The 115343-nt window shown below is 68.3% G+C and carries 100 protein-coding genes and 1 pseudogene (1 of these 101 running past the window's edge); 42 read left to right on the forward strand and 59 right to left on the reverse strand.

Annotated features, from left to right (window positions below; genetic code table 11):
- Positions 1-174 (reverse strand): annotated as a pseudogene (locus tag DFS13_RS31005) (phosphonoacetaldehyde dehydrogenase); the annotation flags it as partial.
- 45 nt (positions 175-219) lie between these two features.
- Complete coding sequence (locus tag DFS13_RS31010; protein WP_006491133.1) at positions 220-558, reverse strand: GNAT family N-acetyltransferase; 339 nt, start codon at positions 556-558, stop codon at positions 220-222.
- Positions 559-819: 261 nt separating this feature from the next.
- Here DFS13_RS31010 and DFS13_RS31015 point away from each other — a divergent pair, with 261 nt between their 5' ends.
- The 5 genes from DFS13_RS31015 (at position 820) to DFS13_RS31035 (ending at position 6810) form a co-directional block, all read left to right on the forward strand.
- On the forward strand, positions 820-2346 hold the full coding sequence (locus DFS13_RS31015; RefSeq protein ID WP_006491147.1) for a PLP-dependent aminotransferase family protein: 1527 nt from the start codon (positions 820-822) through the stop codon (positions 2344-2346).
- A gap of 160 nt (positions 2347-2506) precedes the next feature.
- Entirely contained in the window at positions 2507-2905 is a 399-nt protein-coding gene (locus tag DFS13_RS31020) for a nuclear transport factor 2 family protein (protein ID WP_006491152.1), read from the forward strand.
- 171 nt (positions 2906-3076) lie between these two features.
- On the forward strand, positions 3077-4894 hold the full coding sequence (gene xsc, locus DFS13_RS31025) for a sulfoacetaldehyde acetyltransferase (protein ID WP_034202510.1): 1818 nt from the start codon (positions 3077-3079) through the stop codon (positions 4892-4894).
- Between the two features lie 117 nt (positions 4895-5011).
- On the forward strand, positions 5012-6046 hold the full coding sequence (gene pta / locus DFS13_RS31030) for a phosphate acetyltransferase (RefSeq protein ID WP_111442585.1): 1035 nt from the start codon (positions 5012-5014) through the stop codon (positions 6044-6046).
- Positions 6043-6810: a sulfite exporter TauE/SafE family protein gene (locus tag DFS13_RS31035; protein ID WP_006491153.1), complete on the forward strand. Its 768-nt coding sequence runs from the start codon at positions 6043-6045 to the stop codon at positions 6808-6810. Before pta ends, DFS13_RS31035 begins: the two co-directional genes overlap by 4 nt.
- A 12-nt stretch (positions 6811-6822) precedes the next feature.
- Here DFS13_RS31035 and DFS13_RS31040 read toward each other — a convergent pair whose 3' ends face one another.
- Complete coding sequence (locus tag DFS13_RS31040) at positions 6823-8544, reverse strand: cobalt chelatase (RefSeq protein WP_111442535.1); 1722 nt, start codon at positions 8542-8544, stop codon at positions 6823-6825.
- Positions 8541-9530, reverse strand: a complete 990-nt coding sequence (locus DFS13_RS31045) for an AAA family ATPase (protein ID WP_006491513.1) — start codon at positions 9528-9530, stop codon at positions 8541-8543. Before DFS13_RS31045 ends, DFS13_RS31040 begins: the two co-directional genes overlap by 4 nt.
- Positions 9531-9715: 185 nt before the next feature.
- On the opposite strand from DFS13_RS31045, the gene DFS13_RS31050 reads away from it, so the two are divergent.
- A complete protein-coding gene (locus DFS13_RS31050) occupies positions 9716-10468 on the forward strand; it encodes an IclR family transcriptional regulator (protein WP_034202512.1) in 753 nt (250 codons plus the stop codon).
- Between the two features lie 26 nt (positions 10469-10494).
- Here the strand turns inward: DFS13_RS31050 and DFS13_RS31055 are convergent, their stop codons facing one another.
- From DFS13_RS31055 to DFS13_RS31095, 7 genes are all read right to left on the reverse strand, one after another.
- A complete protein-coding gene (locus DFS13_RS31055; protein ID WP_111442536.1) occupies positions 10495-11442 on the reverse strand; it encodes a DmsC/YnfH family molybdoenzyme membrane anchor subunit in 948 nt (315 codons plus the stop codon).
- 37 nt (positions 11443-11479) lie between these two features.
- The gene (locus DFS13_RS31060) at positions 11480-12223 is read right to left on the reverse strand and encodes a 4Fe-4S dicluster domain-containing protein (RefSeq protein ID WP_006495178.1); all 744 of its coding nucleotides are present in this window, start codon (positions 12221-12223) and stop codon (positions 11480-11482) included.
- A gap of 16 nt (positions 12224-12239) precedes the next feature.
- Positions 12240-15176: a molybdopterin oxidoreductase family protein gene (locus DFS13_RS31065; RefSeq protein ID WP_111442537.1), complete on the reverse strand. Its 2937-nt coding sequence runs from the start codon at positions 15174-15176 to the stop codon at positions 12240-12242.
- 212 nt (positions 15177-15388) lie between these two features.
- The gene (locus DFS13_RS31070) at positions 15389-16813 is read right to left on the reverse strand and encodes an amino acid permease (RefSeq protein WP_006491514.1); all 1425 of its coding nucleotides are present in this window, start codon (positions 16811-16813) and stop codon (positions 15389-15391) included.
- Between the two features lie 182 nt (positions 16814-16995).
- Positions 16996-18411 (reverse strand): FAD-binding oxidoreductase, encoded by a 1416-nt coding sequence (locus DFS13_RS31080; protein WP_006481990.1) that lies wholly within the window; start codon positions 18409-18411, stop codon positions 16996-16998.
- 400 nt (positions 18412-18811) lie between these two features.
- The gene (locus DFS13_RS31090; RefSeq protein ID WP_006483640.1) at positions 18812-20116 is read right to left on the reverse strand and encodes an MFS transporter; all 1305 of its coding nucleotides are present in this window, start codon (positions 20114-20116) and stop codon (positions 18812-18814) included.
- 119 nt (positions 20117-20235) lie between these two features.
- Entirely contained in the window at positions 20236-21891 is a 1656-nt protein-coding gene (locus DFS13_RS31095) for a GMC family oxidoreductase (RefSeq protein ID WP_006491311.1), read from the reverse strand.
- A 187-nt stretch (positions 21892-22078) separates the two neighbouring features.
- Here DFS13_RS31095 and DFS13_RS31100 point away from each other — a divergent pair, with 187 nt between their 5' ends.
- Complete coding sequence (locus tag DFS13_RS31100; protein WP_111442538.1) at positions 22079-22903, forward strand: IclR family transcriptional regulator; 825 nt, start codon at positions 22079-22081, stop codon at positions 22901-22903.
- A gap of 39 nt (positions 22904-22942) precedes the next feature.
- Here DFS13_RS31100 and DFS13_RS31105 read toward each other — a convergent pair whose 3' ends face one another.
- The 4 genes from DFS13_RS31105 to DFS13_RS31120 form a co-directional block, all read right to left on the reverse strand.
- On the reverse strand, positions 22943-23266 hold the full coding sequence (locus tag DFS13_RS31105; RefSeq protein WP_006495187.1) for a hypothetical protein: 324 nt from the start codon (positions 23264-23266) through the stop codon (positions 22943-22945).
- 116 nt (positions 23267-23382) lie between these two features.
- Positions 23383-24405, reverse strand: a complete 1023-nt coding sequence (locus tag DFS13_RS31110) for a DUF2891 domain-containing protein (RefSeq protein ID WP_006491312.1) — start codon at positions 24403-24405, stop codon at positions 23383-23385.
- A gap of 21 nt (positions 24406-24426) precedes the next feature.
- Positions 24427-25377 (reverse strand): DUF979 domain-containing protein, encoded by a 951-nt coding sequence (locus DFS13_RS31115; protein WP_060212453.1) that lies wholly within the window; start codon positions 25375-25377, stop codon positions 24427-24429.
- Positions 25374-26063 carry a DUF969 domain-containing protein gene (locus DFS13_RS31120; protein WP_006491314.1) on the reverse strand — a complete coding sequence of 230 codons (690 nt, stop codon included), beginning with the start codon at positions 26061-26063 and terminating at the stop codon, positions 25374-25376. Before DFS13_RS31120 ends, DFS13_RS31115 begins: the two co-directional genes overlap by 4 nt.
- 275 nt (positions 26064-26338) lie before the next feature.
- On the opposite strand from DFS13_RS31120, the gene DFS13_RS31125 reads away from it, so the two are divergent.
- Complete coding sequence (locus DFS13_RS31125) at positions 26339-26563, forward strand: hypothetical protein (RefSeq protein ID WP_006491315.1); 225 nt, start codon at positions 26339-26341, stop codon at positions 26561-26563.
- Between the two features lie 48 nt (positions 26564-26611).
- Here the strand turns inward: DFS13_RS31125 and DFS13_RS31130 are convergent, their stop codons facing one another.
- A complete protein-coding gene (locus DFS13_RS31130) occupies positions 26612-27040 on the reverse strand; it encodes a hypothetical protein (protein ID WP_006493317.1) in 429 nt (142 codons plus the stop codon).
- Between the two features lie 313 nt (positions 27041-27353).
- Here DFS13_RS31130 and DFS13_RS31135 point away from each other — a divergent pair, with 313 nt between their 5' ends.
- Complete coding sequence (locus tag DFS13_RS31135) at positions 27354-28358, forward strand: chemotaxis response regulator protein-glutamate methylesterase (RefSeq protein ID WP_006495190.1); 1005 nt, start codon at positions 27354-27356, stop codon at positions 28356-28358.
- Positions 28359-28425: 67 nt separating this feature from the next.
- Positions 28426-29487 (forward strand): diguanylate cyclase, encoded by a 1062-nt coding sequence (locus tag DFS13_RS31140; protein ID WP_060263546.1) that lies wholly within the window; start codon positions 28426-28428, stop codon positions 29485-29487.
- Between the two features lie 47 nt (positions 29488-29534).
- On the opposite strand, the gene DFS13_RS31145 is transcribed toward DFS13_RS31140, so the two are convergent.
- A complete protein-coding gene (locus DFS13_RS31145; protein ID WP_006495192.1) occupies positions 29535-31781 on the reverse strand; it encodes a bifunctional diguanylate cyclase/phosphodiesterase in 2247 nt (748 codons plus the stop codon).
- A gap of 295 nt (positions 31782-32076) precedes the next feature.
- Positions 32077-33126 carry a LysR substrate-binding domain-containing protein gene (locus tag DFS13_RS31150; protein ID WP_111442586.1) on the reverse strand — a complete coding sequence of 350 codons (1050 nt, stop codon included), beginning with the start codon at positions 33124-33126 and terminating at the stop codon, positions 32077-32079.
- A gap of 133 nt (positions 33127-33259) precedes the next feature.
- Here DFS13_RS31150 and DFS13_RS31155 point away from each other — a divergent pair, with 133 nt between their 5' ends.
- The gene (locus tag DFS13_RS31155) at positions 33260-35104 is read left to right on the forward strand and encodes a sulfatase-like hydrolase/transferase (RefSeq protein WP_060212462.1); all 1845 of its coding nucleotides are present in this window, start codon (positions 33260-33262) and stop codon (positions 35102-35104) included.
- Between the two features lie 49 nt (positions 35105-35153).
- On the opposite strand, the gene DFS13_RS31160 is transcribed toward DFS13_RS31155, so the two are convergent.
- Positions 35154-36047: a LysR substrate-binding domain-containing protein gene (locus tag DFS13_RS31160; RefSeq protein ID WP_006483763.1), complete on the reverse strand. Its 894-nt coding sequence runs from the start codon at positions 36045-36047 to the stop codon at positions 35154-35156.
- 301 nt (positions 36048-36348) lie between these two features.
- Between DFS13_RS31160 and DFS13_RS31165 the strand changes: the two genes are divergently transcribed.
- Both DFS13_RS31165 and DFS13_RS31170 read left to right on the forward strand, forming a co-directional pair.
- On the forward strand, positions 36349-36987 hold the full coding sequence (locus tag DFS13_RS31165) for a hydrolase (protein WP_006483761.1): 639 nt from the start codon (positions 36349-36351) through the stop codon (positions 36985-36987).
- Positions 36988-37197: 210 nt separating this feature from the next.
- Positions 37198-37920, forward strand: a complete 723-nt coding sequence (locus DFS13_RS31170) for a haloacid dehalogenase type II (protein ID WP_111442539.1) — start codon at positions 37198-37200, stop codon at positions 37918-37920.
- Between the two features lie 230 nt (positions 37921-38150).
- Here the strand turns inward: DFS13_RS31170 and DFS13_RS31180 are convergent, their stop codons facing one another.
- Both DFS13_RS31180 and DFS13_RS31185 read right to left on the reverse strand, forming a co-directional pair.
- Positions 38151-38942, reverse strand: coding sequence for a hypothetical protein (locus DFS13_RS31180; protein WP_012493252.1), 792 nt, complete (start codon positions 38940-38942; stop codon positions 38151-38153).
- Positions 38943-39035: 93 nt separating this feature from the next.
- Positions 39036-39995 carry a LysR family transcriptional regulator gene (locus DFS13_RS31185; protein WP_012493251.1) on the reverse strand — a complete coding sequence of 320 codons (960 nt, stop codon included), beginning with the start codon at positions 39993-39995 and terminating at the stop codon, positions 39036-39038.
- A 155-nt stretch (positions 39996-40150) separates the two neighbouring features.
- On the opposite strand from DFS13_RS31185, the gene DFS13_RS31190 reads away from it, so the two are divergent.
- The 3 genes from DFS13_RS31190 (at position 40151) to mmsB (ending at position 44025) form a co-directional block, all read left to right on the forward strand.
- A complete protein-coding gene (locus DFS13_RS31190; protein ID WP_006485292.1) occupies positions 40151-41470 on the forward strand; it encodes an MFS transporter in 1320 nt (439 codons plus the stop codon).
- A 114-nt stretch (positions 41471-41584) separates the two neighbouring features.
- A complete protein-coding gene (locus tag DFS13_RS31195) occupies positions 41585-43111 on the forward strand; it encodes a CoA-acylating methylmalonate-semialdehyde dehydrogenase (protein ID WP_111442540.1) in 1527 nt (508 codons plus the stop codon).
- Positions 43112-43134: 23 nt separating this feature from the next.
- Complete coding sequence (gene mmsB, locus DFS13_RS31200) at positions 43135-44025, forward strand: 3-hydroxyisobutyrate dehydrogenase (protein ID WP_111442541.1); 891 nt, start codon at positions 43135-43137, stop codon at positions 44023-44025.
- Positions 44026-44140: 115 nt separating this feature from the next.
- On the opposite strand, the gene DFS13_RS31205 is transcribed toward mmsB, so the two are convergent.
- The 4 genes from DFS13_RS31205 to DFS13_RS31220 form a co-directional block, all read right to left on the reverse strand.
- Positions 44141-44473 (reverse strand): hypothetical protein, encoded by a 333-nt coding sequence (locus DFS13_RS31205; RefSeq protein WP_034178297.1) that lies wholly within the window; start codon positions 44471-44473, stop codon positions 44141-44143.
- 224 nt (positions 44474-44697) lie between these two features.
- Positions 44698-47112: a cytochrome c gene (locus DFS13_RS31210; protein WP_111442542.1), complete on the reverse strand. Its 2415-nt coding sequence runs from the start codon at positions 47110-47112 to the stop codon at positions 44698-44700.
- Positions 47102-47605, reverse strand: coding sequence for a (2Fe-2S)-binding protein (locus DFS13_RS31215; protein ID WP_111442543.1), 504 nt, complete (start codon positions 47603-47605; stop codon positions 47102-47104). Before DFS13_RS31215 ends, DFS13_RS31210 begins: the two co-directional genes overlap by 11 nt.
- 175 nt (positions 47606-47780) lie before the next feature.
- Positions 47781-48938: an FAD-dependent monooxygenase gene (locus tag DFS13_RS31220; protein WP_006495202.1), complete on the reverse strand. Its 1158-nt coding sequence runs from the start codon at positions 48936-48938 to the stop codon at positions 47781-47783.
- Positions 48939-49239: 301 nt separating this feature from the next.
- Here DFS13_RS31220 and DFS13_RS31225 point away from each other — a divergent pair, with 301 nt between their 5' ends.
- The 5 genes from DFS13_RS31225 to DFS13_RS31245 all read left to right on the forward strand — a co-directional run bounded on the left by DFS13_RS31225 (position 49240) and on the right by DFS13_RS31245 (position 55055).
- Positions 49240-49992 carry an Asp/Glu racemase gene (locus DFS13_RS31225; RefSeq protein ID WP_006483547.1) on the forward strand — a complete coding sequence of 251 codons (753 nt, stop codon included), beginning with the start codon at positions 49240-49242 and terminating at the stop codon, positions 49990-49992.
- 27 nt (positions 49993-50019) lie between these two features.
- Positions 50020-50850: an alpha/beta fold hydrolase gene (locus DFS13_RS31230; protein WP_006495203.1), complete on the forward strand. Its 831-nt coding sequence runs from the start codon at positions 50020-50022 to the stop codon at positions 50848-50850.
- A 45-nt stretch (positions 50851-50895) separates the two neighbouring features.
- Positions 50896-51936, forward strand: a complete 1041-nt coding sequence (locus DFS13_RS31235; protein ID WP_060212475.1) for a hypothetical protein — start codon at positions 50896-50898, stop codon at positions 51934-51936.
- Positions 51937-51955: 19 nt separating this feature from the next.
- Positions 51956-52609, forward strand: a complete 654-nt coding sequence (locus tag DFS13_RS31240; RefSeq protein WP_006483545.1) for an isochorismatase family protein — start codon at positions 51956-51958, stop codon at positions 52607-52609.
- A gap of 151 nt (positions 52610-52760) precedes the next feature.
- Entirely contained in the window at positions 52761-55055 is a 2295-nt protein-coding gene (locus DFS13_RS31245) for a molybdopterin cofactor-binding domain-containing protein (protein ID WP_111442544.1), read from the forward strand.
- Positions 55056-55080: 25 nt separating this feature from the next.
- On the opposite strand, the gene DFS13_RS31250 is transcribed toward DFS13_RS31245, so the two are convergent.
- A complete protein-coding gene (locus DFS13_RS31250) occupies positions 55081-55527 on the reverse strand; it encodes a MarR family winged helix-turn-helix transcriptional regulator (RefSeq protein ID WP_006491051.1) in 447 nt (148 codons plus the stop codon).
- Between the two features lie 538 nt (positions 55528-56065).
- Here DFS13_RS31250 and DFS13_RS31260 point away from each other — a divergent pair.
- Complete coding sequence (locus DFS13_RS31260; protein WP_006491056.1) at positions 56066-57373, forward strand: MFS transporter; 1308 nt, start codon at positions 56066-56068, stop codon at positions 57371-57373.
- Between the two features lie 292 nt (positions 57374-57665).
- On the forward strand, positions 57666-58427 hold the full coding sequence (locus DFS13_RS31270; RefSeq protein ID WP_006491053.1) for a DUF4397 domain-containing protein: 762 nt from the start codon (positions 57666-57668) through the stop codon (positions 58425-58427).
- 63 nt (positions 58428-58490) lie between these two features.
- Here the strand turns inward: DFS13_RS31270 and DFS13_RS31275 are convergent, their stop codons facing one another.
- On the reverse strand, positions 58491-59042 hold the full coding sequence (locus tag DFS13_RS31275) for a DUF3005 domain-containing protein (protein WP_006491052.1): 552 nt from the start codon (positions 59040-59042) through the stop codon (positions 58491-58493).
- Positions 59043-59236: 194 nt separating this feature from the next.
- Positions 59237-59500: a hypothetical protein gene (locus DFS13_RS40445; protein WP_049017396.1), complete on the reverse strand. Its 264-nt coding sequence runs from the start codon at positions 59498-59500 to the stop codon at positions 59237-59239.
- A 230-nt stretch (positions 59501-59730) separates the two neighbouring features.
- Here DFS13_RS40445 and DFS13_RS31290 point away from each other — a divergent pair, with 230 nt between their 5' ends.
- The 3 genes from DFS13_RS31290 to DFS13_RS31300 all read left to right on the forward strand — a co-directional run bounded on the left by DFS13_RS31290 (position 59731) and on the right by DFS13_RS31300 (position 63288).
- Entirely contained in the window at positions 59731-61281 is a 1551-nt protein-coding gene (locus DFS13_RS31290; protein WP_021033461.1) for an NCS1 family nucleobase:cation symporter-1, read from the forward strand.
- Positions 61282-61304: 23 nt separating this feature from the next.
- Positions 61305-62033, forward strand: coding sequence for an aspartate/glutamate racemase family protein (locus tag DFS13_RS31295; protein ID WP_006488622.1), 729 nt, complete (start codon positions 61305-61307; stop codon positions 62031-62033).
- A 61-nt stretch (positions 62034-62094) separates the two neighbouring features.
- Entirely contained in the window at positions 62095-63288 is a 1194-nt protein-coding gene (locus DFS13_RS31300) for a LysR family transcriptional regulator (RefSeq protein ID WP_111442546.1), read from the forward strand.
- 234 nt (positions 63289-63522) lie between these two features.
- Here DFS13_RS31300 and DFS13_RS31305 read toward each other — a convergent pair whose 3' ends face one another.
- On the reverse strand, positions 63523-65094 hold the full coding sequence (locus DFS13_RS31305; protein ID WP_111442547.1) for an MFS transporter: 1572 nt from the start codon (positions 65092-65094) through the stop codon (positions 63523-63525).
- Between the two features lie 100 nt (positions 65095-65194).
- On the opposite strand from DFS13_RS31305, the gene DFS13_RS31310 reads away from it, so the two are divergent.
- Positions 65195-66073: a LysR family transcriptional regulator gene (locus tag DFS13_RS31310; RefSeq protein ID WP_006495905.1), complete on the forward strand. Its 879-nt coding sequence runs from the start codon at positions 65195-65197 to the stop codon at positions 66071-66073.
- 172 nt (positions 66074-66245) lie between these two features.
- Positions 66246-67232, forward strand: coding sequence for an ABC transporter substrate-binding protein (locus DFS13_RS31315; protein WP_111442548.1), 987 nt, complete (start codon positions 66246-66248; stop codon positions 67230-67232).
- Positions 67233-67254: 22 nt separating this feature from the next.
- Here DFS13_RS31315 and DFS13_RS31320 read toward each other — a convergent pair whose 3' ends face one another.
- Positions 67255-67629: a phage protein NinX family protein gene (locus DFS13_RS31320; RefSeq protein ID WP_059722659.1), complete on the reverse strand. Its 375-nt coding sequence runs from the start codon at positions 67627-67629 to the stop codon at positions 67255-67257.
- 217 nt (positions 67630-67846) lie between these two features.
- Here DFS13_RS31320 and DFS13_RS31325 point away from each other — a divergent pair, with 217 nt between their 5' ends.
- From DFS13_RS31325 to DFS13_RS31350, 6 genes are all read left to right on the forward strand, one after another.
- Positions 67847-68914 (forward strand): ABC transporter substrate-binding protein, encoded by a 1068-nt coding sequence (locus tag DFS13_RS31325; protein WP_111442549.1) that lies wholly within the window; start codon positions 67847-67849, stop codon positions 68912-68914.
- 14 nt (positions 68915-68928) lie between these two features.
- A complete protein-coding gene (locus DFS13_RS31330) occupies positions 68929-69771 on the forward strand; it encodes an ABC transporter permease (RefSeq protein WP_048986946.1) in 843 nt (280 codons plus the stop codon).
- Positions 69772-69806: 35 nt separating this feature from the next.
- On the forward strand, positions 69807-70622 hold the full coding sequence (locus tag DFS13_RS31335; RefSeq protein ID WP_111442550.1) for an ABC transporter permease: 816 nt from the start codon (positions 69807-69809) through the stop codon (positions 70620-70622).
- 40 nt (positions 70623-70662) lie between these two features.
- Positions 70663-71508: an ABC transporter ATP-binding protein gene (locus tag DFS13_RS31340; protein WP_006495911.1), complete on the forward strand. Its 846-nt coding sequence runs from the start codon at positions 70663-70665 to the stop codon at positions 71506-71508.
- A gap of 149 nt (positions 71509-71657) precedes the next feature.
- A complete protein-coding gene (locus tag DFS13_RS31345; RefSeq protein ID WP_006486182.1) occupies positions 71658-72611 on the forward strand; it encodes a TauD/TfdA family dioxygenase in 954 nt (317 codons plus the stop codon).
- Positions 72612-72759: 148 nt separating this feature from the next.
- Complete coding sequence (locus tag DFS13_RS31350) at positions 72760-73707, forward strand: TauD/TfdA family dioxygenase (protein ID WP_111442587.1); 948 nt, start codon at positions 72760-72762, stop codon at positions 73705-73707.
- Between the two features lie 45 nt (positions 73708-73752).
- Here the strand turns inward: DFS13_RS31350 and DFS13_RS31355 are convergent, their stop codons facing one another.
- Positions 73753-75414, reverse strand: a complete 1662-nt coding sequence (locus tag DFS13_RS31355) for an ABC transporter substrate-binding protein (protein WP_111442551.1) — start codon at positions 75412-75414, stop codon at positions 73753-73755.
- A 378-nt stretch (positions 75415-75792) separates the two neighbouring features.
- Here DFS13_RS31355 and DFS13_RS31365 point away from each other — a divergent pair, with 378 nt between their 5' ends.
- Together DFS13_RS31365 and DFS13_RS31370 are read left to right on the forward strand one after the other, a co-directional pair.
- The gene (locus tag DFS13_RS31365) at positions 75793-76200 is read left to right on the forward strand and encodes a DUF427 domain-containing protein (protein WP_006486183.1); all 408 of its coding nucleotides are present in this window, start codon (positions 75793-75795) and stop codon (positions 76198-76200) included.
- Positions 76201-76413: 213 nt separating this feature from the next.
- Complete coding sequence (locus tag DFS13_RS31370; RefSeq protein ID WP_012493243.1) at positions 76414-77406, forward strand: sulfonate ABC transporter substrate-binding protein; 993 nt, start codon at positions 76414-76416, stop codon at positions 77404-77406.
- Positions 77407-77410: 4 nt separating this feature from the next.
- On the opposite strand, the gene DFS13_RS31375 is transcribed toward DFS13_RS31370, so the two are convergent.
- From DFS13_RS31375 to DFS13_RS31385, 3 genes are all read right to left on the reverse strand, one after another.
- A complete protein-coding gene (locus tag DFS13_RS31375; RefSeq protein ID WP_006495916.1) occupies positions 77411-77995 on the reverse strand; it encodes a putative glycolipid-binding domain-containing protein in 585 nt (194 codons plus the stop codon).
- 101 nt (positions 77996-78096) lie between these two features.
- A complete protein-coding gene (locus DFS13_RS31380) occupies positions 78097-78522 on the reverse strand; it encodes an outer membrane protein assembly factor BamE (RefSeq protein ID WP_006488903.1) in 426 nt (141 codons plus the stop codon).
- Positions 78523-78566: 44 nt separating this feature from the next.
- Positions 78567-82757: a YadA-like family protein gene (locus tag DFS13_RS31385; protein WP_111442552.1), complete on the reverse strand. Its 4191-nt coding sequence runs from the start codon at positions 82755-82757 to the stop codon at positions 78567-78569.
- 508 nt (positions 82758-83265) lie between these two features.
- On the opposite strand from DFS13_RS31385, the gene DFS13_RS31395 reads away from it, so the two are divergent.
- Positions 83266-84174 carry a LysR family transcriptional regulator gene (locus tag DFS13_RS31395; RefSeq protein WP_006488912.1) on the forward strand — a complete coding sequence of 303 codons (909 nt, stop codon included), beginning with the start codon at positions 83266-83268 and terminating at the stop codon, positions 84172-84174.
- A 19-nt stretch (positions 84175-84193) separates the two neighbouring features.
- On the opposite strand, the gene potE is transcribed toward DFS13_RS31395, so the two are convergent.
- On the reverse strand, positions 84194-85579 hold the full coding sequence (gene potE / locus DFS13_RS31400; RefSeq protein ID WP_058902923.1) for a putrescine-ornithine antiporter: 1386 nt from the start codon (positions 85577-85579) through the stop codon (positions 84194-84196).
- Between the two features lie 61 nt (positions 85580-85640).
- Positions 85641-87941 (reverse strand): Orn/Lys/Arg decarboxylase N-terminal domain-containing protein, encoded by a 2301-nt coding sequence (locus tag DFS13_RS31405; RefSeq protein ID WP_006488824.1) that lies wholly within the window; start codon positions 87939-87941, stop codon positions 85641-85643.
- 505 nt (positions 87942-88446) lie between these two features.
- Between DFS13_RS31405 and DFS13_RS31415 the strand changes: the two genes are divergently transcribed.
- The gene (locus DFS13_RS31415) at positions 88447-90627 is read left to right on the forward strand and encodes an ornithine decarboxylase (RefSeq protein ID WP_111442553.1); all 2181 of its coding nucleotides are present in this window, start codon (positions 88447-88449) and stop codon (positions 90625-90627) included.
- A 221-nt stretch (positions 90628-90848) separates the two neighbouring features.
- Entirely contained in the window at positions 90849-92012 is a 1164-nt protein-coding gene (locus tag DFS13_RS31420) for an MFS transporter (protein ID WP_111442554.1), read from the forward strand.
- Positions 92013-92047: 35 nt separating this feature from the next.
- Here the strand turns inward: DFS13_RS31420 and DFS13_RS31425 are convergent, their stop codons facing one another.
- The 8 genes from DFS13_RS31425 to DFS13_RS31460 form a co-directional block, all read right to left on the reverse strand.
- Positions 92048-93205: an iron-containing alcohol dehydrogenase gene (locus DFS13_RS31425; RefSeq protein ID WP_006495922.1), complete on the reverse strand. Its 1158-nt coding sequence runs from the start codon at positions 93203-93205 to the stop codon at positions 92048-92050.
- The gene (locus DFS13_RS31430) at positions 93202-93537 is read right to left on the reverse strand and encodes a putative quinol monooxygenase (protein WP_034202541.1); all 336 of its coding nucleotides are present in this window, start codon (positions 93535-93537) and stop codon (positions 93202-93204) included. The genes DFS13_RS31425 and DFS13_RS31430 overlap by 4 nt, the downstream gene beginning before the upstream one ends.
- A 28-nt stretch (positions 93538-93565) precedes the next feature.
- The gene (locus tag DFS13_RS31435) at positions 93566-94141 is read right to left on the reverse strand and encodes a glycerol-3-phosphate responsive antiterminator (protein WP_006488888.1); all 576 of its coding nucleotides are present in this window, start codon (positions 94139-94141) and stop codon (positions 93566-93568) included.
- Positions 94142-94146: 5 nt separating this feature from the next.
- Positions 94147-95709 (reverse strand): FAD-binding oxidoreductase, encoded by a 1563-nt coding sequence (locus DFS13_RS31440; protein WP_111442555.1) that lies wholly within the window; start codon positions 95707-95709, stop codon positions 94147-94149.
- Complete coding sequence (locus DFS13_RS31445) at positions 95706-97385, reverse strand: glycerol-3-phosphate dehydrogenase/oxidase (RefSeq protein ID WP_006492899.1); 1680 nt, start codon at positions 97383-97385, stop codon at positions 95706-95708. The genes DFS13_RS31440 and DFS13_RS31445 overlap by 4 nt, the downstream gene beginning before the upstream one ends.
- A gap of 18 nt (positions 97386-97403) precedes the next feature.
- Positions 97404-98945 (reverse strand): FGGY family carbohydrate kinase, encoded by a 1542-nt coding sequence (locus tag DFS13_RS31450; protein ID WP_111442556.1) that lies wholly within the window; start codon positions 98943-98945, stop codon positions 97404-97406.
- Positions 98942-100405 carry an MFS transporter gene (locus DFS13_RS31455; RefSeq protein WP_111442557.1) on the reverse strand — a complete coding sequence of 488 codons (1464 nt, stop codon included), beginning with the start codon at positions 100403-100405 and terminating at the stop codon, positions 98942-98944. Before DFS13_RS31455 ends, DFS13_RS31450 begins: the two co-directional genes overlap by 4 nt.
- A gap of 240 nt (positions 100406-100645) precedes the next feature.
- Positions 100646-101365 (reverse strand): SDR family oxidoreductase, encoded by a 720-nt coding sequence (locus tag DFS13_RS31460; protein WP_111442558.1) that lies wholly within the window; start codon positions 101363-101365, stop codon positions 100646-100648.
- 132 nt (positions 101366-101497) lie between these two features.
- Between DFS13_RS31460 and DFS13_RS31465 the strand changes: the two genes are divergently transcribed.
- The 3 genes from DFS13_RS31465 to DFS13_RS31480 all read left to right on the forward strand — a co-directional run bounded on the left by DFS13_RS31465 (position 101498) and on the right by DFS13_RS31480 (position 104535).
- Positions 101498-102475, forward strand: coding sequence for a LysR substrate-binding domain-containing protein (locus tag DFS13_RS31465; RefSeq protein ID WP_006488825.1), 978 nt, complete (start codon positions 101498-101500; stop codon positions 102473-102475).
- 114 nt (positions 102476-102589) lie between these two features.
- Positions 102590-103978, forward strand: a complete 1389-nt coding sequence (locus DFS13_RS31475; RefSeq protein WP_034178302.1) for a nucleobase:cation symporter-2 family protein — start codon at positions 102590-102592, stop codon at positions 103976-103978.
- 131 nt (positions 103979-104109) lie between these two features.
- Positions 104110-104535 (forward strand): NUDIX hydrolase, encoded by a 426-nt coding sequence (locus tag DFS13_RS31480; protein ID WP_006488849.1) that lies wholly within the window; start codon positions 104110-104112, stop codon positions 104533-104535.
- Between the two features lie 75 nt (positions 104536-104610).
- Here DFS13_RS31480 and DFS13_RS31485 read toward each other — a convergent pair whose 3' ends face one another.
- The 15 genes from DFS13_RS31485 to DFS13_RS31540 form a co-directional block, all read right to left on the reverse strand.
- Positions 104611-104823: a hypothetical protein gene (locus DFS13_RS31485; RefSeq protein ID WP_006488812.1), complete on the reverse strand. Its 213-nt coding sequence runs from the start codon at positions 104821-104823 to the stop codon at positions 104611-104613.
- A 404-nt stretch (positions 104824-105227) separates the two neighbouring features.
- Entirely contained in the window at positions 105228-105428 is a 201-nt protein-coding gene (locus DFS13_RS31490; protein WP_111442559.1) for a hypothetical protein, read from the reverse strand.
- 35 nt (positions 105429-105463) lie between these two features.
- Entirely contained in the window at positions 105464-106279 is an 816-nt protein-coding gene (locus DFS13_RS31495) for a patatin-like phospholipase family protein (RefSeq protein WP_111442560.1), read from the reverse strand.
- The gene (locus DFS13_RS31500) at positions 106279-106914 is read right to left on the reverse strand and encodes a hypothetical protein (protein WP_111442561.1); all 636 of its coding nucleotides are present in this window, start codon (positions 106912-106914) and stop codon (positions 106279-106281) included. The genes DFS13_RS31495 and DFS13_RS31500 overlap by 1 nt, the downstream gene beginning before the upstream one ends.
- A gap of 10 nt (positions 106915-106924) precedes the next feature.
- Positions 106925-107170, reverse strand: a complete 246-nt coding sequence (locus DFS13_RS31505) for a hypothetical protein (protein WP_134163175.1) — start codon at positions 107168-107170, stop codon at positions 106925-106927.
- 83 nt (positions 107171-107253) lie between these two features.
- Positions 107254-107553, reverse strand: coding sequence for a hypothetical protein (locus DFS13_RS31510; protein WP_111442563.1), 300 nt, complete (start codon positions 107551-107553; stop codon positions 107254-107256).
- Positions 107554-107589: 36 nt separating this feature from the next.
- A complete protein-coding gene (locus DFS13_RS31515) occupies positions 107590-108159 on the reverse strand; it encodes a glycoside hydrolase family 19 protein (protein WP_241308669.1) in 570 nt (189 codons plus the stop codon).
- Between the two features lie 2 nt (positions 108160-108161).
- A complete protein-coding gene (locus DFS13_RS40970; RefSeq protein WP_241308670.1) occupies positions 108162-108548 on the reverse strand; it encodes a hypothetical protein in 387 nt (128 codons plus the stop codon).
- 62 nt (positions 108549-108610) lie between these two features.
- Entirely contained in the window at positions 108611-110638 is a 2028-nt protein-coding gene (locus tag DFS13_RS40015) for a glycosyl hydrolase family 28-related protein (RefSeq protein ID WP_134163176.1), read from the reverse strand.
- A gap of 7 nt (positions 110639-110645) precedes the next feature.
- Positions 110646-111209, reverse strand: a complete 564-nt coding sequence (locus tag DFS13_RS31520) for a DUF4376 domain-containing protein (protein ID WP_111442565.1) — start codon at positions 111207-111209, stop codon at positions 110646-110648.
- Between the two features lie 12 nt (positions 111210-111221).
- The gene (locus DFS13_RS40020; RefSeq protein ID WP_134163177.1) at positions 111222-112427 is read right to left on the reverse strand and encodes a hypothetical protein; all 1206 of its coding nucleotides are present in this window, start codon (positions 112425-112427) and stop codon (positions 111222-111224) included.
- Positions 112428-112439: 12 nt separating this feature from the next.
- Positions 112440-113081: a YmfQ family protein gene (locus DFS13_RS31525; protein ID WP_111442566.1), complete on the reverse strand. Its 642-nt coding sequence runs from the start codon at positions 113079-113081 to the stop codon at positions 112440-112442.
- On the reverse strand, positions 113082-114242 hold the full coding sequence (locus DFS13_RS31530) for a baseplate J/gp47 family protein (protein WP_111442567.1): 1161 nt from the start codon (positions 114240-114242) through the stop codon (positions 113082-113084).
- On the reverse strand, positions 114242-114682 hold the full coding sequence (locus DFS13_RS31535; RefSeq protein ID WP_111442568.1) for a phage GP46 family protein: 441 nt from the start codon (positions 114680-114682) through the stop codon (positions 114242-114244). Before DFS13_RS31535 ends, DFS13_RS31530 begins: the two co-directional genes overlap by 1 nt.
- A 59-nt stretch (positions 114683-114741) precedes the next feature.
- On the reverse strand, positions 114742-115343 hold the 3' portion of the coding sequence (locus tag DFS13_RS31540; protein WP_111442569.1) for a phage baseplate assembly protein V. Its footprint extends 22 nt past the window's final position; the window shows 602 of its 624 coding nt (coding positions 23-624); the start codon falls outside the window, past its right edge — the gene reads right to left on this strand; the stop codon is at positions 114742-114744.

Below are 115343 nucleotides of genomic sequence, written 5' to 3' on the forward strand. Positions count from 1 at the left end.
CGCGAAGGCACGGCGCACGTCGTCGAGCGTCGCCTTCGGCACGGTGCCGACCAGCGCGCCGTCGTACGGGTTGCGCACGTCGATCACCGCGTCGCACCACACGCGCTGCCCGTCGATGCGCAACGCTTCGTGACGCACGTCGGATGCGGGAATCGGCTTCAAAACCGTGCTCATGTCGTCTCCGTTCTCGTGAGGCGTGGTCGTGGCCACGCTGTCGGGCTAGCGCACCACCACCAGCCCTTCGTATTCGAGGCAGCGGCACAGCGTCGCCCACGCCGGCGAATCGGGCCATTCGCGCGCCGCGGTGTCGATGCGGATCGGCCGGCCGAATTCGCGCGACGCGCACGCCAGCAGCGTGTGCGCGATGCCGCTGCGTCGGTAGGCCGGTTCGACGTACAGACGAGCGAGCGACGGCGAGCACACCGCGCCGTCGTCGGCGTCGATGCCGAGTTCGCCGATCGCCTCGTCGTCGCGATACGCGACCGCCGTCGCGCGCGCGTCGTCGAACACGATGCGGATCACGCGTGCGCAACGATCCCTGAACACGACGACGTGCATGCCGCCCCTCCGGTGAAGATGCCGGCGCGCGACGCGCGCACGCCTCCCTGCGCCCGCGTACCGGGGAGTTATCCGGATCGTGCGGGCGCGACGAGTTGAGTATCGTCTTGCCACGTCAACGCGCAGTAGTGCCAGACGCCACATTTCATTGAGTCCACATCCGCGGCGCGACGCGCGTATTCTCGCCACACCGCGCCCTCGCGGGCCTGCGCATCCGCCGCGCGCCGCCTCGCGTGTCCCGTACCGATCACAGGAGGAAGCATGCCGAGTCGTACCCCGACCGCCTTATGGGCCCAGCAGTTCCGGCGGTCGTCGGCGTCGAGCCTGCAGGACCAGATCCGGCGCATGCTGGTGGCCGCGATCCTCGACGGCCAGCTCGCGCCCGATGCGGCGCTGCCGTCGAGCCGCGAGCTCGCCGACCAGCTCGGCGTCGCGCGCAACACCGTCGTGCTCGCGTACCAGATGCTCGTCGAAGAGGGCTACCTGATCTCGCGCGAACGCAGCGGGCACTTCGTGAACCCGAAGATGCTCGAAGGCGTGCCCGGCTTCGCGGCCGCCAGGCCCGCCGCGCAAACGGAGGCCGGCGACGACACGCCGGGCCGCCCCGCATGGGACAAACGCATCGCGCATCCGCCGTCGAGGCAGCGCAACATCGTGAAGCCCGCGAACTGGCAGCACTACGAATATCCGTTCATCTACGGGCAATTCGACCAGTCGCTGTTTCCGACCAACGACTGGCGCGAATGCTGCCTGAAGGCGCTGTCGGTGATGGAGATCCGCAACTGGGCGCCCGACCTGATCGAGCGCGACGACGAATCGCTGATCCAGCAGATCCGCACGCGCGTGCTGCCGCGGCGCGGCGTGTTCGCGATGCCCGACGAGATCGTCGTCACGAACGGCTGCCAGCAGGCGCTGTACCTGATCGCGGACCTGCTGTGCGGCAAGCACACGACGGTCGGCTTCGAGAATCCCGGCTATCCGGACGCACGCAACATCTTCGAGAACCGCAACGCGCGGCTGCTGCCGCTGCCCGTCGACGGGCACGGGATCGCGCCCGACTCGCTCGGCAATACGCTGTCGCGCTGCGACTACGTGTACGTGACGCCGAGCCATCAATGCCCGACCACCGCGACGATGCCGGTCGAGCGCCGCCGCGCGCTGCTCGATTGCGCGCAGCAGCACGATTTCGTGATCATCGAGGACGACTACGAGAGCGAGAACACGTTCTCCGGCACGCCGCATCCGGCGCTGAAGAGCCTCGATACGGCCGACCGCGTGATCTACGTCGGCAGCCTGTCGAAGACGTTCGCGCCGGGCCTGCGGCTCGGCTACGTGGTCGGGCCGCGCGAGCTGATCCGCGAGCTGCGCGCGCTGCGGCGGCTGATGGTGCGCCATCCGGTCGCGTATATCCAGCGGGCGTTCGCGACCTTTCTTGCGCTCGGCCATCACGACGCGTTGCTGCGCCGGCTCGCGCATGCGTACAGCGAGCGCTCGCAGGCGCTGATGGCCGCGCTCGATGCGCATCTGCCGGAAGCGCGCCATGTGCCCGTGACGGGCGGCGCGTCGTGCTGGGTCGAGGGGCCGCCGTGGCTCGACGCGGCGCGTCTCGCGGCGGACGCGCAGGAGGCCGGGATCCTGATCGAGCCCGGCGGCGTGTTCTTCATGAACGACGACAGCAATGCGCGGCGCTGCTTCCGGATGGGCTTTTCCGCGATTCCGCTGGAACGGATCGAGCCGGGCGTGCGGGCGCTCGCGCGGTGCGTGCGGGCGCAGAAGCCCGACGCCTGAACGCGGCATCGCGTCAGCCGGTCACGCTCGTCCCTGGCCCAACCGAATCCCCTGAACTGGCGCTACCGCCAAAAACGAGCGCTCACTAACGTGTCGATACCGCGTGCCGCATGCGCATCAGCGCCTCGCGCACCGTCCATCATTCGACAGGAGACACGTTATGTCCGACACGCTTACCGCCCCCGTCACGGCCGCCACGCTCGCGGCTTTTTCCGACGCCTTCAACCGGCATGACGCCCACGCGCTGATGGGCTTCATGACCGAGGACTGCGTGTTCGACGCGGCCGGCGGCCCCGACATTCACGGCACGCGCTTCGTCGGCCGCGACGCGGTGCGCGCCGCGTTCGAAGCCGTGTTCAAGACCTTCCCCGATGCGCACTGGGGCCACGGCCGCCACTACGTGGCCGGCGAACGCGGCGTATCCGAATGGGTGTTCACCGGCACGCACGCGGAAGGCTGGCGCATCGAAGCCGAAGGCTGCGACCTGTTCGAGTTCCGCGACGGGCTGATCGCCGTCAAGCGCGCGTTCCGCAAGGAACGGCCGAAGCAGCCGGCCTGAGCGCGCCGCTCGCGCGCTTTCGGCCGTCCCGCCCCGGGCGCTCATTTTGAAACGAATCATTTCATTTCATTCCACATTCCCCGCCAGCGGGCGGAATGACTTGACCGGCTTTTCCCAGCCAATAGCATCTGGAACAAGACGTTCCGTTAATTGAACAATCGGAGACAACCCATGAGCGAACAATCCACTTCCCTGCGTGCATCGACCAGCGGCCCGCAGGACATGACGCCATCCGAAGCCTTCGTCGAAACCCTCGCGGCCAACGGCGTGACCGACATGTTCGGCATCATGGGCTCCGCGTTCATGGACGCGATGGACATCTTCGCGCCGGCCGGCATCCGCCTGATCCCGGTCGTGCACGAACAGGGCGCCGGCCACATGGCCGACGGCTATGCACGCGTGTCGGGCCGCCACGGCGTAGTGATCGGCCAGAACGGCCCCGGCATCAGCAACTGCGTGACCGCGATCGCGGCCGCGTACTGGGCGCACAGCCCGGTCGTGATCGTCACGCCGGAGGCCGGCACGATGGGCATCGGCCTCGGCGGCTTCCAGGAAGCGAACCAGTTGCCGATGTTCCAGGAATTCACGAAATACCAGGGCCACGTCACGCACCCGGCGCGGATGGCCGAATTCACCGCGCGCTGCTTCGATCGCGCCCAGGCCGAGATGGGCCCGACGCAGCTGAACATTCCGCGCGACTACTTCTACGGCAAGGTCAAGGTCGAGATTCCGCAACCGCGCCGGCTCGATCGCGGCCCCGGCGGCGAACAGAGCCTGAACGACGCGGCCGATCTGATCGCGCAGGCGAAATTCCCGGTGATCATCTCGGGCGGCGGCGTCGTGATGGCCGACGCGATCGAGGAATGCAAGGCGCTCGCCGAACGGCTCGGTGCGCCGGTCGTCAACAGCTACCTGCACAACGACTCGTTCCCGGCGAACCATCCGCTGTGGTGCGGCCCGCTCGGCTACCAGGGCTCGAAGGCCGCGATGAAGCTGCTGTCGCGCGCGGACGTCGTGATCGCGCTCGGTTCGCGCCTCGGGCCGTTCGGCACGCTGCCGCAGCACGGGATGGACTACTGGCCGAAGGACGCGAAGATCATCCAGATCGACGCCGACCACAAGATGCTCGGCCTCGTGAAGAAGATCTCGGTCGGCATCTGCGGCGACGCGAAGGCGGCGGCCGTCGCGCTCACGCAGCGCCTCGACGGCCGCACGCTCGCATGCGACGGCTCGCGCGGCGAGCGCGCCGACCAGATCGCGACCGAGAAGGCCGCGTGGGAAAAGGAACTCGACGACTGGACGCACGAGCGTGACGCCTACAGCCTCGACATGATCGAGGAACAGAAGAACGAAAAAACCTTCAACGGCGGGCGCTACCTGCATCCGCGCCAGGTGCTGCGCGAACTCGAAAAGGCGATGCCCGAGGACGTGATGGTGTCGACCGACATCGGCAACATCAACTCGGTCGCGAACAGCTACCTGCGCTTCAACAAGCCGCGCAGCTTCTTCGCGGCGATGAGCTGGGGCAACTGCGGCTACGCGTTCCCGACGATCATCGGTGCGAAGGTCGCCGCGCCGCACCGCCCGGCCGTGTCGTATGCGGGCGACGGCGCGTGGGGCATGAGCCTGATGGAAACGATGACCTGCGTGCGTCACAACATCCCGGTCACGGCCGTGGTGTTCCACAACCGTCAATGGGGCGCGGAGAAGAAGAACCAGGTCGACTTCTACAACCGCCGCTTCGTCGCGGGCGAACTCGACAACCAGAGTTTCGCGGCGATCGCCCGTGCGATGGGCGCCGAAGGGATCACGGTCGACCGTCTGGAGGATGTCGGGCCGGCACTCAAGCGCGCGATCGACATGCAGATGAACGAAGGCAAGACGACGATCATCGAGATCATGTGCACGCGCGAACTCGGCGATCCGTTCCGCCGCGACGCGCTGTCGAAGCCGGTTCGCCTGCTCGACAAGTACAAGGACTACGTGTGATGCCGCGTCGCTGACGCACCCGCGTCCGGCCGTGCCCTCCCCGCACGGCCGGAACCCGGCCGGACGCCGTGCCCCGTGCGGGCCGCCGCATCCGGCCTTTTTTACTTCGAATTCCCGATGAAAGCCCTCGACCGCATTCTCGAATCCGCGCGCCGCCAGCCGATGCGCATCGCGCTGTGCGAAGCCGACGACCCGCGCGTGCTGCAAGCCGCCGCGCGCGCGACACGCGACGGCATCGCCCACATCGTGCTCGTCGGCGACCGTGCGGCCATCCACGCGGCGGCCGCGCGCGACGCGCTCGACCTCGACGGCATAACGCTCGTCGATCCGGCCACCGCCCCGCAACGCGACGCGTATGCCGACGCGCTGCACGCGTTGCGCAAAGCCAAGGGCATGACGGCCGACGCCGCGCGCGACGCGGTGCTCGACCCGCTCTGCCATGCGAACCTGATGGTGCGGCTCGGCGACGCGGACGGCTCGGTCGCGGGCGCCGTGCATGCGACGGCCGACGTGGTGCGCGCGGCGATCCAGCTGATCGGCGTCGATCCGGCGTTCCGGATCGTGTCGAGCTTCTTCCTGATGATGCTGTGCGAGCCGTTCCATACGATCAAGGGCGGGCTGATCTTCTCCGACTGCGCGCTCGTCGTCGATCCGGACGCCGGCCAGCTCGCCGAGATCGCGATGGCCGCCGCCGACAGCGCGCACGCGCTGCTCGGCGAAGCACCACGCGTCGCGATGCTGTCGTTCTCGACGAGCGGCAGCGCGCACCATGCGGCGGTCGACAAGGTGGCGGCCGCGACCGCGCGCGTGCGCGAACTGCGCCCGGCGCTCGCGATCGACGGCGACGTGCAGCTCGACGCGGCGATCGTCGCGGAAATCGCCGAGCGCAAGATCGCGCATTCGCAGGTCGGCGGCCACGCGAACGTGCTCGTGTTCCCGAGCCTCGAAGCCGGCAACATCGGTTACAAGCTCGCCGAGCGGATCGGCCGCGCAAAGGCCGTCGGCCCGCTGTTGCAGGGCTTGCGCCGGCCTGCGAACGACCTGTCGCGCGGCTGCGGCGCCGACGACGTGTATCACGTGATCGCGGCGACCACCGTGCAGGCGCAAGCGGCCATGCAACGGGCCGCGACCGGCGAGGTCGCACCCGCATGACGGCCGACAAACTGGCGATCCTGATCGCGGTGATCGGCGCCGGCAGCTATTTCCAGACCGTCACGGGTTTCGGCCTCGGGATGATCGTGATGGGCGTGACGAGCGGCTTCGGGCTCGCGCCGCTCGCCACGGTCGCGACGCTGATGAGCGTCGTGTCGCTCGCGAACGGCGCGACCGCGCTGCCGGGCCGGCTGCATCACATCGACTGGCGGGCGGTTGGCGCGGCGACGCTCGGCATCCTGCCGTCGGTCGTCGCCGGCGTGGTGCTGCTCGAATGCCTGAGCCGCTCGGCGGCCGACCTGCTGCAACTGATCCTCGGCGTGGTCGTGCTGTACGGCGGCCTGAGCGCGGCGCTGCGGCCGACGCCGCTGACGGAACGCTCGGACAACCGCAGCTTCTTCGTCAGCGGCATCTTCGGCGGGCTGCTGAGCGGGATGTTCGGCGTGTCGGGGCCGCCGTTGATCTTCCAGTTCTACCGGCAGCCGCTGACGCTCGTGCAGATCCGCTGCGCGCTGATCGTGCTGTTCACGACCACGTCGGCCACGCGCGTACTGTACAGCGCGTGCGAAGGCCAGCTCGATCGCGACATCTGGCTGCTGGCCGCGCTCGCGACGCCGGTCGTGATGCTGACGACGGTCGCCGGCCGGCACTACCCGCCGCCGCTGTCGCCGGTCGCGCTGCGCCGGCTCGCGTTCGGCGTGCTGATGGCGATCGGCGTCGGGCTGATCGCGACGTCGCTGCCGCCGCTGCTGCATCGCGGCTGATTCCTTCCGGTTTCACCGTCGCGCGCCGATCCAGCCGGCGATTTCGACGAGCCGCTTCATGTCCGGGGGTGATACGAGATCGATCGCGAGCCGGTGCCGGTAGTACGGGCCGAGATCGAGCCCGACGCCGAGCCCGAGCACTTCGACGCGGCCGGCCCCTTCCTGGCGGGCGACCACCTGCTTCAGATGGTTGTCGAGGTAGAACGGATCGTTCGCCAATGCGGTGGCGCCGTCCATCGGGCTGCCGTCCGAGATCACGACGAGGATCTTTCTCGCTTCCGGCCGCGCCGCGAGCCGCGCGCACGCCCAGTCGACCGCTTCCCCGTCGATCCCTTCGCGAAACAGGTCGGCCTTGAACAGCGCGGCAATGCCGGCGCGCGCGTGCCGCCAGCGCGTGTCGGCATCCTTGAACACCAGGTGGCCGGTTTCGTTGAGGCGCCCCGGATCGCGCGGCTTGCCGCGCGCGAGCCAGTCCTGGCGCGCGCGGCCGCCGTTCCACGCAAGCGTCGTGAAACCCAGCACTTCGGTCGCGAGGCCCGCGGCGTCGCCCGCACGCGCCAGCGTGTCGACCATCAGCGCGACGCCGTCGATCCACGCCTTCATCGACCCCGAGCAGTCGATCAGGAATGCGAGCGCGCAGTCGGCATGCGGCCGCACGCGTTCGAGCCGGAACAGCCGCCGCTCGGCCGGCGAGCTGACGAGTTGCGCGAGCCGGCGGCCGTCGAGACGGCCGTGTTCCTCGCCGAACGACCAGCCGTCGGCCTGCGGCACGACGAGCGCCGCGCGCAGCACGCGCGCGAGCCGCGTGACGTTGATCCGCTGCGCGGCGACCTGCGCGTCGAGCCGGTCGCGATACTCGCGCAGCAACGCCGCGCGGATCTGCGCGGCCGGCTTGAATTCGCGGTCGTAGCGCGTCGTGTACGCCCGATACGTGGCGCCGCCGCCGTGCAGCACGACGCTGTCGCCGGTCTCCACGAGCGCCGGCAGGTCGATGCCCGTGTCGTCGAAATCGACCCACAGCGAGAAATTCGTCAGCGCGTCGTCCTGCTCGCGCGCGTCTTCCGTCTGCGTTTCGACGACGGCCGCGCGCGCGTCGCGGATCATCGACGCAATGCGCCGCGCCAGCGCCAACGCGTGGCCGGCGAACGCGCGCTGGTCGTGCCGGCAGCGACGCAGCCCAGCGAGCGCCACGCCGATTTCCGGCACGATCGCCGCGCGCGGCGCTTCGATCAGGTCTTCCGTTTCCTCGAGCACGGGCCAGCCGGTCAGCCGCGACCACGCGATCTGCGCGACCGTGTAGACCAGGATTCCGACATGCGTATCGGCCTGCCCCGACCGGTGAAACGCGCGCGACCAGGTTTCGAAACGATGGCGCAGGTTCAGCAGGACGCCGCGCATGGCGGCCGGCGCGAGCGATTCGCAGCGCAGTTGCTCGAGCATCTCGAACAGCACACGTTCGACCGGATCGTCGCCGGACAGCGCACGATGCAGGTCGGCATCGGAGTGCAGGATGCGCAACGCCGCGCCGTCGGCCGCGCCGCGCCACGACGCGAGATCGTCGTCGGCGGCCTGCGCGCGCAGGTGCGGTGCATGGATCGGCAGCGGCCGCAGGTCGCGGCACACGCGGCCCGCACGGTAATGCAGCGCCGCATCGCGCGTCAGCGCCCGCACGGTCGACGCGCCCAGCGCTTCGCGCGCGGCGGCGCGGCGCGCCGCGTCGCGATCGGCGCTCACCGTCCCGCTCCCGGCTCGCCGCCGCCGGCGCGCGACGCGACCGCCAGTTCCTCGCCGAAGCAGCGCTGGTAATACTCGGCGACGACCGGCCGCTCCGCGTCGTCGCACTTGTTCAGGAACGTCAGCCGGAACGCGAGCGCCGGATCGCGGAAGATCTGGCAGTTCTCGGCCCAGTTGATCACCGTGCGCGGCGACATCAGCGTCGACAGATCGCCGGTCGCGAAACCGTTGCGCGTCAGCTCGGCCAGGCTCACCATCGATTCGAGCAGCGGGCGGCCGGCTTCGTCCGCGAGTGCCGGCACGCGTGCGCGCACGATGCCGATCTCCTCGTCGCGCGGCAGGTAGTCGAGCGTCGCGACCACGTTCCAGCGGTCCATCTGCGCGTGGTTGAGCATCTGCGTGCCGTGGTAGAGCCCGTTCAGGTTGCCGAGCCCGACCGTGTTCGCGGTCGCGAACAGCCGGAACGACGGATGCGGATGGATCACGCGATTCTGGTCGAGCAGCGTGAACTTGCCGTCGCGCTCCAGGATCCGCTGGATCACGAACATCACGTCGGGCCGCCCCGCATCGTATTCGTCGAAGATCAGCGCGACCGGACGCTGCAGCGCCCACGGCACGATCCCTTCCTGGAACTCGGTCACCTGCACGTCGTCGCGCACGACGATCGCGTCCTTGCCGACGAGGTCGAGCCGGCTGATGTGACCGTCGAGGTTCACGCGCACGCACGGCCAGTTCAGCCGCGCCGCGACCTGCTCGATATGGGTCGACTTGCCGGTGCCGTGCATCCCCTGCACGAGCACGCGGCGGTTGCGCGCGAAGCCCGCGAGAATCGCGAGCGTGACGTCCGGGTTGAAGCGGTACGCGTCGTCGATATCGGGCACGTGATCGTCGCGCGCGCCGAACGCGGGCACCATCAGGTCCGAGTCGAAACCGAACCGTTCGCGGACCGACACCATGCAGTCCGGCTTGTTCGTTACCCCATCCATCGCGTGGCGCTCCTGTCGTTGCCTGTTGCGCAGGCGTCGATGGCGCCTGCGTCGATCCTGTTGACGGAACGATGCGTTCCGCTGCCGAAAATGCGGGCCGGGTTGCCGGCCCCCGCCGCCCCGTGCGGCCGGCCTGCCGGACCGTTCGGTACAATGGCCGCAGTCCAGTTTCCGGAACGCCCGACATGCTGCCCGCGGATACGCCCACGCTGCGCGCCTTCGCGCTGCTCGAACATCTCGTCCAGGCCGGCGACGCCGTGTCGCTCGCCGATCTCGCGCGCGACGTCGATATCCCGAAGGCCTCGCTGCACCGGATGCTCGCGTCGCTCGAAGCCGGCGGGCTCGTGATCCGCGAGCCGGGCCGCAAGAACGCGTATGCGGTCGGCCCGCGCCTCGCGCGGCTCGGCACCGGCGTGATGCTGCACGCGGGCACGCGCCGGCTGCGCCATGCGATCCTCGAACGGCTCGTCGCCGACCTCGCCGAGACCTGCAACCTGACCGCCCTGCACGACACGGACGTCGTCTATCTCGACCGCGTGGAAGCCGACTGGCCGCTGCGGCTCGACCTGAAACCCGGCTCGCGCGTGCCCGCTTACTGCAGCGCCAGCGGCAAGCTGCTGCTCGCACTGCTGCCGCGCGACGAACGCGCGGCGCTGGTGCGCACGATGGCGCTGCCGCGCCATACGCCGAACACGATCTCCGACCCGGAATTGCTCGAAGCCGAACTCGACCGCACCGCGCACAAGGGCATCGCGATCGACAACGAGGAATTCGTCGCGGGGATCGTCTGCATCGCGGCGCCGGTGCTCGACGACGACGGCGCGTGCATCGCCGCGGTCGCCGTCCATGCGCCGGTGTCGCGCGCGCCGCTGTCGCGGCTGCTCGACCACGTGCCGCGGCTGCAGGAAGCGGCCCGCGCGCTCGCGAAGACCTTCTAGTGCCGCGCGGCGGCGCGCCGGCCGCGTCATGACGCGCGCTGGTAGTAGAGGTTCTGCGGATGCCGCGCGTCCGCGAAGAAGAACCAGCGTTCCGCCACCAGCCCCGCGTACTGGATCACGAACGCCGCGCCGAGCGCGACGGCCGCCGCGATCGACGTCGGCGCGAGCGCGCCGGCGCCGGTCAGCACGAACGGCACCGCGAATGCGCCGATCAGGAAGCCGGCCTTCACCGCGCGCAGCGTGCCGTTGCCCTGCCCGTGAAAGAACTCCTTCGTGTTGAACGCGCTGGCCGTGAAGCCGCGCGACTTCTGTTCGACCTTCGCGTGACGAATCCCCGTCGCGCTCTGCACGGTCGACTTCGGCCGCAGCCGTGCATTGCGTGCGAGCAACGCGAGCCGCGCCACGCCGCCCGCGAACGTCAGCACGCAGGCGGCCGCCGCGAGCCGGCCGACCAGCGCCGGCGCGAGCCACGCGGCGCAGGCCGTCGCGAGCGTGCAGCCCGATGCGCAGCCGAGCAGCACGAAGTTCACGAGCGTCAGCGGGCTCGCCCATTCCTGCAGGAAGCGCAGGCACGCGTAGATCATCGCCGTGCAGACGAACAGCGCGACGCTCGCGAGCGCGCCCGCCGCACCGATCAGCAGCGTGCCGGGCCACGCGAACAGATGCGCCGCGCCATACGCGAACGCGCAGGCGAGAAACACCGGCAGCGCGATGCACTCGCGCGACAGCCACGACGTACGCCACATCGCGATCGCGCGCCACGCGCGCTCCGGGTGGCCGAGATGAAAGAACGACGCGAACAGGCCGAGCACGCCGAGTGCGACCGACAGCGCGGCCCCGGTCACGTAGAACGGGGCGGCGACGTCAACGCCGGCCAGCCGCGCCAGCGCCTCGACGATCACGAGCGTCAGCAGCAGGCCCTGTGCGGCGCCGCACAGCGTGGTGAGAAAAACGACCGAAAAGGCTGGGCGCATGGAAACTCCGTCTGTGTCTGAATGAAATGCGCGTCGCTCAGCGCGGGGTCGCCAGCGACACGAGATCGATGTCGCCGCGCGCCGCGCGGGCCTCGAACGAATCGTCGTCGCGCCCGTTCGATGCGCTGCCGCACCCGCCGCTGCTGCCGCATCCGCACGATGCTTCGGTCTTCACGCGCGGCAGGTAATGGTTCGACGGCCGCGTGCCCCACTCGGGCATCAGCGCATAGCCGCCGCGGTCGCGGATCGCGCGCGACACGTCCGATTCCGGGTCGTGCACGTCGCCGAACAGCCGTGCCGACGTCGGGCACGCGAGCACGCAGGCCGGCTTGCGATCGCGCTCGGGCAGCGCTTCGTTGTCGATGCGGTCCGCGCACAGCGTGCACTTCGTCATCTCCTTGCGGCCTTCGTCGAGTTCGCGCGCGCCGTACGGACATGCCCACGCGCAGTACTTGCAGCCGATGCACTTGTCGTAGTCGACCAGCACGATGCCGTCCGACTTGCGCTTGAAGCTCGCGCCGGTCGGACAAACGGGCACGCACGGCGGGTCCTCGCAGTGCAGGCACGACTTCGGGAAGTGGATCGTGTCCGTCATCGGGAACACGCCGGCCTCGTAGGTCTGCACGCGGTTGAAGAACGTGCCGGACGGATCGTCGTCGTACGGACGCAGATCGGCAAGGCTGCCGGCTTCGCCGGACGTGTTCCATTCCTTGCAGCTCGTCACGCAGGCATGGCAGCCGACGCACACGTTCAGGTCGATGACGAGGGCCATCTGGGTCATGGTTGCGCTCCTTCGCTTAGCGATCGTCGGACTTCGGGCCCGCCGGCGCCGCGCGCCGCAGCCGCGCGGCGAATGCGCCGGTTCCCGCGAAATACGCCTGCACGCGTTGCAGCACGCGCGGCGTGCCCGGCAGCGCCGGCATCGGCGCGAACTGCGGCAGCGTGGTCGCCGCATCCGCTTCGGCCGGGTAGATCCGCACCTGCACGTCGTACCAGCCGGCCTGCCCGGTCACCGGATCGGAATTCGACAGCCGCGCACCGCCGCGGGCCGCGTCGGGCAACTCGTCGGTGATCACGTGATTGAGCAGGAAGCCGCGCTGCGATTCGCCCGCGTGGGGGCCGAGGTTCCACGCGCCGGCCGCCTTGCCGATCGCGTTCCAGGTCCACACGGTGCCGGGCTCGACCGCCTCGCTGTAGCGCGCGCGGCAGCGCACCTTGCCCCACGGCGATTCGACGTAGATCCATGCGCCGTCGTCGATCTGCTGCGCGGCGGCCGTCACCGGGTTCACGAACAGGTGGTTCTCGCCGTGGATCTGCCGCAGCCACGCGTTCTGCGAATCCCACGAGTGGTACATCGCCATCGGCCGCTGCGTGATCGCCGCGAGCGGATAGCGGTTCGCATCGGTCAGCCCGCTTTCGAGCGACGGATGCCAGAACGGCAACGGGTCGAAGTAACGCGCGATGCGTTCGCGCAGATGATCCGGCGGCTGGCGGCCCGACGTGCGGCCCTGCGCGGCGAGCCGGAATTTCTGCATCACGTCCGAGTAGAGCTGGATCACGATCGGCACGCCGAACTTGCGCATCCCGTTGTCGACCGCCCACTGCATGTATGGCCCGTTGCAGTTGCGCATGTATTGCAGCGATTCCGGCAACCGGTAGTGGTACACGCAGTCGTTCTCCGCATAGCGTTTCCACTGGTCGGGGTTCGGCTCGCCGACGACGGCCTTCTCGCCGTCCTTGCCGCGCCAGCCGATCAGGAAGCCGGTGCCCGAATCCGGCGCGGTCTGGAAATTGACGACGAAATCCGGATAGTCGCGGTACTTGCGCTGCCCGTCCGGCGTCGTGAAGGCCGGAAACTTCAGCCGGCTCGCCAGCTCGATCAGCACTTCCTGGAACGGCTTGCACTCGCCTGTCGGCGGCACGACGGGCACGCGCACCGAATCGACCGGCCCGTCGAATTCGGAGATCGGCCGGTCGAGCACCGACATCACGTCGTGCCGTTCGAGGTAGGTCGTGTCGGGCAGGATCAGGTCGGCGAACGCGGTCATCTCCGATGCGAACGCATCGCATACGACCAGGAACGGAATCCGGTATTCGCCGTCGGCGCGCTTGTCGACCAGCATCTTGCGCACTTCCGTCGTATTCATCGACGAATTCCACGCCATGTTGGCCATGAAGATCAGCAGCGTATCGATCGGATAGGGATCGCCGCGCCATGCATTGGTGATCACCGAATGCATCAGCCCATGCACCGCGAGCGGGTATTCCCACGAGAACGCCTTGTCGAGCCGGGCGGGCGTGCCGTCCGGATGGACGAACAGGTCCTCGGGGCCGGCCGGCCAGCCGAGCGGGCCGGTCGCGAGCGGCGTGTTCGGCTTGATCTGGTCGGGATCGTTCGGCGGTTTCGCCGACGGCGGCACCGCGCGCGGATACGGCGCCTTGTGGCGAAAGCCGCCCGGCCGGTCGATCGTGCCGAGCAGCGACATCAGCACCGCGAGCGCACGGATCGTCTGGAAGCCGTTCGAATGCGCGGCCAGCCCGCGCATCGCGTGGAACGCGATCGGCACGCCCTTCACCGATTCGTGCGCCTGGCCCCACGAATCGGTCCAGCGCACCGGCAGCTCGATCGCCTGCTCGCGCGCGACCGTCTCCATCTCGCGGGCAAGGCGGCGGATCGTGTCGGCCGCGATGCCGGTGATGTCGGCCGCCCATTCGGGCGTGCAAGCGGCCACCTGTTCGCGCAGCAGCGTGAACGACGGCGCGACCGGCGTGCCGTCGTCGAGCGTATAGCGGCCGTCGAGCGCCGGCTCCGCGCCATCCGTGTGGTGCAGCACCGCGCGGTTCGTCTTCGTGTCCCACCACATCCGGTTCTGCGGATACAGCGGGTTGAGCTCCGGCGCGTCGGCGTCGCGCACGAACAGCCCGAACGTGTCGGCGCCGTCGCGCCGGTCGACCAGTTCCGCCGCGTTCGTGAAGCGCGACACGAATTCGTGGTCGAACGCATCGCGCGCGATCAACTCATGCATCAGCGCCATGAACAGCGCGCCGTCGGTGCCGGGGCGGATCGGAATCCATTCGTCGGCGATCGCCGCGTAACCGGTGCGCACCGGATTGATCGCGATGAAGCGGCCGCCCGCGCGCTTGAACTTGCCGAGCGCGATCTTCAGCGGATTCGAATGGTGATCCTCCGCGGTGCCGATCATGAAGAACAGCTTCGCGCGGTCGAGATCGGGGCCGCCGAACTCCCAGAACGAGCCGCCGATCGTGTAGATCATCCCGGCCGCCATGTTCGCGGAGCAGAACCCGCCGTGCGCCGCATAGTTCGGCGTACCGAACTGTTTCGCGAACAGGCCGGTGAGCGCCTGCATCTGGTCGCGGCCCGTGAACAGCGCGAAACGCTTCGGATCGGTCGCGCGCAGATGCGACAGGCGCTTTTCGAGCACGTCGAACGCGACCTCCCACGACACCGGCTCGAACTGCGCATCGCCGCGCTCCGCGCCCGGCTTGCGCATCAGCGGCTGCGTGAGCCGCGCGGGCGAGTACTGCTTCATGATCCCCGACGAACCTTTCGCGCAGATGACGCCCTGGTTCAGCGGATGGTGCGGATTGCCGTCGATATAGCGTACTTCGCCGTCGCGCAGGTGTACGCGGATGCCGCAGCGGCATGCGCACATGTAGCAGGTCGTCGTCTTGATCTCGGCCTGCTCGTCGCGCTCGCGTGCCCGATGTTCCATCGTCTGTCCTCGTTCGCGGATGACGGTGCGCGTCGCTGCCGCGCACCGGTGAATCGGTTCATCCATGCTATGCCGGCCGGCGCCCGACATAAAGTCGCATCCTCTGATCGGTGCTATCGGTCGGCCCGATAGTTGCGCCGGCTCCCCCGCGGGCCGCATGCGCGAAGGCCCGGCGCATGCACCGGGCCTTCGGCGCCATGCGGTGCCGCCCGTCAACGCGGCGGATACGCGAGCAGTTCGCTGTCGTCGAGATGCTCGCGGCGGCCGCGGCGCGTCAGCCCGTACGCGACCACGAGTACGCCGAGGCTCGCGACGCCGAGCCAGAGCGGCTTGCGCTGGTCCGGGATGAACGCCATCGCGACGAGGATGCCGACCATGCCGATGATCGCGACCCAGGTCAGGTACGGGTACGCCCACATCTTCACGCGCAGCTTGCTGGCGGCGACCGGGTCCAGACGCTTGCGCAGGCGCAGTTGCGAGAACGCGATCAGCACGTACACGAACAATGCGACGGTGCCGTACGAATTGACGAGGAACGCGAACACGGTATCGGGCGACACGTACGACATCACGACCGACACGTAGCCGAACACCGTGCCGAGCAGGATCGCGCGCACCGGCACGCCGCGCTTGTTGACCTTCGCGAGCGCGGCCGGCGCGTCGCCGTGGCGGGTCAGCGCGAACAGCATCCGCGAGGCCGCATAGAGGCCCGAGTTGAGCGCGGACAGCACGGCGGTCAGCACGATCGCGTTCATCACGTTGGCGGCGGCCGGCAGGCCCATCACTTCCAGCGCGCTCACGTACGGCGTGGCCATCTGCGCGGAATTCCACGGCACCAGCGCGACGACGAGCGCGACCGAGCCGACGTAGAACACCAGCACGCGGGTGATCACCGAGTTGGTTGCCTTCGCAACCGCCTTGGCCGGCTCCTTCGCCTCGGCCGCCGCGATCGTGACGATTTCCGCGCCGAAGTAGAACCCGGTGGCCGCGACCGCCCCGCTCATCACCGGCCCGATGCCGAGCGGCATGAAGCCGCCGTGACCGAGCAGCGTCGGCAGCACGGCCGTCGTGTGCATCGACGCGGGCCACATGCCGAGCACGTAGAGGCCGCCGAGGAACAGGAACACGACGATCGCGCCGACCTTGATCGACGAGAACCAGAATTCGAATTCGCCGTAACTGCCGACCGAGATCAGGTTCGTGAGCGTCAGCACGACCAGCAGCGCGAGACTGATGATCCACGCCGGTGTGTCGGGCAGCCAGAACTGGATCAGCCTGGCGCCCGCGACCGCTTCCAGCGCGACGACGATCACCCAGAAATACCAGTACATCCAGCCGGTCAGGAAGCCCGCCATCCTGCCGGGCCCGCGCCAGTTGCCGAACGCGAGCCGCGCGTACTCGTAGAACGAGCCGACGGCCGGCATCGCGCACGCCATCTCGCCGAGCATCCGCATCACGAGCACGACCAGCCCGCCCGTGATCAGGAACGACAGGATCGCGGCCGGCCCGGTCTGCTGAATCACCACGCCGCTGCCGACGAACAGCCCGGCACCGATCACGCCGCCAAGCGCGATCATCGTCATGTGGCGCTGCTTGAGCCCACACTTCAGGTCACTCTGGTTCATCGAGGGTTGCATGTCTTCTCCATATCCAGTTGTCCGGCGCCGCCCGCGTCACCTTCGGGTGAACGCGGGCGCCGCCGGCGACGGCGCGTGCAGGGGCACCTGCAGCCCCGGCCGCACGGATTTCTGTGGCTTTTATTGTGTCGGGTTGCCCGGCGCGCGCGGTCTTGCGTCGCGCCGGGTGGTGCGCCCCGCGCTCAGGGCTTTTCGTCGTTCCTGAAGTACGACAGGTAGAGCATCCGCTGCCCGATACGCCGGAACGGCGCGAACGGGTGACCGGGCAGCGGCGACGTGAAGATCGGCAGCGTCTGGCGTGCGCCCTTCCCCGCGATCTGCTCGGCGAGCCGACGGCCGGCCTGCTGCGAATACGACACGCCGTTGCCGCCGTAGCCGAGCGCGTAGTACACGGATTGCCGCGGATCGGGCTGGCACACGCGCGGCATCATGTCGTGACTCACGTCGACCCAGCCCCACCACGAGTAATCGATCTCGACGCCGCGCAGCGCCGGAAACTTGCGCGCCATGCCTTCCTTCAGCAAATCGAGGTGGCGCGGGTTCGGCGCATCGTCGCCGGTGATCGCGCTGCGGCTGCCGATCTGCAGCCGGCGATCGGGCAGGAAACGATAGTAGAAGCGCAGCGTGCGCGTGTCGGTCAGCACCTGCGTCGTGCGGAAGTTGCATGCATCGATCTCGGCGTCGGTCAGCGGCCGCGTGACCATCGAATTCGACAGGATCGGCATCACCTTGCTGCGCAGCGACGGATGCAGCGTCTGCGCGGTGTACGCGCCGGTCGCGATGCCGACCGCGCGAGCCCGCACCACGCCGCCCGGCGTGCGCAGGTGGTGCACGCCGTCGATCGTCTCGAAGCCGAGCACGGGGCTGCTCGTATGCACCTTCGCGCCGGCTTCGCGTGCGAGACGCAGGTAGCCGAACGCGAGTTTCAGCGCATGGATGCCGATGCCTTCCGGCTCGTGCAGCGCGCCGGCCGCCTCGTGGTCGTTGATGAATTCGCGGCGGAACGTCTCCGCGCTCAGCAGTTCGGACGGATAGCCGAACACGTCCTTCCACACCTTCGCCTCGGCCGCGAGCTTCGCCATGATGCGCGGGCGATGCGCGATCAGGAAATGGCCGCCCGGCTGCGGATCGCAGTCGATTTCCGATACGAGCGACTTGAAGTGCTCGAAGCCTTCGAGAATCTCGTCGTGCATCTTCAGCGCGACGTCCTTGCCCCAGCGCTCGATCCACTGCGAGCGCGACAGCCGGCCCGACGCGTTCTGCCCCTGCCCGCCGTTGCGACTGCTGCAGCCCCAGCTGGTGCGGTTGGCCTCGAGCACGACGGCCTTGATGCCGTGATCCCGCGCGAGGCACAGCGCGGTCGCGAGGCCCGTATAGCCGGCGCCGATGATCGCGACGTCGACGTCGAGATCGCGCGTGACGGGGCCGTCGTCGGCCGGCGGAGTGCCGGCCGTCGCGACCCAGTAGGTCGGCGCGTATTGCTTGCCGCAGCCGGGGCCCGGCGACACGAGCGGATCGTAGGTCGGGTCGTAACGCGTGTCGTTCGGCCGGCCGCCGGCGAAGCCGCTCGTGGTGCGTTCGATGGAAGGGGTCGACATGGTCAGCCCTCCGTTGCGGGCATGCCCGTTGCGCCGCAACCGGCGCGCGAGGCGATTCGACTGACTGATGCGGGGCGCGTGTCCGCCGCGCGGGCGGATGCTGCCGACTGCCTGTTGGTCATGCCTGTCTCCTGATCGTTCTCTTCGGGTCGATCGTGTGCAGATGCTTCCATGCGGCGATCTGTCGAGGAAAGTGTAGGCAGGCCGATTTACCGCAGGTAGGGCCAGTGGGCCGGATTCGCTTGGACCAGCGCCTGGGCCGGCAGTCAGGCCAGCGCGCCGGCCGCCGGGCGGCCGGCAACGCGGAGCGACCGGTGGCGCGCGGCCAGCGCGAACGCGAGGCCGCCGGCGCCCCGGCGCCGATACGACCCCGCACACCGCCGCCCGCCCGGCGCGGGCGTCACGTCGCGCGTACCGCGACGCCGGCCACGCCGCCGCGTTTCTCGATCGCCCGCGCTGACACGATCGACAGGAGTGCAGACAACATCACGTAAACCCCGACGAGCCACGGCGCGCCGCCGTTCGCCCGCAGCAGCGCGGTCGCGACGATCGGCGTGAGGCCGCTCGCGAAGATGCCCGACACCTGGTAGACGAACGAAATGCCCGTGTAACGCACGTTCGCGTCGAACAGCTCCGCGAACAGCGCGGCCTCCGGCCCGTACGCCATCGCATAGAAGATCCCGAACGGAATCACCAGCGCGAGCCACACGGCGAGCAGGTTCGTCGACTGCGTCTGCAGCAGCCAGAACGCGGGCAGCACCGACAGCCCGCACAGCGTCGCGCCCCACCGGTACACGCGCGCACGGCCGAGCCGGTCCGACAGGCTGCCGAACACGGGGATGAACCCGCACATCACGACGGCCGCGCTCATCACGCCGAGCAGCGCGTCGCCGCGCGAGATCGACAGGTTGCGCGTCATGTAGCCGATCGAGAACACCGCGAACACGTTGAAGAACACGCCGTCGATATAGCGCGCGCCCATCCCGAGCAGGATCGCCTGCCGGTAGTTGCCGAGCAGCTCGACCACCGGCAGCTTCGTGTCGCGCCGCTGACGCTTGAGCGCGACGAACTCGGGCGTGTCGGCCACGCGCGTGCGGATGTAGAAGCCGACCGCGACGAGCAGCAGCGACGCCGCGAACGCGACGCGCCAGCCCCATGCGAGGAACGCGGCGTCCGGCAGCGCGCGCGACAGCCCGGCGACGACGCCGGCCGCGAGACACAGCCCGATCGCGAGACCGATCTGCGGCAGGCTCGCATACAGTCCGCGCCGGTGCGGCGGCGCGTATTCGTATGCCATCAGCACCGCGCCGCCCCACTCGCCGCCGAGGCCGATCCCCTGCAGCACGCGCAGCGTCAGCAGCAGCACGGGCGCCCACATGCCGATCTGCGCGTAGGTCGGCAGGAACGCGACGCCGGCCGTCGACACGCCCATGATCAGCATCGTCAGGATCAGCGCCGACTTGCGCCCGACGCGGTCGCCGAGATGACCGAACAGCAAGCCGCCGAGCGGCCGCGTGACGAAGCCGACCGCGAACGTCGCATACGCGAGCATGGTCGACACGAACGCGTCGCCGGACGGAAAGTACTGCTTGTCGAACACGATGCCGGCGACCACGCCGTACAGGAAAAAGTCGTACCACTCGACGGTCGCGCCGATCACGCTGGCCGCGGCCACGCGTCGGACGACCCGGGAATCGATTGCCATGCGAGCTTCTCCAGGTAAGGATGCGCCGCAACCTGCCCCGACGCCGTGCCGGCGGGGGCATCGATGAGCGCGCGGCGGCCGTCCGGGCGCAGGAGCACGGGCCGCGCGGGCGCTGCGCGCTACGCGAGCGCCTCGGCGGCCGGCGCGACGCTGCGGCCGCGATCGGCCTCGCGCGCGTCCTCGAGGATCATGTCGGACGCCTTCTCGGCGACCATCACGATCGGCACGTTGGTATTGCCCGATACGAGCGTCGGCATGATCGAGCAGTCGACCACGCGCAAGCCGCGCGTCCCATACACGCGCAGCCGCTCGTCGACGACCGCGAGCGGATCGCTCGCGACGCCCATTTTCGCGGTGCCGGACGGATGGAAGATCGTCTGTCCGTACTCGCGGCAGAACTCGAGCAGCTCGTCGTCCGTCTGCGCGTCCGCGCCGGGCCGCACCTCACGCTTCATCAGCGGCGCCATCGGCTCGGCGGCCGCGACACGGCGCGCGAAGCGCACGCCGGCCACCGTCGTGCGGCGGTCGCGCTCGGTGTCGAGATAGTTCGGCTGGATCGACGGCGCGTCGCGCGCATCGTCGGTCCGAATCCGTACGGTCCCGCGCGATTCGGGCCGCAACTGGCAGATCGAGTACGTGCAGCCGGGAAACGGATGCACGCTGCCGCCCGCCGAGTCGGCCGACAGCGTCGAGAAATGGAACTGGATGTCGGGCGTCGCCGATTCGTCCGGCAACGCGCGGCAGAACATCCCGCCCTGGTTGATCCCGATCGCGAGCGGGCCGCCTCGGAACAGCGCCCATTGCAGCCCCATCTTCGCGCGGCCGACCCACGAATGCAGCTCGTCGTTGGTCGTGATCGGCTTCGTCACCTCGTAGATCAGCCGTACCTGCAGATGATCCTGCAGGTTCTCGCCGACGCCCTTCCGATCGGCCACGACCGCAATCCCGTGCCGGTCCAGCAGTGCGGCGGGCCCGACGCCCGACACCTGCAGCAATTGCGGCGACTGCAGCGCGCCGGCCGCGAGGATCACCTCGCGCAGCGCGCGCACCTCGTGCACCTTGCCGTGCTGCACGTAGCGCACGCCGGACGCCTGCGCGCCGTCGAACAGCACCTTCAGTGCCTGCGCGTCGGTCTCGACGTGCAGGTTCGGCCGTCCGCGCGCGGGCTTCAGGTACGCGACCGCGGTCGAGCAGCGCAGGCCGTTGCGCGTCGTCAGCTGGTAGTAGCCGACTCCCTCCTGGTCGCCCGTGTTGAAGTCGTCGACCGTGCGCACGCCGAGCCGGTTCGACGCGGCGACGAACGCATCGACGAGTTCGTGCCGCTGCCGGATCGCCGACGCCCACAGCGGGCCGCCGGTGCCGCGCGTCGGGCCTTCGCCGAGCGTGTTGTGTTCGAGCCGCCGGAAATACGGCAGACAGTCGCGCCAGCTCCAGCCGCGATTGCCGAGCGCGGCCCAGTGGTCGTAGTCCTGCTGCTGCCCGCGCACGTAGATCAGCCCGTTGATCGAGCTGCAGCCGCCGAGCGTGCGGCCGCGCGGCCAGTACAGGCGGCGGTTGTGCATGTTCGGATCGGGATCGGTATGAAAGCCCCAGTTGTACACCGGGTGGAACATCGTCTTGCCATAACCGATCGGCACGTGGATCCACATGTAGTTGTCGGCGGGGCCCGCCTCCAGCAGGCACACCGTATGGCGGCCGCCGTCGGACAGCCGGTTGGCGAGGACGCAACCGGCCGATCCTGCGCCGACCACGACATAGTCGAAGCTGCGTGTCATTCCGTGTCTCCGTTCCGGGGTATGCGAAAAATCCGGTATGTTTTGTCCAAATTTATTGAGCACACGGACCACGTACAAGCCGATTTATTGTCCACGCCGCGAATGTGGTACAAAAACCGTTCAATTCGTTTCATTTCTCTCGCACACACCATCCCGGGACGCACGCCGATCCCGACGGAGGAGACACATGCGCGACACCGCCCCCGCGCCGCCCGACGGCGCGCCCGCCGACGATGCGCGCGTGCTGCGCGCGCTCGCCGTGCTCGAAGCGCTGGCCGCGGCCGGACAGCCGTACACGCTGTCGCAGCTCGCCGCACGGCTGCACATCCCGAAGGCGACGCTGCTGCGCCTGATCGAATCGCTCGAAACGCGCGGCTACGTGATCCACATGCCCGACTCGCGCGGCCACGACCGCGGCATCGCGCTCGGCCCGCGCGCCGCGCAGTTCGCGCTCGCGGCGCTGTCGAACAACACGTTTACGCGCGGTTGCCGGTCGGTGCTGCGCACGCTCGTCGACGTGCTCGGCGAGACCTGCAACCTCACCGCGCTCGACGGCGACACGGTGCTGTACGTCGAACGCGTCGAGACCACCGAACCGCTGCGGCTCGAGATGCGGCCCGGCATGCGCGTGCCGCTGCATTGCACGGCGAGCGGCAAGCTGTTCCTGTCGCAGATGAATGCGCTGGAGCGCAACGCGCTGCTCGCGCGGCTCACGTTGCAGAAGATGACCTACCGGACGCTGACCGATGCGCAATTGCTCGCGGCCGAGCTCGACCGGCTGGCTGCGCGCGGCGTCGGCATCGACAACGAGGAATTCGTACGCGGAATGGTGGCCGTCGCGGTGCCGGTGAAGGATGCGGCGAGCGGTCGCGTGCTCGCGGCGCTCGCCGTGCATGCACCGACCGCGCGCGCGACGCTCAACGATCTGCTGGAGAACGTGCCGAAGATGCGCGACGCGGCCACGCGGCTCGCGCCGCTGCTGCATGCGACTGAAGGCGCGTCGCCGGGTTGATGCGGCCGCGCGCGCTCGTGCCTGCGCGCGGTCGCGCGCTCATGCGAGGTGGTAGCGCAGCCAGAAGGTTTCGCGGCATGCGTTGTCGAACGTCAGCCGCGACGGATTGATCGGCTGCGCATCGGGATGGCGCAGCACGTCGTAGTCGATCCAGCATTCGGCGCACAGCAGGTCGGACGGCGCGCGGTCCTGCTCGACCGAGCGGCGCACGATCGCGCCGTTGTCGAAACGGTATTCGGTTTCGTCGCGCGTGACCTCGACGTCGTCGTCGGTCCAGCGGTCGTGCGACGTGGCGTGCGACACGATCTGCACCGGGCCGGCGAGCCCGTGGATCGCGGCGACATAGGAGATGAGCTTGTCCATGGCGAGGCGGCGAACTGGCGGATGGCGCGCTTCGCGCCGCGCATGCGGCGCGAAGCGGCCCGAGCGGCGAGTATAGCCGCAGGCCGAAGACCTTGCGGCCGGCGGGGTTTCGCGCGCTACGCGTCCAGCGCGAGCAACGCGAACGTCGCGAGCCAGTGCTCGCCCATGTAATCGCCGGCCACGTGCGCGAGCGCGCTCGCGAGATGCCGGTCGGCCGCGTCGAGCAGCTTCGCGCGCCGCGCATCGCCTTCCGGCAGCGCGCCGGCCAGCGAACGCTGGCACCATGCACGGCTCAGGTTCAGCCCGTCGAGGTGTGCGATCTTGCCGTCGCTGCGATCGCTGACGGTCGCCGGCTCGAACAGCGTCGCCGGCTCGCCGCGCGCGAGGTCCGGCAAAAAGCGCGCGAACCAGCCGTCGAACTCGGCGGCCGGCAGCACGCGCCGCATCAGCTCGGCCTCCATCAGCGCGGGCGACAGGAATTCGTCGCCGGACGGCTCCCACGCCTGGCACGCGACGTCGTTCAGGTGCCAGCGCTTCGCGGTATCGACGATCAGCGCGGCGAGCCCGTCGCGCTGCGTATCGCGCGCGAAATCGAGCGCGAGCGCCAGCGCGAACGCGGTGTTGAAGTGCGTGCCGACGCGCAGCGGATAGGTCGCCTTCGGCAGAAAAGTCTCGAAGCGCGACACGAACAGATCGGCCAGCGGCGCCATCGTCTTCGCCCAGCGCGCGGCCTGCGGCAACACGCCCTTCAGCGCGAGCCGCTCGAGCTGCGCGGATAGCGCGAGCAGCCACGCCCAGCCGTACGGCCGCTCGAAGCCGCTGTTGTGCGGCAGCGCGAGATACGCGCGCTCGCCGGCGACGTTCGCGTCGGTGAAATGCGCGTCGACGATCGCGACGATGCGCTCGGCCTCCGGCAATGCCGGGTAGCGTTCGAGCACGCGCAGCACGAGCCAGTAGCCGTGCACGCACGAATGCCAGTCGTAGCTGCCGTAGAAGATCGGGTGCAATGCGCGCGGGCCCTGCACGTCGTGCGGCCCTTCGAGCGCATGCGTGAGCTTGTTCGGATATTCGCGGGTCAGGTGCGCGAGCGCGAGCGACGCGAATTTCGAAGCGAGTTCGGGGGTGAGTCGGTCGGTCATGAGCATCTCTCGTCCATCGAATCAGAAGCGGAATACGAACGCGTACATCAGCAGCGTGTTCACGGCCAGCAGCAGCACGGCCGTCGGCCACTGCGCCTTGATCACGCCGTTCTTGTCCTTCAGTTCGAGCAGCGCCGCGGGCACGATGTTGAAGTTCGCGGCCATCGGCGTCATCAGCGTACCGCAGAAGCCGCTCAGCATCCCGATCGCGCCCATGATCGCCGGATTGCCGTGGAACTGGTGGACGATCAGCGGCAGGCCGATGCCGGCCGTCATCACCGGAAACGCGGCGAAGCCGTTGCCCATGATCATCGTGAAGAGCGCCATGCCGACCGTATAGGCCGCGACCACCGCGAACGGCGAATCGATCGGCACCCACTCCTTCACGAGCCCCGACACCACGCCGCCGACACCCGCCACCGCGAACAATGCGCCGAGCGCCGCGAGCATCTGCGGCAGGATCGCGGCCCAGCCGACCGCGTCCATCGTGTGGCGTGCTTCCTTCAGCGCATGCACGGGCGAATCGCGCAGCATCGCGAGCGCGACGACGAACGCGACGATCGTGCCGAGCACGAGCGAGATCAGCGTCACGCTCTTCGACTCGACCAACGGCACGCTCTTCAACGCGAACGTGCCGATCAGCGTGACGACCGGAATCAGCAGCGCGGGCAGGAACAGCCGGTTGCCGAAGCGCTGCGCGAGCGTCTCGCGCCGCACGGCCGCCGCTTCGCCGGCCTCGTCGGACTGGCCGCGGCCGAGCTTGCCGGAGCCGGCGATCACCGCGAGCGCGATCGCGAGGCAGCCCGTCACGACATGCGGCAGCAGCGCGCCGAACAGGAACGTGACCGCGTAGATCGCCCAGAACGCGAAATTGACGACGCGCCGCGGGTTCGTGCGATCCGTCAGGTTGAAATACGCGAACGCGGCGAACATCAGCCCCGCGAGCGTGTACAGCGATTCGAGGCCGATCATCGCGCGCCCTCCTGCTTCACCAGGCCGAAGCCGCGCGCGAGCCGGCGGTCGAGCAGCGCGAGGCGCGTGCAGTGGATCAGCAGCGCGGCGATCGCGGTCGGGATCGCCCACACCGACAGGTGCAGCGGCTCGATGGAGAGGCCGTTCTGTTCGAGAAAGCCCTTGATCAGCAGGATCGACTGGATCGCGATGAAGATGTCCTCGCCGAAGAACACGGCGACGTTGTCGGCGCCCGACGCATGCGCGCGGATCTGCTGGCGCACCGACTCGGGCAGCTCGCCGTGCCGGCTGACCGCGGCGGCCTCGGCCATCGGCGCGATCAGCGGCCGCACCATCTGCGCGTGGCCGCCGAGCGACGTGAGGCCGAGCGCGGCCGTCGCCTGGCGCAGCACGAAGTACAGCATCAGCACGCGGCCCGTGGTGGCCGCCTGCACCCGCGAGATCATCCGCTTCGCCTGCTCCTTGAGCCCGTTGCGCTCGAGCAGCGCGATCACCGGCAGCGTGAGCCAGATCAGCCCCATGTAGCGGTTCTCGGTGAACGCCTTGCCGAACGCGCTGACGATGTCGACGAGATTCAGCCCGCCCGCCAGCCCCGTCGCGAGCCCCGCGATCGTGACCACCAGCAGCGCATTGAAGCGCAGCGCGAAGCCGATCACGACGATCGGCACCCCAATCAGCACCAGCATTTCCCCTCCTTGTGTCTGGACGTGCGGCACGTCGGCCACGCGCGGCCGGCCCGGTTTGCATCGGGCTCGGACGGCGAAATCTAACACGAGACTTTATCGATAAAAAGTCGACAATTTGCCGGTTCGGGTAAACGTTGAAGCCGACGGACACCGTGCCCGCGCCGTGTGTCGGCCACATTTCATCGGACGAATCGGGCGGGCCGGCCGGCGCGCGTGGCGCGGGCCCGGGACGCCGACTACACTGAAAAGCATCGGCAACGTACGGGAGAGCCGCCATGATTGACGTATTCCAGACCATCGGCAGCCGCGCGTTCTCCGCCCATCTGGCGAAGGACGGGATGGTGACGCTGATGGAGCAACGCCAGGAAGTCGACCGCGTGACGCTCGCGACCGCCTATGCCGCGCTCGTCGAGGAAGCCGAGCAGGAAGACGACCTGCTCGACGCGACGGTCGAAGGGATGATGCGCGCGCTGATCCAGGGCTACGCGCGCAGCCATTGACGACGCGGCGGCGCGTCCAGCGTGCCGCCGGCGACCCGGTCGCGACCGCTACGCGGCCGGCGTGCCCGCGCCCATGCCGAACCACCGGCCCTCGCGCAGTTGCCGGTAGTCGGCCTGCGTGAAGATTTGCAGCAGATTCGCCACCGCGCCGTGGCTGGCGCGATCGCGCTCCGTCATGAAGGCTTCGACCTCGTCGCGGCCGGCAAACAGGATCGTGCCGAAATAACGCGCGCGTTCCGCGTCGGAGAGGTTTGTCGCGCTCAACTGGTACGGATGGTGAAGCGCCGCGAACAGGAAGTAGTAGCGCTCGGCATCGTCGCGCAGCACGCGCACCGCATCGGGTTCGACCGGAAAATCGCGGTAGAACGACGCGTGTCCGCTCTCGATGTAGATCCGGTACAGCAAACGGCCGTCCTGCTCGATCACGATCGGCGCATGCGGGTCGCGGCTGACGAGTACGGTATGGGGCGCGGTCATCCGGCTCCCTCCTTTCTTTTTTGTCGATGCCGACACGGTAACATGCGGACTTTCACGGCCGGTCCGGGCAGGATCGACCGGCCCGCTTGCGGGCAATGCCGCACGGCCATAGAGGAAACGCACTGAAACGGCATCATGCGCACATTTTTCGATTGCCGCCGCTCGCGCCGCATGACAGCATTCGGGCGTCGCCAACCGAAAAGAATGCCGCGCCGTCCGGCCGCCGATGCCGCCCGGCAGCGCCGAACAGGCTACGCCCTTCCATGAACCCGGCCCACCTCCAACACTACGAACCGACCGGAGAATTCCGCTTGTGAACATCGGCATCGTCAACGACCTCCCGCTTGCCGTCGAGGCGATGCGCCGCGCGATCGCGCGACGGCCCGAGCACCGCGTGCTGTGGGTCGCGACCGACGGCGCGCAGGCCGTCGAACTGTGCGCCGCGCAGCCGCCCGACATCGTGCTGATGGACCTGATCATGCCGAAATTCGACGGGATCGAAGCGACGCGGCGGATCATGCGCTCCGAACGACCATGCGCGATCCTGATCGTGACGAGCTGCATCGGCGCGAACGCGTGGCGCGTGTTCGAGGCGATGGGCGCCGGCGCGCTCGACGCGGTCGACACGCCGCGGCTCGGCGACGGCGCGGCCGGCGACACGACGAAACTGCTGCTCGCGAAGATCGACCAGATCGGCCGCCTGCTCGACGCGCCGGGCGGCCCGCGCATCGCCGGCACGGCCGCGCGCAACGGCGGCGGCCCGCTGGTCGCGATCGGCGCATCGGCCGGCGGCCCCGGCGCGCTCGCGTCGATCCTCGGCAGCCTGCCGGCCGATTTCAATGCGCCGATCGTGATCGTGCAGCACGTCGATCGCGCGTTCGCCGAAGGCATGGCGCAATGGCTCGACGGCCAGACCCGGCTCGCCGTGCGCGTCGCCCGCGAAGGCGACCGCCCGCAGCCGGGTGTCGCGCTGCTCGCCGCGACCGACGATCACCTGCGCATCACGCGCGCCGGCACGCTCGAATACACGCGGGAGCCGGCCGCCACGCCGTATCGTCCGTCGGTCGACGTGTTCTTCAACAGCCTGACCGAGCACTGGCCCGGCCGCGTGATCGGCGTGCTGCTGACGGGGATGGGCCGCGACGGCGCGATCGGCCTGAAGGCGCTGCGGATGAAGGGCTACCATACGATCGCGCAGGACGAGGCGACCAGCGCGGTATACGGGATGCCGAAGGCGGCCGCGACGCTCGGCGCGGCGCGTGCGATCCTGCCGCTCGGGCGCATCGCGGGCGAACTGGCGGCGCTCGCACGGATCTGAGCCCGACGATGACCGTCCGCAACACCCATGCCCGCCCTTGCAACGACCGCAACAACCCGCATCGACCATGACGATTGACCTGACTCGCCCGCCCGGCGGCCCGACCGCGTCGCCCGCCGACGTGCCGGCGATGGTGCTGCTGGTCGACGACCAGACGATCGTCGCGGAAGCCGTGCGGCGCGCGCTCGTCGACGAGGAAGGCATCGACTTCCACTACTGCCCGCGCTCGGACGACGCGATGGCCACCGCGATCGAGACGCGCCCGACCGTGATCTTGCAGGACCTCGTGATGCCGGGCACCGACGGGCTGAGCCTCGTCAAGGCGTACCGCGCGAATCCGGCGACGCGCGACGTGCCGATCATCGTGCTGTCGACGCAGGAGGAACCGGTGATCAAGAGCGCCGCGTTCGCGTCCGGCGCGAACGACTACCTGGTCAAGCTGCCCGATCGCATCGAGCTCGTCGCGCGCATCCGCTACCACTCGCGCTCGTACCTTAACCTGTTGCAGCGCGACGAAGCCTATCGCGCGCTGCGGCAGTCGCAGCAGCAACTGCTCGAGGCCAATCTCGAACTGCGGCGCCTCACGCATTCCGACGGCCTGACCGGACTGTCGAACCGGCGCTATCTCGACGAATACCTGGCCGCCGAGTGGCGGCGCGGCACGCGCGAGCGCAGCGAGCTGTCGCTGCTGATGATCGACGTCGACAACTTCAAGCTGTACAACGACACGTACGGGCACGTGTCGGGCGACAACGTGCTCAAGCAGATCGCGTCGACGATCGAGCGCTGCCTCGGGCAGTCGGGCGATCTCGCGGCGCGCTTCGGCGGCGAGGAATTCGCGGTCGTGATGCCGGCCACGTCGCCGGGCGCCGCGCGGCTGCTCGGCGAGAAGATCCGGCTCGCGGTCGAGGCGCTGCGGCTGCGGCACGCGCATTCGTCGACCGGCAACCACACCGTGACGATCAGCATCGGCGGCGCGAGCATCGTGCCCGCGCCCGGCCTGCCGACGACCCTGCTGATCGAGGCCGCCGACCGCGCGCTCTATCGCGCGAAGCACGAAGGCAAGAACCGGGTCGAGATCGATCGGTCGTCGACGCCGCCGGGCAGCGGCGGGTTCGACGCGCACTGACGCGCACTGACGCACACCAACGGGTACGACCGGCGCGCGCGCCGCGCTCAGGCCGCGCCGAGCCGGCGCGCGTAGTCGCTCGCCTCCAGCGGGCGGCTGAACAGATAGCCCTGCTGCATGTCGCAGCCGATCTGCTGCAGGAACCACGACTGCGCCTGCGTCTCGACGCCTTCGGCCGTGACCTTCATCCCGAGCGAATGCGCCATCGCGACGACCGCCTGCGTGATCGCGACCGAGTCGTGATGATCGGGCACGCCCGACACGAACGAGCGGTCGACCTTCAGGTTGTGCAGCGGAAAGCGCTTCAGGTACGCGAGCGACGAATAGCCGGTGCCGAAATCGTCGACCGAAATCCGCACGTTCATGTCCGTGAGCGCTTCGAGCATCGGCAGCACGGTGTCCGTGTCGTTCATCAGCACGCCTTCGGTGATTTCCAGTTCGAGCGCGGACGGGTCGAGCCGCGTTTGCGCGAGACAGCGGCCGACCGATTCGACGAGCCCTTCGTGAAACTGCCGCGGCGACAGGTTGACGGCCAGCATCAGGTCCGGCGCGATCGTGCGGCGCCACTCGGCCGCCTGCCGGCACGCGGTTTCGAGCACCCACTGGCCGATCGCGACGATCAGCCCCGTGTCTTCCGCGACCGGAATGAACTCGGCCGGCGACATCGGCCCGAGCTCGGGGCTCGTCCAGCGCAGCAGCGCCTCGGCGCCGACCGTGCGGCCGCTGCGCGCATCGACGACGGGCTGATACGCGAGCCGCAGCATGTCCGACGCAAGTGCGCGCCGCAGCGACTGCTCGATCGCGAAGCGGCGCTGCAGCCGCAGGTTGAGCTGCGCGGTGAAGAACGTGAAGTGGTTGCGGCCGCGCTGCTTCGCGTCGTACATCGCCGAATCGGCGTTGCGCATCAGCGTCACGGCATCGTCGCCGTCGCGCGGCGCGACGCTGATGCCGATCGATACGCCGAGCCAGTATTCGTTGTTCGCGATCGCGAACGGCTTCGCGATCGCGTCGATGACCTCGCGGGCGAGCACCGCGAGACGCTCGGGATCGTCGCAGTCGTCGACGAGGATCACGAACTCGTCGCCGCCGACCCGCGTGAGCGCGTAGCGGCCCGCGCAGGCCGAGAGCCGCGCCGCGACGCTGCGCAGCAGCGCATCGCCCGCGTCGTGGCCGGCCGTGTCGTTGACCTTCTTGAAGCCGACCAGATCGATGAACAGGATCGCGACGCGCGCGGGCCCGGTCGCCGCATCGTGCACGCCGAACAGCTCGCGCATGCGATCGCCGAGCCAGCGGCGGTTGTACAGGCCCGTCAGCGCATCGCGGGTCGCCATGTAGCGCAGCTGCTGCTGTGCTTCGCGCACGGGGCCGATGTCGTTGAACGACACGAGCACCGAGTCGGCCCGCGTCTCGCCCGGCCGCACGATCGGCACCGCGTTGCCGCGCACCCAGATGATGTCGCCGTCCGCGAGACCGAAGCCGACCGTGTAGTCGAGCATCGGCGTGGCCGTCTCGAGCGCACGCCGGCTCGGCCAGTCGCGCGGCTCGATCGGCGTGCCGTCCTCGCGCAGCTTGCGCAGGATCACCGTCGACAGCCGGCGGCCGACGAGTTCGCCCTTCACGCGCATCATCCGGTTCGCGCTCGGATTGCTCGCGATCACGACGCCCTCGCGCGATATGACGAGGATGCCCTCGCTCAGGCTGTTGACGACGAGCCGGTGATGCTCCTCGCTGTGCGCGAGCTGTCGCGCGATCCGGTCCTGGTGCACCGCGAGTCCGACGCTGTTGCCGATATCGCGCAACAGCGCGGTTTCCTCGTCGCTCGGCCGGCACGGCCAGTGGTGATAGACGGCGAATGCGCCGAGCACGATGCCGGCATCGTCGAGGAACGGCACCGACCAGCACGCGCGCAGGCCCAGCGGCAACGCGATGGCGCGGTAGTCGGCCCACAGCGGATCGGTTTCGATGTCCTCGACGGCGACCATCCGGCGCTCGTACATCGCGGTGCCGCACGAGCCGGCCGCGGGCCCGATCGTCGCGCCGTCGATCGCCGCGCTGTACTGCGCGGGCAGCGACGGCGCCGCGCCGACGCGCACGTGCACGCCGTCCGTATCGAGCAGCAGGATCGTGCACGACGCGCCGTCGCCGAGCAAAGTCTCGGCGCGCCGGCAAACTTCGACCAACAGTTCCGGCAGCGGCGTGTTGCGCGTGATGAGTCTCAGTACGCTCTGCTCGGATGCGAGCACTTCCGCGGCGAGCCCGATGCTGTAGCGAGAACTTTGCGGTTCGGTATTCAAGATGAATCCTGCCGTCTGTCCGACCGGGTCTGATGCGCCCGATTCGTTATCGATATTTCGTGCCTTTTCGTGCCCTGTCCCGCCCCGGGTTTACGCCGATGCCCGGTGCGCCCCGTTTGCGCGCCGAGCCAGGGCGCGCCGAAATGTATTTAACACCAATCCGTGACAGCCGGCGTGCCTGCTTGCATCAGGGGATACGCTCGGTTGCCGCGCGGCTCGCACCGGCGGCGACCGGTTCGCCGACCGGTTGCTGCAGCGCACGAAGGCCGCGCGCGCCTTCTCCGACAACGATCCGTCAGAATGTGTCCGCGCCCTGCCCCGCTGCCGGCCGGTCGTCCGCGCCGGGATGCGCGCCCGTCACCGCCTTCAGCGCGTCGATCGCGGCGGCGACCGATGCGCTCGCGGGCGCCGCATACAGCGCGCCGACCGTCTCCGGCATCGTCGACAGCTTCAGCGGCAGCCGGCCGACGCGCTCGCCGGCCCGCGCGGCGAGGTCGAACGCGCGGGCCGATTGCACGAACAGGCACGGCGACTGGCCGGCGACCGCGCGATTGGTCTGCCACGACACCGACTCCATCAGCACGGCCGGCGGCGTCAGGCCCGCCTTCGCGAACTCGGCGTCGAGCGCCGTGCGCGCGGGCGAACCCGACGGCGGCGCGATCCACGGAAACGCGGCCGCGTCGCGCCAGCCGATCCGTGCGCGCCCGAGCAACGGATGGCGCGGCCCGCACACGACGATCATGTCGTCGCGGTACAGCGGCGCGACGGCGAGCCCCGCGCTCAACGCCGACGCGTCGAGCCGGCACACGAGCAGGTCGAGCTCGTGGCGCTGCGCCTGCGCGAGCATCCGGTCGAGCGTGTCTTCCCGCACGTTGAGCTGCACGGGGCGGCCGGCTTCCCGCAGCCACGCGAGCGCGCCCGGAATCAGTTGCGGCGCCATGTTCGGCAGCAGGCCGATCGACACCGGGCGGCCTGCGCCGGTGCGCAACGCGTCGAACGCGGGCGCGACGCCGCGCATGTCGGTCAGCACGCGGCCGATGCATTCGAGCAGCGCATCGCCGTACGCCGTCGGCGCGACCCGCCGCGACGTACGCTCGAACAGCGGCAGCCCGAGCGACTCTTCGAGCTCGCGCAGCCACTTCGACAGCGCCGGCTGCGTGATCGACGCGGCCTCGGACGTGCGCGCGAAGCTGCGCGTGCGGCCGAGCGTATCGAGCGTTTCCATGTCGCGCACGCGCAGCCGGCGCAGCGCCTGCGCGATGCGCCGCTCGTGGGCCGGCGCGCCGGGCGGCGCGAGCAGGTCCGGTCGCGTGCGGCCGGCCGAGCCGTGGGGGTCGAGGGTCACGGGCGTCTCCGTCATTCATGTTCGGCAGGTTATCGATCGACCCTGATCTTTCATCGATCGATACGCGATCCTGCCGCATAGTCGTCGGCATGAAAACCCCCGGCACGAGCCGGCATGACAGGAGACAGCCGACGTGAAAGACGATCAGGACACCCCCGCCACCGAACCCACCGCGCGACGCCAGTTCCTCAAGCTGGCCGGTGCGGCCGTCGCGTCGGCCGGCTTCGGCGCCGATGCGCTGGCCGCGAACCCGGCTGCCGGCACCGGAACGGTCGCCGCCGTCGATCCGGCGCCGGCCTTGCGCGGCGCCACCACCGCGCCTGCCGCGCCGCCCGCCGGCTACAACATCCTGTTCATCCTGACCGACCAGGAACGCCATTTCGACCGCTGGCCGTTCCCCGTGCCCGGCCGCGAAGCGCTGCGCCGCGACGGCATCACCTTCATGCACCACCAGATCGCCGCATGCGTGTGCTCGCCGTCGCGTTCGACGGTCTACACGGGCCAGCACATCCAGCACACCGGCGTGCTCGACAACGCGGGCCTGCCCTGGCAAAAGGACATGTCGCCGGACATTCGCACGGTCGGCCACATGCTGCGCGACGCCGGCTACTACGCCGCGTATCTCGGCAAGTGGCACCTGAGCGCGTCGATGCACGAAACCGCGAGCCCGTACACGGCGCCCGTGGCCGACTACAACCGCACGATCCGCGCGTACGGCTTCGACGACTATTTCGGCGTGGGTGACCTGATCGGCATGGTTCGCGGCGGCTACCAGTACGACGGGCTCACGGCGGAGGCCGCGGTGAGCTGGATGCGCAACCATGCGCCGCGCCTCGCGCAGGACGGCAAGCCGTGGTTCCTCGCGGTGAATCTCGTGAACCCGCACGACGCGATGTTCGTGAACACCGACACGCACGGCTCAACGGTGCAGGACGCCAACCACCCGATGCTCGGCAACGCGCCGCCGCCGAACGATGCGCTGTATCGCACGTCATGGCGCGACGTGCCGCTCGCCGCGTCCCGGCGGCAGCCGTACGACGAGCCGGGGCGGCCACCCGCGCACGGCATGTTCAACGCCGCGCATGCGAACCTCGTCGGACGCTACCCGTTCACCGACGAACGCGTACGCCTCTATCAGGACAACTACTTCAACTGCATCCGCGATTGCGACACGCACGTCGTACGCCTGCTGCAGACGCTGCAATCGCTCGGCCTCGACGAACGCACGATCGTCGTGATGACGGCCGACCACGGCGACCACGTCGGCGCGCACCAGCTCGTCGGCAAGGGCGCGGCGGCCTACCAGCCGCAGAATCACGTGCCGCTCGTGATCCGCCATCCCGCGTATCCGGGCGGCATGCAGTGCGATGCGCTGACGTCGCACATCGACATCGCGCCGACGCTGCTCGGACTCACCGGCCTCGACGATGCGCGGCTCGCGACGATCCGCGGCAGCGCGCTGAAGGGGCACGACCTCACGCGCTGGCTCGCGAAACCGGCGGACGCGCAACGGCACGCGGCGCGCGACGCGACGCTGTTCAACTACGCGATGCTGCTGTACTACGACAGCGAATGGATGCTGAAGGAGCTCGGCACGCTGCGGCAGAAAGGCGTGCCGGAGGACGAACTGCTGCGCCGCGCGCTCGCGCAGCAGCCGGATTTCCGGTTGCGCGGCACGATCCGCAGCGTGTTCGACGGCCGCTACCGCTTCACGCGCTATTTCTCGCCGCTCGAATTCAACCGGCCCACGACGCTCGACGCGCTGTTCGCGCGCAACGATGTCGAGCTGTTCGACGTCGCGAGCGACCCGGGCGAGATGCGCAATCTCGCGATCGACCGCAAGCGGCACGGCGAGCTGCTGCTCGCGATGAACGGCCGCCTGAACGACCTGATCGACAGCGAGGTCGGCGACGACAGCCCGGACGTGATGCCGATCCGCGACGGGAAGGTCCAGGTGCAGATCCGCAAGTGGCACTGACCACCTGAACGCACGGGAGCGCGGGCGGCGCCGCGCCGCGCGCCGCCCGTCAATCCTTCCGGATGTGCTCGGCCAGGAAGTCGATCAGCAGCCGCACGCGCGGCAGCAACCCGCGCCGCGACGGAAACACCGCGTGCACCACGCCGCCCTTCGGCGCCCAGCCGGGCAGCACGTCGATCAGCGTGCCATCGCGCAGGTCGTCCTCGACGACCATGCACGGCAGTTGCACGATGCCGACGCCATGAATCGCCGCATCGCGCAACGCGTGCATGTCGTCGGTCACGAAGCGCGGGTGATGGCGCAACTGCGCGTGCTCGCCGTTCGGCCCGACCAGTTGCCAGACGTGATGCCGCGCCGGCCCCCAGTCGAGGCTCGGCGCGCCGATCAGCCCGGCCGGGTCCGACGGTGCGGCGCGCCCGTCCAGCCAGTGCGGCGCCGCCACCAGCCGCTGCGGGCTGTCGGCCAGCACACGCATCACGAGATCGCTGTCCTCCAGCGGCGGGAAGCGCACGCGCAGCGCCAGGTCGAAGCCTTCGCTCAACAGGTCGACGCGGCGATTCGTCGCCTCGAGGTGCACGTGCACCTGCGGATGAATCGCCATGAAACGGGCAACGAGTGCGCTCACGCGGTATTCGAGCAAGGCGGTCGGGCAGCTCACGCGCACGATGCCGCGCGGCTCCGCGTGCCGGCGCTCGATCACCTCGCGCGCGGCGTCGGCTTCGACCAGCACGGCGAGACAGCGCTCGTAGAATTCGCGCCCGGTTTCCGTGACCGTGAAATGGCGCGTCGTGCGCTGCAGCAGCCGCACGTCGTACTGCGCTTCCAGCGCCGCGATGCGCCGGCTCAGCGTCGATTTCGGCACGTCCAGCGCGCGCCCGGCCTGCGTGAAGCCGCCGTGTTCGACCACCTTCACGAAATAGTAGAGGTCGTTCAGGTCATCCATGATTGTTCCACCCATAGAACACTGACGGCATTTTAAGGGACTGGAACACCCGTTGTTGCACGCTTAGCATCGTGTTTCGACGTGGATCGGTGTCGTCGAGGCAAGCGGGATTTTTTTCAGCCGGCCGCCTCGCTCGTCCGCACGATTCACTAAGCTTGGAGCAAACGCCTGCCGTGCAACCGGCGTCGGACGTTTGCGACGGCGCGAGCGTGCAGCCGCGGCGAGTGTCCCGACACCGCGGCCGCCGACCCCGGACCCTCGGGATTTCCCCTCACTTCCTGCTCTGTCTCTGGAGGCAACCATGGCAAGCGAACCGATTCGCGACCCCGCGAACGACCACCTGCTCACCCCGCAGAACGCCGCGTTCATCGTCATCGATTACCAGCCGGTCCAGGTGAACTCGATCGCGTCGATGGATCGCCAACTGCTGATCAACAACATCGTCGGCGCATCGAAGGCGGCGGTTGCGTACGACCTCCCGATCGTCCACTCGACCGTCAACGTGAAGACCGGGCTGAACAAGCCGCCGATCCCGCAACTGCGCGCGGCGCTCGAAGGCTATCCGACCTACGACCGCACGAGCATCAACTCGTGGGAGGACGTCGAGTTCCGTCAGGCCGTCGAGGCGACCGGCCGCAAGAAGCTGATCATGACCGCGCTGTGGACCGAAGCGTGCCTGACGTTCCCGGCGCTCGACGCGCTGAAGGCCGGCTACGAGGTGTACGTGGTCGTCGACGCGGTCGGCGGCACGTCGGTCGCCGCGCACGAAGCCGCGCTGCGCCGCATCGAGCAGGCCGGCGGCCAGATGATCAGCGTCGCGCAGCTGTTCTGCGAATTGCAGCGCGACTGGGCGCGCAGCGCCACCGTGCCCGCGTTCATGAACCTGTTCATCGAAACCGGCGGCACGGCCGGCATCCAGTTCTCGTACGACAAGAGCTGACCGGCCCGGCGCGCACGGCGGCCGGTGCCGTCCGGCCGCCGCGCGCCATCGCCCCGCTCGCCGGCCCCGTGCGACCGGCGCGCGAGCCCCGCACCGCGGCCTTCCGGGCCGCGTTGTCGTATCCGTGATTCAATGTCGATCGAACCGGCGCCGCGCCATCCGGCGGCACGGCGATGTGAACCCTCATCGAACGACCTTCACTGGATCACCATGACGAACCCTGCCGAAATCAAGGCGCTCGTTTTCGATGTCTTCGGAACGATCGTCGACTGGAGAAGCGGTGTCGCACGCGGTGCCGCCGCCTTCCTGGACCGCCACGCGCCGACGCTCGACCCGTTCGCGTTCGCGGATGCGTGGCGCGCCGAGTATTCGCCGTCGATGGAAGAAATCCGCAGCGGGCGCCGCCGCTACGTGCGGCTCGACGTGCTGCATCGCGAGAACCTCGTGCGCACGCTCGACCGCCTCGGGATCGACGACGTGCCCGATGCCGACATCGACGCGCTCAATCTCGCCTGGCACCGGCTCGATCCGTGGCCCGATGCCGTTGCCGGGCTGCACCGGCTGAAGCAGCGCTACATCATCGCGCCGCTGTCGAACGGCAACATCCGGCTGATGGTCGACGTCGCGAAACACGGCGGGCTGCCGTGGGACGCGATTCTCGGCGCCGAGGTTGCCCGCGCGTACAAGCCGTCGCCGGCGGTCTATACCGAAGCAGTCAAGATTCTCGGCCTCGCACCGGCCGAGCTGTGCCTGGTGGCCGCGCACAACGGCGATCTTGCGGCCGCGCGCGGGCTCGGGCTGTCGACCGCGTTCGTGCTGCGGCCGACCGAGCACGGGCCCGGCCAGACGACCGACCTGCGAGCCGACGATGCGTGGGATTTCGACGTCAGGGATCTGAACGAGCTCGCGGATCGGCTCGGTTGCCCGGGTTGAAGGCCGGGGTCGGTGCGCGTCGCAGCGCACGGCGGGCCGCGAGGCGGCGCCGGCGGAACGGCGCATCGAGGCGAAACAGCAGCGGCCGCGTGTCGTCCATCCGCGCATGCAGGAAATGCGGCCACACGTGTTCGGGCCGGCACTCGAACGTCCACCGCGAACGAATTTCCACGACCGTCTCCTCTCGGCTGTCGGTGCGGACATGACGGCACAGGCGTGCCGCGCCTCCGCTACTTCACCACCGCCCGCCACGCGGTGCGCGCATAGACGAGCAGCAAGGGCAGCAGCGCCAGCGCGAACAGCATGCTCAGCGCGAGCACCCACACCGGCCATTGCTGCGGATTCCCGTGCGCCCAGTAGCGGTACGGCACGCTCAGGAATGCCATTTCCATCAGCAGCGCACCGAGCGGCACGAGCCCGTTCAGCACTGCCGCCATGCCGAAGCGGGCCGCGCCGTCGATCTTCTTCCCGGCCCCGTACGCCGCGATCAGGTAGACGAAATAGCCGATGATCGCGACCACCACCGCGCCGCCCGCCAGCAGGCCGATACTGCGCACGCTGCGCTCGTGCAGCTGTTGCGCGCCCGGCGGCAACACGACATCGACCTTCTCGCCGAGATCGGGCACGGCGCCCGAGCGAATGTTGCCCGGTAGCGTGATGCGTTCGCCATCCGGCATCACGGCTTCCAGGATCGACGTGTACTTGATGCACCGGTACGACGAGGTTCGCCCCGAACTGTCGCGGCGCTCGCAGGTGTCCCATTCGGACCGGTAGGACACGACGGTCGCTTCGTATGTCGGCGACACCGTCAGCACGTAGAGCTCGTCGCCGATCCAGTACGCGAACGGGAACAACAGCGACACCAGGCAAAAACACACGAGCCACCAGAACGCGACCGCGCCGCCCGAGCCGCGCTTGCCGCCCGTCTGGCGGCGCACCATGCGCGACGCGAGCCAGTAAGCGACCACGCCGAATACCACCACGCACACCACGAAAACCTTGCCCGCATGCGTCAAAGCCATCTGCCTTTCCCCCGATAGCCGGTCGAGGCGCCGCCGGCCGTTTTGTCATCCAGATCGATCGTCGCGTCGCCGTCGCGACATCCCCGTCGACCGCTATTCCTGCTCGCCGACGAATCGCAGCGTCCCCGATTCTCCCGACAGCAACGCGCGGTTCGCATCGGCCGCCGCGCGCAGGTAATCCCACAGCGCGGTCACGCGCCGCAGCTTGCGCAGATCCTCGCGGCACGTCAGCCAGAAACACCGCGTGACGACCACGTCGTTCGGCAGCACCGGCACCAGCGCCGGCTGCGTGGCCGCCATGAAACACGGCAGGATCGCCAGGCCGCCGCCCTGCAGCGCCGCGAAAACCTGCGCGATCACGCTGGTCGTGCGCAAGCCGGCCGTCGCGCCGGGCACCGCGCGGTCGAGGTACAGCAGTTCGTTGCTGAACGCGAGATCGTCGACGTAGCTGATGAACGCGTGCTGCGCGAGATCGTCCGTACAGGTGATCGGCGCATGGTTCGCCAGATAGTCGCGGGTCGCATAGAGCCGCAACTGGTAGTCGCACAGCTTCGTGACCACGTAAGGCCCGCGCTCGGGCCGCTCGAGCGTGATCGCGAGATCGGCCTCGCGTTTCGGCAGGTTGACGAAATGCGGCACCGGCAGCAGGTCGACCGTCACGTGCGGATGCGCGGCGCGGAACCGCGCGAGCTGAGGCGCGAGGAAAAAGCAGCCGAACCCTTCGGTCGACCCGATCCGCACGTGGCCCGACAGCGCCTCGCCGGTGTTCGCGACCTGGTCGCACGCGGACTGCACGGTCGTCTCCATCGCATCCGCATACGCGACGAGCCGCTGCCCTTCCGCCGTCAGCGTGAAGCCGCCGGAGCGCGACTTGTCGAACAGCAGCGTGCCCATCGCGGCCTCGAGCGCGCGGATGCGCCGTGCGACGGTCGTGTAGTCGACGCCGAGCCGCTTCGCGGCGCCGCTCGCGCGCTGCGTGCGCGCGACCTCGAGGAAAAAGCGCAGGTCGTCCCAGTTCAGGTTGCCGGAAACCGGCTCGGTGGCATGTCGCATCGGCGAAGGAAAAAGGCGGGCGTCTCCGGGCCGGCCGTCGATATGCATAAATGCACATCCAACCGGTTTCTTTATCGGTACATCATGAATCTGCGCATAACTATACTCGACCGTGACCTGCGGACCATGAACCGCGGCACCACCACGGAGACACCATGCAAACGCGATCCACCCTCGATGAGCATGCGACCATCGCGACGCCGGCGCCCGAGCGCACCGCGAAGCACTACCTGCTGGCCGGCTGGGCCAGCATGGCCGGCACCACGATCGAGTGGTACGACTTCTTCCTCTACGGCACGGCCGCCGCGCTCGTGTTCAACCGCATCTTCTTCCCGTCGCTGGACCCGGTCGTCGGCACGCTCGCCGCATTCGGCACGTTCGCGGTCGGCTTCATCGGGCGGCCGATGGGCGGCATCGTGTTCGGCCACTTCGGCGACCGCATCGGGCGCAAGTCGATGCTGATGATCACGCTGCTGCTGATGGGCGTGCCGAGCATGATCATCGGGCTGATCCCGTCGTACGACAGCATCGGCTACTGGGCCGCCGCGCTCTTGATCGCGATGCGTTTCCTGCAGGGCATGGCGGTGGGCGGCGAATGGGGCGGCGCGGTGCTGATGGCCGTCGAGCACGCGCCGAAGGGCCGCAAGGGGCTGTTCGGCAGCCTGCCGCAGACGGGCGTCGGGCTCGGGTTGATCCTGTCGTCGGTGGCGATGGCCGCGGTGGCCGCGCTGCCGGAAGCCGACATGCTGTCGTGGGGCTGGCGCGTGCCGTTCCTCGCGAGCATCGCGCTCGTCGGCCTCGGCTGGTTCATCCGCGCGAAGGTGCCGGAATCGCCCGACTTCGAGAAGGTCCGCAAGCAGGGCAAGGCCGAGAAATCGCCGGTGACGGCCGCGCTGCGCCGCCATCCGCGCGAGGTGCTGACGATCGTCGGCGCGCGCGCCGCCGAGAACACCTGGTTCTACATGGTCGTCACGTTCGCGCTCGCTTACGCGACGCAGCAACTGCATCTGCCGAAGGCCGAGATGCTGCACGCGATCACGGCCGGCGCGGCGCTGTCGCTCGTCACGATGCCGCTGTGCGGGCATCTGAGCGACCGCATCGGCCAGCGCCGGATGTTCGCGATCGGCCTCGTGCTGATGTGCGCGTTCGCCGCGCCGTTCTTCATGATGCTCGGCACGCAGCAGACGTCGACCGCATGGTGGGCGATCGTGCTCGGCCTCGGCGTCGTGTTCCCGATCCTCTATGCGCCGGAATCGCTGCTGTTCGCGCAGCAGTTCCCGGCGGAAATCCGCTACAGCGGCATCTCGCTGTCCGTGCAGCTCGCCGGCGTGATCGGCGGCGGCTTCGCCCCGATGATCGCGACGTCGCTGCTCAAGGCCGGCGGCGGCCAGCCGCACTACGTGATCGCGTACCTCGTCGGCTTCGGCGTGTTCGCGCTCATGTGCACCGCGTTGATGCGACCGGCGCGCGCGTAGCGCACCGCCCGCCTTCATTCGATTTCAGTTCGACCTGCCGTCCGCCGTCGCCGCACGCGCGGCGGACGCCGGCCACCCTTTTGCTTCGCACCACCGTTTCCCGGAGAGAGTTCCATGAACGCCGCAGTTCCCCAGACCACCCTCGCCCTGCCCACCGCCAAGCTGCTGATCGACGGCGCGTTCGTCGATTCGCGCAGCGCCGAATGGGGCGACATCGTCAACCCCGCGACGCAGGAAGTCATCGGCCGCGTGCCGTACGCGACGCTCGACGAGGTCGATGCCGCGATCGCCTCCGCGCAGCGCGCGTTCCAGACCTGGAAGACGACGCCGATCGGCGCGCGGCTGCGCATCATGCTGAAGTTCCAGGATCTCGTGCGCCGCAATCTCGAACGCATCGCGCACACGCTGACGGCCGAGCAAGGCAAGACGCTGCCCGACGCGCAGGGCGACATCTTCCGCGGCCTCGAGGTGGTCGAGCACGCGTGCTCGATCGGCACGCTGCAGCAAGGCGAATTCGCGGAGAACGTCGCGGGCGGCGTCGATACCTACACGCTGCGCCAACCCATCGGCGTCTGTGCGGGCATCACGCCGTTCAATTTCCCCGGGATGATTCCGCTGTGGATGTTCCCGATGGCGATCGTGTGCGGCAACACGTTCGTGCTGAAGCCGTCCGAGCAGGACCCGCTGTCGACGATGCAGCTCGTCGAACTCGCGATCGAAGCCGGCGTGCCGCCAGGCGTGCTGAACGTCGTGCACGGCGGCAAGACGGTGGTCGACCGCCTGTGCACGCACCCGGACATCAAGGCGATCTCGTTCGTCGGCTCGACGCGCGTCGGCACGCACGTGTACAACCTCGGCAGCCAGCACGGCAAGCGCGTGCAGTCGATGATGGGCGCGAAGAACCACGCGGTCGTGCTGCCCGATGCGCATCGCGAGCAGTCGATCAACGCACTCGTCGGCGCGGGCTTCGGCGCGGCCGGCCAGCGCTGCATGGCGACGTCGGTCGTCGTGCTGGTCGGCCAGGCGCGCGACTGGCTGCCCGATCTCGTCGAAAAGGCGAAGGCGTTGAAGGTCAATGCGGGCGCGGAAGCCAGCACCGACGTCGGCCCGGTCGTGTCGAAGGCGGCGAAGGCGCGCATCCTGTCGCTGATCGACGCCGGCGTGAAGGAAGGCGCGACGCTGCTGCTCGACGGCCGCGACGTGAAGGTGCCCGGCTACGAGCACGGCAACTTCGTCGGCCCGACGATCTTCTCCGGCGTGACGACCGACATGTCGATCTACCAGGAAGAAATCTTCGGGCCGGTGGTGGTCGTGCTGGAAGCCGACACGCTCGACGACGCGATCGCGCTCGTCAACCGCAACCCGATGGGCAACGGCGTGGGTCTGTTCACGCAGAGCGGCGCGGCCGCGCGCAAGTTCCAGAGCGAGATCGACATCGGCCAGGTCGGCATCAACATCCCGATTCCGGTGCCGGTGCCCTACTTCAGCTTCACCGGTTCGCGCGGCTCGAAGCTCGGCGATCTCGGCCCGTACGGCAAGCAGGTCGTGCAGTTCTACACGCAGACCAAGACGGTCACCGCGCGCTGGTTCGACGACGACGCGACGGCCGGCGGCGTGAACACGACGATCGCGCTGCGCTGATGCCGAGCACGAGGAGCCTGCACATGGAAATCGCATTCATCGGACTCGGCAACATGGGCGGCCCGATGGCCGCCAACCTGCTCAAGGCCGGCCACGCGCTGACGGTGTTCGACCTCGACGCGCACGCGGTCGACGCCGCGGTGCGCGCCGGCGCGACGGCAGCGGCGTCGCCGCGTGAAGCCGCCGCGCGCGGCTCGTTTATCATCACGATGCTGCCGGCCGCGCAGCACGTGCGCGCCGTCTACCTCGGCGACGACGGCGTGCTGGCCGGCGCGCGCGCCGGCGCGACGCTGATCGACTGCAGCACGATCGATCCGGGCACCGTGCGCGCGGTGGCCGACGCCGCCGCGCAGCGCGACTTCCCGCTCGCCGATGCGCCCGTGTCGGGCGGCACGGGCGGCGCGCAGGCCGGCACGCTGACCTTCATGGTCGGCGCGGACGCGCCGCTGTTCGAGCGCATCCGCCCGGTGCTGCTCGACATGGGCCGGAACGTCGTGCACTGCGGCGGCACCGGCACCGGCCAGATCGCGAAGATCTGCAACAACCTGCTGCTCGGCATCTCGATGATGGGCGTATCGGAAGCGATGGCGCTCGGCGCCGCGCTCGGCATCGAACCGGCCGTGCTGGCCGGCATCATCAACACGTCGACCGGCCGCTGCTGGAGTTCGGACGCGTACAACCCGTATCCGGGCGTGAGCGACACGGCGCCGGCCGCACGCGGCTATGCGGGCGGCTTCGCTGCGAACCTGATGCTGAAGGATCTCGGGCTCGCGACGGAAGCCGCGCGCAGCGCGCATCAGCCGGTCTGGATGGGCGCGCTCGCGCAGCAGCTGTATCAGTCGATGAGCCAGCAGGGGCTCGGCACGCTCGACTTCTCCGCGTGCGTGAAGCTGTACGAGGCGCAGCCGGCCTGACCTGCCCGGCCGACGCCGGACGTGCGTCGACCCGCGATGGGCCGGAACGGCATCGCGGGTCGGTTTGCCGGCGGGGGAAGAAAAACGCGGGCGGCGGCGTCATGCCGCCGGTCGGTCAACCGCGCGGGTTCGACGCCGTCTCGAAGGTCGGATGGCACTCGAACGCGAGTTCGGAGCGGGCGTCGACGCGGCGGCCGCCGGTCAGCGATTCCTGCTTCACGCTTGCGCGCATCCCGCGCTGCGTGCAGTAGTTGGTGGCTTCGTTGACGGCCTTCTCGTGGGCGTCGGCCCACGTCGTCGACACGCCGATCGTGCGCGTCGTCACGGTGAACACGTTCGGGTTCGACGTCGCGGTCACGTCGGAAGCAGTCGAACACGCGGCGAGCAAGCATGCAGCAGCCGCAATGGTCAACCATCGCAGGGTTCGAAAAGAGACTGGAATGGACATGGAGGGCAGGCGCACGCCGGTCGGCGTGCATTGAACAACATAGGCGACAGTATGCCTGCTCGATCGCCGGAGATCATGCCCCTTTCGGTGAACACATTGTTTCGAATGGTTAAACGATGGCCAAATCTGGCAAGAATTACAGCCCTCGCCGGCCATCGTTTTCGTTCGTCAGGTCATTTCGCCCGGCATGCCCGCCGGCGCGGCCGCTCACGCCGGCGCGACGGTCAATGTGCATCCGCCTGACGGATTCGAGCGGATGCTTCCGCGAGGTTGCGCCACGCCGGCTGCCCCGGCGCGTAGCGCGCGCGGATGTACGCGGCAAGCTCGGCCATCTGCCGATCGTCGAAGGCATCGCCGAAGCCCGGCATGTAGCCGAGCCGGTCGGTGGCCGGCTGGTCGATCCCGTGGTGCAGCACGCGCAGCAGGTTGTCCGGCGTCGCCTGGCTGACGCTCGTGTTGAGCCCCATCAGCGGACGCACGCCGAAATGCCCGACACCGCCCGATTCCGCATGACAGACCGCGCACGCGGCGTCGAATGCGCGGCGGCCGTTCTCGAGGCCGAGCGTCGCGACGGTGTCGGCGCCGCGCGCGTGGCCGGCGGCCGCGTTCGCGGCGACCGCCGCATCGACGGGCGGCGACAGCGACGCCAGATAGTGCGCGATCGCCTGCACGTCGGACTCGGGCAGCGCCGCGAGCCCCGCGACGACGGGCGCCATCGGCCCGGCTGCGACGCCGTGCTGCGCCGAGAACCCCGTGCGCAGATAGTCGAACAGCGCGCCTTCGGTCCACGGCACCGGCGCGGCCGGCGACGCGACGAGCGGCGGCGCGACCCATCCTTCCGCTTCGCCGCCCGACAGGTAGGCGAGGCCGCCCTTCTCCGCGCCGAGCGCGTTGCGCGGCGTATGGCAGGCGCCGCAGTGTCCGGCGCCGTCGACCAGATACTTGCCGCGATTCCACATCGCCGAACGCGCCGGGTCCGGCGCAAACGGCCGCGCGTCGTGATACAGCCAGTTCCAGCCGGCCACGAGCCGCCGCTGGTCGAGCGGGAACGGCAGCTTCGTCTTCGGCGGCACGTGCTTCACCGGCGGCTGCGACATCAGGTACGCATAGAGCGCGAGCAGATCGGGCTCGCTCAGCTTCGCGAATGCGGTGTACGGAAACGCCGGATACAGGTGCGAACCGTCGCGCGAGATGCCTTCGCGCATCGCGCGGGCGAACGCCGGGTATGACCATGCACCGATGCCGGTGTCCGGATCGGGCGTGAGGTTCGTCGTGTAGATCGTGCCGAACGGCGTATCGAGCGCGAGGCCGCCCGCGTTGGTCGCGCCGCCGGGCGCCGTGTGGCATACCGCGCAATCGCCGGCGAGCGCGACCTGGCGGCCGCGTTCGAGCATCGCCGCGCTCCACGTCGCGCCGTCCGCGCCGCCGGGCGCCATCGACGCAACAGGCGCGATCGGCGCGGGGCCCGGCAGGATCGCGCACGCCAGCCCGATCAGCCCGCCGACCACCCCGCCCGCGCCGCCGCCGGCCAGCCAGCGGCGCCAGCGCGACGCGCGGCGCGGGGCTGCTTGCCGGCCGTCGCCGGCATCGACCGGCACCGGTTGCGCGAGCGCGGCGCGAATGTGCGCGGCATCGAACGGCGGTGCGCGAAACCGCACGCCCGTCGCGTCGTACAGCGCATTCGCGATCGCGGCAGCGGCCGGCGCGGCCGCCTGTTCGATCCGCCGCGCATCGTGTTCGGACAGGTCGCCGTGCGCGCGACGCGCGGCCGCGTCGACTGCAATCAGTTCGTGCGCGATCGCGTCGGCCCGCTCGCCGGCACCGGTCTCGTCGTGCGCGGGCCGCGCGGACAACCGTGCGCCCATCACGCGGGAAATCGCGGCCTCGATCTGCCACGCGGGCAGGCCGGCCAGCGACGCGTCGCCCGGCTCGCCGGTGCCCTGCCCGGCCACCACGCGCCGCACCGAGACATCGCCTGTCGCGCAGTCCACGTCGAGATCGACGACCCACGCGGACCAGCGCGAATCGCGGTCATGGTCGGCATCGTCGCCGGATGCGGTTGCGTGCGCATCGACACGCTCGCCATCGAATGCGAAACCGCGACCGCTGACACGCGACGCCGCGTTCGCCCCGGCCGCAGCCGGCACGCCCCAGGCGGCGCGTTCGCTGACCATCCGGATCGTTTCGCGCGGCCCCGCATCGCGCTCGGCATCGAGATGCTGCAACCGCAACGCGACCGGGTCGCGCCGCAACGCGCCCGCGAGTTCGTCGACGAAGGACTCGCGGGCAAACACGTGCGCGTGACCGGGAATCGCGCCATCTTCATCGGCCAGTTCGATCGACGTCTGCGCGTGCCGGTAGACGAATGGCGATGCGGGGCCGCGCCCGGCACGCTCGTCCACACCGCGAGCATCGTCCCCGCCCGCGCCGGCCGCCTGCGCGCGATAGCGCCAGGTCGTCATCCGGCCGTCGGGCGCGGTCCGTGTTTCGATATCGAACGATGCATGCGTGTACGCAGCGCCGATCGGCCACGCGTAGCGCGCGCGATGCGGGCGCGATGCGTCGGCGGCCGCGTCATCGGGCGGCGCCGGTTCCGTCACGCGCGCCGGCGCCACGGGCAAACCTGCGTCATGCTTCATCGCCGCCTCGCAGATAGCGTGCGGCGCGATGCACCGCGCGAATGATCTCCAGATGCGTGCCGCAACGGCACAGGTTGAAGCGCAGCGCATCCCGGATCGCCGCATCGTCGGGCGCGGGATTGCGATCGAGCAGCGCCTTCGTGCTCATGATCATCCCGTTCAGGCAATACCCGCATTGCGCGGCCTGCTCGTCGATGAACGCGCGCTGGATCGGATGCGGCGCGTCGCACGACCCGAGCCCTTCCAGCGTCGTGACGTCGCGTCCGTGCGCGGCGGCGGCCGGCACGACGCACGAACGCGTGGCCTGCCCGTCGACGAGCACCGTGCACGCACCGCATTGCCCGAGCCCGCAGCCGTATTTCGGGCCATTGAGCGCGCAGTCGTTGCGCAGGACCAGCAGCAGCGGCGTGTCGGGCATGGCGTCGGCGACGGTGTACGGCGCGCCGTTCACGCGAAACGCCAGCGGCCGCGGCGGAGAAGCGGGATGGGACATTGATCGATCCGGAATGCAGAATGCGGGCCGAGTCGGCCGGCGGCGGGCACGGCCGCCGGCTGGCGCTTGTCGGCGCGCGCCTGACATATAACACGCCGAAATGCGTGCGTTGCGGCGCATCGGCCCCGCACCGGCGAGGCGGCTGCACGGCGCCGGCCGGCGCGGGCGCCGCGCGTCAGGCCGCGGCCGCCACGTTGCTGCGCGACGGCGCTTCGAGCGGCACGTCGAATACGTCGTATCCGAACACCCACGACGGATCCTCGTTGGTGCGCAGCCACGTGTTGTTGTGCGACACGAGCTGCACCTTCGACGCGCGCGCCGCACGGTTCGCCTCGTACAGCGCGAACGCACCCGCATGGTCGCCGATGCCGACCTCGTCGAGACAGCGCGCGAGCATCGCCGCATCCTCGATCGCCATCGCCGCGCCCTGCGCCATGTGCGGCTTCATCGGATGGCACGCGTCGCCGAGCAGCACGAGACGGCCGCGACTCCACAACGGCAGCGGATCGCGTTCCAGCAGCGGCCATTTGGTGATCGACGGCGAGACGTCGATCAAATGCTGGATGTCGGCGTGGAAACCGGCGAACGCCTCGCGCATCTCGTCGCGACTGCTGTCGACCATCGACACGCCTTCCGGCCACTCGGCCTGCGGCACGCCGGTCACGTAGTAGTACTCGTCGCGCTTCTCGGTCACGTAGTAGACCATCATGTGGCGATCCTCCGACCACCACTTCACGCACATGTCGTACGGCTTGTTGCCGAGCAGCGCGGCCGGGAACACCGCGCGGTGCGCGACGTAACCGGTGTAGCGCGGCGGTTCCGCACCGAGCAGGTGCTCGCGGATGCGCGAATTCACGCCGTCCGCGCCGATCGCGATGTCGGCCGTCTCGACGCTGCCGTCGGCGAACGTCAGGCGCACGTCGCTGCCGGTGTCCTCCACCGCCGCGAGCTTCTTGCCGAAGCGGATCGTGCCGGGCGTCACCGCCTGCGTCATCAGCGCATGGAAATCGCCGCGATGCACGGTCAGGTAGCGCGCGCCGTAAGTCTTGCGCGCGTAGTCGCCGAGCGGAATCTGCGACAGCACGTCGGCCGTGCGCCAGTCGCGGCTGTACCAGAAATCCGGATGCGAACCCATCGTCTCCAGCGCGTCCTCGCAGCCGATGCGCCGCATGATCTTCATCACGTTCGGGCCGAGATGGATCCCCGCGCCGAGGCGCGAGAACGCGGGCGCCTGCTCGTACAGCGCGACGTCGTAGCCGCCGCGCTGCAGCAGCGCAGCCGCGGCCGTGCCGCCGAGACCGGCGCCGATGATTGCGATACGGGGTTTGCTCATGCGGATCTCCTGATCGTGGGTGGCCCGTTGCCGAACACGGTGCGAGGACGGGCGGATTGAATGGCGTTTATGTAGCGTACACACTCAATTTATTCAGGACAAGCGGATTATTGATCGACATCGACACATTCGGGAAAACACTAATAAACCTACAAAATCCCGCGCACAACAACAATCCAGCCGTGTCGAACGTCATTTTGATCCATTGCCATTTTCAAATGTACACACTAGACTTTGCCCAACATCCGGCGATCCCGCGCCAGCGTGCCGCCCCCTCCTTACCGACACGGAGCCTCCCGTCATGAGCAAGACCTACCGCATCGGCCAGATCGTGCCGAGTTCCAACACGACGATGGAAACGGAAATTCCCGCGATGCTGCGGCTGCGCGAAGCGATCCGCCCCGAGCGCTTTACGTATCACTCGAGCCGGATGCGGATGAAGAAGGTCGTCAAGGAAGAACTCGCGGCGATGGACGCCGAATCCGATCGCTGCGCGGTGGAACTGAGCGATGCGCGCGTCGACGTGCTCGGCTACGCGTGCCTCGTCGCGATCATGGCGATGGGGCACGGCTACCACCGCGTGTCGCAGGCGCGCCTCACGAAGCACACGGCCGACAACGGCGCGCAGGCGCCGGTGCTGACGAGCGCGGGCGCGCTGGTCGACGCGCTGAAGGTGATCGGCGCGAAGCGCATCGTCGTCGTCGCGCCGTACATGCTGCCGCTCACCGAGCTGGTGGTCGACTACATCCGCAACGAAGGCTTCGACGTGCTCGCGTACCGCGCGCTGGAAATCCCCGACAACCTCGACGTCGGCCGCCACGATCCGGCGCGCCTGCCCGACATCGTGAAGACGCTGCCGTACCAGGACGCCGACGCGATCGTGCTGTCCGCGTGCGTGCAGATGCCGTCGCTGCCCGCCGTCGCGAAGGTCGAGGCGATGACGGGCAAGCCGGTGATCACCGCGGCGATCGCGACCACCTACGCGATGCTGCGCGAACTCGATCTCGAACCGGTCGTGCCGGGCGCCGGCGCGCTGCTGTCCGGCGCGTACTGAGCGCCGCCGCTACTTCGGAGCATCTTCATGTCCTCGACTTTCCTGTACGGCGCGAACGTCCGCGCCAACGGCATCCGCCAGCACTATCTGCGCTACGGCGGCGCGACCGGCGCGCGCGCGTCGCGACCGGCGATCGTGCTGATTCCCGGCATCACGAGCCCCGCGATCACGTGGGGCTTCGTCGGCGAAACCTTCGGCGCGGCGTTCGACACCTACGTGCTCGACGTGCGCGGCCGCGGGCTGTCGGACGCGTCGCCGTCGCTCGACTACAGCCTCGATGCACAGGCGGACGACGTCGCGGCGCTCGTCGCCGCGCTCGATCTGCCGCGCACGAGCCTCGTCGGCCATTCGATGGGCGCGCGGATCGCCGCGCGCGCGGCCCGGCGCGGCATCCGCGGGCTCGCCTCCGTCGTGCTGGTCGATCCGCCCGTCTCGGGCCCGAACCGCCGCGACTACCCGGGCAAGCTGCCGTGGTACATCGACTCGATGGCGCTCGCGCGTGCCGGCACGGACGCCGAAGGCATGCGCGCGTTCTGCCCGACCTGGACCGATGCCGAGCTGCAGTTGCGCGCCGAATGGCTGCACACCTGCGACGAACGCGCGGTGCGCACGTCGTACGAAGGCTTCCACACCGACGATTTCCACGCGGATGCCGCGCAACTGGCCGTGCCGTCGCTGCTGATCACCGCCGAGCGCGGCGACGTGGTGCGCGACGACGACGTCGCCGAGCTGCAGCGCGCGACGCCGACGATGCGGCACGTGCGCGTGCCCGACGCCGGCCACATGATCCCGTGGGACAACGCGGCGGGCTTCTACGCGGCGTTCGGCGACTTCCTCGGCGCGCCGCTCGCGCCCTGAGCGCGGCGTCCGCCGCTTTCCTTCACGCCTTTACCGGAGCCGACGATGCCAGTCAGCGATACCCAACTGATCGACGCGTGGAAGCAGGTCCTCACGCTGTCGCGCCTCGAACCGGGCCAGACCGTCACGATCCTGACGAGCGCGGCCACCCATCCGCAGACGCTGTCGTGCGCGCTGATCGCGACGCAGTCGCTCGGCGCGATCGTCAACCGGCTCGACCTGCCGCCCGTCAACGGCGACAAGGCATTCAGCCGCGACCCGCTCGCCTACCTCGGCACGACGCCGCTGACCGGCAACCGCGCCGCGATCGCCGCGCTGCGCGAGAGCGACCTCGTGCTCGACCTGATGACGCTGCTGTTCTCGCCCGAGCAGCACGACATCCTGAAATCGGGCACGAAGATCCTGCTCGCGGTCGAGCCGCCCGAAGTGCTGGTGCGGATGGTGCCGACCCTGGCCGACCGCACGCGCGTGCTCGCCGCATCGAAGAAAATCGCCGCCGCGCGCGAGATGCGCGTGAGCTCGGCGGCCGGCACCGCGCTCGTGTGCCCGCTCGGCGAGTTCCCGCCGACCGCCGAATACGGCTTCGTCGACGCGCCGGGCCGCTGGGATCACTGGCCGAGCGGCTTCGCGCTGACCTATCCGAACGATCGCACCGCGCGCGGCACGATCGTGATCGATCGCGGCGACATCCTGCTGCCGCAGAAGCACTACGTGCGCGAGCCGATCGCGCTGACCGTCGAAGACGGTTACGCGACGCGCATCGAAGGCGGCGTCGACGCCGACCTGCTGCGCGACTACATGGACACGTTCGCCGACCCCGAAGGCTATGCGATCTCGCACGTCGGCTGGGGACTGCAGCCGCGCGCGCGCTGGTCGACGCTCGGGCTGTACGACCGCGAGGCGACGATCGGGATGGACGCGCGCGCGTTCGAGGGCAACTTCCTGTTCTCGCTCGGCCCGAACAACGAAGGCGGCGGCAGCCGCACGACCACCTGTCATATCGACATCCCGCTGCGCCGCTGCACGGTCGAGCTCGACGGCGAGACCGTCGTGCGCGAAGGCCGCGTGACCGACCAACCCGCCTGATACCGACGAGCCCGACACCATGAACGATCTTTCCCGTCACGCCGAAGCGAACGTGTATCGCCAGCAGGGTTTCGGCACGCCGCTGCCGCCGCACGGCAACCTCGGCCTGCTGATCGTCGACTTCGTGGTCGGCTTCGCCGATCCCGCGACCTTCGGCGGCGGCAACATCGCGCCGGCGATCGCGCGCACCACGCATGCGCTGGCGCTCGCGCGCGAACGCGGCTGGCCGGTCGCGCACAGCCGCATCGTGTATGCGGACGACGGCAGCGACGACAACGTGTTCTCGCTGAAGGTGCCCGGCATGGCGACGCTGACCGAGCATCATCCGAACAGCGCGATCGTGCCCGAACTCACGCCCGCGCCGGGCGAACTGGTCGTGCGCAAGACCGTGCCGTCCGCGTTCTTCGGCACGCAGCTCGCGCCGTGGCTCGCGCAGCGCGCGGTGCAGACGCTACTCGTCGCGGGCGCCGTGACGAGCGGCTGCGTGCGCGCGAGCGTCGTCGACGCGATGTCGCACGGGTTCCGCCCGCTCGTGCTCGCCGATTGCGTCGGCGATCGCGCGATCGCGCCGCACGACGCGAACCTGTTCGACATGCAGCAGAAATATGCGGCCGTGATGCCGCTCGACGATGCGATCGCGGCGATCGACGCCGTGCAGGCCCGCGCACGCTGAGTCGCGACGCATCGCGGGCGGCGCGGGTGTGCCGCCCGCGATTGACGCTGCGCTTTTGGCGGCCTAGATTGACTTCACGCGCGCCGCCGCCCCGCACGCTGCCCGACGCCATCACCCGCCGGCCACGCCGCCCTCGACAGGACCTCTCCCCGTGAACCGCTCCGAACTGCTCGCGCGCACCGGCTGCCTGACCGTGATCCGGCCGCCCGCGCCGCCCGTGAAGCCGGCGCCCGGCCAGCCGGGCAGCCTGTCGTCCTACGTGCCGGCGCTGCCCGAAGTCTTCGTCGCGATTCTCGACGACGGCCGCATCCTCGCATTCAACGGACACGTCGATCTCGGCACCGGCATCCGCACGTCGCTCGCGCAGATCGTCGCCGAGGAACTCGACGTGCCGGCCGCGCGCGTGACGATGGTGCTCGGCGACACGGCCGCGACGCCGAACCAGGGCCCGACCATCGCGAGCGCGACGATCCAGATTGCCGCGACGCCGCTGCGCTGCGCGGCCGCGCAGGCCCGTCACGCGCTGCTCGCGCTCGCCGCCGAGCGGTTCGGTGTCGACACGGCGCGGCTGGACATCGACGACGGAACGATTTCCGCCGAGGGACACGCGATCACGTTCGCCGCGCTCGTCGCCGCGCGGCGGATCGCGCTGACGCTCGACCTGAATGCCCGCACGAAGGACCCTGCTCGATACCGAATCGTCGGCCGCGCGTCGCCGCGCGTCGACCTGCCCGCGAAGGCGACCGGCCAGCTCACGTTCGTGCACGACATGCGCGTGCCGGGCATGCTGCACGGCCGCGTCGTACGGCCGCCGTACGCGGGCCACGACAGCGGCCCGTTCGTCGGCACGTCGCTGCTGGACGTCGATCGCGCGTCGGTAGCCGACGTGCCGGGGCTCGTGGCCGTCGTCGTGCTCGGCGATTTCGTCGGCGTGGTCGCCGAGCGCGAGGAGCAGGCGATCCGCGCCGCGCGCCAGTTGCGCGTGACGTGGCGGCCGCTGCCCGCGCTGCCGCCGCTCGACGAACCGGCCGCCGCGATCGCCGCCGCGCCGGCCAGACGGCGCGTGCTGCTCGACGAAGGCGACGTCGACGCCGCGCGATCGGAACCGGACACGCTCACGCTGTCGCGTACTTACGCGTGGCCGTTCCAGATGCACGGGTCGATCGGCCCGTCCTGTGCGCTCGCCGACTACCGCGCGCCCGGCGACGGGCGCATCACCGTGTGGTCCGGCACGCAGAATCCCGTGTCGCTGCGCTACGACCTCGCGACGCTCGTCGCGCGCGACGAAGCCGATGTCGACATCGTGCGGATGGAAGCGGCCGGCTGCTACGGCCGCAACGGCGCGGACGACGTGTGCGGCGACGCGCTGCTGCTGTCGCGCGCGGTCGGCCGCCCGGTGCGTGTGCAACTGTCGCGCGCGGACGAACATCTGTGGGAACCGAAAGGCGCGGGCCAGTCGATGCAGGTGACGGGCACCGTCACGCGCGACGGCCGCCTGCTCGGCTATGACTTCACGACACGCTACCCGTCGAACGACGCGCCGCTGCTCGCGGCGCTGCTGACCGGCGCGATCGCGCCCGAGCCGCGCGTGTTCGAGATGGGCGACCGCACGGCCGTGTCGCCGTATGCGAGCCCGCATCGGCGCTTCGTCTGCGAGGATCTCGCGCCGCTCGTGCGCGCATCGTGGCTGCGCGGCGTATCGGCCTTGCCGAATTCGTTCGCGCACGATGCATTCGTCGACGAATGCGCGGCGCTGACCGGCGTCGATCCGCTCGCGTTCCGGCTGCGCCATCTGCAGGACCTGCGCGCAACCGAACTGCTGCAGGCAGTGGCCGACCGCGCGGGCTGGATGCCGCGCGCGCCGCGCCCGACGAACGAACGCGAAGAACGCGACGCATCGCGGCTCGTGCATGGCCGCGGGATCGCGTATGCGCGCTACGTGCACAGCCGCTTCCCCGGTTTCGGCGCGGCATGGTCGGCGTGGATCGTCGACCTGAGCGTCGATCGCGTGTCGGGCGAGATTCGTATCGAGCGCGTGACGGTCGGTCAGGACACGGGCACGATGATCAACCCCGATGGCGTGCGCCACCAGATCCACGGCAACGTGATCCAGGTATTGAGTCGCACGCTGAAGGAACGCGTGCGGTTCGCGGACGGCAAGGTCGCGTCGCGCGAATGGGCGAGCTACCCGATCCTGACGTTCGCGGAAGTGCCGGACGTCGACGTCGTGCTGATGCCGAGGCAAGGTGAACCGCCGCTCGGTGCGGGCGAATCGGCATCGGTGCCGGGGCCGGCGGCGGTCGCGAACGCGCTGTTCGATGCCACCGGCGTACGGTTCTACGCCCCGCCGTTCACGCCGGAAACGGTGCGCGCCGCGCTGCGCGACGCCGGCCGGCTGATGAGCGCGGAGGCGGCCCGCGCATCGGTCACCGCGGGCGCGACGTAGGGCGGCCCGCGCCGCGCGTCACCCGTCACGCGTCGCCGTCTTCTTCCATCATCTTGCGCAGCAGGAACTGCAGCGCGACCCGCTCGCCGGGATTGAGCGCGCCATACGTGCGTTCCGTCACCTGCCGCGCGAACGGCACCGTGCGGTCGATCAGCGCGAGGCCGGCCGCGGTTGCGCGCACGATCAGCTTGCGGCCGTCGTTCGGGTCGGGCAACACCTCGATCAGCGCGCGTGTCTTGAGCCGCTCGACGACGCCGCGAATCGTCGCCTGGTCGATTGCGGTCGCCTTGACGATGTCGTTCAGCGAACACGCCTGCCGCTCCTTGACCGCGCACAGCGTCACGAACTGCGCGGCCGTGAGATCCGAATCGGGAATCGCTTCCTGGAAAATCGAAACGTGCCGCTGATACGCGCGGCGCAGCAGATGCCCGACCTGGTCGTGAAAATCGTACGAATCCTTGGAAGACGCCATGAGAGTGCCGGCCCACGCCTGCATGCAAATGAAAGACAAGCAGTGTACACCCTCAAATCGGTGCGACCGGCGACCGGCCGGGCGCGTCATTGCGGTGCATCATGATTCGCGGCATCGCGTGCAAGTCGCGCGTGACGACCGCCCGATCGCGGCGATGCGTCCGACCATCGCATCGGTGCGCCGGCCGGGTCGCGCACCGTCGCAGCGCCTGCCGGACATGCGCTCGCGTGCTGCGGCAGATCTTCGTGCACACACTTCAATTTTGAGTGCATACGCACGAATTTCGTGCATACCTCCCGCGATGAACCGACCTTTTCAGCGCACGCTCCATATCGGCCAAAACCCCTTTGAAAACACGGCCTTTTCTCATGCAAACGCTTGCTTTCCGGCGGACATATCCATGCCTGTGCACTTCGGTATTTTCTAGTGTGTACGCTACGTATTTGACGTGATATACAGACTCCAGTGCGCAGCGGAACGTCCGCTCGCGTCGATCGAGCCACCCATTCATCCGTCACACTCGAACAGGGGCAGTCCCATGTCTACCGCACACCCGAGCGCCGCCGTTTCCCCCGACGACGCGCTGCACGGCACTCTCTATCGCAAGGTCACGCTGCGCCTCATCACCCTCTTCTGCCTGTGTTACTTCGCGGCCTATCTCGACCGCATCAACATCGGGCTCGCGAAGCTCCAGATGCTCGATGCGCTGAAGTTCAGCGACACCGTGTACGGCCTCGGCGCCGGCCTGTTCTTCGCCGGCTACATCCTGTTCGAAGTCCCGAGCAATCTGGTGCTGCAACGCGTCGGCGCGAAGCTGTGGATCGCGCGGATCATGATCACGTGGGGTCTGCTGTCGGGTGCGACGATGTTCGTGCACACGCCGATGCAGTTCTATATCGTGCGCTTCCTGCTCGGCGCCGCCGAAGCCGGCTTCCTGCCGGGCGTGCTGCTGTACCTGACGCAGTGGTATCCCGATGCGCGCCGCGCGCGGATCGTCGCGCTGTTCATGGTCGGCCTGCCGCTGTCGAGCATGATCGGCAGTCCGATCTCCGGCTGGATCATGCGGGCGTTCGACGGCGCGCACGGGCTCGGCGGCTGGCAGTGGCTGTTCCTGCTCGAGGCGCTGCCGTCGGTGCTGCTCGGCTTCGCGGTGCTGCGCTGGCTGCCCAACGGCATCGAATCCGCGCAATGGCTGAACGCCGACGAGAAGCGGGTGCTGCGCGCGAATCTCGACGCCGATCCGTCCGGCAACAAGAGCCACGCGCTCGGCAAGGCGTTCTCCGATCCGAAGGTGTGGGCGCTCGGCTTGATCGACCTGTGCGTGCTGCTCGGCCTGTATGCGGTGAGTTTCTGGCTGCCGACGATCCTGCGCGACACCGGCGTGAAGGACGCGTATCACATCGGCTGGCTGATGGTGATCCCGAACGCCGCCGCCGTGCTCGCCACGCTGTACTGCGGCGCGAGCTCCGACCGCGCGCGCGAGCGCCGCTGGCATATCGTCGTACCGTTCATGGTGTCGGCCGTCGCGCTGGCGATCGCGGCTTCGTCGTCGCACGGCACGCTCGGCACGGTGCTGCTGTTCTCGCTGATCAACGCCGGCGCGGCCGCCGCGATGCCGGTCGTGTGGGCGCTGCCGTCGACGTTCCTGAAGGGCTCGGCCGCCGCCGGCGGCATCGCGTTCGCATGCTCGATCGCGAACCTCGGCGGCTTCGGCAGCACCTATTTCATCGGCTGGCTGCGCGATACGTTCCATTCGCAAAGCGCGGGCTTGTATGGTTTTGCCGCATGCATGCTGGTCGGCTGCGCACTCGCGCTCGCCTACCCGGCCCGGCTCGTGAACCGCTGACGCCTCGCGCCGCGCGCGCGACGCTCCCTTTTTACAACCGCGCCGCTCGCGCGGTCTGCTCCCACGCTCCCCACGTCCTCCCGCGCACGCCGCCATCGCGGCGCGTGCGCGCTGCCTGCCCCACGCCGCCGTGGTTCGCCGGTTTTTGCGCCGCACAGGCACGTCGATTGCGTCATCCCCGCGCCCGCCATCCGGCGGACAGCATCTTCCTTCCAACCGGCGCTGCGCTCCGCGCGGTTCTCTGCGCGGCGGTCCCGCATCGCAATGCAGGTTTCCTGAACGAGAGGACGACATGAAATCAATACGAACGATAGTGGCCCTGTGCTCGGTCATTTCCATGCTCACGGCATGCGGCGGCGGCGACGACGCCGGGACCGTACTCGGCATCTCGAAGCCGCAGGCGCGCTTCATCAACGCGGTGCCGGCCGGCCCGAACCTCGACTACTACCTGAATGCGAAGGTCGATCAGTCGGGTGTCGCCTACAAGGGCGTGACGCGCTATCACGACATCGATTCGGGCACGCAGACCGCGAGCTACGACGTGTCGGGCACGACCTCGACCGTCGCGTCTCAATCGTTCAGCGCGGCGAACGGTCACCATTACACGACGATCGCGCTGCCGAGCACGACGTCGCTGATCTCCGTCATCGACGACCCGTACGACAAGGGGCTGCTGTCGGACAAGGCGCGCGTGCGCAGCTTCAACGCATCGCCGAACGCGCAGAACGTCGACGTGTACGTCGTCGCGCCGGGCACCGACATCACGACGGTCAGCCCGACGATGGCGGGCGCGGCCTACCAGAACGCCGTCCCGGCCACGACACAGGATTCGGTCTACCTGAACGGCGGCACCTACCAGGTGGTCGTCACGACGGCCGGCAGCAAGTCGCCGATCCTCAAGACCGCACCGGTCAACATCGGCAACAACGCCGACTGGCTGCTGCTGACGATCCCGTCGGGCGGGGTCGGCGACGTGACGCCGAACGACATTCACGTGCTCGTCGCCCAGGGCAACGACGCCGATACGTCCGCGCAGGAACTCGGGCCGCAGTAAGGGCCGAAAACGATCGCGGCGGCCGGTGCGCTCGCATCGGCCGCCGCGTGTCGGTCAGCGGTATCAGTCGTCGGACCGTTCGAGGCAGATCACGTGCTCGGCGCGTGTGCCGTCGCCGTGCTCGATATCGACGTCGCCGACATGGCGCACACGCCAGCCCGGCCGCGTCGCGATCTGCGGCATGTTGCCGGACGGCCGGCTCTCGATCCCGCCGAGCCCTTCGTCGGGCGTGTCGACCGCCTCGTCGAGCGACGCGTTCGAATAGATCACGTTGTCCTGCAGCTCCGACGCGCCGGTGCGCGCCTCCATGCCCTTGCCGTCGACGTCGACCGTGTTGTCGGTCATCGCCATGTTCGCGTTGTCGAGCGTGACGATCCGGCCGGCGGCCCGGCGCACCGGATCGCCGCTGTCGACCGCATGCGCGTCGACGTCGATCGCCGGCAGGCCGGTCGGCATCTTCCCGGCGACCGCTTCCGGCGTCAGCGGACGCCGCGCCACCTGCGCGGCCTGGGTCGCCGCGTCGGGCATGTCGCCGGCCGCCGGTGTCTTCACCGGGCTTTTCTCGATCTGTTCCCGCTGCTTTTCCGGGGTAGGGTTCGATTCCGCGTTCTGCATCGCACCTCCTTGCCCGGCCGGCGGACGCCGGCGTCACGCCGTCGCCGCCGGGCCGGAAATCGCTACAACGGTCCTGGCAAATCTTTCATGCGCACGGCCGCGCACGCACGCCGTCCGGCGCGCGTGCCCGCCGGCACCGCACCCGCGCGGCGGACGACGCGCCGCCGCGCCGCCCGCCCGACTACCGGCGCGCGTCAGCCGCCGCTCGCGCCGGCCGGCGCGGAGGCCGCGCCCGGCATGCTCGCGCCGGCGTCGCCGGGGGTGCCGGCCGCCCCGCTGCTCGGCGTGCCCGATGGCGCGGTGGACGGCGCGACCGACATGCCGCTGGCTGCGCCCGAGTCGGAACTGGTCGCGCCGTTGTCGCCCTTCTTCTGGCAGCCTGCGCCTGCCGCGAGGCCCGCGATCAGGATGCCGGCGAAGACGGCTCGCGATACGTGACGAAGTGAATATCGCTGCATGACACCTCCGCTGATGTCGATGTGGATGGAACCCGCTGACTCGCAATTTGCGTGCCGTTCCCCGCCGCCGCGGCCGCCCGCGTTCCATTCGTTTTCCAAATGACGCCCAGCCGAATATTTAATTTCCCATCGTCCGGCCCGCCGCCCATACTCGCGAACAAATCCGAGACATAACGTCCACGGCGGCCGACCGCGCTGCGTACCCACGCAGCCGGTGTCGCGCCCCGCACATGGAAGGAGACAACGGCGTGCAACTGGAAGCCATCCACCGCACGGGCCTCGGGCTCGGCGCGGACGACGCATCGCATCGAACCGACACGGCCGCGCGCGATCCCGCGCTGAGCCCGCGGCTGCATAACCCCGATCTCGCGCCGACCCGGGCCGAGGGCCGGACATGGGGCCGCTACAGCATCTTTGCGCTGTGGACCAACGACGTGCACAACATCGCGAACTACTCGTTCGCGATCGGGCTGTTCGCGCTCGGCCTGTCGGGCTGGCAGATGCTCGCGTCGCTCGCGATCGGCGCGGTGCTCGTGTACTGCTTCATGAACCTGACCGGCTACATGGGCCAGAAGACCGGCGTGCCGTTCCCGGTGATCAGCCGGATGAGCTTCGGCATCTACGGCGCGCTGCTGCCCGCGATGATCCGCGCGGTGATCGCGATCGCATGGTTCGGCATCCAGACCTATCTCGCATCCGTCGTGCTGCGCGTGCTGCTCACCGCGATCTGGCCGGGCCTCGCCGCGTTCGACCAGAATGCGATCTTCGGGCTGTCGACGCTCGGCTGGATCACGTTCGTCGCGATCTGGCTGGTGCAGATCGGTATCCTCACGTACGGGATGGAAATGGTCCGCAAGTACGAGGGGCTCGCCGGCCCGGTGATCCTCGTCACGACGCTGTCGCTCGCCGCGTGGATGTTCAGCCGCACCGGCGGCCAGCTCGCGATGTCGATCGGCAAGCCGATGACCGGCCTGAAAATGTGGACGGAAATCTTCGCGGGCGGCTCGCTGTGGCTCGCGATCTACGGCACGCTGGTGCTCAACTTCTGCGACTTCGCCCGTTCGTCGCCGAGCGCGAAGACGGTGCGCGTCGGCAACTTCTGGGGCCTGCCGGTCAACATCCTCGTGTTCGCGACGATCAGCTTCGTGCTCGCCGGCGCGCAGTTCAAGCTGAACGGCCACATCATCCACAGCCCGACGGAAATCATCGCGACGGTGCCGAACAAGCTGTTCCTCGTGCTCGGCTGCCTCGCCTTCCTGATCGTGACGGTGGCCGTGAACATCATGGCGAACTTCGTCGCGCCGGCCTTCGTGCTGACGAGCCTCGCGCCGCACCGCCTGTCGTTCCGCCGCGCGGGCCTGATCAGCGCGACGATCGCCGTGCTGATCCTGCCGTGGAACCTGTACAACAGCCCGATCGTGATCGTCTATTTCCTGTCCGGCCTCGGTGCGCTGCTCGGCCCGCTGTACGGAATCATCACGGTCGACTACTGGCTGGTGCGCAAGCAGCGCGTGAACGTGCCCGATCTCTACACCGAAGCGCCGACCGGCGCCTACTTCTACACGCGCGGCGTGAACCGCAAGGCGCTCGCGGCGCTCGTGCCGTCCGCGCTGATCTCGATCACGCTCGCCGTCGTACCGGCCTTCAGCGCGATGACGCCGTTCTCGTGGCTGCTCGGCGCCGCGATCGCGGGCAGCGTGTACTGGCTGCTGGCCGATCGCACACGGCACTACGAAGAACGTTCGGGCGAGCACATCGCGGTCGCCTGCGCGCAACACTGATACACACGCATACGGAGTCAGCAATGAGGATCCTGGTAGTCAACGTCAACACGACCGAGTCGATCACCGATGCGATCGCCGCGCAGGCGCAGGCCGCCGCGTCGCCCGGCACGGAGATCGTCGGGCTGACGCCGCGCTTCGGCGCGGAGTCGATCGAAGGCAACTTCGAGAGCTACCTCGCGGCGATCGCCGTGATGGATCGCGTGTTGAGCTACGACGAGCCGTACGACGCGGTGATCCAGGCCGGCTACGGCGAGCACGGCCGCGAAGGGCTGCAGGAACTGCTGACGGTGCCCGTCGTCGACATCACCGAAGCGGCCGCGAGCGTCGCGATGCTGCTCGGCCATCGCTACTCGGTCGTCACGACGCTCGACCGCACGGTGCCGCTGATCGAGGATCGCCTGAAGCTCGCCGGGCTCGATGCGCGCTGCGCGTCGGTGCGCGCGAGCGGCCTCGCGGTGCTCGAACTCGAGGCGCACCCGGCTCGCGCGATCGAATCGATCGTCGGCCAGGCGCAACGCGCGGTGAAGGACGATCACGCGGAAGTGATCTGCCTCGGCTGCGGCGGGATGGCCGGCCTCGACCGGCAGATCGAGGAATGCACGGGTGTGCCGGTGGTCGATGGCGTGTCGGCCGCGGTCGCGCTCGCCGAGTCGCTGGTGCGCCTGAAGCTGAAGACGTCGAAGGTCCGCACGTATGCGCCGCCGCGCCCGAAGCGGATCGTCGGCTGGCCGGGAACCTTCGCAAAATGACGGGCCGCCGGCCGGTGGCCGCATCGTGCGGCCGCCTCGTATCGCCGGGAGGCGGATCGGCATGCCGGACCCGCTAGACCCGACCGCGCTGCGCCGCGGCGCGTCCGACGCCACGGGCGCGCTCGACGTGCTCGATGCACGGCTGATGCGCATCCTGCTCGTGCTGCTGACCGAGCGCACCGTGTCGCGCGCGGCCGTGCGCCTGAACATGTCGCAGCCGGCGACGAGCGCCGCGCTCAAGCGCCTGCGCACGCTGCTCGGCGATCCGCTGCTGGTGCGCAGCCGCTACGGGATGGTGCCGACCGAGTTCGGCGCGCGCTTGATCGAGCCGCTGCGCAACGCGCTGCGCGTGATCGACTTCATCCGCATCCAGCAGCCGACGTTCGACGCGCGCACGTCGGTGCGCACCTACCGGATCGGCTGCCCCGACTACCTGAACGTGCTGTTCGTGCCGAAACTCGTCGCGCTGTTTCGCGAGCGAGCGCCGAACGCGCAACTGGTGTTTCATCCGCTCGGCGACGGGTTCGACGACGAACGCGCGCTGGCGGACGGCGAACTCGACGTCGTGATCGACAACCGGCCCGCACGCCAGTCGCGCTTCCGGCAGGACGACCTGTTCGACGACCGCGTCGTGTGCCTGATGCGCGCGACGCATCCGCTCGCGCGATGCGGCGCGATGACGGCCGCCGGATTCGCGGCGGCGCCGCAGCTGTGCCCGACGCCGTCGTGGCTCGAAGCGTCGGGCGCGATCGACCGGCAGCTCGAACGCGTGGGCCTGCAGCGGCGCATCGTCGTCACGCTGCCGCACTTCGAACTGGCCGCGCACGCACTGGTGCGCGCCGACCTGATCCTCACCACCACGTACCGGCTCGCGCGGCACTACGCGAAGCTGCTGCCGCTCGCCGCGGTCGCGCTGCCGGCCGAGCCGCCGGATATCGTGTACCGGATGACGTGGAACGAATCGGGGCCGTGCGCGGAAGGCGTTCGCTGGCTGCGCGGGCTGATCGCCGAGGCGACGCGCGCATGGCTTGACGCCGAGGCGAGGCTGCCTGCGGTCGCGGCGGTCGCGGCGGTCGCCGCCGTATCCACTTCCGGGCCCGATGCGGACACCGCGAAAACCGCGCCGGCCGCCGCCGAGCCGCCCGAACCCAGCCGGCGCACGCGCCGCAGACCGGCCCCGCATTGTCATGCGTCGCATCCGGCGCGCGTCGCGCACGCGGCACGCATCCACCGCACCGCGACGAAGTCGCACTGACCGGCACCGCACCCGGGCCGGCATGATCCGCTCGGCGGCCGCATGTCAGACCGGTCCTGTTCACCCGCGCCGTGCCGAATCGTCGGGATGACGCGTCGAACCCGTGTCGGTGGACGTCGCATCGCGAACGCCGGTGGCCACTCGATCGAATCACCGGCAGCGACACGATCGCCCCGAACGTCGACAAACAGCAGGATCGTGCGCGACGTTGCGCATGCTTCACATCGTTTCACATCACGTGCCTTCGCGCATCGGTTGCGTCAGCAACTTGTATGCAACGACGGCCGCAACCAGCGCCAGCACGCCGCTCACCGTGAGCGCATCGGTGAAGCCGCTCGCGAACGCGACGGGCGCCGCCCGCGCGAGGGTGCCGGCAGCGGCCGGCGGCACGCGGCCGAGCGCCTGCGCCAGATCGCCGGCCAGCAGGCTCGACATGAACGGCTCATCGGCGAATACGCGCAGGCCAGGTGTCGCGGACAGCAGGCGGTCGAGCCGCACATGCGTGCTCGCCGCCAGCACCGCGCCGAGGACGCCGACGGCCGTGACGATCGCCGAGAAGCGCGTCGTCGTGCTGATGCCCGACGCCATGCCGGTGCGATGCGGCGGCACGCACGCCATGATCGCCTTCTGCGTGTCGCCGTTCATGATGCCCGCGCCGCACCCCGTCACGAACATGCCGAGCGCGACGAGCCGGTAGTCGCCACTGGCCGTCAGCGCCGCGGTCGCGAGGTTGCCGGCGCCGATCAGCGCGAGCCCGCCCGCCAGCACGCCGCCGGACGACACGCGCGCGGCCAGCGCCGCGCCGAGCGACGGACCGGCGATCATCGCGAACGCGAACGGCAGCATCCCGAGCCCCGCGTCGATCGCCGACATCCCGAACGCGTTTTGCAGGTACAGCGGCAGGAACGTCATCATCACCTGCGCGCACGCCGCGTAACCGAACATCGCGAGCACGGCGCCAACGAAGCGCGGCTGGCCAAACAGCGCGAGATCGATCATCGGCCGCGCTTGCCAGCGCTCCGCTCCGACGAACGCCGCCAGCAGCGCGGCCGCGAGCGCGAGCCGGCCAAGCGTCGCGCCCGACAGCCAGCCGTGCGACGGCGCACCGATCAGCGCGCCGATCGCCCAGGCGAGCGCCGCGCCGAACAGCAGGCTGCCGGCCGCATCCACGCGTTTCGCATGCGGATCGTTCGATTCGTCGATCGCGACGCGCGCACCGGCCGCCAGCAGCAGGCAGACGGGCAGGTTCAGCAGGAACACCCAGCGCCACCCGATCCATTGCGTGATCGCGCCGCCGACGAGCGGCGCGATGGCCGTCGCGATTCCCATGCACATGCCCCAGATCGCCCACGCACGGGCCCGTTCGCGGCCGTCCGGGAAACGGTTCGCGATCACTGCGAGCGCCGCGGTCAGCAGCAGCGCGGCGCCGCCGCCCTTCACCGCACGCGCGGCGATCAGCCAGCCGGCCGACGGCGCGATGCCGCAGCCGAGCGACGCGACAAGGAACAGCGCGAGCCCCGTGAAGAGCATCCGCTTGCGTCCGAAGCGGTCGGCGAGCCCGCCGGCCGGCAGCAGACACGCGGCGAACGCGGTCATGTACGCGCTCACGACCCATTCGATATCGGCGAAGCTCGCATGAAAGCTGCGCGCGATGCTCGGCAGCGAGACGGCCACCACGTTGGTGTCGAGCACGATCAGCGAGCAGGTCGCGGATGCGACGGCGAGCGTCGCGGCGGCAGGCAGGCGGGTGCCCGTGCGCGGGACGGCAGCCGCGCTCGTGCGCGACGCCGGTGAAGACTGGGACATCCGGCACTCCGGAACAGGATGAGCGAGCCGTATGCTAGGCTTGTCCCGTATTGCCTGTCATTGACACTTCAATGCTGTTTTATTGACGAAAATTGCAACCATGGACCGGCTCGAATTCCGTCACGTGCGGGCGTTCCTGAGCGTCGCGCAACATCTGCATTTCGCGCGCGCGGCGGAGGCGCTCGACATGGCGCCGCCCGCGCTCACGCGGCAGATCCAGGAAGCCGAGCGGGTGCTCGGCGTGCGGCTGTTTCACCGGTCGCGCCGGGCGGTCACGCTGAGCGCCGCCGGCGAGGCCTATCTCGCGGAAGCGCGCGCCGCGGTCGAGCATCTGCAACGCGGCCGCGAACTCGCCGCGCTGGCCGAACGCGGCGAACTCGGCCGGATCGAGATCGGCTATGTGTCGTCGGCCGTGTATTCGGGCACGCTGCAGCGCACCGTCGGCGCATTTCGCACCGCTCACCCGCGCATCGAGCTGAACCTGCGCGAAGTGCCGATGGACGACGTCGCGAACCAGCTCGACGCCGGCCGGCTCGACCTCGCGTACGTGCGCCCGCCGCTCGCGCTGCCCGGCGGCCTGCGGATCGTCACGCTGCAGCGCGACGTGTTCGTCGCGGCCGTGCCCGCCGATTCGCGCTACGCGGCGATGGCCGCCGTGCGCGCGGCGGACCTCGCCGACGCGCGCTTCGCGGTGCCCGAACAAGAATTCGGCACGCTCGAAGTCGCGCGCCGCGGCCGCTTCGCGCCGGTGGTCGCCGCGCGGCCGGGCGGCCTGCTCGCGGTGCTCGCGTGCGTGTCGGTGAACGGCTGGGTCGCGGTGATTCCCGACGCGCTCGCCGGTTGCGTGTCGCTGCCGGGCGTCGTGTACCGGCCGATCGCCGGCAAGCCGATCATGTCGGAACTCGCGCTCGCGCACCGGCGGTTCGAAAAGGCGCCTGCGGTGCGGGCATTCCTGCGCACGATGCCGCCGGCCGCGTAAAGCGCCCGCGCAAGCGTCCCGGGCGTCCGGGCGTCGGGTCGACGCCGGCCGCACCGGCGCCCGCCGCGCGAATATGCATTTCACGATTCGATGTTTGTCGGCCGGAAACCGATTCCGTAACCTGCCCGGCAGCCGCGCGGCCCGCGCGCGGATCACCGAGGACACACCGCCGATGCCCCACGCTTCCGCCCCAGCGCGCCGCCGCGCGCTGCAGCGCCTTGCCGCCCTCGCCGCCGCGCCGCTCGCGGGCGGCCTTGCCCTGCCCGCCCGTGCGGCCGGCGCCGATCTGTCGGGCGTCACGCTCGTCCTCGGCGACCAGGCCGGCGGCCTGCGCGCGCTCGCCGAAGCGGCGCGCGTGCTCGACGGCACGCCGTACCGGTTCCGCTGGGCCAACTTCCAGGGCGCCGCGCCGCTGTTCGAAGCGCAGCGCGCGGGCGTGATCGATCTCGCGCCGGCCGGCGACCTGCCGGTCCTGACGGCCGCGCTCGGCGATCCGTCGTTGCGGATCGTCGCGACGCGCGTCGGTTCGCCGGCGTCGCTCGGCATCGTCGTGCAGCCCGACTCGCCGGTTCGCGCCGTGGCCGACCTGAAAGGGCAAACCGTCGTCGTATCATCGGCGCGCGGCAGCATCTCGCAATACCAGCTGTATGGCGCGCTGCGCGAACACGGGCTCGCGCCACGCGACGTCGACGTGCGCTTCGTGCTGCCGGTCGACGCGTTCGCCGCGTTCGAGGCGAAGCGGATCGGCATCTGGGCCACGTTCGATCCGTACTACGGGCATGCGGTGCGCCGCGGCGCGCGCATCGTCCGCGACGGCAGCGGCATCAATTCGGGGCTCGCGTTCCTGACGTCGCCGGTCGAGACACTCGACGATCGCGGCAAGCGCGCGGCGCTTGCGGACGTGCTCGCGCGGCTCGCCCGCGCGGGCCAATGGGCGCTCGCGCACCCGGCCGACTACGCGAGCGTCTATGCGTCGCTCACGCGCCTGCCGCCCGATGCGGCCACCGACATCGCGCGCCGGGCCGCGCTCGCGCAGCGCAGCCTCAGCGGCGCCGACATCGAGGTGTTGCAGCGCGTCGCCGATCGCGCGGCGGCGGACGCGATCCTGCCGCGCCGTGTCGACGTTGCATCGATTGCCATCCGGCAGGTGTCCGCGTGAGCGATGCGGCGCGAGGATGCGCTCAGCGCGGCCGCGCCATATCGAGATCCGGCACGTCGTCGCCGAACGTCGACGCGACGAGCGTGCGCATTGCGGCGATCAGCAGCGTCGGCCCCGACTGGTTGAACGTGCAGCGCTCGCCCGCGGCCGGCACCGCGCGGTGCAGCACGGCACGCCACGCGCCTCGCCCGCCGTCGCGCTCGAACCCGGCAAACGGCAGCCGCTCGACGATCGGGCCGCCGTCCGCCCAGGACGATGACGGCGCGAACGGTGTCGGGACGCCGCCCGGTTCGCGGATCACCGTGCAATGCGACGTGTCGACGCGGGGGGCGACGAGGTCTTCCGCCATCGCTACCCAGTAATCGAGCGGCGCGCCTGTCAGGTCCTGCACTTGCATGACCGTCTCCGTATGACGTTGTGTTGAACGACATCGTAGCCGTTGTCCGCACAGCCGCAAGGACTGCTCCCATGCGCGACAGGGTTTCGTCCGCCGTCGCGCCGCGATAAGCATAGTTCAAATCGTTTCTTGTCGGCCCCAGGCACGTCATCGAGAATGCTTCGACGGACCGCCCCCGGCACCTCCGCCCAAAACGTACTCCTGACCGATCGATTCCATGCTTCCACTGCGCCTGCTGCGATCGCTGCTGATCGCGTCCCTCGTTGCATTGCCGGCCGCCGCCGCGCACGCCGACAAGCCCACCACCCTGCGTATCGGCGTTGCCCAGCAAGGCGCCGGCGATCCCCCCACCTTCGGCGGATCGAGCGCCGCCACCGTGCAGTTGCAACAGCTCGTCGAGAAGGAATTCGCCGCCGACGGCGTCAAGGTGCAATGGCTGTTCTTCAAGGGCGCGGGCCCGGCCGTCAACGAGGCGATCGCCAACAAGGCGCTCGACTTCGCGTACCAGGGCGACCTGCCCGCCGTGCTCGCGCGCTCGAACGGGATCAAGACGCGCCTGCTGCTCGCCGCGAGCGTGCGCTCGGGCATCAAGATCGCGGTGCCGCCCGACTCGACGATCCGCTCGATCAAGGACCTGAAGGACCGCCGCGTGTCGATCTTCCGCGGCACCAACCTGCAGCTCGTCGCCGACAACGCGCTCGCGAAGAACGGCCTCGGCGAACGTGACCTGCGCGTGATCAACCTCGACGCCGCCAGTTCGCTCGCCGCGCTCGCGTCGAAAGGCATCGACGCGTCGGTGGGCGACTACGCGCTATACAAGCTGCGCGACGCGGGCCTCGCGAAGATCATCTACGAATCGCAGAACGACGGCCCGCAGCTGACGCGCCAGACCCACCTGCTCGTGCTCGACGATTTCGACCGCGCGCATCCGGACATCGTGCAGCGCGTCGTCACCGCGTTCGTGAAGGGTGCGCAATGGTCGTCCGACGAGGCGAACCGCGATGCGCTGTTCAAGCTGTGGGCAAAAAGCGGCGTGCCGTATTCGTCGTGGCAGGACGACTACGCGAACCAGCGCCTGAAGGACCGCCTGTCCCCGCTGATCGACCCGTTCGTCATCGCGCGCTACAAGGCCGTCGCGCAGGATGCGCTGAACCTGAAGCTGATCCGCCAGCCGGTCGACGTCGACGGCTGGTTCGAGCCGAAATATCTCGACAATGCCTTGCGCACGCTGAAGCTCGAACACTACTGGCAACGTTACGACGCGGCCGGCAAGCCCCTCTCCTGACCCGGACCGCCCCGATGAGCGACACCGCGTTTCCCGTCCCGTCGTCCGAATCGCCCGCGCTCGCCGTGCCGCCGCGCCGCGCGGCGGCGCTGCGACGACTCGCGTGGCAGCTCGCACCGTGGGCGCTGCCCGCGCTGCTGTTCGCGCTATGGAGCGTCGGCAGCGCGCGCGGCTGGATCGCGCCGCAGATCCTGCCGCCGCCCGAACGCGTGGTCGACACGCTGGCCGACCTCGCATCGAGCGGCGATCTCGTGCGCCACACGCTGATCAGCCTGCAGCGCGTGCTCGTCGGCTTCGCGGCCGGCACGCTGCTCGGCGTGTCGCTCGGCGTCGCGCTCGGACTGTCGCGCACGCTGGAAGCCTACGTGCTGCCGAGCTTCAACGCGCTCGTGCAGATTCCGGTGCTCGGCTGGCTGCCGTTCCTGCTGCTGCTCGTCGGCGTCGGCGAACCGCTGAAATACCTGCTGATCGCGCATGCGGCGCTCGTCCCCGTCACGCTGAGCACGTTGCAGGGGTTTCGCCAGACGCCGCCCGCGCTCGACGAAGTCGCGCGCGGGTTCGGCTACACGCGCCGGCAACGCATCCTCCACGTCGTGCTGCCGGCCGCGATTCCGACGCTCGCGACCGGCGTGCGGCTCGCGTTCACGAAATCGTGGCTCGCGCTCGTCGTGGTCGAACTCGTCGCGTCGTCCGAAGGGCTCGGCTACCTGATCGTGTACGGGCGGCAACTGTTCCAGCTCGATCTCGTGATGGCGGCCGTGGTCGTGGTCGGCGCGGTCGGCCTGCTGATCAACCGGGCGCTCGACGCACTCGAAGCGCGCCTGCGCCGCGGCGTGCCGTCCGCGTTTCGCGGTTGAACCGGTCCGCCCGACCAATCGAAGGAGAGTCGCCCGTGCCCCACGCCGCCACGCCGTCAACGACACCGCCCGCCACGCCCGCCCGCCGCCTGCATGCATCCGACTGGCGCGGCTTCGTCCTGCCGCTCGCCGCATTGGCGTGCTGGTGGGCCGTCGCTTCCGCCCATCTCGTGAAAAGCGGCCTGCTCGTCGGTCCCGCCGACGTGCTGCACACCGCGTGGGCGCAGGCCGCGAGCGGCGCGCTCGGCCGTGCATTGTCGGCATCGCTCGCGCGTGAAGCGTGCGGGTTCGCGATCGGCGCGACGGGCGGGCTGTTGCTCGGCGCCGCGCTCGGGCTGTCGCGCATCGCCGCGCGAATGGTCGGCCCGAGCTTCGACACGTTCAAGCAGATCTCGCTGTTCGCGTGGATTCCGCTGATTTCGGTGTGGTTCGGGCTCGGCGACGTCGCGAAGGTCGTGTTCCTGTCGCTCGCCGCGCTGCTGCCCGTCGCCGCCCATACCTGCGACGGCATTCACGCAGTGCCGCGCGCGTATGTCGATGTCGCTCGCGCACTGCGCTACTCGCGGCTCCAGCTGATCCGCCACGTGATCCTGCCGGCCGCGCTGCCGTCGATCTTCACCGGCCTGTATCTCGGCCTGATCTATTCGTGGCTCGCGACGCTCGGCGCCGAGTACCTGCTCGTCGCCGGCAGCGGGATCGGCAACACGCTGATCGACGGCAGCGAGCAGTTCCGGATGGATCTCGTGCTGTTCGGGATCATCGTCGTCGGCGTGACCGGCTGGGCGCTGAACGCGACCGCGCGCGCGCTCGAACGCAAGGTGCTGGCCCGGCGCGGCGACCTGCCCCGTTGAGCGTCCTTTTTCTTCCTGTCGCCCTCTTCCCCGGACCGCCATGACGACCCTCGCCTCCGATTCGCTCGACATCCTCCATGTCAGCAAGCACTACACGCAGCGCGGCACGACGCTCGCCGTGCTCGACGACGTCTCGCTGCACGTGCGCGCCGGCGAATTCGTCACGATCGTCGGCGCCAGCGGCTGCGGCAAGTCGACGCTGCTGCGGCTCGTCGCCGGACTCGATACCGATTACACGGGCGAAATCCGTGCCGGCGACGAACGCGTGCGCGACACGTCGCTGCAGCGCGGCATCGTGTTCCAGGATCACCGGCTGTTCCCGTGGCTGACCGTCGAACAGAACATCGGCGCCGCACTGCGCAACGCACCGCTGGACCCGGCCGCGAAACGGCGCGCGGTCGCGGAACACATCGCGCTCGTCGGGCTGAACGGCTTCGAGCACGCGTTTCCGAACCAGTTGTCGGGCGGGATGGCGCAGCGCGTCGCGATCGCGCGCGGCCTCGTGAACCGGCCGCGCGTGCTGCTGCTCGACGAGCCGTTCGGCGCGCTCGACGCGCAGACGCGCGCGAAGATGCAGAACGAACTGCTGCGCATCTGGGAACAGGAACGCATCACGATGATGCTGGTCACGCACGACGTCGACGAAGCGGTCTATCTCGGCGACCGCGTCGTCACGATGGCGCCGCGTCCGGGCCGCATCGCGCGCATCGTCAACGTCGCGCTGCCGCGCCCGCGCCGGCGCGATTCATTGGAATTCGCGCGCTTGCGCGACACCGTGCTCGCCGATTTCGACGACGGCGAGCCGCCGGGCGACGACGCGTCGGGCGGCACGCGCATCGACGCGGCGCGCCCGCACCGGATCGGCGAATGGCGGCTCGCGTGGTAGCGACGCGACGCGCGCGCCTTGTTCAGCAGGACGACACATATCGTTCATCGCAGCGCGCACGCTAAGGTTGTGACGATTCATCGGTTCCGGTTCCGCGCGGTCCCTGCTTGAATGGAGATTCGACCGACCCCGACTCCAGGAGACTCCCGATGTCCGAAGTCCAGCACGCCGCTCCGTCGTTTTCGCCCGCTTCGCATGCCGCACCGCGCCCGGCCGCCGTCCCGCTCCAGCTTCGCCAGGTCGCCGGCCGGATCGGCGCCGAAATCGCCGATGTGCGGCTGTCGGCCACGCTCGACGATGCGACGTTCGACGCGATCCAGGCCGCGCTGCTGCGCCACAAGGTGCTGTTCTTCCGTGGCCAGCACCATCTCGATGACACCGCGCAGGAAGCATTCGCCCGCCGCTTCGGCGACACGGTCGCGCACCCGACCGTGCCGTCCGTCGACGGCAGCGCGGCCCTGCTCGAACTCGATTCCGCGCACGGCGCACGAGCCAATTCGTGGCACACCGACGTGACCTTCGTCGACGCGTACCCGAAGATCTCGATCCTGCGCGCGGTCGTGATTCCGCCATTCGGCGGCGATACCGTCTGGGCCAACACGGCCGCCGCGTACGCGCATCTGCCCGACCCGCTGCGTGCGCTCGCCGACACGCTGTGGGCGCTGCATACGAACGCGTACGACTATGCGTCGACGCACGTGCATGCCGACGATGCGCAACTGAAGCGCTACCGCGAAGTGTTCACGTCGACCGTCTACGAAACCGAGCACCCGGTCGTGCGCGTGCATCCGGAAACCGGCGAGCGCACGCTCGTGCTCGGCCACTTCGTGCAGCGGCTCAAGGGGCTGTCGGCGCAGGATTCCGCGCATCTGCTGCAGGTGTTCCACGAGCACGTGACGCGCCTCGAAAACACCGTGCGCTGGAACTGGCGGGAAGGCGACGTCGCGATCTGGGACAACCGCGCGACCCAGCACTACGCGATCAACGACTACGGCGATGCGCGCCGCGTCGTGCGCCGCGCGACCGTTCACGGCGACGTGCCGGTCGGCATCGACGGACGCCGGAGCGTCCTGCTGAAGGGGCCGGGCGCCACGCTGCAATAACGTCCACGTCCCGCGGCGGCGCCCTTTCCCGCGCCGCCGCGCCATTTCCCTGGAGGACACCCGCGATGAACCGCACGCCACCTGACCGACGCCTGCACGCGCAACGATGTCGTCCGTCTCTCCCGTTCACAACCGCCACGTGCGTCGCATGAGCGCCCTACTCGAACCCGCCGCCCAGCCGGTCGACGTGATCCCGCTGTCCGCCCATATCGGCGCGGAAATCCGCGGCGTCGACCTCACGCAACCGTTGACCACGCCGCAGATCGCGGCGATCCGCGCCGCGCTGCTGAAATGGCGCGTCGTCTTCTTCCGCGAACAATTCCTCACGCACGAGCAGCATGTCGCGTTCTCCGCGCAGTTCGGCGAGCCGACGGTCGGCCACCCGGTGTTCGGGCACGTCGACGGCCATCCGGCCGTCTATTCGATCGCGAAGCATCGCAAGGCGACGCGTTTCGAAGGCGAACCGGTGCGCCGGCCCTGGACCGGCTGGCACACCGACGTGACGGCCGCCGTGAATCCGCCGTGGGCGTCGATCCTGCGCGGCGTGACGATCCCGCCGTACGGCGGCGACACGCACTGGACCAACCTCGTGCGCGCGTACGAAACGCTGTCCGCGCCGCTGCGCGGCTTCGTCGATACCCTGCGCGGCATCCATCGCTTCACGCCGCCGCCCGGCGCGCGCGCGACCGGCGCATTCGACGACGCCGTCGAGCGCCGCCCGCTCGTGACCGAGCATCCGCTCGTGCGCGTGCATCCGGAAACCGGCGAACGCGCGCTGTACGTGAGCCCGAGCTTCCTGAAATCGATCGTCGGGCTGACGCCGCGCGAGAGCCAGGCGCTGCTCGAACTGCTGTGGGAGCACGTGACGCGGCCGGAATTCACGATCCGCTTCAAATGGGAGCCGCGCAGCATCGCGTTCTGGGACAACCGTGCGACCGCCCATCTCGCGCCCGTCGACATCTTCGATCTCGACTTCGATCGCCAGCTGTATCGCACGACACTGATCGGCGACGTGCCGGTCGGCCCCGACGGCCGGCCGTCGGTCGCACTCGAAGGCACGCCGGTCGAGGCCGCGGCCGCCGTCGCACTCAACTGACGCGGCGAACGCCGGCGCGTACGAACGCGCCGGCCCCCACTTCCGTCAATCGAGCCACACGCCGTCGAACCGGTGCCCGCCGAGCGGCGAGAACGTCAGCCCGTGTACGCGCTTGGAGATCGGCAGCGACACGATCGACGTCGCGATCGGCGTGAACGGCACCTGGTCCTTGAACACCACCTGCGCCTGCTCGTACAGCGCCGTGCGTTTCGCGACATCCGCGTTCGAACGCGCCGCCGTCACGAGCTGCTCGAAGTCCTTGTTGCACCACTTCGCGAGATTGCTGCCGTGCACCGCGTCGCAGCCGAGCAGCGTGCCGAGCCAGTTGTCGGGGTCGCCGTTGTCGCCCGACCAGCCGTACAGGATCGCGTCGTGCTGACCGTCGTGCTTCGCGCGGCGGTTGTACTCGCCCCATTCGTAGCTGACGATCTTCGCGCGCACGCCGATCTTCGCCCAGTCCTGCTGGATCAGTTGCGCCATCAGTTGCGCATTCGGGTTGTACGGGCGCTGCACGGGCATCGCCCACAGCGTCAGGTCGAAGCCGTTCGGAAAGCCGGCCTGCGCGAGCAGCGCCTTCGCGGCGGCCGGATCGCGCGGCGCATCCTTCAGGCGCGGGTTGTACGACCATTGCGCGGGCGGCATCGGGTTCGTCGCGACCGTCGCGTCGCCGTTGAACACGGTCTTGATGATCGCCGTCTTGTCGATCGCGATGTCGAGCGCGCGCCGCACGTCGACGCGATCGAGCGGCGGATGCTGCGTGTTGTACGCGACGAACCCGACGTTGAAGCCCGTCCCCGAAAACAGCGTCAGCCTCGGGTCGCGCCGCACCGTCTCGAGATCGGCCGGCCGTGGAAAGACCGACACCTGGCATTCGCCGGCCACGAGCTTCTGCAAGCGCGCGGCGGGATCGGGCGTGATCGCGAACACGAGGCGCGCGAGCTTCGCGTCGTCCGGTTTCCAGTAGTCGGGATTCGCGTCGTAGCGGATCAGCGCATCCTTCTGGTACGTGCGCAGCAGGAACGGCCCCGTGCCGACCGGGAACTGGTTGATGTCGGACTCGCGATGGCGCGCGGCGAGCTGCCCCGCATATTCGGCCGACAGCACCGACGCGAACGCCATCGCGAGATTGCGCACGAACACGACGTCGGGCGACTTCAGCACGAAGCGCACCGTATAGTCGTCGACCTTCTCGATGCGCTCGATGTTGCGGTCGAAGCCGAGATCGCTGAAATACGGGAAGCTGACCGGATAGGCCTTGCGGAACGGATCGTCCGGGTCGAGCATCCGGCGGAACGTGAACACGACGTCGTCGGCCTGGAACGGTCGCGTCGGCGTGAACCACGCGGTGGTCTGGAACTTCACGCCGCGCCGCAAATGAAACGTGATCGTGCGCTGGTCGGGCGACACGTCCCAGCTCGTCGCCAGCGACGGCACGAGGTCGAGCGTGCCGCGCTTGAACTGCACGAGCCCGTTGTAGATCGTGTACGTGCTCGCATCGAAATCGGTGCTCGTCGTGTGCTGGCCGGGATCGAAGCCGGCCGGGCTGCCTTCGGAGCAGTACACGAGCGTCTTGCCGGCGGGTGCGGCGAGCGCGTGCGTCGCGGCGCCGGCCAGCAGCAACGACGCGGCGACGCCGCGAAGCACGGCGCCGGCATGCGGTACGCCGCGCGTACGGCGCGCGGCTGACGAAACGAAAGGATTCTTCATGGTGGCGGATGGAAGCAAGGGCTGTCATGCGAATGACGACCGCCGATCTTCGCGCGCCTCCCGCCGATCGCTTACCAATTAATTCCGCGTTGCTTATCGTCGCCGATGCATCCCGCTGCCGCTGCATCGAAAAGTCCATGCGAGCGGCGCATCCATGCCGAACACGGCCACGGGCCGCCCGGGCACGCGCATCGAAACTGTCGAAACCGTCGCGACCATTCGCGCGCCACCGCATGGCCTTCCGGCCCCCTGCAGGTTCTCCGGAATGGGTGCATCGTATCGGTTGGCCGACGCCGACACCCGCGCGCGGGAATCCGCCCCGCGCGCACGTGCCGGCACGGCGCGTCCGTGCGCGCCGCCCTTTCTGGAGGAACCACGATGCCGCTCAGCCCCGATACGCCCTCTCGTCCGGTGAAATCGCCGGGCCCCGATCATCCGATCCTGATCGAACCGCACTCGTCCCGCGTGATCGTGAAGGTGGCCGACAAGGTCGTCGCCGATACGCGCCACGCGCTGGTGCTGCGCGAGGCCAGCTATCCGGCGGTGCTGTACATTCCGCGCGAGGATGCCGACATGTCGCTGCTGCAACGTACCGACCACGCGACGTACTGCCCGTACAAGGGCGATTGCGCGTACTACTCGATCCCCGCCGGCGGCGAACGCTCGATCAATGCCGTGTGGACGTACGAGCATCCGAATCCGGCCGTCGAATCGATTCGCGGGCACCTCGCGTTCTACCCGGATCGCGTCGATTCGATCGAGGAACGCCTGCTCGTCAGCGAGTGAAGACGGTCGCGCCCGGCTCCACCGCGGGCCGGTATCGTGCGCCCGCTGATTTGCATATCAGCATTCGTTGGTTGGCCGCGGGCCCGCGCGGCCGTATCGTCCTGAATCCGGCGCGGGCCGGCCCGTTGCGTGCGTCGCCCGCATCCGGCCCGGTCCTGCGCCGGCCGCGCCGCCCCCGCGCGCGGTCCGTGAACCCGCACGCAGGACATTCCGATGAACGACACCCCGCACGCAGACCTTGAAACGAATCCGGCGAACCCGCGCCGCCGCCAGTGGCTGCACGGCGCGGCCGCCGGGCTGGCCGGGCTCGCGCTCGGCCCGCTCGCGGCCGTGCCCGCGCGGGCCGAGGCCAGCGGCACGCGGCTGCGCATCGGCTTCCAGAAATACGGCAACTTCGTCGTGCTCAAGGCACGCGGCACGCTCGAGAAGCGTCTCGCGAACCAGGGCGTCACCGTGCAATGGCTCGAATTCCCGGCCGGCCCGCAACTGCTCGAAGGGCTGAACGCCGGCGCGATCGACGTCGGCACGGTCGGCGAAACCCCGCCGATCTTCGCGCAGGCCGCCGGCGTCGATTTCGTCTACATCGGCAACGAGCCGCCCGCGCCGCAGGGCGAGGCGATCGTCGTGCTGCCCGATTCGCCGATCCGCACCGTCGCGCAACTGCGCGGCAAGAAGGTCGCGTTCAACAAGGGCTCGAACGTCCACTACCTGCTGGTGAAGGCGCTCGAGCATGCGGGCCTCGCGTACGCCGACATCCAGCCCATCTATCTGACGCCGGCCGACGCGCGCGCCGCGTTCGTGCAGCGCAGCGTCGATGCGTGGGTGATCTGGGATCCGTATCTGGCCGCCGCCGAACGGCAGCTCGGCGCGCGCGTGGTCGCGAACGGCGACGCTCTCGTGCGCAACACGCAGTACTACCTCGCGGCGCGCAAGTACGCGGCCGCGCATCCGCAGGTGCTGCGCGCGCTGCTCGACGAAGTCGACGCGGTCGATCGCTGGGCGCGCGATCACGTGCCCGAGGTGGCCGCGCAACTGTCGCCGCTCGTCGGCCTCGACGCACCGACGCTCGAAGTCGCGCTCAAGCGCGCCGGCTACGGCGTGCAGCCGATCACGGACGCGACGGTCGCGTACCAGCAGAACATCGCCGACGCGTTCAGCACGCTGAAGCTGATCCCGGGCAAGCTATCGGTGGCAAGCGCACGCTGACGCGTCACGATGCAGGCGTCGCGCCGATGCGCCGCCATTCGTCGTAGTCGGTGACGAGGCCCGCGTCGTCGGTTCCGATATCGGCCGCATACGTGCCGCTCTCGTAGCGATACACGTGCGGCGCCGTGCGCGCATAGCGCTGCTCGCCGCGTACGATGTCGAAACCGGGGAAACGCAGCCACGCGGTGCGAATCTCGGCCGACTCGCCGACGGCGAGCGCCAGCCGCCGGATCGGCAGCGTATTGGTCGACGGACTGAAGCCGAGATCGATGTCGGTTGCGCCCGCAAGCATCGGCGCCTCGACGCCGTCGATCGTCCACTGCCCGGCATCGCAAGCGATGTCCCATTGCCGTGGCGGCGCCGTGCCGGTCCACCGCGTCACGCGCGCCGAACGGGTGAGCCAGTCGGCACCGCATGCGATCGCGTAGTCGATCCGGAACGGCGTGCCGTCGAGCGCGCCCGTCACCGCCCCCGACAGCGCGATGCCCGTTTGCGACTCGTCGAGCCGGCACCATTCGGCCGCCTGCCACGTCTGCACGATCTGCCATGCGACGCAGTGCGTGCGTCGAGATTCGTTCCGTTGCGTCATATCGCCTCCTGGCGGTCGGGCAGGAGCCGATTGTCGCTCATCGTGCCGATGAACACACGCGGCTTCGCCGACCGCTCTCCCCGGGGCAAGACGGACGAGACTCAGCCGGCTCCCGTCGCGGCCACTTCCGCGCAGCTTTCGGGTTTCCACAGGAACGTACGCGCCACGCGGTCCTGATCGAACAGCACCTTGTACTGGCACTGAACGGGGCCGCTCTTCGACGGCAGATGGAACAGGTAGTCCCACTCGCGCACGCCCATCAACCCTTCCGAGAAGTGCGGCGTGCCGAGCAGCGCATAGAGCTGCGTCTTGTTCATTCCGGCACGCACGCTGCGCAGGTTGTCGAGATTCGGCCATGCACCGTCGTTCACGCCGGCGTGGCTCACGTCCGGAAACACGGGCTGGTCGGTCGTGCCTTCCGGCTTGACGGTGCTGAGACTGCCGCAGCCCGCAACGACAGCGGCAACACAGACGGCCACCGTCGCGCGAGCGGCCTGGATCGTTACGCGAATGCGCAGGTTTTGCATGGATGGCTGGATTCCGGTGTGATGGATTTTCATGAGGCGGGCGCTCACCACTGGTAACCGACGCCGACCGATGCGCCGAGGTCACCACGCGATGTACTGCTCGCGGAGCCCTTCAGCACCCAGTTGCCGTTGTCGGACACGGTGGACAGGCCGAGCGCGACACCGCTTTCGCCGCGCCACGCACCACCGCCGAGCGCGACCATGCTCTTGCCAGGCAGATACGCCTGCGGCAAGCTGGCCATCGCCATCGCCGCGGCAACGCCCGCGGTCAACCGGTGATCCAGACTCTGCATGTCGCTGCGCACGCCCGCGATCTGGCTCCCGAGGCCATGTTCCATCGCGCGCAACTGGTTGACGTTGACCGCATCGGTGCCGGCCGTGCCGGGCGCAACGTTGACGATCTGGCGTTCGCGACCGGTCGCGCCCATCGACACCGCGTTGTCGCGGCTGCCGTCGGAACCCGCACCCAGCGCGACCGAATTGCTGCCCGACGCCTTCGCACCGTTACCGATCGCCGTCGAATTGCTGCCCGTCGCGCTCGCCTGGTTGCCGAGCGCCGTGCTGTTCGCACCCGACGCGACGGCACCCGCGCCGCCGGCTACCGCGTTGCTGCCACTTGCGGCAGGTGCGACCGGCGTTTGGTCCTGGCTGACCTGGAACATGCCGCCCGCGCCGTTCTTCACGCGGGTCACGTCGCCTTCGACATTCGTCATCCGGTCGCCGAGCTTCCGTACGTCGTCGCCGACGTTCACGACATCGCCGGCCACCTTCTGCACCTGCTGATCGGTGTAGTCCTTTGCTTCCTTGACGGCACCGTCGAGCTGGCGCACGTTCACCGCGTCGGTCGCTTCGCGGCCGTCGGCCACGTTGCTGACCGTACGCTCGGCACCCGGTGCGCCGACCGACACCGTGCCGGCCGTGCTGTTCTGCGCCCCGGAGTATTTGCCGGCGTACTGCTCCGCGCCGCGATCGGCGACGGAGCCCGCGCCCAGTGCGACATCGCCGTCCTTGCCTGCGACCGCGCCGTTACCGACCGCGACCGAATCGACGCCGCTGGCGGTCGCCGCCGGCCCCATCGCCGCGCTGCCCACGCCGTTCGCCTGCGAGTCGGGCAGCGGCGCCGTGCCGCCGTTCGCGTGGAAGTACTTGATGCCGCCGCCGTTCGCGATGGTGTCGACCTGGTCGCCGAGCCGCGTCACGTTCCGGTTCGTCTCGTACAGTTGCGAACCGTTGACCGCATCCGTACTGGTCGCCGACAGTTCGCCGGCCGCGACGTTCGTGATTGCCGCCGGCGCGCCGCCCGGGTTCATCGTCACGTGCGTGTAGTCGATCGTGCCGTCCGGGTTGCGGTCGTACTTCACCGCGCCCGCGCTCCAGTCGACGACGCTCGCCTGCAGCGACTTCAACTGGCTGACGTTGACGGCATCGGTATCGCCGGCGCCGGCCGCGACGTTCGTGATCCGGCGCGCCGCACCGCTGCTGCCGATGCTCAGTTCGCCGACCGGATTCATGCCGGCCAGCGTACCCGTGCCCGGGTTGTACGCGGCATTGCCGAGTGTCGCGCCGTCCGCGATCGCATTGGCGCCCAGCGCGACACTGCCGCCATGGCTCGCCGTCGCCTGACGGCCCAGCGCCAGCGCGTCGTCGGCGCTGGCGGTTGCCGCATAACCGACGGCCGTGCTGCCAGGGGCTTGCGCAAACGCGTCAGTCTGCGCAAGGCCCGCTTCGTTCGTACGTACATAGCGGATACCCGTCCCGTTCTGGTCGGTGTAAGACTGGCTCGTATCACCGGCGATGTGGTTCAGCGTGTCGCCCAGCTTCGTCACGTTTCCATTCGTTTCGTTGAGCTGCGAGCCGTTCACGGCGTCGGTACTGTTCGCAGACACGTCACCTTGCGCCACGTTCGTGATCTTCGTGCCACCGGTCTTGCCGCCGTCCGTCGAGGCCGGGCCGTCGAGCGTGATCTGCGTCTTCGGATCGCCCGGGCTGCCGTCGTACTTCACCGCGCGGTCGCTCACGTTGCCGACGCTCGTTTCCACCGACTTCAACTGGCTTACGTTCACGGCGTCGGTATCGACCGAGCCCGCGGCCACGTTCGTGATCCGGCGTTCCGCGCCACCGCTGCCGATGCTCACTTCGCCAACCGGGTTCGTCCCCGCGAGCGGGCCGGTGCCCGGGTTGTATGCCGCGTTTCCGAGCGTGCTGCCATTCGCGATCGAATTGGCGCCGAGCGCGACGCTGCCTGCATGCGAGGCCGTCGCCTCGCGACCCAGCGCCAGCGCGTTGTCCGCGCTTGCGGTCGCCGAGTAGCCGACGGCCGTGCTGCCCGGCGCCTGTGCGAACGCATCGGTCTGCGCGAGACCCGCTTCGTTCGTCCTCGCGTAACGAATGCCTGTCCCGTTCCGGTCCGTGTATGACTGGCTCGTATCGCCGGCGATATGGTTCAGCGTATCGCCTAGCCTCGTTACGTTCTGGTTCGTGTCGTAGAGCTGCGAACCGTTCACCGCATCGGTGCTGTTCGCCGACACGTCGCCCGCCGCCACGTTCGTGACCTTCGTTGCCGTGCCTCCCGGGTTCATCGTCACGCTGTTGTAGTTGATCGAGCCGTCGGGGTTCGTGTCGTACTTCACCGCCTGGTCACTCGCCTGCCGAAGCTTCTGGTTCGTGTCGTTCAGCTGCGCGCCGTTCACCGCGTCGGTGCTGGTCGGCGACACGTCGCCGGGTGCGACGCTCGTGATCTTCTGGCCGGCCATGTTCAGCCCCGACCCCGACAGCACCGGGCCGCCGTTGTCGATCCCCACGCTCGTGAACGTCGGCGTGTCGCTCGTCGCGACCGTGATCGTCGAACCGTTCTGCGTCAGCGCGATGTTCTTGCCCCCGTCGACCGTCATCGTCGCGCCCGGCCGGATCGCCGCCACCGACGTACCGCTCGCATTCCCGCTCGTCGTCACGTTCCAGCCTTCGTTCAGCGCGTTGATCGCGTCGCTGATCGTCGTCTGCCGGCCGCCCGCGATGTTGTACGTCGGGCTCGTCACCTTGCCCGTCGCGGGGTCGTACGACGCACCGCCGCCCATCGCCGACGCCGTGCTGTCGCCGAGGTTGTTGACGGTCTGGTTCGTCTGGTTCAGCTGCGCGCCGTTGACTGCATCGGTGCTCGTCGACGACACGTCGCCAGCCGCGACATTGGCCAGCTTCGACGGCGAACCGCCCGGGTTCAGCGTCACGCTGTTGTAGTTGACCGACCCGTCCGCGTTCGTGTCGTATTTGACCGCACGGTCCGACACCGCGGTCAACTGGTTCACGTTCACCGCATCGGTCGCGGCCGTCCCGCCGGCGACGTTCTTGATCTGGCGTTCGCTGCCCGCGCTGCCGACCGACACCGCACCGGTCGACGCAATCGCGTCGCCACTGAACTTCGCGGGGCCCGCCGCATTCGCCGCGCCGACGCTGTTCGAGCCGAGCGCGATGCTGTCGTCGACGCCGGTCACGGCGCCCGCCCCGAGCGACACCGAGTTCGCCCCGCTCGCACGCGTTTGCGTGGCCGGGTTGTAGTTCGCGCCGTTCGACACACCGTCGTTGCCGGCCGCCCGCGAATCGGATGCGCCAATCGCGATCGACCGATAGCCGTCCGCCAGCGCCGAGTGCCCCATCGCAATGCCGCTCTCGCCCTTCGCATACGCGACGTTGCCGAGCGCCATCGAATAATCGCCGCTTGCCGCGGATTGCCGGCCGACCGCGATACTCGTGTTACCGCTCGACAGCGCAACCGGGCCGATCGCCACGCCCGAATTGCCCTGCACCGCTGCGGCGCCGACGCCCAACGCCACGCCACCCTGCGCGGCGCTCGCGCGATCGCCGACCGCGACGCCCGCCGTCTGCGCGGACGCATTGTTGCCGACCGCCGTCGAACAGCCGTTGGTCAACACGTAGGTGCCGCCACCCGACGACGTGTTACCCGGATTTTTCCGGTCGACGAAATTCTGGCCGCAACTCTGGTCGACCGTTGCCGTTTTGCCCGACGGCGCATTGTTGGCTCCGCCCGATACGACCGTCTGTGCCAATGCATCGGGCCCCGTCACGGCGAAACCGGTCGCGGCCACGCCCAGCGCCAGCAACCCGCGCGACACCTGGCGACGTGCGCTGCGCGCCGGCTTGCCGCACACGGCGGCATGCTCGTGAACCGCGATCCAAGCGCGGATCGTTTCATTCCAGATTGTTTTGTATATCTTGTTCATAGCGGTTTTATAGGTGCCGACGCAACTGATCAGTAATGCGTATCAACTTGTCGTTGCGGACGCGAAATCGGGCGGTCGGGAGAAACCGAAACAGATTGACGGGCCGGACGTCCGGCGCGCTGTCGCCGGACACAGTTGCGACGCCGGACGGGCCCGTCGGGAGAAAAGACATCGATGCGACGCATCGGGTCATGCCGTACATCAACCAGAACCTGTCGAAACGGACAGATCGCGGCGAAGGTTACGGTGCGTCAGGGCTTGGCGGTAGCTTGTCGAACCGATATCCAATATCGGCACAACGCACATCCCTCGCGGAATGGCGCTTTAGTACCATCTTTCGATTGAAAAACGGATCGATATGCGAAATATTTTCCGGCTGGTTGTGAATACGTTGTATTTACCGGAAGACTCATCGCATGCAGAGCGCATTACACGCAATCCGAGAATGAATCGTAGAATTTCGGTGTGGATTATAGGCCGATTTTAATCAGATAAGAGGCGTAATTTCATGGATTTGTTGGCGACGATGCGGATCTACGTCAGAGTCGTAGAGCGCGGGACGATGTCTGGCGCGGCGCGGGATCTCGACATGGGCCAGCCGGCCGTCAGCGAGCGCATCGACAAGCTCGAGAAATTTCTCGGCACCCGGCTGCTGATGCGCAGCGCGCGCACGCTCAATTGCACGGAAGAAGGCCGCATCTTCTATGCGCGCAGCAAGGAGTTGCTCGAAGCGGCGGAAGATACGATTGCCGCGGTATCGAAAACCGAGAACACGCTCGTCGGCACGATCCGGCTCGCGGCGGCGCAATGCTTCGGCGAGGTCGTGATGCCGCAGGCGCTGATGCAGATCCGCACGGCCTACCCGCGGCTTCACATCGACCTGGTGCTGAACGACAACATCGTCGATCCGGTCACGGAAGGCGTCGACATTTCGATGCGTCTCGGCCAGCTCGGCGACGGCGGGTTCGTCGCGCATCCGATCGGCGAAGTCGGCCGCGTGCTCGTGGCCGCACCGTCGTATCTCGACCGGTTCGGTCCGATCGAAACGAAGAGCGACCTCGCGAGCCATCCGTTCATTCGCGTGAAAGGCATCTTCGCAAACGAGCAACTGCCGTTGCAGGACGAAGACAAGACCGTCGAATACGCCCGGATCCAGACGGTGATGACGACGAGCCACTGGCGCCCGATGTTCGATACGATCGTCGCCGGCGGCGGCATCGGCGTGGTCCAGTTACCGGCCTGCATCACCGCATTCCAGCAGGGAAAGCTCGTGGAGATCCTGCCGCGCTACACGATCCCCGACTATGCGCTCAATGCGCTCGTGCAGGCGCAGCGCCCGCTGCCGCCACGCGTGCGCGCCGTCGTCGACCTGCTGAAGAAGGAAGTTCCGCTGCTGCTGACGAAGCATCGCCGGTAGTCACCGCCCTGCGCCGCCATCACGCCTGCAGCGACTTCCCCGGCTCCTTCACGTGCGCATCGACTTCCATCTGGTAAAAGCGCGCGCTGACGAAGCCGAACAGCGTCCAGCCGAGGAACACGCACAGGCCGCCGAGCATCAGCGCCTGCTCGCCCGAACTGAACAGCGCATAGAAGCTGTACGCGGTCGCGACCATCGCGACCACGTTCGTCACGAGCGCCTTGCCCGGCGGTACCTTCGCGACCTTCTGGATCGTGATCAGCGCGGCCATCGACATCACGTAAGGTACGAGGTTCGTGACGACCGCGAGATCGACGATCTTCTGGAACTGGCTGCTCAGCTCCGGGCTGATCGTCATCAGCGCGAGCGCGACCTGTGCGACCAGCAGGATCACCATGCCCACGATCGGCGTGCCCGTGCGCGTGGCACGTGCGAACACCGGCAGGAAGTAGCCGACGTCCGCCGAGCTCTTGAACACCTGCGCGACCGTAAACTGCCAGCCGAGCAGCGAGCCGATGCACGCGATCACCATCAGCGCGGTGACGATCGTGCCGACGGTCGGCGTGAACATCGTCGCGAATGCGATGCCGAACGGCGCGTTCGACTTCGCGAGGATCGCGTTGGGCACGATCCCCGCGATCACGTTGGTCGACACGATGTAGAAGATCGCCGACGCGATCGTGCCGCCGAGCACGGCGATCGGCACGTTGCGCTCCGGATTCTCCACGGCGTCCGAGTTCGCGCACGCCGATTCGAGCCCGAGGAACGCCCACAGCGTCACCGCGATCGAGCTGCCGACGGCCGCCCCGAACGGCATGTCGTGCGGATTCCACGCGGCGCCCCAGGTCGCCCCGCTGAACCAGAACCAGCCGATCAGCGACACGACGACCACCGGAATGATCACGCCCCACACCGTCACCGCACCGATCCGGCCGGTGATGCGCGAGCCGCCGAAATTCGCGACCGTCGTCAGCACGAGCAGGAAGATCGTCCACAGGCCCGTCTGCAGCGGCGACAGCGTCGCGTCGAACAGCACGGTGCCGTAGCCGACCGCCGTGACGCCGATCGCGACGTTGGCGATCACGAGCGACAGCCCGTACGTATAGTTCGCCATGTAGTTGCCGGCCTTGCCGAACGCGTACTCCGCGTAGCCGCCCATCCCGCCCGGCTTGCGGCTCAGCATCCCGCAGCGCGCGAACGCATAGGCCAGCGCGAGCGAACCGCCGGCCGTGACGATCCACGACAGCAGCGAGATCGTGCCGACCTGCGCGAGCTTCGACGGCAGCAGGATGATGCCGGAGCCCATCATGTTGACCGCCGTGAGAATGGTGAGCTGCCAGACGTTCATCCGGTGTTTCTGCGCGGCCGCCGGGGCCGCGTCGGACACGCGTGCTGCATTTTCCATGGTGTCGATCCTTCGATGTGAGGCCGCCGCGCGGCCGGTCGCTCGTTCGCCCGGTCGGGCGTCAGGCCGTCAGGCAGTACACGCGGTACGTACCGTCCTCGACCTCCACGCCGTGCGTGTCGTGCGCGAATCCCGGGAACCGCCGGTCGTACGCTTCGAGCGCCTTCAGGTAGCCGAGCACCGGACCGCCAGCCGGCCCCGCGTTCTCGCCCGGCATCAGGAGCGGAATGCCCGGCGGATACGGCACGACGCCGGTGGCCACGGTACGCCCGGCCAGCTCGTCGAGCGTCACCTGCTCGATGCGACCCTGCACGAGATGCTCGTACGCGCGCACCGGGCTCATCTCCGGCTTCGGCAGGATCGAGAACGCCTCCGACATCAGCCGCGTCGTGCCGAGCTGCTCCATCGCCGCGAACATCGTGTCGGCCAGGTCCTTCAGCCCCATGCCCGCATAGCGCGAGCCATACTCCTTCGCGAGCGACGGAATCGCCAGGTCGAGCGGCAGGTTCGCGTCGTAGTCGCGCTTGAAATCGCACAGCGCGCTGACGAGCGAACCCCACTTGCCCTTCGTGATGCCGATCGAGAACAGGAACAGGATCGTGAAATCGGTCGTCTTCTCGACCACGATGCCGCGCGCATCGAGATACGCGGTGACGACGCTCGCCGGGATGCCGACCGGCATCAGGCCGCCGGCCGGCGCGACGCCCGGCGTGACGATCGACACCTTGATCGGGTCGAGCATGCAATAGCCGTCCTCGATGTTGCCGAAGCCATGCCATTGCGCGCCCGGGCGCAGCACCCAGCACGCCGGGTCGCTCGCGAGCAGTTCGGGCGGCGCATCGTGGAACGGCAGCGTGCGGCCCGTGCGCGCCTCGAGCACGGTGTCGGGCTGCCAGCATTCGAAGAACCAGTCGCCCTTCGCGCCGAATTCGCCGTTCATCCGCGCGATCATCTGCCGGAACGCGACGGCCTCTTCGATCGACTCGCGCGTCAGCGCGGCGCCGCCGGGGCCGTCCATCATCGCGGCCGCGACGTCGTTCGACGCGATGATCGCGTAGTTCGGCGACGTCGACGCATGCATCATGAACGTTTCGTTGAACTGGCCATGCGGAATCGGGCTGCGGCCGTCGCGCACGTGGATGTAGGACGCCTGCGACAGCGCGGTCAGCAGCTTGTGCGTCGACTGCGTCGCGAACACCGTGGGCCGGTCCGCATGATGGTCGCGCGGGTCGCCGTGCATCGCATGGCGGTCGCGATAGATCGGGTTGAAACGCGCGTAGCCGTACCACGCCTCGTCGAAGTGCAGCCGGTCGACGCTCGCGCCGAGCAGCTCCTCGACGCGCGTCACGTTGTAGCAGAGGCCGTCGTACGTCGAGTTCGTGACGATCGCGTGCTTCGGCTGGCGATCGGCCAGCCCGGCCGCGAGCGGGTTCGATGCGATCGCCTCGCGGATCGCCGTCTGCGTGAGGCGCTCCGAGGCGATCGGTCCGATGATCCCGTAGCGGTTGCGCGTCGGCACGAGGTACGTCGGGATCGCGCCCGACATCGTCATCGCGTGCTCGGCCGACTTGTGGCAATTGCGGTCGCACAGCGCGATCTGGTCGCGGCTCACGCTCGCCATCAGGATGATGCGGTTCGACGTCGACGAGCCGTTCGTCACGTGATACGTGCGATGCGCGCCGAACACGCGCGCCGCGTAGCGTTCGCTTTCGCCGATCGGGCCCGAGTGGTCGAGCAGCGAGCCGAGCTCGCCCACCGAGATCGACAAGTCCGAGCGGAACAGCGATTCGCCGAAATATTCGAAGAACGCGCGGCCGACCGGCGATTTCAGGAAGCCGGTGCCGCCCGTGTGGCCGGGCGTATGCCACGAGTATTCGTACACGCGCGAGAACTTCGCGAGCGCGCCGAACATCGGCGGCAGGACGGTCGAGCGATAGCGTTCGATCGCCGCGTGAATGCGCCCGCCGATGAAGTCGGCCGTATCCTCGAGCAGCCACACGAAATCGTCGACCTTGCCCATCACCGCGGCCGGTACCGACGACGCGACGCTGCGGTCGGCCAGCAGGAAGATCGGCACGCTGCCGTTGCGATGCCGGATCGCGTCGACCACGGCCTCGGACGGCCCGTGGCCGTCCACGCCGAGATCCCAGTCGAGCAGCACGCACTGGATCGACGGATCGGAGCGGAGCAGCACGATGGCATCGTCGGCGGACGTCGCCGTCAGCACGTCAATACCGCGTTGCGCGAGCTCCGCGCTCAGCGTGCGGACCGCACGCCCGGTCGCGGTTTCCTGCGCGATCTCGTCGTCGACCAGTAGCGCACGCATGCCGAGACGGCGGATGCCGCCGACAGAAGTATTCATGATGTTGCCCTCGCTGTTGCGTTGCTTCGATTGGTATTGTTCGTCTCACGAGCACGCGGACAGCAGGCCACGGGCAGCGGCATGAGACGCTCGCCATTCCGGCTTGATTCGCCGTCCAATTCGGAGCCGACTATGCCATGGATGCCTTTCGATGAAAAGCTGACGATTCGGTGAAACCATCGACGCGTTTCAAATCGGATTTCATCATTGGATCATTTTTATGTGCGCCGCAGCACGCCAATTTCCGATTATTTGATCATGCTCATGCCGCAATGGCATTTCGATCCGGTCCGATTGAGTTCGTATGTTTTTGTTGCTACGATCGGCTGCGCCGGGCACGGCCCGATCGCGGCTGTGCCGCGCCGCACAAGGGTCCTGATGCAGTGCGCAATCGGCAATCGGCATTCGCGGGACCGTTTTCAATCGGCTGTAGCGCGTATCGGTTCGCGATTGCGTCCTGGCGCGAATACGGCTCCCGTTTCAGGTCATTTACCGGAGAGTTCGCGTGAGCCTGTTGAAAATCGCAGTCGAGCCGGCGCTGATCGGCGCCTTCCTCACCACGCACGAACAGGTCGACGTATTCCAGACCGATTTCACGAATATCGCGGCAATCGTCGTCGGAATCGATTCCGCGGAAAAGGTACTGAAAACCGTCGAAAGAACCGGTTTCGCGATTCCGTTCTTCGTCGCGGTCGAGCCCGACCAGGAAGTGCCGCCGTCGGTCCTGCCGAGCGCGAGCGGCGTGATCCAGCTTCGGCACGGCGGCCGCCATTACTACGGCCGGCAGATTTCCGCCGCCGCCGACATCTACAGCGAGAACCTGCTGCCGCCGTTCTTCAAGGTCATGCGCGAATACGTGCAGCGCGGCTACGTCGAATTCGACTGCCCGGGTCACCAGGGCGGCCAGTTCTTCTCGAATCATCCGCTCGGCCGGATGTTCTTCGATTTCTTCGGCGAAACGCTGTTTCGCGCGGACCTCTGCAACGCGGACGTGCGGCTCGGCGACCTGCTGATCCACGAAGGGCCCGCGCTGGAAGCGCAGCGCAACGCCGCGCGCATCTACAACGCGGACAAGACATACTTCGTGCTGAACGGCACGTCGACGTCGAACAAGGTCGTCACGAGCGCGCTGCTCGCGCCCGACGATCTCGTGCTGTTCGATCGCAACAACCACAAGTCGGTGCACCTCGGCGCGCTCGTGCTGTCCGGCGCGCGGCCGGTCTACCTCGAGACCGCGCGCAACGCGTGGGGCCTCATCGGCGGCGTCGACAGCGCGGCGCTCGGCGAGGCGCGCATTCGCGACGCGATCCGCGACGTCGCGCCCGAGCGCGCCGACCTGCCGCGCCCGTTCCGGCTCGCGGTGATCCAGCTCGGCACCTACGACGGCACGATCTACAACGCGCGCGAAATCGTCGACCGGGTCGGCCATCTGTGCGACTACATCCTGTTCGATTCGGCGTGGGTCGGCTACGAACAGTTCATCCCGATGATGCAGGACTGCTCGCCGCTGATGCTGACGCTCGGCCCCGACGATCCCGGCATCTTCGTCACGCAATCGGTGCACAAGCAGCAGGCCGGCTTCTCGCAGACGTCGCAGATTCACAAGAAGGACAGCCACATCGAGGGCCAGAAGCGCTTCTGCGATCACCGGCGCCTCAACAACGCGTACATGATCCACGCGTCGACGAGCCCGTTCTACCCGATGTTCGCGGCGCTCGACGTCAACGCGCAGATGCACGCGGGCCCGGCCGGCAAGCGCCTGTGGCGCGACTGCGTCGCGCACGGCGTCGACGCGCGCAAGCTGCTGCTGAAAACCTGCCGCCAGATCCGCCCGTTCGTCCCGCAGCAGGTCGACGGCCGCCCGTGGGCCGACCATCCGACCGAGCAGATCGTCGACGACCTGCGCTTCTTCCGCTTCCATCCGGCCGACACGTGGCACGGCTTCGATGGCTATGCGGACGACCAGTATTTCGTCGATCCGTGCAAGCTGCTGCTGACGACGCCCGGCATCGATCGCGACACGCACGAATACGCGGCGTTCGGCGCGCCGGCGCCGATTCTCGCGCGCTATCTGCGCGAGCACGGCGTCGTGCCCGAGAAGGCCGACCTGTACACGATCCTGTTCCTGCTCACGCCATCGGAGAGTTTCGGCAAGCTGCAGCATCTGGTCGCGCACCTCGCGCAGTTCGAGCGCCATCTCGACCAGGACACGCCGCTGCGCGAAGCGATTCCGTCGCTGTGCGAAGCGTATCCGGAGCTGTACGGCACGATGCGCCTGCGGCAGCTGTGCCAGCGCATGCACGACTTCTACCGCAGCCACGACATGAAGCATCTGCAGAAACAGATGTTCCGGCGCGCGCAGTTCCCGAAGCAGGCGATGCTGCCGCAGGCCGCGAATGCCGAGCTGATCCGCAACAACGTCGAACTCGTGACGCTCGACCGCATCGAAGGCCGGATCGCGACCGAAGGCGCGCTGCCCTACCCGCCGGGCATCTTCTGCGTGGTGCCGGGCGAAGTGTGGGGCGGCCCGGCGCTCGACTACTTCCGCGCGCTCGAAGCCGGGATCAACGCACTGCCGGGCTTCGAGCCGGAAATCCAGGGCGTGTACCTGCAGACGAAGCCGGACGGCACCAAGCAGGCATCGGCGTACGTGGTCGCGGCCGGCGCGGACGCGTCGCGCATGTAGGTCCGGTGGGCGGCTGCACGCCGCCCGCCGTCTGTTCCGGAGACGACCGCCCGGTGCCGCGACGGCCGCGCACCGGCACTTGCGCATGGTCCGACCGTGCGGTACCGTCCTCCTTTCCGGGATAACCGAAGCCTCGCCTCGAAACCCATCCGTCGATTCGATCCGATGCGGCCCCGCCCCCGCCCGGCGCCGTCGCATCGCGCGTACAGGAGGGGTTTGCGTTGGACGTTCGCGTGTATCTGCTGGCCGCCGCCGTGTTCCTGGCCGGCGTTGCCGAAAACATCTGCGTCGGCATCCTGCCGACGATCTCCGTCGGCCTTCACGTGTCGATCGCCGCTGCCGGACAGCTCACCACGATATTCTCCGCCGTGTTCGCGCTCGCCGCGCTCGTGGCCGCCTCGTTCGTCGCACGGGTCGAACGGCGCACCGCGCTGCTCGCGGCGCTCGGCGCGTTCGCGGCCGCGAACCTGGGCGCCGCCGCGAGCCCCGGCTATGCGAGCCTGTTTGCCGCGCGCGTGCTGATGGCCGCGAGCTGCGCGACGCTGATCCTCGTCGCGACGCGCTTCGCGGCCGAACTCGCGCCGGCGTCGCAACGCGGCCGCGCGATCGGCATCGTGTTCATGGGGATCAGCGCGTCGCTCGTGCTCGGCGTGCCGATCGGGATGCGCATCACCGAATGGGCCGGCTGGCGCGCGGTGTTCGTGTCGATCGCGATGCCGGCGCTGCCGCTCGGAATCTGGCTCGCCCGCCGGCTGCCGCGCATGGCGCCTGCCGCGGCCCGCGCCTCCGGCGTGCCGTCGTATCGCGCCGTGCTGGCGCGGCCGCGGCTGCTCGCCGCGCAATGCGTATCGATCGCGATGATCGGCGGGCATTTCACGCTGTTCGCCTATCTCACGCCATATCTGCAGGCCGTGCTGTCGCCCGGCGCGGCCGCGCTCGAAGGGCTGTACGTCGCGTTCGGGATGGCCGGCGTGACCGGCGCGTGGCTCGGCGGGCTCTTCTCGGATCGGCTCGGCGCTTCGCGCGCGCTTTGCGCATGCCCGGCCGTGTTTCTCGTCGCGATGGCCGTGCTGCCGGCGGCCGGTGCGTCGCCGCTCGCATTCGTGCCGGCAATGATGCTGTGGGGCGGCATCAGCTGGTCGATCTCGCCGATCGTGCAGAACTATCTGATCCACACCGCGCCGTCGCTGGCCGACGCGAGCGTCGGCATCAACGTGTCGGCGATGCATGCGGGTGTCGCGCTCGGGTCGGCGTTCGGCGGCGTACTGGTCGGGCGCAATGCACTGCTCGTTACACCGTGGGCCGGCTGCGTGCTGGTGGCCGTCGCGCTGGCATGCGCGTGGGTCACGGCACGGCCCGCGCGGCAGATCGTGCGCGCGTCGTGAATCGTGCCGGGCGATGTGCTGCACCGCCCGCCGTCTCACCACGCCTGCCGGTAAATCTCCAGCGCGTCTGCCTCGGTCACCTCGCGCGGATTGTTCACGAGCAGGCGCGTCTGCAGCATCGCGTCCGACGCCATCCTCGGCAGATCGGCCTCGCCGATGCCGACTTCGCGCAGCGTGCGCGGAATGCCCGTCGCGACGATCAGCCGGTCGATCTCGGCGATCAGCGCATGCGTTTTCGCCTCGTCGCTGCCGGTGGCCGACGGCGCGACGATGGCTGCCAGTTCCGCATACAGCGGCGCGGCGGCCGGCGCATTGAAGCGCAGCACGTGCGGCAGCACCAGCGCGTTCGACAGCCCGTGCGGCACGTGGAAGATCCCGCCGACCGGATAGGCCAGCGCGTGCACGGCCGCGACCGGCGCATTCGCGAACGCCTGCCCCGCGAACATCGCGCCGACCAGCATCGCTTCGCGCGCGTGCCGGTTCCGGCCGTCGTCGCACGCGGCAAGCAGGTTGCGCGACAGCAGCGTCAGCGCGTGCGTGGCCAGCATGTCGGAGACCGGATTCTTCAGCCGTGCGGACGTATACGCCTCGATCGCATGCACCATCGCGTCGATGCCGGTGGCGGCCGTCGCCGCGCGCGGCAGGCCGAGCGTGAGTTCCGCGTCGAGGATCGCGACGTCCGCGAACAGATGCGGCGACACGACGCCCATCTTGCGCGCCTCGCCGACCGTGACGATCGACACCGCCGTGACCTCGGAGCCGGTGCCGGCCGTGGTCGGCATCTGCACGAGCGGCAGCCGCGCGCTCGCGACCTTGTCGACGCCGTACATGTCGGCCAGCGCCTGCTGCCCCGGCGCGAGCACCGCGATCAGCTTCGCGACGTCCATCGACGAGCCGCCGCCCAGGCCGAGCACGATCTCGGCATCGGCCGCGACGGCCCGCTCGGTCGCGTCCAGCACCACGTGCTCGGGCGGATCGGCGATCACGTCGTCGATCACGGTGACCTGCCAGCCGTGCGCGGCGAGGCTCTCCAGCGCGGGCGCGAGCACGCCGCTGCGATGCAGGAACGCATCGGTGACGACGCACAGCCGCGCGAGCGCCGGAAAGCGTTCGCGCAACAGCGCGCCGAGCCGGCGCGCAGCGCCGAATTCGACGATCTGCGTCGGCACGGTACGGAATTGAAACGGATTCATCGGGTGCCTCCCGGTGGCGTCGCCGTGCCGGTGTCCGGCTGCACCATGTAGCGCGACACGTCGCGGCGATCGAGCAACGGCATGATCGCCCCGATTCCGATCCGCTGAAAATGCGGCGTTTCCCGATGCGCGTCGAGGCCGTCCGCATCGCGGTAGCGCTCGAGGATCACGATGTGGTCGGGATGCTCCGGCGACCGGAAATACGCGTAGTCGAGGTTCTTGGGCTCGGCGCGCGTGGCCGGCGCGAGTTCCGCGAGCAGTTCGACCACGCGGTCGCCGTTGCCGGGTTTTGCGAAGTAATGCGCGATCACCTGCAGATAGGGTTCGTTCATGCTGGGCTCCAGGTTCGACACAAGCCCGTCACGCCGACGGGTCGAAATTCCACCACGCGCTGTCGCTCGTCGATACCGCGACCGCGCCGTGCCGCCGCGCGCTGCGCACGTCGTCCGCATTGCCGACGAATCCGGACGCGACGATCGGCGGCAGCGCCTGCCGGTCGGCTTCGCTCAGGTGCGCGAGCATCGGCGCCGGCATCAGCTGCACCAGGTTCGGATCGCTCTGCTCGATCGCCTTCACGCTGCGCGGCCACGTCGAACGGTCGGTCACGAACACCTTCTGCATCGTGATCAGCCCCGCGCGGTTCGCGCGCTGGATCGTCGCGACGCGCGTCGACACGACGCTCGCGACACCGATATCGGCCAGATACTCGACGCCGCCCTTGTCCTGGGACAGCCCGTCGCAACTGTCGATGTTGACGATCACGAACTTGCCGGCCCGGGCGAGCGCCGCGACCACCGCCTGCAAGCGCCGCAGGTCGACGTTCGCGACGATGCCGACCTCGGCCGCGCTGTCGACGAAGCTGTCGGCCTGCTCGACGCCGTACAGCGTGGCGATGACGGGATGACGGGCGAGACGCGCGCCCAGCGACTTGTCCATGACGTTTACCGGTCGACGTGCGGGCCGGTCTCGTCGCCGAGACCGAGCTTGCCGGGGTTGAGGATATGCTTCGGGTCGAGCGCGCGCTTCACCGCCCGCAGCACCGGAAACGCGGTGCCCAGCGAATCGCGCATGTACGGCGCACGCAACAGCCCGACACCGTGGTGATGGCTCAACGCCGCATTGTATTGGATCAGCACCGCGTTCGCCGCGTTCCACGCCGCGCGATACCACGCGGCCCGCTCGGCCACCGCGACGTCGCCGCGCAGCGAGAAATACAGGCACGCGCCGTCCGCGTACGCATGCGACTGGTGCGCGGACCCGGCCAGCGTGCCCGGCACCGCCTGCAACGCGGCCACCACGTCGCGATAGATCGCCGCGAGATCGCGCCAGCGGCCGCACATTTCCAGCGTGTCGGCGACGAAGCCCGGGCTGCGCTTGAAGCCTTCCGCGCTCTTGCCGGTCAGGTAGCGGGTGTCGAGCCACTTCTCGAAGATCGCGTCGCCATCGAGTTTGTGCCCGCTCGCGTCGCCGACGCGCGCGCCGATCGCCATCACCGCATCGACCATCTCCGGCGCGCCCTCGTCGGCGATCAGCAGCACGTTCGTGTCGGGCAGGCCGAACTGCACGCCGCTCTCGAGCGCGTCGTAGAGCCGAAGCGCCGCCGGATTCGCGCCGCGCTGCAGGATCTCGCGGCACGCGTCGAGGCCGGCCGCGAACGTGTCGAAGCCGTACGCGAGCGCACGGCCGTAGTCCGGCAGCCGATGCAGCTTCAGGCGCGCACGCACGATGATGCCGAGCATGCCTTCGCTGCCGATGAACAACTGCTGCAGGTCCGGGCCCACCGCCGCGCGCGAATACCCGCCCAGCGTGACGAGGCTGCCGTCCGCGAGCACCACGTCCATGCCGAACACCATGTCCTCGATCTTGCCGTAGCGCGTCGACAGTTGCCCCGCGCCGCGGCACGCGATCCAGCCGCCCACCGTGCTGATCCCGAACGACGACGGCCAGTGCCCCATCGTCAGCCCGTGCTCGCGCTGCAGCGTGGCCTCGAACACGTCGCCGAACATGCCGGCTTCGACGTCGACGATCTGGCTCTCGGCGTCGACGCCGACCAGCCGGTTCAACCCGCACACGTCGAGCACGATGCCGCCGCGCACCGGCAGCGCCGCACCCGTCACGTTGCTGCGGCCGGCCGACGCCGTGACCGGCAGCGTCGCCGCGTGTGCGATGCGCATCACGGCCTGCACCTGCTCGACCGTCGACACGCGCACGACGACCGCGTGCGGCGTCGCGGGCCGGCCGCCCGTCTCCGCGACCATCGACGCGGCCCACCAGTCGCGCGTCCACGCGACGACGTCGGCCGGCTGCACGAGCACCTCGTCGGCCACCGCGCGCAGCGCGTCGACCTGCTGCGGCGATACCGTGACCGGCGCCAGCTGCATGCCGGCCTCGACAGGCGCGCCGCCTGTCGCGGGCAGGTTCAGTGCGTAGGGCGGCGGCGTATGCGCGCCGACGACGTAGTTGCCGCGGTTGTAGCCGCGCTTGATGGCTTCCTTGCTGATCATCCGTTTTCTCCGATGAGGATGGCTTTTTCGAGTGCGACGGCGGCGACGTAGTCGCGCACCTGGCTGGCGACGGCCGCGTCGGACAAGCCGAGCTCCGCCTGAAGGATGGCGCCGACGCGCGGCGCGGCGCGTGCCGACGCGTCGCGCGCCATCAGCCGCGCGCGGGTGCGGCGCGACAGCACGTCGTCGACGCTGCGCGCGAATTCGTGGCGTACCGCATAGAGCACTTCCGCTTCGCTGTACGGCAGCCCTTCGACGATCGGCGCGAGCAGCGACGGCGTCGCATCGGCGAGGTCGCCGACGAAGCGCGCCTCGGTGCCGTAGCGTTCGCCGAGATGCGCGGCGAGCCCGCCCGATGCGACGATCGCCTGCGGGTCGTAGCCGGCCGCCCCGAGCAGGTACGCCGATTTCGTGCGGCAGCGCGTGCGGCGGCCGAGCAGCTTGCCGACCGTATCGATGGTCTGCTCGGCCATGTGCCGCGACGTCGTCAGCTTGCCGCCGACGATCGTCACGAGGCCGTCCGGCGCGACATGGATCTCGTGATTGCGTTTCATCTCGATCGTCTTGCCGCCGGGCGGCCCGACGAGCGGCCGGCATCCGGCGATGCTGCCGACCACGTCGTCCGCGCTCAGGTCGACTTTCAACGCGGAGCGCGCGCCTTCCAGCAGGAAATCGAGTTCCTGCCGCGTGCAGTGCACGTCGTCGAGATCGCCGTCGTAGTCCTCGTCGGTCGTGCCGAGATACGACACGTTGCCCCAGCGCGTGATCGTCGCGCGGCGGTTGCGGCCCGGCACGGGGATCGTCACCGTGCAGTCGTTGCGGATCTTCAGCCACGGAATCGCGACGTGCACGCCCTTCGCAGGCCGCACTTGCAATCCAGATGCGTCGCCCTTGCGTGCCCCGGTCCAGTCGCGCAGCCACACGCCGGTCGCCATCACCACCACGCGTGCCCGCACGCGCCGCTCGCGGCCGTCGGCGTGCACGATCGCGCCGTCGACCTTGCCGTGGCCGTCGCGCGTCAGTTCCACCACGCGTGCATGATTCGCCACCGCCGCGCCATGAAACGCGGCCGTGCGCACGAGGTTCAGCGTCAGGCGCGCATCGTCGACGCGCGCGTCGAAGTACAGGAAGCCGCCCGTCAGGTAGGTTTCGTTGAAGGTCGGGCAATGCGACAACACCTCGGCCTTGGTCAGCTTCTGGTGCAGGATGCCCTCGCGCCAGCCGCCGGCGATGTCGTAGGTCCACAGCAGGCTTTCGAAGGCTTTCGCGAGACGCCGGTCGAACACGCCTTCGCGCTCCATCACCGGGAACAGGAACGGCAGCCGCTGCACGAGATGGCGCGCGTTGCGCCGCAACCGCTGCCGCTCGAGCAGCGAATGGCGCACGAGCCCGAGATTGCCCTGCTCGATGTAGCGCAGTCCGCCGTGCACCATCTTCGACGATTTCGACGACGTGCCCGACGCGAAATCGCTCTTCTCGACGAGCGCGACGCGCAGCCCGCGCAGGCTCGCGTCGAACGCCGCGTAAGCGCCCGTCACGCCGCCGCCGACGATCAGTACGTCGAACGTATCCGTCTCGAGTCGCGCCAGATGCTCGTCGCGGTTCACGCGTAGCGGCTCCGTGGCCGTCATGCCGGCCCGGTCCGTGCGGGGTTTTCTGGATGGCAAAAACATCATGCTGGTCGTTCTCCGTGCTTACGCATGAGCAAAATCGGCCGCGTGCGCGAGCTCGGACGCGATCCGCGCATGCCAGGCCGCGCGCCGCCGCTGCCGGCTGTCCGCATCGATCGACGGTTCGAAGACGGCGTCGGTGACGAGCGTCGCACGGGCCGCCTCGAGCGATTCCCACAGCAACCCCGACGCGCCCGCGAGAAACGCCGCGCCGCGCAGGCTCGCGCGATCGCCGTCGCGCATCCGGCGCACCGGCACGCCGCTCACGTCGGCCTGGATCTGCAGCAGCGTGTCGCTGCCCGCGAGGCCGCCGCCGACGATCAGCTCCGACACGCCGGCCCGCGCGACCGCCTCGTTCGCCTCCATGCACGACGCGACCGAATGCGCGATGCCTTCGAGCACCGCGTGCGCGACCTCGGCCTGGGTCGTCGCGATCGAGATGCCTGACAGCAGCGCACGCGCGTTCGGCTCCATCCTCGGCACGCGCAGGCCGGTGAGCGCCGGCACGAAGGTCACGCCGCGCGCCGACCGCACGGTGCCAGCCAGCGCGCTGATCTGCGCGGGGTCGTCGAACCAGCGCAACTTTTCGCAGACCCAGCGCAACGCCGAGCCGGTCGTCGCGACGAAGGTTTCGAGCGAGTAATGCGACACGCCGCCGTGCCGCCGCGCGGTCATCGCCAGCGTGCCGTCGTGCGCGTGGCCGGGTTGCGCATGCGATCCGGCGTCGGGGCGCGCCGTCCCCGTCAGCAGATCGACGAAGCTGCCGGTGCCGTGCACGCACATCGCCTGGCCGCGCTCGACGCAGCCGAGGCCGACCGCGCCCGCGAACTGGTCGCCCGCGCACGCGAGGATCGGCACGTCGATGCCGAGCACGTCCGCGCGCGTGTGGCCGAACGCGTCGGCGTCCTCGCGCAGCGCCGGCAGCAGTTCGCGCGGAAAGCCGAGTGCGTCGAGCCACGGGTCGAAATAGCGATGCTCGCCGAGCAGGTACGCGCTGGCGGACGTCGCGTTGGTCGGCGTCGTGATGCACGCGCGTGCCTCGGACAGATGCCACAGCAGCCACGTGTCGATCGTGCCGAACGCGAGACGGCCGGCGCGATGCGCATCGGCCACCGCGCGCGACGTACGCAACTGGTGCACGGCCCACAGATACGGCGAGCGCACCCCCGCCGGCCGGCCGACCTGCGGCACCAGCACGCGGTTCCAGTCGGCCGCGAGACGGTCGAGCTCGGCCGCATGGCGCGTGTCCTGCCAGACCATCGCGGGCACGAGCGCGCGCCCGGTCCGCGTGTCCCACAGCACGGCGGTCGCACGCTGCGTCGCGAGCGCCAGCGCGACGATGCGCACGTGCTGTTGATGCGCCTGCGCGAGCGTCGCACGGCAGACGGCGAGCGTCTTGTCGAGGATCGCGTTCGCGTCCTGTTCGACGACGCCGGGCTGCGGGCTCTCGACCGACAGCGGCAGGTATTCCAGGCACGACACGTGGCCGCTCGCGTCGACGAGCGCGGCGCGCGTGCCGGACGTGCCTTCGTCGATCGCGAGAATGGCGTTTCGGGATTCGGTCATCGCTGCGTTTTCTCGATGGCGGGTTTCAGGAAGGCCGACGTGGCGCGCGCGGCGTCGCCGAAGTGCGGCGCGTCGGGTTCGTTGTCGGGATTGACGGTGGTGCGGGTCGGATCCCAGCGGATCGCGAAACAGATCGCGCTGGCCACGCACGGCACGATCGCGAGGATCAGGAACGTGTGTTCGAGGCCGTAGCGCGCACGAAACAGCGGAAAGACCAGCAGGCCAAGCGCGGCGCCGATCGAGCCGAGCGCCCCGACGATGCCGTTCGCACCCGCGCGCAATTCGCCGCGAAACGACAGCGACGACAGGCTCTTGCCGTTCGCGCCGGGGCCGGCCGAGTGGAACAGGATGAACAGCGACGGCACGACCACCGACAGCCACAGCGGCATGCGCGCATGAAACAACCCGAGCGCAACCAGCATCACGCAGACCGCCGCGAAGCCGAACGCCGACGCGCGACGCAGCCCGACACGGCGGCCGACCGCCGACGACGAGAAGCCGCCGACGATCCCGAACAGGTTGAACACGAGCGCGCCGAGCGTCGCGTAGACGAAGTCCTTGCCGAACAGCGCCGCGCTGATCAGCGGCAGGTACCAGCCGATCGCGAAGTATTCGATCGACTGGCCGATCTGCACGGTCGCGGCCAGGATCGTGCGCGGCAGGTAGACGCCGCGAAAGATCAGCAGCACGTTCGCGAGGCCGCGCGTGGCCGGATTGACGACGGGAGTACGTTCATGCGCGGGCGCGGCGACGAATGGCTGCCCGTAGATGCGCGTCATCGCGCGCGCCGCCTCGTCGAGCCGCTCCTTGCGGGCGAGCCAGATCGGGCTTTCGACGAGGAATGCGCATTGCAGCGCGAGGATCGCGACGCCGAACACGGCGGTCGCCGCCACCGAGTAGCGCCAGATCGAATCGCCGACCTGCCAAGCATGAAACAGCAGCGCGAGCAGCAGGTTCAGGCACACGGCCGTGTACCACATGCCCTGCCAGGTATTGAGTCGGCTCTTCAGGTGGCCCGGCGTGAATTCCGCGAGCATCGCCATCGCGATCGCGAAGTCGATGCCGTACGCCATCCCGACGAAGAAGCGGCCCGCGAGAATCGTATTGAAATCGGGCGCGAACACCACCAGCAGCGCGCCGATCACCGACAGCAGCTTCGCGGCGATCAGCGGCCGCACGCGGCCCCAGCGGTCGGCCATCCAGCCGCCGATCGGGTTGAACGCGATCGCGACCCACGACGCGAACGACGTCATCCATGCGACCTGCGCGGCCGACAGATGCAATTCGTGCGTCATCGGCCCGAGGCCGGCGCTCAATGCCGAGTTGGAAAATGCGTCGAGAAACAGCCCGCCGAGCGACAGCCACCAGACGAGTCCCGCCCTGCCCGCGATACCGGGGCGCGTGTCGAGAAAGGAGATGACGTCTTCAATGCCATGAAGCTTGACCGCGATCGTTTGCACAATCGGCCTCCGTATATTTGTTCTGTAAGAGGCCCGACATTGCAGATGCGATCGACGCATGGAGAGACCATCTTACAGATAGTCTCTTATCTAGATCTGCCTGCGCAATTTACGGCGGGCAACGCGCTGGTGTCAAGCGCGGTCGGTTGTGCGATGCAGCGACGCGCACGTCGGCGCTCCCCGCAATCGTTGCGTACGCAACGTCATCTCCCGGCTGGCCGCGCGCGGTCAGCCACCTGTTCACCACGGCACCGTGTGCCCCAGATAGTCGAGGTATTCGAGCCCGGGCCGCGCCCGCTTCGCGAGCAGCACGTCGACGAGGCTCGGCACGCTTTCGTCGATGGTCAGGCGTGCGTCGGGCCCGCCGAGTTCGGTGCGGACCCAGCCGGGCGCCATCAGCGCCATCGCGCGGCGCGTATCGGCCTGACGCGCCGCGAAGCTGCGCATGAACTGGTTCAGCGCGGCCTTGCTGCCACGATAGACCTCGCGCATGCCGCTGACGTTGTTCGCGACGCTGCCCTGCCCCGACGACATCGCGCCGATCAGCCCGTCGTCGGTCACCAGATCCTGCAGCGTCTCGATCGCGCGCATCGGCGCCAGCGCATTCGTGATCATCACGCGTACGAATTCGTCGGTCGTCACTTTACCGATCGTTTCGTTCGGATCGTTGGTCGTGCCCGCGTTCACGAACAGCATGTCGAAGCGCCGGCCCGCCAGACGCTCGCGCAGCGCGGCCAGTTGCGCGGGCGCGCAGATGTCGAGCGTGCCGATCTCGAGCCGGCCGTCGAACCGCTCGGCCAGCTCGTGCAGCTGCGTGCGCCCCGATTCTGCGCGCACGGTCCCCGTCACGTTCCAGCCCTTGTTCAGGAAGGCCTCCGCCATCGCGAGCCCGAGGCCGCGCGACGCCGCGACGAGGAGGATCGCGGGCGCGTTGCGTCGATTCGATTCAGTCGATTGCATGGTTTTTGCGTTTACCGTGTTCGTCATGCACCCACTATAGGCGGGCACCACGACAGGCGCCAGACGCACCGAATGCAATCCATCGTTGCATCGAACGCCATGTCACGCCTCGCAGTGGCGTATCCTGTCCACATGGAAAACATCGACCTGAACCTCGTCACCGCGCTCGACGCGCTGCTGTCAGAGAGCAGCGTGACCGGCGCCGCGCGCCGGCTGGGCCTGAGCACGTCCGCGATGAGCCGCACGCTCACGCGGCTGCGCGCCGCCACCGGCGATCAACTGCTCGTGCGCGCCGGGCGCAGGCTCGTGCCGACCCCGCACGCAACCGCGTTGCGCGACCGCGTGCATGCCGTCGCGAGCGACGCGCGCGCCGTGCTGCGGCCGGCGACGGCCGACGTCGACCTCGCGACGCTCACGGCCACGTTCACGATCCGGGCGGCCGCGTCGTTCATGGAAATGCTGGCCGGCCCGGTCGTGGCCGCGCTGGCCGACGTCGCGCCGCACGTGCGTATCCGCTTCGTCCCGAAGCTCGACAGCGATCCGCAAGCGCTGCGCGACGGCACCGTCGACCTGCAAATCGGCAAGCGCGGCGACGACGCGCCCGAGCTGCACACGCGGATGCTCTTTCACGACTGGCACGTCGCGGTGGCGCGCGTCGGGCATCCGCTGTTCGCGTCGGCCCGGATCACGCCCGCGCGCTATGCAGCCTGCCGTCACGTCATCGCGGCCCAGTTCGGCGATTTCGACGGACCGGCCGACGACTCGACCGGCCAGGCCGGCCCGGGCCCCGCCGTGCACGTCGTCGTGCCGGGCTATCCGGACGCGATGCGTGTCGCGGCCAGTACCGACCTGGTCGCGCTGGTGCCGCGCTCGAGCCTCGGCAACGCGTGCTCGCCGGGGCTCACCGACGCGCTCGGGCTGCGCAGTTTCGAGATCCCGGTCCGCTTGCCGGCGATCCTGGTGTCCGCGCTGTGGCATCCGCGCATGCACGGCGACCCCGTGCATCGCCGCCTGCGCGATGCGGTCATCGCCGTCTGCCAGCGCGCGTATCCGGATTCGCGCCCGCCACGCACGACGACGCGCGGCAAAGCAACGCGCGCAGCGGGCTGACGTCGCGCGGCTCACGCCAGCCGGCCGCCGTCGACTATTGCGGCACGGCCGGGCGGCGCCGGCGGGCCCTTCGGCTAAAATGCCGCACTTTCCACCTTGTCCGGCCCGCTCGCCATGCAACCCGCCTCCTCCGCCCAATCCGCCTCCCATGGCGCCGACGCCGCAGAATCGGCCCGCGACCTCGTCTACGGCCCGAACGACCGGCCGGCGCCGATGGTCGCCTTCGTCGCCGCGCTGCAGCACCTACTGGCGATCATCGTGCCGATCGTCACGCCGGGCCTGCTGATCTGCCAGGCGCTCGGCGTGTCCAGCCGCGATACGACCCTGATCGTGTCGATGTCGCTCGTCATTTCCGGCATCGCCACCTTCGTCCAGTGCAAGCGCTTCGGCCCGCTGGGCGCCGGCCTGCTGATCGTCCAGGGCACCAGCTTCAACTTCGTCGGCCCGCTGATCGCCGGCGGCAGCCTGATGGTCAAGCAAGGCACGCCGGTCGAGACCGTGATGGCCGCGATCTTCGGCGTCGTGATCGCGGGGTCGTTCGTCGAGATGGGCGTGTCGCGCATCCTGCCGTTCGTGAAACGCCTGATCACGCCGCTCGTCACCGGCATCGTCGTGCTGCTGATCGGCCTCACGCTGATCAAGGTCGGCCTCATCAGCATGGGCGGCGGCTACGGCGCGATGGCCAAGGGCACGTTCGCGAGCGCGGAGAACCTCACGCTGTCGGGCCTCGTGCTCGGCACGATCATCCTGCTGAACCGCGTGCCGGTCGTCTGGGTGCGCAGCACCGCGCTCGTCATCGCGCTTGCGATCGGCTACCTCGCGGCCGCGTTCCTCGGCCGCCTCGATTTCACCGGCATGCACCAGGCCGCGCTGTTCCAGGTCCCGACGCCGCTGCACTTCGGCATCGGCTTCTCGTGGGCGCTGTTCGTGCCGATGCTGATCATCTATCTCGTCACGTCGCTCGAAGCGATCGGCGACGTGACGGCCACCAGCAAGATCTCGAACGAGCCGGTCGAAGGGCCGGTGTGGATGCAGCGCATCAAGGGCGGCGTGCTCGTCAACGGCGCGAACTCGCTGCTGGCCGGCGTGTTCAATACGTTCCCGAGCTCGGTATTCGCGCAGAACAACGGCGTGATCCAGATCACCGGCGTCGCGAGCCGCTACGTCGGCATCTGGATCGCGGGCATGCTGGTGGTGCTCGGCCTGTTCCCGGTCGTCGCCGGCGTGCTGCAGGCGGTGCCGGAGCCGGTGCTCGGCGGTGCGGCGATGGTGATGTTCGGTGCGGTGGCCGCGTCGGGCATCAACATCCTCGCGGGCGTCCACCTCGACCGCCGTGCGCTGCTGATCATCGCGGTGTCGCTCGCGCTCGGCCTCGGCGTGTCGCAGGTGCCGGACATTCTGAACAGCCTGCCGCATGCACTGAAGAACGTGCTGGAATCGGGCGTGGCGACGGGCGGCATCTGCGCGCTCGTGATGAACTGGTTCCTGCCGGAAAAGAAGTAAAGGCAAACGCGGCACGAACCGCATGACGGCGCGGCACGCATGACGGGCCGCGTCGTTCGACCGTCGTCCGCGAACGTCAAATCGGGTCAGGCTGCCTTGGCCGATCGATCCGCGCTGGTTAGAATGGCTCCATGCCCCAAACGCGAGCGCCCAACCCCTCCGCCGAAACGAGCGCCGTCCCGATCAAGGAACGCGCGACCGTCGTCTGCTACCGCGACGAGCAAGTCCTGCTCGTCGCGCGTGCGTCGTCGCGCTGGGCGCTACCGGGCGGCACGATCAAGCGTGGGGAGACGCCGCTCGAAGCCGCGCATCGCGAGTTGTGCGAAGAAACCGGTGTGACCGGCCAGCATCTCGTGTACTCGATGCAGTTCACCGGGCTCGCAAAAATCCATCACGTGTTCTTCGCGGAAGTCGGCCCGGACCAGACACCGCAAGCGAACAACGAGATCGAGAAATGCAAATGGTTTCCGATCGACGGTGTCGATGCGCTGCGCGCCAGCATCCCGACGAAACGCATCGTCGAACTCGTCTACAACCACGAAATCCGTAAAGCGTAGGCATCGGCGGCGAACGCATGCACGCGCAGCCGGCGAACTCGAGTCGATTTTCGTGGATCAGCGGCACGCGTGCGCTCAATGCGAGCGCTTTCTTCGCAGTTCGTGCGTGGAATAGACGACGAGGAAAACGCCTAGCATCGCGACGCCGGACGCCATGAAGTCGTTCGCGCTTCCCGAGCCGTGCAAGGATTGCGGGAAGATGCCGAGACTCAACCCTGCCGCCGCGAGAAACAATCCTGCAGCCACACCCCAGATCGGTCCGGCGGTCTTTTCGATTTTATTTTTCATACAGCACCCGTCTACAGTCATGACCTGAACGGTATCGGCAAAAACGCGCGCGTCTACCTTCAGTCATTTCACTATAGCCGGGAAATAATTCCCGCACTTCTAGTGCTTTTCCCGATCAAGTTTGCGCGGTCGCGGCCGTTGCGCGATGCGGGCGCTCGACGCGGGCGCGCGCAGTCCGAAGCATGCCGAGTCGAGAGAAAAACGAGGTGGCGGAAGGCAGCAGGAGTCGAACCTACCCAGGAGCGTCTGACGCCCCTAACCGGGTTTGAAGGCCGATTCCACTGTACGCATAATCAGTTGACAGGCCGCAGACCCCTGACGCCATGCGGGTTTCGTCATTCGTCAATGCTGTAAAAGCGTACAGTGACCACGCGTGCGAAGGCAGAAAAATCCACACCCCTCAATCAGGCTGGTCGCTCAGTCAAACTCGTGCGCCAGTCGCCAATAAACCCGAACGTCGGCGCCGGGATCGGCTCCGAAAACCAGAAATCCGTATAGGCCGCTACGTTCGGCGCGAGGAACCAATTCGCGGTACCGTTGGCATCCATCGCCCACCAGCGCGCGTTCTTTGGCGCCCTCTTCCAATCAACCTCGGGATTTCCCATTCAGACCTCCGCCGTAACGAAGGAAGTCTAGATGATCATTGCGCCTCGGCAAGCATCTCCGAGAGCGCTCCGGCCGTTGCTCGATAGCCGTCGTCATACAGGCGCTGTCGCGTCGCGACGGTCATATGCCGATCGAACGAACTGGCATAGCCCGTCGGCACTCGCACGAACGCTGCGCCCGTCATCTGGTCGAGCGCGAAATGCGTATCCTCGTTCGATGCGAGCATGACGTCGATCATCCGCGGCGCGAGCGTCGCAATTCCATATCGACCAGGCTGCAGCGGAGAATCGTCGGACTCGAGGAAGATTCCGACCCGCGGTACGTCGTCGACCGTCAGGTCGCTGACTGGCATGTTGTCGCACATGCCGCCGTCGACGAACAGGCCACCCGCGACGGATACCGGCACGAACACGATCGGGATCGACGCGCTCGCGCGCGCGGCCAGCGCGATCGGGACATCAGGCGTCGAGGTCTTCGAGAACTGGAATTCGCGCTCGCTCAACAAGTCAGTCGCGATCACCTTCAGATCGATTTCGAGCTCGGCGAAGGTCTTCCCGCTCGTCACGCCCATCAGATACTCGCGCAGGGCCTCGCCGCTGCATAGCGCCTGGCGCCGGATCAGCGTCCACGGCGAAAAGCTCATCATCCGCGACCAGTCCATCTCCATCAGCATTTGACGCATCACGTCGAGCGGCACGCCGCTCGCGTACATGCTGGCGACGATCGACCCGCCTGACGTACCGGCGAGTTCGACGATCTTGTAGCCAGCATCCTCGATCGCCTGCAGCGCGCCGAGATGCGCGCCGAGGCGAAAACCGCTACCGCTCAGGGCGACGCGGAGGGGCTTCATCACAGCGGCGCCCCGGCGAGCGCCGTCGAGGGGTAATTGACTGCCGGCACCGCGCGCAAGAAGCCGTCGATCTCGACCGGCTGCAGCCGATCTTCGAGCGTTTCGAGCCGCTTGTTGAGCGCCCGGAAATTGCGGTTCAGATCGTCCGCAGCGAGCACGTCGCCGGAATGAAACGTCGTCATCGCGTTCGGCGTTGCCGGCGCCACGGAAACGGGCGATGCAGGTGCCGGTGCGGTAGCCGTCGCAGGCGGGAACGCCACGTCGACCATGCCCTTGATCGTGCCGATTGCGAGCACCGCGGTCACCTGATCGGACTGCGACAGCCCGGACGCCTTCACGACCGTGATGAGCAGCGGCGTGACCGCCGACGAGATCGACTGCACGCTGACCTGCGTGACGGACGCACCGGCGGCGCAGACCGCATCGACATTCGGGGCGATCTTCTCGTTCAGCGTGACCGCCGCACCGCCGGTGAAAACGCCGGCCCGCGACAGCGTGCCGATTTCGGCCTGCAGCAACGGGCACACCTTCGAGGCGACCTGTGCGGGCGTTTGCACGGAAAACGACGAACATGCGCTGAGCAGCGCAACGGACGCGACAACACCTGCCGCGAGCAGCATCGAAAAACGCTTCATGGGAGTTTCCTTACTTGAGGGACTTGAGCGCCGTCACCGCGGCGGAAGTTGCCGCGCCGACGACATCGGATGCCGCTGACGCGGCGGTGGCCTGCCCTGCGAATGCTTCGACGTCGGTTTCGCGGAGCGAGATGGAATAGCTGTTGTCGGACTGATGCGCAAACGTCGCCTCGACGGTCGCCATCTGCTTACCGTTCCAGACGCGCAACACGCAGCAGCCGGACGGCGCGCCGGCGGCGTCGACCAGCGGCGACACCTCGTATCGGGCAATGCCGGCATATCGAAGCGAGTCGCAGCCAGCGAACGCAAGACATGCGCATACCGCGATCGCGCCGCGGATCACTGGATCGTCGGCGCCGGGGCCGCCTGCGGAATCGGCGATGCAGTACCCGAAACGGAGATGTCCGCCGTCTGCGACGCGGGCTTCAACGGCTCCCCACTACCGAGTTCGGCCGTCCCGGTCAGTCCGGTCACAATCGGCCCAACCGATCCGGCCGTGGCGTGATAGACGCCGAGGCCGGCCAGCGTGTAACCGATCGCGTCGACCAACGATTGGGGCGGCACATAATGCAGCAGCACCAGCGCGAGCCAGGCGCCGAACAGAAGGACAGCTGCGATGAATTTCATCCACGGGGTCATGTGGTTTTTCTCCTAAAAATTCCGCGAAGCGGCGGGTCAAATTGCGATGCCGAGCGCTGCCCGGCAGGAATCCCAGAGCGCGAGGCGATCGGGCATGCCGTTCGGCGTGGCAGTTGAGCGCGGATTGCCGAAATTGATCGCGCGGCTGATCGACAGGAAATCGCCAGCGTCGGCGAACGCACTCAAGGCGTTATCCGCCCAGAACTGGGCAGACGCCTCGGCCGCCACGCTCGGCTGCACGATCTGGTCGGGATTGCCCTCGAGGTCGACGCCGATCTTCTGGCCCATCACGCGGAAGTTGTAGCGGCCAGTGATCTGGAGAAGACCGCCGCCGCGGTACCGGAACCCGTCGCCGGGCTGCGTATTGCCCAGCTCAACCGCCTTCGTCGCCGGCGGCTCGTACGCGCGCTGCGCCGGCGTCGGCCCCCAAAGTTCGCGGAGCCACTGGAAACGGCCACACTCGTGGCCGCACTGAGCGAGAAACGCAGCCTGGCGCATCGGCGAATCGATCGCATACAGCGCCATCGCGGCCGACAGCGGATCGGCCCATGGCGTCGCGGATGCGATCGGGATCTGCAGCGCGGCGGAAAGCGTTTGTGGTGTCATGGTCAGCCCAGAAGAAGTTTCACGACCGCATTCGCCCAATCGGGAATCGGCTCGTGCCTCATGTAGCGAAAGACGATCACGCCGACCGCGCCGAACGCGATCGTCGGACCGGCAACATGCCGCACGAGGAATCGCCATGCGTCAGCGAGCCGGCACAACGCACGAACGACCCGCGCGCCGCCCTCCCACGTGTCGACCATCGATTGCGTGTTCGTCTGGATTTTTGAGACTGACGCGACGATCGAGTCGATCTTCTCGTCCTGTCTTTGAAGGTGCTCCTTCACGGCCTCGTCACTGGCGTCGATACGTCGCTCGAGCCTCGAAAAGCGTTTCTCACCTGCGCGGAATCGCTCTTCGACGCGCGCGTTCCCCGATACGTTGTCGGTCATTCATCCCCCGGAAATGAAAAAGCCACCCGAAGGTGGCTCTGCATAGTCTTACGAGAACTGAATCAGCTACCTGCGCATAAAAACTGTACGGAATCAGTGCTGGTGCCCGAGAAAGTAATCGACGTGCCCGAGCTTTGGCTGATCTTTACCGCATTCCCGGCACTCGTATCGTTCGCAGTGCAGGTATAGGAAGACGACGAAGTGAAGGTTGCCGCCCCGGAGAGGGTGACGGTCGCAGAGCCGGACGACAGCGCGACGGTGCCTTGAACCATGTGCGGCGCGTTCACCCCTGTTCCGCCGACACTGAAGAGAGGCATCGCTCCGGTACCAATCGACGAAAAATTCCCCGCAGGAGACAAACTACCGATCAAGGTCTTCGTCGTGCCGTTCCAGGTGTACCAGCTAAACCCACCTGCAGTTCCTGCACCTTTCGCGTTGATAAAATCCGTTTCACCCTGGCTTCCGGAGGCATTCCATCCTAAGACGCTCGCACCGTTGGCGGTCCCATCCCCGGGTATCGCCCCAGAGGCGATGTTCCCCAGCAGATACCCATTCGTTCCGGCGATCACCTGCGTATTCGACCCCAGGCTTCCTGATGTCGAATAGTTCACAACATCGGTATTGCCTGCGATCGTGGCGGCATTCGCATTAAGGATCGACGTATTGCCGCTGTAGACGTTCCCAGATACTTTGATGTCTGCAAAATTGCTGGTGGTATTCGCCGCGATCGCTGCGCCTTTGTTGCCGTGAAATACGGACCTGGAAATGTTGATGCCGGTCGTAACGTCGCCCGCATTCGCGCCGGAGGTATCGAGCATCACTCCCGCGCCGGCAACCGTTGCCCCGTTATTCTCGAATGTGTCGGCGACGTTCACAAACATCGGTGGCGCACCTGCGCTGACCGCGTTGTTATTTACGATGTACATGCCGTAGCCAGGAGTCGTACCGGAGCCCGGATTGTCGTGCCAGCGATTCCCAGAAAAACTGTAATTGCTACCGGTAGTGACGTACGCACCGGTATTGAAATTTGATGCGTCAAAGCCGGTCAAAGTAACGCCATTGGTCGCGGTAAATGCCACTCCAGTATTGTTGTTGCTCGCGTTCGGCGGATCAACAATCACGCTGAAACACTTGATACCCGGCGATGACGATGAAATGGTCGTCCCGTTCCCTGAGCCAACTGCATGGAATCCGTTGATACGGACGTTCTGCAGATATGCAACATCCATGCATTGGCCGCCAGCGTCTAACGTCTGATTCTCAATGACGCCGTTCACCCACCAGTCGCCCGCGATTGCCGTGCCGGCTCCGCTGTAGTCGCCCGTGTAGTGAATGCTTCGGATCGCAAAGTTTACGCCGCTCGAGATCGTAATCCCGACATTCTCCTGACTAGCGTTCAGGCCGGCACGATTGCCCTGAATCGTCAGGCCCGACACCACAAAATTGCTGTCCTTATCGAAATGGAACGCCGATACCGGTGTTGGACCGGCAATGCTATTAGCGATCGTGATCGTCGCCCCATAGCCATCGATCTCGAAGTTGCTTTGAGACTGGACCAATACCGCCGGCGGATCGAAGGCGCAGCACGGTGCTGTCTGAGTTGACGAGAACAAGTACGTGCCAGGGGGAACGAGAACTCGCCGGTTGCTCGCAATGGCTGACCGGAAGGCCGGCGCGCTGTCTACCACTCCTGTCGGGTCTGCTCCGAAGTCCAGCACACTCACTGTCTCGGCGAATTTGCTCTGGTAACTGCGAGCGACGCTCCCCGTAACCGATGCCCGATATTGCAGCTGACTGGCTGCGCCCAAAGCCGTGTTTGAACCTGTACCGCCCGAAGCAACCGGAATCGGGGCCGAGAGTCCAGTGATAGAGCCGCCCGTGATAGTCGCGTTGGCACTGGAGATCGCCGGTACAGTCAGGGGCCCTGTGAGCGCCCCACCAGAGAGCGTGAGGACATTGGAAAATGCGTAATTCAGTTGGCCCGCAGTCAGTAGCTGCCCCGGGACAAAGGACACCTGCGAATACGCCGGCATCGTCAAAGCAAGCGCCATGCTCACCAAACCGATGAGAATTTTACGGACGATTTTCATTGGCCTATCACCAGGTAACAGCTTGAACAGCGGCGACAGTCGTCGCCATACCGATTTGAGCTTTGAGCGCTTGCTTATGCTGGAAGGCCGCCCAACCTTGATCGAGCATAGCCTGATACAGGCCTTGAAGATCGGCGAGGGTGAACGGAACCTGGGTATTGTCGGACGACACCCAGTAGAAGGCCGCCGGCACAGATCCAGTGATCGCATATCCCTGAGTCGTCTGCATGAGAATCTTCTGACTCCCATCATCCGCCTGGAATGTCTTGGTCATGCCACCGGCCGTCTTGTACAACACCGGCTCGGTGATTGCGCTCTGATATTCAGAATCGATGAGCGCGTTCTGGGCCGCCTGTGCTTGTGCAAGCGTAGGGCCAGCTGGCGCCGATACGATGCCATTCGTGCACGTCCAACCAACAGTTGCCCCCGGGACATTCGTTACATCAACAAATTCGGCAACGAGCTGCGCCGGGAAGCGAGTCGAGATCGGGATTTCCATTCCAGAATCGTCGAGCATCGGCTCAATGATTTCCGCGACCTTGCCGTTCTGGATCCATGCGTAGATCGACATATTTTCGCCCTTTTACGCGTATTCGTAGACGATGAGGACGCCAGGCAATCCACCGGCGCCCGCAACAGCAACATTGCTCGCGCTTGCGTCCGTACAGCAACCACCTGCGCCTGCGCCAAACCCTTGACCTTGAACTGCATTCGCAGCTGCGCCAAGAGAGGCTCCCCCATTACCGAGCGGATTAGAGCCACCCGCGCCGCCCAAGATCCCGTTGTTCGTGCTGATACCCGGCGTGCCTTGACCACCAGAAATCGAAAGCAGCGTTCCGGAGCTCAACGCCGATGCAGAGCCGGCTGATGCTTCTGCGGTGATTGCTGTCGGATAGCTCGCATGGCTCAATGCCGACAGCGGAGCGGCAGCAATGCCGCCGCCGCAAGACATGACCGATCCGAATGAGGTTGTGCCACCGTTCGACCCAATTCCCCCGCCGCCGCCGATGGTCACAGGGATACCGCCAGAAAAACCGCCGGTCATCTGAAACTTGGCATACGCGCCAGAGCCGCCTCCGGCCGACAACGAGTAGTTTCCGGATCCGGGAGCGGCCAAACTGTTCGAACCGGCCCCCCCGCCGACCATCTCGATGATGATCTTGCTTGTGCCAGGCGTGGGCGTATAAGTGCCGTTCGCTGTGAAGCGCTGGACATTTAGGAGTTGCCCGGGGATCGCCCCGGTAAACTTTCCTCCCACACAATCAAGCAGAATCCAGCACAACGCCCCCGCATTGAGTAGCGGGCTAACGAAGGACATCAAGGTTGCGACACCATTCGCAACCAGTTCCCCCCCGCTCAGCGCTTGACCACTCAGGCCGAAAATCGGTGCTGCAGCCAACCCATCCGGTGCATATGTCGACGCGCCAGTATTGGTATGTGCGATCTCGATCATTTGCACCACGCCAGCCGAAGCCGGCAGCACGGCCATCGGGACCGGGTTCGCAGCTGCATATGCATTTGCCGATCCGGTGTCGGCAAGCAAAGTGCGCACGCCTTGAAGCGAACGGATTGCTCGAGATACCTGGTTGTAGGTTGTTTTGCTCGGCGCAATCCCGGCGGCGGCCAAGATGCTCATGAGCTCTTCCTGCACCATGTTCAACCAGTCGGCGTCTAAGATCGTCGCAGCCTGCCCAGTCGCGGGGTTGCCGCCGGTGAAATATCCTGGCGTGCCTGCTGCGGCCGGCACCGGAATCGAGGTGACGGCCGTCGTTTGATCAGTGCGAAACATCGCTTCTCCGGTTTAACTCAGCGTTGTCGAATCGAGGCGGAACGTCGAATCGAGGAAGCCTGGATTAGCCACGATTACGAGCGTATGAGCCGGTTTGAGGGTATTCATTTCACAGAGCAATACTGCGCTGCCCCACGACGCGAGCGGCTCGCCAGCGACCGAATGGCTGGCGCGAAAATAATTGATCGTCGTCGACGGCGCATTGATGCGCCATGTATGCGCCCACCCTTCAACGCCGACCGAATCGCCTGCCGCGTGCTGCCCTACGCGAAACGGCGTGAACTCGCTGACTGTTATGTCGAAGCCGAGGTTCTTCGCGTAGTTGATGAAGTACGAAATCGACGCGCCACCGCTGTTGGTGAAGCGCGCAACTACTTGGGCCTGTCGCTGAGCGAGCGTTGGCGATTCGCCAGCACATGGATCGGGCAAACCGAGAGCCGCCTCCCACTCAGGAAGCAGCTCGACCGTCGTCGACGGGAAAGCGTCAACAAGCAGATAATTGTTCGCGGCGACGTGGCGCGACCAGATCGGCGCGAGCGTCGCGATCGTCTTGCCCATGACCGAATACGGATCACGCGGCCACGCGAGCCCCCGCGGCATGAGCGCCATCAACGCCGACGTGAAGTCGGACGCGGAATAATTCGGTGCTCTCATTTACGGAAGCCACGTGATAGTGCCGAGCACAGGCATCTGGCCAGTGGTGCCGACGATGTTCTGAAGCGGCGACGTAATGACGAATCCCTGCGTGCCGGTAATCGCCGCGATCGCCGAATCGATATAGGACCGGTCGACGGTACCGTTCTGGTTTCCGGGCCCGACGGGCGAGCCATACAGCACGAAGATGCCCGAAATCGCCGACGCAATCGCGGCCTTCTGCGCGACCGTGAAGTTCGCCGAACCGGTGATCGTGAAATCGATAGCGGACGGAATCGGCCCACACGAATACACAAGCGCCGTGACGGGGCGCAGCGGAAAGATCCAGTCTGCGACTGTGAGCTGGTCACCCGTAGCCACCACGCCACGCTTCTCGTTCGTCGCGACGCCATCGGTTCCGACCGGAAACCCGTTGTTTCCAGACTCGGCCTGGTCGAACATCGTATAGACGACAACGGTGCCCGGGCCAAAGCCGACAGGATTGCACCACGCTCGCGTCACGCCGGCGACCTCGCGCGCCCAGCGCACGTAATCCGATTCTGAACCGCCCTGCGCAGGATTCTGGTACGCGAACAGCATGCGGGAGCGCAGGCTGTCATCTTTCTCGATGTCGGCGCCCCCGGTAAATGCCACCGACACCTTCCCGGTGGAGCTGATGCCGGCAATCGAGACGCCGAGCGTCATCGACGTCCCGACGGCGCAATTCCCGAAAATCCCGGTCAGGCCAGAAGGGTCGGCATTCGCCACGGCGTTGACCGTGACCACGCCGTTCGCGATCATCCCTTGGCCGGTCGTGGTGTAGCCGACGCCGTCGCTACGGCTGATGGATGCACCCGCCGGAATCGTGTTGCTCGTGCCAGGCGCGATAGCGAACTGGATTTGCCCGGGAGTCGTCGCACCGGCCTGCGTCGCCGGCTCGCGATAGACGCCCTTCAGCGCCGCCCACGCTTCCAGATATTCATCTTCGGCCGTGAACGGATTCGATTGCTTCGCAATGTAGTCGGTATAGCCGTACTGCAGCTGCGCCAGGCCAGCAAGCGCCCGGCCGATAACGCCGAGACTCGAGAACCGCAAAAGCGGATCGGTACCCGGCAGTCCGCTCTGGATGTCGGCCGCGACTTGCACCTTGAGCTCGGAAAGTGTAGGACGAAGATACGGCATCAGTTAATTCCTTCCCAAGCCCACACATATCGACCGTCATGAAGCACGGCGCCGTTCTTGATGACGACAACCCGCGCGCCGAGCACGCCACGGCGCACCCATTGCGTCGTGATTTCGATTCGACCGGCGACGCCGTCGTCGATCAGCCACTGCAGCGCCTCGGCGATATAGTCGTAGGCCCGCTGTGCGGTCTGCGTGGTCTGCTTCGCACGTTTCAGCAGCCACATCCGCGAGCCGATCGGCACGCTGTCGTCGGCCCACCACCCACGCCGGTCTGTTGAACCGTCCGGAATGACGTCGTCAGCGCTCGCCTCGCGGTCGGTGAAGACGCTGATCAGCACGGCGCTCGCGAGATCATCGCCGGCGAGCAAATCGGCACCGGCCAGTACCCAATCGGCGTGATTGGTCGCGCTATCCCATGAAAGCGTGATGTCGGGCATGTCGTGCAGGCAAAAAGAAACCCGCCGGAGCGGGTTGGTTGTCTCAGTGCGCCGCAGCGCTACATTTGCTGATTCGGCACGTTCGAGGTGATCGTCGAGTCGCCGCCCTGTACGTTCACTACGTTGTGCGTATGCGAGTCGTACAGCTCGCGCATGCCCTTCATCGTCTCGCTGTTCGTGCCGGTGTTGTCCTGCATGTCGCCGGTCGACGAAAGCATCGGTGTATCGAATTCGGATCCACCGGGCGCGACCACGCTGAACTTCCCGCCGGCCACGATCTTGAAATCGCCGCTGCAGCTCCATGTAACGTTCGCCGCATCGTTCACGACGACGTCCTGCCCTTTCGCGTCGACGACGATGCTTCCGTTCTTCAGGTAGACGCTCTTGCCGTCCTGGCTGTACAGGATCGATTCGCCAGGCGCGAGCCCACGCGGCCGCGATTCTTGGTGGTTGGTGCCTACCACCGCGCCGGCCGACCGGTCGCCGGCGACGTGCAGGGCGAGCGCATCCGAACCAATCGGCGGATTCGACGAAAATCCGAATTCCGGCACGCGGTACCGGCCGGCAGGTACCTCCAGGCCGTTCATGCGAAGCTGCACGATCTGCACCGGCCCCGTGTCGTCGACCAACGTGATCCGGCCACGCCCGAACAAGTTCCGGA

This window comes from Burkholderia sp. 28_3 (assembly GCF_003253915.1).
Taxonomy (GTDB): Bacteria; Pseudomonadota; Gammaproteobacteria; order Burkholderiales; family Burkholderiaceae; genus Burkholderia; species Burkholderia cenocepacia.

Coding starts and splice junctions, on each gene's coding strand:
- DFS13_RS31010 (WP_006491133.1), bottom strand. CDS start 558: ATGCACGTCGTCGTGTTCAGGGATCGTTGCGCACGCGTGATCCGCATC.
- DFS13_RS31015 (WP_006491147.1), top strand. CDS start 820: ATGCCGAGTCGTACCCCGACCGCCTTATGGGCCCAGCAGTTCCGGCGG.
- DFS13_RS31020 (WP_006491152.1), top strand. CDS start 2,507: ATGTCCGACACGCTTACCGCCCCCGTCACGGCCGCCACGCTCGCGGCT.
- xsc (WP_034202510.1), top strand. CDS start 3,077: ATGAGCGAACAATCCACTTCCCTGCGTGCATCGACCAGCGGCCCGCAG.
- pta (WP_111442585.1), top strand. CDS start 5,012: ATGAAAGCCCTCGACCGCATTCTCGAATCCGCGCGCCGCCAGCCGATG.
- DFS13_RS31035 (WP_006491153.1), top strand. CDS start 6,043: ATGACGGCCGACAAACTGGCGATCCTGATCGCGGTGATCGGCGCCGGC.
- DFS13_RS31045 (WP_006491513.1), bottom strand. CDS start 9,530: ATGGATGGGGTAACGAACAAGCCGGACTGCATGGTGTCGGTCCGCGAA.
- DFS13_RS31050 (WP_034202512.1), top strand. CDS start 9,716: ATGCTGCCCGCGGATACGCCCACGCTGCGCGCCTTCGCGCTGCTCGAA.
- DFS13_RS31055 (WP_111442536.1), bottom strand. CDS start 11,442: ATGCGCCCAGCCTTTTCGGTCGTTTTTCTCACCACGCTGTGCGGCGCC.
- DFS13_RS31060 (WP_006495178.1), bottom strand. CDS start 12,223: ATGACCCAGATGGCCCTCGTCATCGACCTGAACGTGTGCGTCGGCTGC.
- DFS13_RS31065 (WP_111442537.1), bottom strand. CDS start 15,176: ATGGAACATCGGGCACGCGAGCGCGACGAGCAGGCCGAGATCAAGACG.
- DFS13_RS31070 (WP_006491514.1), bottom strand. CDS start 16,813: ATGCAACCCTCGATGAACCAGAGTGACCTGAAGTGTGGGCTCAAGCAG.
- DFS13_RS31080 (WP_006481990.1), bottom strand. CDS start 18,411: ATGTCGACCCCTTCCATCGAACGCACCACGAGCGGCTTCGCCGGCGGC.
- DFS13_RS31090 (WP_006483640.1), bottom strand. CDS start 20,116: ATGGCAATCGATTCCCGGGTCGTCCGACGCGTGGCCGCGGCCAGCGTG.
- DFS13_RS31095 (WP_006491311.1), bottom strand. CDS start 21,891: ATGACACGCAGCTTCGACTATGTCGTGGTCGGCGCAGGATCGGCCGGT.
- DFS13_RS31100 (WP_111442538.1), top strand. CDS start 22,079: ATGCGCGACACCGCCCCCGCGCCGCCCGACGGCGCGCCCGCCGACGAT.
- DFS13_RS31105 (WP_006495187.1), bottom strand. CDS start 23,266: ATGGACAAGCTCATCTCCTATGTCGCCGCGATCCACGGGCTCGCCGGC.
- DFS13_RS31110 (WP_006491312.1), bottom strand. CDS start 24,405: ATGACCGACCGACTCACCCCCGAACTCGCTTCGAAATTCGCGTCGCTC.
- DFS13_RS31115 (WP_060212453.1), bottom strand. CDS start 25,377: ATGATCGGCCTCGAATCGCTGTACACGCTCGCGGGGCTGATGTTCGCC.
- DFS13_RS31120 (WP_006491314.1), bottom strand. CDS start 26,063: ATGCTGGTGCTGATTGGGGTGCCGATCGTCGTGATCGGCTTCGCGCTG.
- DFS13_RS31125 (WP_006491315.1), top strand. CDS start 26,339: ATGATTGACGTATTCCAGACCATCGGCAGCCGCGCGTTCTCCGCCCAT.
- DFS13_RS31130 (WP_006493317.1), bottom strand. CDS start 27,040: ATGACCGCGCCCCATACCGTACTCGTCAGCCGCGACCCGCATGCGCCG.
- DFS13_RS31140 (WP_060263546.1), top strand. CDS start 28,426: ATGACGATTGACCTGACTCGCCCGCCCGGCGGCCCGACCGCGTCGCCC.
- DFS13_RS31160 (WP_006483763.1), bottom strand. CDS start 36,047: ATGGATGACCTGAACGACCTCTACTATTTCGTGAAGGTGGTCGAACAC.
- DFS13_RS31165 (WP_006483761.1), top strand. CDS start 36,349: ATGGCAAGCGAACCGATTCGCGACCCCGCGAACGACCACCTGCTCACC.
- DFS13_RS31170 (WP_111442539.1), top strand. CDS start 37,198: ATGACGAACCCTGCCGAAATCAAGGCGCTCGTTTTCGATGTCTTCGGA.
- DFS13_RS31180 (WP_012493252.1), bottom strand. CDS start 38,942: ATGGCTTTGACGCATGCGGGCAAGGTTTTCGTGGTGTGCGTGGTGGTA.
- DFS13_RS31185 (WP_012493251.1), bottom strand. CDS start 39,995: ATGCGACATGCCACCGAGCCGGTTTCCGGCAACCTGAACTGGGACGAC.
- DFS13_RS31190 (WP_006485292.1), top strand. CDS start 40,151: ATGCAAACGCGATCCACCCTCGATGAGCATGCGACCATCGCGACGCCG.
- DFS13_RS31195 (WP_111442540.1), top strand. CDS start 41,585: ATGAACGCCGCAGTTCCCCAGACCACCCTCGCCCTGCCCACCGCCAAG.
- mmsB (WP_111442541.1), top strand. CDS start 43,135: ATGGAAATCGCATTCATCGGACTCGGCAACATGGGCGGCCCGATGGCC.
- DFS13_RS31205 (WP_034178297.1), bottom strand. CDS start 44,473: ATGTCCATTCCAGTCTCTTTTCGAACCCTGCGATGGTTGACCATTGCG.
- DFS13_RS31210 (WP_111442542.1), bottom strand. CDS start 47,112: ATGAAGCATGACGCAGGTTTGCCCGTGGCGCCGGCGCGCGTGACGGAA.
- DFS13_RS31215 (WP_111442543.1), bottom strand. CDS start 47,605: ATGTCCCATCCCGCTTCTCCGCCGCGGCCGCTGGCGTTTCGCGTGAAC.
- DFS13_RS31220 (WP_006495202.1), bottom strand. CDS start 48,938: ATGAGCAAACCCCGTATCGCAATCATCGGCGCCGGTCTCGGCGGCACG.
- DFS13_RS31225 (WP_006483547.1), top strand. CDS start 49,240: ATGAGCAAGACCTACCGCATCGGCCAGATCGTGCCGAGTTCCAACACG.
- DFS13_RS31230 (WP_006495203.1), top strand. CDS start 50,020: ATGTCCTCGACTTTCCTGTACGGCGCGAACGTCCGCGCCAACGGCATC.
- DFS13_RS31235 (WP_060212475.1), top strand. CDS start 50,896: ATGCCAGTCAGCGATACCCAACTGATCGACGCGTGGAAGCAGGTCCTC.
- DFS13_RS31240 (WP_006483545.1), top strand. CDS start 51,956: ATGAACGATCTTTCCCGTCACGCCGAAGCGAACGTGTATCGCCAGCAG.
- DFS13_RS31250 (WP_006491051.1), bottom strand. CDS start 55,527: ATGGCGTCTTCCAAGGATTCGTACGATTTTCACGACCAGGTCGGGCAT.
- DFS13_RS31260 (WP_006491056.1), top strand. CDS start 56,066: ATGTCTACCGCACACCCGAGCGCCGCCGTTTCCCCCGACGACGCGCTG.
- DFS13_RS31270 (WP_006491053.1), top strand. CDS start 57,666: ATGAAATCAATACGAACGATAGTGGCCCTGTGCTCGGTCATTTCCATG.
- DFS13_RS31275 (WP_006491052.1), bottom strand. CDS start 59,042: ATGCAGAACGCGGAATCGAACCCTACCCCGGAAAAGCAGCGGGAACAG.
- DFS13_RS40445 (WP_049017396.1), bottom strand. CDS start 59,500: ATGCAGCGATATTCACTTCGTCACGTATCGCGAGCCGTCTTCGCCGGC.
- DFS13_RS31290 (WP_021033461.1), top strand. CDS start 59,731: ATGGAAGGAGACAACGGCGTGCAACTGGAAGCCATCCACCGCACGGGC.
- DFS13_RS31295 (WP_006488622.1), top strand. CDS start 61,305: ATGAGGATCCTGGTAGTCAACGTCAACACGACCGAGTCGATCACCGAT.
- DFS13_RS31300 (WP_111442546.1), top strand. CDS start 62,095: ATGCCGGACCCGCTAGACCCGACCGCGCTGCGCCGCGGCGCGTCCGAC.
- DFS13_RS31305 (WP_111442547.1), bottom strand. CDS start 65,094: ATGTCCCAGTCTTCACCGGCGTCGCGCACGAGCGCGGCTGCCGTCCCG.
- DFS13_RS31310 (WP_006495905.1), top strand. CDS start 65,195: ATGGACCGGCTCGAATTCCGTCACGTGCGGGCGTTCCTGAGCGTCGCG.
- DFS13_RS31315 (WP_111442548.1), top strand. CDS start 66,246: ATGCCCCACGCTTCCGCCCCAGCGCGCCGCCGCGCGCTGCAGCGCCTT.
- DFS13_RS31320 (WP_059722659.1), bottom strand. CDS start 67,629: ATGCAAGTGCAGGACCTGACAGGCGCGCCGCTCGATTACTGGGTAGCG.
- DFS13_RS31325 (WP_111442549.1), top strand. CDS start 67,847: ATGCTTCCACTGCGCCTGCTGCGATCGCTGCTGATCGCGTCCCTCGTT.
- DFS13_RS31330 (WP_048986946.1), top strand. CDS start 68,929: ATGAGCGACACCGCGTTTCCCGTCCCGTCGTCCGAATCGCCCGCGCTC.
- DFS13_RS31340 (WP_006495911.1), top strand. CDS start 70,663: ATGACGACCCTCGCCTCCGATTCGCTCGACATCCTCCATGTCAGCAAG.
- DFS13_RS31345 (WP_006486182.1), top strand. CDS start 71,658: ATGTCCGAAGTCCAGCACGCCGCTCCGTCGTTTTCGCCCGCTTCGCAT.
- DFS13_RS31350 (WP_111442587.1), top strand. CDS start 72,760: ATGAGCGCCCTACTCGAACCCGCCGCCCAGCCGGTCGACGTGATCCCG.
- DFS13_RS31355 (WP_111442551.1), bottom strand. CDS start 75,414: ATGAAGAATCCTTTCGTTTCGTCAGCCGCGCGCCGTACGCGCGGCGTA.
- DFS13_RS31365 (WP_006486183.1), top strand. CDS start 75,793: ATGCCGCTCAGCCCCGATACGCCCTCTCGTCCGGTGAAATCGCCGGGC.
- DFS13_RS31370 (WP_012493243.1), top strand. CDS start 76,414: ATGAACGACACCCCGCACGCAGACCTTGAAACGAATCCGGCGAACCCG.
- DFS13_RS31375 (WP_006495916.1), bottom strand. CDS start 77,995: ATGACGCAACGGAACGAATCTCGACGCACGCACTGCGTCGCATGGCAG.
- DFS13_RS31380 (WP_006488903.1), bottom strand. CDS start 78,522: ATGCAAAACCTGCGCATTCGCGTAACGATCCAGGCCGCTCGCGCGACG.
- DFS13_RS31385 (WP_111442552.1), bottom strand. CDS start 82,757: ATGAACAAGATATACAAAACAATCTGGAATGAAACGATCCGCGCTTGG.
- DFS13_RS31395 (WP_006488912.1), top strand. CDS start 83,266: ATGGATTTGTTGGCGACGATGCGGATCTACGTCAGAGTCGTAGAGCGC.
- potE (WP_058902923.1), bottom strand. CDS start 85,579: ATGGAAAATGCAGCACGCGTGTCCGACGCGGCCCCGGCGGCCGCGCAG.
- DFS13_RS31405 (WP_006488824.1), bottom strand. CDS start 87,941: ATGAATACTTCTGTCGGCGGCATCCGCCGTCTCGGCATGCGTGCGCTA.
- DFS13_RS31425 (WP_006495922.1), bottom strand. CDS start 93,205: ATGAATCCGTTTCAATTCCGTACCGTGCCGACGCAGATCGTCGAATTC.
- DFS13_RS31430 (WP_034202541.1), bottom strand. CDS start 93,537: ATGAACGAACCCTATCTGCAGGTGATCGCGCATTACTTCGCAAAACCC.
- DFS13_RS31435 (WP_006488888.1), bottom strand. CDS start 94,141: ATGGACAAGTCGCTGGGCGCGCGTCTCGCCCGTCATCCCGTCATCGCC.
- DFS13_RS31440 (WP_111442555.1), bottom strand. CDS start 95,709: ATGATCAGCAAGGAAGCCATCAAGCGCGGCTACAACCGCGGCAACTAC.
- DFS13_RS31445 (WP_006492899.1), bottom strand. CDS start 97,385: ATGATGTTTTTGCCATCCAGAAAACCCCGCACGGACCGGGCCGGCATG.
- DFS13_RS31450 (WP_111442556.1), bottom strand. CDS start 98,945: ATGACCGAATCCCGAAACGCCATTCTCGCGATCGACGAAGGCACGTCC.
- DFS13_RS31460 (WP_111442558.1), bottom strand. CDS start 101,365: ATGCAATCGACTGAATCGAATCGACGCAACGCGCCCGCGATCCTCCTC.
- DFS13_RS31465 (WP_006488825.1), top strand. CDS start 101,498: ATGGAAAACATCGACCTGAACCTCGTCACCGCGCTCGACGCGCTGCTG.
- DFS13_RS31475 (WP_034178302.1), top strand. CDS start 102,590: ATGCAACCCGCCTCCTCCGCCCAATCCGCCTCCCATGGCGCCGACGCC.
- DFS13_RS31480 (WP_006488849.1), top strand. CDS start 104,110: ATGCCCCAAACGCGAGCGCCCAACCCCTCCGCCGAAACGAGCGCCGTC.
- DFS13_RS31485 (WP_006488812.1), bottom strand. CDS start 104,823: ATGAAAAATAAAATCGAAAAGACCGCCGGACCGATCTGGGGTGTGGCT.
- DFS13_RS31490 (WP_111442559.1), bottom strand. CDS start 105,428: ATGGGAAATCCCGAGGTTGATTGGAAGAGGGCGCCAAAGAACGCGCGC.
- DFS13_RS31495 (WP_111442560.1), bottom strand. CDS start 106,279: ATGAAGCCCCTCCGCGTCGCCCTGAGCGGTAGCGGTTTTCGCCTCGGC.
- DFS13_RS31500 (WP_111442561.1), bottom strand. CDS start 106,914: ATGAAGCGTTTTTCGATGCTGCTCGCGGCAGGTGTTGTCGCGTCCGTT.
- DFS13_RS31510 (WP_111442563.1), bottom strand. CDS start 107,553: ATGACCCCGTGGATGAAATTCATCGCAGCTGTCCTTCTGTTCGGCGCC.
- DFS13_RS31515 (WP_241308669.1), bottom strand. CDS start 108,159: ATGACACCACAAACGCTTTCCGCCGCGCTGCAGATCCCGATCGCATCC.
- DFS13_RS40970 (WP_241308670.1), bottom strand. CDS start 108,548: ATGACCGACAACGTATCGGGGAACGCGCGCGTCGAAGAGCGATTCCGC.
- DFS13_RS40015 (WP_134163176.1), bottom strand. CDS start 110,638: ATGAAAATCGTCCGTAAAATTCTCATCGGTTTGGTGAGCATGGCGCTT.
- DFS13_RS31520 (WP_111442565.1), bottom strand. CDS start 111,209: ATGTCGATCTACGCATGGATCCAGAACGGCAAGGTCGCGGAAATCATT.
- DFS13_RS40020 (WP_134163177.1), bottom strand. CDS start 112,427: ATGTTTCGCACTGATCAAACGACGGCCGTCACCTCGATTCCGGTGCCG.
- DFS13_RS31525 (WP_111442566.1), bottom strand. CDS start 113,081: ATGAGAGCACCGAATTATTCCGCGTCCGACTTCACGTCGGCGTTGATG.
- DFS13_RS31530 (WP_111442567.1), bottom strand. CDS start 114,242: ATGCCGTATCTTCGTCCTACACTTTCCGAGCTCAAGGTGCAAGTCGCG.
- DFS13_RS31535 (WP_111442568.1), bottom strand. CDS start 114,682: ATGCCCGACATCACGCTTTCATGGGATAGCGCGACCAATCACGCCGAT.